93 protein-coding genes, 1 other RNA gene, 1 pseudogene and 1 CRISPR repeat array (2 of these 96 running past the window's edge) are annotated in these 115,343 nt (G+C 33.3%); of the genes and pseudogenes, 63 read left to right on the top strand and 32 right to left on the bottom strand.

The genetic code is table 11. From position 1 onward, the window contains the following. The 5 genes from GAPWK_RS11855 to GAPWK_RS11835 form a co-directional block, all read left to right on the top strand. Window positions 1-1,633, top strand: the 3' portion of a protein-coding gene (locus GAPWK_RS11855; RefSeq protein WP_080692537.1) for an extracellular solute-binding protein. The gene continues 254 nt to the left of window position 1, outside the view; only the last 1,633 of its 1,887 coding nucleotides appear in the window; the start codon falls outside the window, past its left edge; it ends in the stop codon at window positions 1,631-1,633. A gap of 1 nt (window position 1,634) precedes the next feature. Then, complete coding sequence (locus tag GAPWK_RS11850; RefSeq protein ID WP_025316440.1) at window positions 1,635-2,723, top strand: microcin C ABC transporter permease YejB; 1,089 nt, start codon at window positions 1,635-1,637, stop codon at window positions 2,721-2,723. Continuing rightward, window positions 2,723-3,754, top strand: a complete 1,032-nt coding sequence (locus GAPWK_RS11845; protein WP_025316439.1) for an ABC transporter permease — start codon at window positions 2,723-2,725, stop codon at window positions 3,752-3,754. The genes GAPWK_RS11850 and GAPWK_RS11845 overlap by 1 nt, the downstream gene beginning before the upstream one ends. Continuing rightward, window positions 3,751-5,484, top strand: a complete 1,734-nt coding sequence (gene yejF, locus GAPWK_RS11840; RefSeq protein ID WP_025316438.1) for a microcin C ABC transporter ATP-binding protein YejF — start codon at window positions 3,751-3,753, stop codon at window positions 5,482-5,484. The genes GAPWK_RS11845 and yejF overlap by 4 nt, the downstream gene beginning before the upstream one ends. Before the next feature lie 76 nt (window positions 5,485-5,560). Next, window positions 5,561-6,418, top strand: coding sequence for a hypothetical protein (locus GAPWK_RS11835; protein WP_025316437.1), 858 nt, complete (start codon window positions 5,561-5,563; stop codon window positions 6,416-6,418). A gap of 73 nt (window positions 6,419-6,491) precedes the next feature. Here GAPWK_RS11835 and frdD read toward each other — a convergent pair whose 3' ends face one another. Beyond that, window positions 6,492-6,848, bottom strand: a complete 357-nt coding sequence (gene frdD, locus GAPWK_RS14340) for a fumarate reductase subunit FrdD (RefSeq protein ID WP_025316436.1) — start codon at window positions 6,846-6,848, stop codon at window positions 6,492-6,494. A 14-nt stretch (window positions 6,849-6,862) separates the two neighbouring features. Then, window positions 6,863-7,294, bottom strand: a complete 432-nt coding sequence (locus GAPWK_RS11825) for a hypothetical protein (protein ID WP_025316435.1) — start codon at window positions 7,292-7,294, stop codon at window positions 6,863-6,865. 875 nt (window positions 7,295-8,169) lie between these two features. On the opposite strand from GAPWK_RS11825, the gene casA reads away from it, so the two are divergent. The 14 genes from casA to yciH all read left to right on the top strand — a co-directional run bounded on the left by casA (window position 8,170) and on the right by yciH (window position 23,251). Next, a complete protein-coding gene (casA, locus tag GAPWK_RS11820) occupies window positions 8,170-9,696 on the top strand; it encodes a type I-E CRISPR-associated protein Cse1/CasA (protein ID WP_025316434.1) in 1,527 nt (508 codons plus the stop codon). Window positions 9,697-9,716: 20 nt separating this feature from the next. Continuing rightward, entirely contained in the window at window positions 9,717-10,352 is a 636-nt protein-coding gene (gene casB / locus GAPWK_RS11815) for a type I-E CRISPR-associated protein Cse2/CasB (RefSeq protein ID WP_025316433.1), read from the top strand. 5 nt (window positions 10,353-10,357) lie between these two features. Then, window positions 10,358-11,422 (top strand): type I-E CRISPR-associated protein Cas7/Cse4/CasC, encoded by a 1,065-nt coding sequence (cas7e, locus tag GAPWK_RS11810; protein WP_025316432.1) that lies wholly within the window; start codon window positions 10,358-10,360, stop codon window positions 11,420-11,422. Window positions 11,423-11,435: 13 nt separating this feature from the next. After that, window positions 11,436-12,179 (top strand): type I-E CRISPR-associated protein Cas5/CasD, encoded by a 744-nt coding sequence (gene cas5e / locus GAPWK_RS11805; RefSeq protein WP_025316431.1) that lies wholly within the window; start codon window positions 11,436-11,438, stop codon window positions 12,177-12,179. Beyond that, window positions 12,180-12,857: a type I-E CRISPR-associated protein Cas6/Cse3/CasE gene (gene cas6e / locus GAPWK_RS11800; RefSeq protein WP_025316430.1), complete on the top strand. Its 678-nt coding sequence runs from the start codon at window positions 12,180-12,182 to the stop codon at window positions 12,855-12,857. It begins immediately after the preceding gene. Between the two features lie 11 nt (window positions 12,858-12,868). Further along, window positions 12,869-13,786: a type I-E CRISPR-associated endonuclease Cas1e gene (cas1e, locus tag GAPWK_RS11795; protein ID WP_025316429.1), complete on the top strand. Its 918-nt coding sequence runs from the start codon at window positions 12,869-12,871 to the stop codon at window positions 13,784-13,786. 1 nt (window position 13,787) lies between these two features. Continuing rightward, entirely contained in the window at window positions 13,788-14,081 is a 294-nt protein-coding gene (cas2e, locus tag GAPWK_RS11790; protein WP_025316428.1) for a type I-E CRISPR-associated endoribonuclease Cas2e, read from the top strand. A gap of 84 nt (window positions 14,082-14,165) precedes the next feature. Beyond that, window positions 14,166-15,598: direct repeats of the CRISPR family, unit length 29 nt; unit sequence GTGTTCCCTGTATACACAGGGATAAACCG. Between the two features lie 650 nt (window positions 15,599-16,248). Then, a complete protein-coding gene (gene tmk, locus GAPWK_RS11785; RefSeq protein ID WP_025316427.1) occupies window positions 16,249-16,890 on the top strand; it encodes a dTMP kinase in 642 nt (213 codons plus the stop codon). Then, window positions 16,887-17,873, top strand: a complete 987-nt coding sequence (gene holB / locus GAPWK_RS11780) for a DNA polymerase III subunit delta' (protein ID WP_025316426.1) — start codon at window positions 16,887-16,889, stop codon at window positions 17,871-17,873. Before tmk ends, holB begins: the two co-directional genes overlap by 4 nt. A gap of 63 nt (window positions 17,874-17,936) precedes the next feature. Next, entirely contained in the window at window positions 17,937-19,337 is a 1,401-nt protein-coding gene (locus tag GAPWK_RS11775; protein WP_025316425.1) for an MBOAT family O-acyltransferase, read from the top strand. Window positions 19,338-19,355: 18 nt separating this feature from the next. Further along, window positions 19,356-21,020, top strand: a complete 1,665-nt coding sequence (locus tag GAPWK_RS14335) for a DUF459 domain-containing protein (protein WP_025316424.1) — start codon at window positions 19,356-19,358, stop codon at window positions 21,018-21,020. Beyond that, entirely contained in the window at window positions 21,013-22,185 is a 1,173-nt protein-coding gene (locus tag GAPWK_RS11765; RefSeq protein WP_025316423.1) for a GDSL-type esterase/lipase family protein, read from the top strand. The genes GAPWK_RS14335 and GAPWK_RS11765 overlap by 8 nt, the downstream gene beginning before the upstream one ends. 33 nt (window positions 22,186-22,218) lie before the next feature. Beyond that, window positions 22,219-22,923 (top strand): orotidine-5'-phosphate decarboxylase, encoded by a 705-nt coding sequence (gene pyrF, locus GAPWK_RS11760; RefSeq protein ID WP_025316422.1) that lies wholly within the window; start codon window positions 22,219-22,221, stop codon window positions 22,921-22,923. A 7-nt stretch (window positions 22,924-22,930) separates the two neighbouring features. Further along, entirely contained in the window at window positions 22,931-23,251 is a 321-nt protein-coding gene (gene yciH / locus GAPWK_RS11755) for a stress response translation initiation inhibitor YciH (protein ID WP_025316421.1), read from the top strand. Window positions 23,252-23,309: 58 nt separating this feature from the next. Here the strand turns inward: yciH and tmaR are convergent, their stop codons facing one another. Beyond that, window positions 23,310-23,630 carry a PTS system regulator TmaR gene (tmaR, locus tag GAPWK_RS11750; RefSeq protein ID WP_025316420.1) on the bottom strand — a complete coding sequence of 107 codons (321 nt, stop codon included), beginning with the start codon at window positions 23,628-23,630 and terminating at the stop codon, window positions 23,310-23,312. Between the two features lie 321 nt (window positions 23,631-23,951). Between tmaR and accD the strand changes: the two genes are divergently transcribed. The 21 genes from accD (at window position 23,952) to GAPWK_RS11645 (ending at window position 49,889) form a co-directional block, all read left to right on the top strand. Beyond that, entirely contained in the window at window positions 23,952-24,842 is an 891-nt protein-coding gene (gene accD / locus GAPWK_RS11745; RefSeq protein WP_025316419.1) for an acetyl-CoA carboxylase, carboxyltransferase subunit beta, read from the top strand. A gap of 3 nt (window positions 24,843-24,845) precedes the next feature. After that, window positions 24,846-26,120, top strand: a complete 1,275-nt coding sequence (gene folC / locus GAPWK_RS11740) for a bifunctional tetrahydrofolate synthase/dihydrofolate synthase (RefSeq protein WP_086271836.1) — start codon at window positions 24,846-24,848, stop codon at window positions 26,118-26,120. Between the two features lie 15 nt (window positions 26,121-26,135). Then, window positions 26,136-26,723, top strand: coding sequence for an SPOR domain-containing protein (locus tag GAPWK_RS14330; protein ID WP_158413605.1), 588 nt, complete (start codon window positions 26,136-26,138; stop codon window positions 26,721-26,723). Between the two features lie 94 nt (window positions 26,724-26,817). Beyond that, entirely contained in the window at window positions 26,818-27,303 is a 486-nt protein-coding gene (locus GAPWK_RS11730) for a CvpA family protein (RefSeq protein ID WP_025316416.1), read from the top strand. Between the two features lie 18 nt (window positions 27,304-27,321). Then, window positions 27,322-28,839, top strand: coding sequence for an amidophosphoribosyltransferase (gene purF / locus GAPWK_RS11725; protein ID WP_025316415.1), 1,518 nt, complete (start codon window positions 27,322-27,324; stop codon window positions 28,837-28,839). A gap of 475 nt (window positions 28,840-29,314) precedes the next feature. Next, window positions 29,315-32,023 (top strand): inverse autotransporter beta domain-containing protein, encoded by a 2,709-nt coding sequence (locus tag GAPWK_RS14325; protein ID WP_025316414.1) that lies wholly within the window; start codon window positions 29,315-29,317, stop codon window positions 32,021-32,023. Window positions 32,024-32,176: 153 nt separating this feature from the next. Further along, window positions 32,177-33,196: a hypothetical protein gene (locus GAPWK_RS11715; RefSeq protein ID WP_025316413.1), complete on the top strand. Its 1,020-nt coding sequence runs from the start codon at window positions 32,177-32,179 to the stop codon at window positions 33,194-33,196. Window positions 33,197-33,520: 324 nt separating this feature from the next. After that, window positions 33,521-33,727 (top strand): YheU family protein, encoded by a 207-nt coding sequence (locus GAPWK_RS11710; RefSeq protein ID WP_025316412.1) that lies wholly within the window; start codon window positions 33,521-33,523, stop codon window positions 33,725-33,727. A gap of 86 nt (window positions 33,728-33,813) precedes the next feature. Continuing rightward, the gene (crp, locus tag GAPWK_RS11705; RefSeq protein WP_025316411.1) at window positions 33,814-34,446 is read left to right on the top strand and encodes a cAMP-activated global transcriptional regulator CRP; all 633 of its coding nucleotides are present in this window, start codon (window positions 33,814-33,816) and stop codon (window positions 34,444-34,446) included. 58 nt (window positions 34,447-34,504) lie between these two features. Beyond that, window positions 34,505-35,236, top strand: coding sequence for an isoprenyl transferase (locus GAPWK_RS11700; RefSeq protein ID WP_025316410.1), 732 nt, complete (start codon window positions 34,505-34,507; stop codon window positions 35,234-35,236). Further along, window positions 35,230-36,069 (top strand): phosphatidate cytidylyltransferase, encoded by an 840-nt coding sequence (locus GAPWK_RS11695; protein ID WP_025316409.1) that lies wholly within the window; start codon window positions 35,230-35,232, stop codon window positions 36,067-36,069. The genes GAPWK_RS11700 and GAPWK_RS11695 overlap by 7 nt, the downstream gene beginning before the upstream one ends. A gap of 14 nt (window positions 36,070-36,083) precedes the next feature. Continuing rightward, on the top strand, window positions 36,084-37,403 hold the full coding sequence (gene rseP / locus GAPWK_RS11690; RefSeq protein ID WP_025316408.1) for an RIP metalloprotease RseP: 1,320 nt from the start codon (window positions 36,084-36,086) through the stop codon (window positions 37,401-37,403). A gap of 25 nt (window positions 37,404-37,428) precedes the next feature. Next, a complete protein-coding gene (bamA, locus tag GAPWK_RS11685; protein ID WP_025316407.1) occupies window positions 37,429-39,852 on the top strand; it encodes an outer membrane protein assembly factor BamA in 2,424 nt (807 codons plus the stop codon). Window positions 39,853-39,891: 39 nt separating this feature from the next. After that, window positions 39,892-40,380, top strand: coding sequence for an OmpH family outer membrane protein (locus tag GAPWK_RS11680; protein WP_025316406.1), 489 nt, complete (start codon window positions 39,892-39,894; stop codon window positions 40,378-40,380). After that, window positions 40,380-41,408, top strand: a complete 1,029-nt coding sequence (gene lpxD / locus GAPWK_RS11675) for a UDP-3-O-(3-hydroxymyristoyl)glucosamine N-acyltransferase (protein WP_025316405.1) — start codon at window positions 40,380-40,382, stop codon at window positions 41,406-41,408. Before GAPWK_RS11680 ends, lpxD begins: the two co-directional genes overlap by 1 nt. A gap of 107 nt (window positions 41,409-41,515) precedes the next feature. Next, window positions 41,516-42,817, top strand: coding sequence for a trigger factor (gene tig, locus GAPWK_RS11670; RefSeq protein WP_025316404.1), 1,302 nt, complete (start codon window positions 41,516-41,518; stop codon window positions 42,815-42,817). A gap of 93 nt (window positions 42,818-42,910) precedes the next feature. Further along, entirely contained in the window at window positions 42,911-43,513 is a 603-nt protein-coding gene (gene clpP, locus GAPWK_RS11665; RefSeq protein ID WP_038517532.1) for an ATP-dependent Clp endopeptidase proteolytic subunit ClpP, read from the top strand. A gap of 12 nt (window positions 43,514-43,525) precedes the next feature. After that, complete coding sequence (gene clpX / locus GAPWK_RS11660) at window positions 43,526-44,800, top strand: ATP-dependent protease ATP-binding subunit ClpX (RefSeq protein ID WP_038517529.1); 1,275 nt, start codon at window positions 43,526-43,528, stop codon at window positions 44,798-44,800. A 187-nt stretch (window positions 44,801-44,987) separates the two neighbouring features. Then, window positions 44,988-47,423 (top strand): endopeptidase La, encoded by a 2,436-nt coding sequence (lon, locus tag GAPWK_RS11655; protein WP_025316402.1) that lies wholly within the window; start codon window positions 44,988-44,990, stop codon window positions 47,421-47,423. 132 nt (window positions 47,424-47,555) lie between these two features. Further along, complete coding sequence (locus tag GAPWK_RS11650; protein ID WP_025316401.1) at window positions 47,556-49,415, top strand: SurA N-terminal domain-containing protein; 1,860 nt, start codon at window positions 47,556-47,558, stop codon at window positions 49,413-49,415. Window positions 49,416-49,568: 153 nt separating this feature from the next. Further along, window positions 49,569-49,889 (top strand): ComEA family DNA-binding protein, encoded by a 321-nt coding sequence (locus GAPWK_RS11645; protein ID WP_025316400.1) that lies wholly within the window; start codon window positions 49,569-49,571, stop codon window positions 49,887-49,889. Window positions 49,890-49,938: 49 nt separating this feature from the next. Here GAPWK_RS11645 and priA read toward each other — a convergent pair whose 3' ends face one another. Continuing rightward, window positions 49,939-52,107 (bottom strand): primosomal protein N', encoded by a 2,169-nt coding sequence (priA, locus tag GAPWK_RS11640; RefSeq protein WP_025316399.1) that lies wholly within the window; start codon window positions 52,105-52,107, stop codon window positions 49,939-49,941. A gap of 219 nt (window positions 52,108-52,326) precedes the next feature. Here priA and moaC point away from each other — a divergent pair, with 219 nt between their 5' ends. The 5 genes from moaC to GAPWK_RS11615 all read left to right on the top strand — a co-directional run bounded on the left by moaC (window position 52,327) and on the right by GAPWK_RS11615 (window position 56,261). Further along, window positions 52,327-52,818 carry a cyclic pyranopterin monophosphate synthase MoaC gene (moaC, locus tag GAPWK_RS11635; RefSeq protein WP_025316398.1) on the top strand — a complete coding sequence of 164 codons (492 nt, stop codon included), beginning with the start codon at window positions 52,327-52,329 and terminating at the stop codon, window positions 52,816-52,818. After that, window positions 52,811-53,056, top strand: a complete 246-nt coding sequence (moaD, locus tag GAPWK_RS11630; RefSeq protein WP_025316397.1) for a molybdopterin synthase sulfur carrier subunit — start codon at window positions 52,811-52,813, stop codon at window positions 53,054-53,056. The genes moaC and moaD overlap by 8 nt, the downstream gene beginning before the upstream one ends. A 4-nt stretch (window positions 53,057-53,060) precedes the next feature. Next, entirely contained in the window at window positions 53,061-53,504 is a 444-nt protein-coding gene (moaE, locus tag GAPWK_RS11625) for a molybdopterin synthase catalytic subunit MoaE (RefSeq protein WP_110287296.1), read from the top strand. A gap of 56 nt (window positions 53,505-53,560) precedes the next feature. Next, window positions 53,561-54,259 (top strand): Bax inhibitor-1/YccA family protein, encoded by a 699-nt coding sequence (locus tag GAPWK_RS11620; protein WP_025316395.1) that lies wholly within the window; start codon window positions 53,561-53,563, stop codon window positions 54,257-54,259. 175 nt (window positions 54,260-54,434) lie between these two features. Next, the gene (locus GAPWK_RS11615) at window positions 54,435-56,261 is read left to right on the top strand and encodes a sulfatase-like hydrolase/transferase (protein ID WP_038517526.1); all 1,827 of its coding nucleotides are present in this window, start codon (window positions 54,435-54,437) and stop codon (window positions 56,259-56,261) included. Window positions 56,262-56,334: 73 nt separating this feature from the next. On the opposite strand, the gene sppA is transcribed toward GAPWK_RS11615, so the two are convergent. The 6 genes from sppA to pcnB form a co-directional block, all read right to left on the bottom strand. Further along, window positions 56,335-58,167 (bottom strand): signal peptide peptidase SppA, encoded by a 1,833-nt coding sequence (gene sppA / locus GAPWK_RS11610; protein WP_025316393.1) that lies wholly within the window; start codon window positions 58,165-58,167, stop codon window positions 56,335-56,337. Window positions 58,168-58,194: 27 nt separating this feature from the next. Beyond that, window positions 58,195-59,013 (bottom strand): bis(5'-nucleosyl)-tetraphosphatase (symmetrical) ApaH, encoded by an 819-nt coding sequence (apaH, locus tag GAPWK_RS11605; RefSeq protein WP_025316392.1) that lies wholly within the window; start codon window positions 59,011-59,013, stop codon window positions 58,195-58,197. 3 nt (window positions 59,014-59,016) lie between these two features. Beyond that, on the bottom strand, window positions 59,017-59,814 hold the full coding sequence (rsmA, locus tag GAPWK_RS11600) for a 16S rRNA (adenine(1518)-N(6)/adenine(1519)-N(6))-dimethyltransferase RsmA (RefSeq protein WP_025316391.1): 798 nt from the start codon (window positions 59,812-59,814) through the stop codon (window positions 59,017-59,019). Then, a complete protein-coding gene (surA, locus tag GAPWK_RS11595; RefSeq protein ID WP_025316390.1) occupies window positions 59,807-61,120 on the bottom strand; it encodes a peptidylprolyl isomerase SurA in 1,314 nt (437 codons plus the stop codon). Before surA ends, rsmA begins: the two co-directional genes overlap by 8 nt. A gap of 85 nt (window positions 61,121-61,205) precedes the next feature. Next, window positions 61,206-63,563, bottom strand: a complete 2,358-nt coding sequence (lptD, locus tag GAPWK_RS11590; RefSeq protein ID WP_025316389.1) for an LPS assembly protein LptD — start codon at window positions 63,561-63,563, stop codon at window positions 61,206-61,208. Between the two features lie 74 nt (window positions 63,564-63,637). Further along, entirely contained in the window at window positions 63,638-64,939 is a 1,302-nt protein-coding gene (gene pcnB / locus GAPWK_RS11585) for a polynucleotide adenylyltransferase PcnB (RefSeq protein WP_025316388.1), read from the bottom strand. Window positions 64,940-65,406: 467 nt separating this feature from the next. Here pcnB and oxyR point away from each other — a divergent pair, with 467 nt between their 5' ends. The 3 genes from oxyR (at window position 65,407) to GAPWK_RS11570 (ending at window position 68,212) form a co-directional block, all read left to right on the top strand. Further along, entirely contained in the window at window positions 65,407-66,339 is a 933-nt protein-coding gene (gene oxyR, locus GAPWK_RS11580) for a DNA-binding transcriptional regulator OxyR (RefSeq protein ID WP_025316387.1), read from the top strand. Then, window positions 66,336-66,980 (top strand): HTH-type transcriptional repressor FabR, encoded by a 645-nt coding sequence (fabR, locus tag GAPWK_RS11575; RefSeq protein ID WP_038517523.1) that lies wholly within the window; start codon window positions 66,336-66,338, stop codon window positions 66,978-66,980. Before oxyR ends, fabR begins: the two co-directional genes overlap by 4 nt. Before the next feature lie 194 nt (window positions 66,981-67,174). Further along, window positions 67,175-68,212, top strand: coding sequence for an alpha/beta hydrolase family protein (locus GAPWK_RS11570; protein ID WP_025316385.1), 1,038 nt, complete (start codon window positions 67,175-67,177; stop codon window positions 68,210-68,212). A gap of 60 nt (window positions 68,213-68,272) precedes the next feature. Here GAPWK_RS11570 and pntB read toward each other — a convergent pair whose 3' ends face one another. Both pntB and pntA read right to left on the bottom strand, forming a co-directional pair. Further along, window positions 68,273-69,661, bottom strand: a complete 1,389-nt coding sequence (pntB, locus tag GAPWK_RS11565; protein ID WP_025316384.1) for a Re/Si-specific NAD(P)(+) transhydrogenase subunit beta — start codon at window positions 69,659-69,661, stop codon at window positions 68,273-68,275. A gap of 15 nt (window positions 69,662-69,676) precedes the next feature. Beyond that, window positions 69,677-71,209, bottom strand: a complete 1,533-nt coding sequence (gene pntA / locus GAPWK_RS11560) for a Re/Si-specific NAD(P)(+) transhydrogenase subunit alpha (RefSeq protein ID WP_025316383.1) — start codon at window positions 71,207-71,209, stop codon at window positions 69,677-69,679. 364 nt (window positions 71,210-71,573) lie between these two features. Here pntA and rbsK point away from each other — a divergent pair, with 364 nt between their 5' ends. From rbsK to uriT, 3 genes are read left to right on the top strand one after another with little or no spacing between them, the layout of a single operon-like run. After that, window positions 71,574-72,767: a ribokinase gene (gene rbsK, locus GAPWK_RS11555; RefSeq protein ID WP_025316382.1), complete on the top strand. Its 1,194-nt coding sequence runs from the start codon at window positions 71,574-71,576 to the stop codon at window positions 72,765-72,767. A 21-nt stretch (window positions 72,768-72,788) separates the two neighbouring features. Further along, complete coding sequence (gene uriH, locus GAPWK_RS11550; RefSeq protein WP_025316381.1) at window positions 72,789-73,745, top strand: uridine-preferring nucleoside hydrolase UriH; 957 nt, start codon at window positions 72,789-72,791, stop codon at window positions 73,743-73,745. Then, a complete protein-coding gene (uriT, locus tag GAPWK_RS11545) occupies window positions 73,742-75,130 on the top strand; it encodes a uridine transporter UriT (RefSeq protein ID WP_038517520.1) in 1,389 nt (462 codons plus the stop codon). Before uriH ends, uriT begins: the two co-directional genes overlap by 4 nt. A gap of 122 nt (window positions 75,131-75,252) precedes the next feature. Here uriT and GAPWK_RS11540 read toward each other — a convergent pair whose 3' ends face one another. Then, entirely contained in the window at window positions 75,253-75,975 is a 723-nt protein-coding gene (locus tag GAPWK_RS11540) for a DUF4198 domain-containing protein (protein ID WP_025316380.1), read from the bottom strand. 322 nt (window positions 75,976-76,297) lie between these two features. Between GAPWK_RS11540 and mukF the strand changes: the two genes are divergently transcribed. The 7 genes from mukF (at window position 76,298) to GAPWK_RS11505 (ending at window position 87,950) form a co-directional block, all read left to right on the top strand. Then, a complete protein-coding gene (gene mukF / locus GAPWK_RS11535) occupies window positions 76,298-77,620 on the top strand; it encodes a chromosome partition protein MukF (protein WP_025316379.1) in 1,323 nt (440 codons plus the stop codon). 43 nt (window positions 77,621-77,663) lie between these two features. Then, complete coding sequence (gene mukE, locus GAPWK_RS11530) at window positions 77,664-78,386, top strand: chromosome partition protein MukE (RefSeq protein WP_038518477.1); 723 nt, start codon at window positions 77,664-77,666, stop codon at window positions 78,384-78,386. Between the two features lie 2 nt (window positions 78,387-78,388). Then, window positions 78,389-82,807 carry a chromosome partition protein MukB gene (gene mukB, locus GAPWK_RS11525; RefSeq protein WP_038518474.1) on the top strand — a complete coding sequence of 1,473 codons (4,419 nt, stop codon included), beginning with the start codon at window positions 78,389-78,391 and terminating at the stop codon, window positions 82,805-82,807. Window positions 82,808-83,185: 378 nt separating this feature from the next. Then, a complete protein-coding gene (locus tag GAPWK_RS11520; protein ID WP_025316377.1) occupies window positions 83,186-83,404 on the top strand; it encodes a hypothetical protein in 219 nt (72 codons plus the stop codon). A gap of 552 nt (window positions 83,405-83,956) precedes the next feature. Continuing rightward, complete coding sequence (locus tag GAPWK_RS11515) at window positions 83,957-84,178, top strand: hypothetical protein (protein ID WP_025316376.1); 222 nt, start codon at window positions 83,957-83,959, stop codon at window positions 84,176-84,178. A gap of 375 nt (window positions 84,179-84,553) precedes the next feature. After that, a complete protein-coding gene (locus GAPWK_RS11510) occupies window positions 84,554-85,846 on the top strand; it encodes an HlyD family secretion protein (protein ID WP_025316375.1) in 1,293 nt (430 codons plus the stop codon). Beyond that, window positions 85,839-87,950, top strand: coding sequence for a peptidase domain-containing ABC transporter (locus GAPWK_RS11505; protein ID WP_025316374.1), 2,112 nt, complete (start codon window positions 85,839-85,841; stop codon window positions 87,948-87,950). The genes GAPWK_RS11510 and GAPWK_RS11505 overlap by 8 nt, the downstream gene beginning before the upstream one ends. A 671-nt stretch (window positions 87,951-88,621) precedes the next feature. Here the strand turns inward: GAPWK_RS11505 and lepA are convergent. Further along, window positions 88,622-90,418 (bottom strand): translation elongation factor 4, encoded by a 1,797-nt coding sequence (gene lepA / locus GAPWK_RS11500; protein ID WP_110287294.1) that lies wholly within the window; start codon window positions 90,416-90,418, stop codon window positions 88,622-88,624. Between the two features lie 132 nt (window positions 90,419-90,550). On the opposite strand from lepA, the gene GAPWK_RS11495 reads away from it, so the two are divergent. Beyond that, window positions 90,551-90,982 (top strand): MerR family transcriptional regulator, encoded by a 432-nt coding sequence (locus GAPWK_RS11495; RefSeq protein WP_025316372.1) that lies wholly within the window; start codon window positions 90,551-90,553, stop codon window positions 90,980-90,982. Between the two features lie 121 nt (window positions 90,983-91,103). Here the strand turns inward: GAPWK_RS11495 and GAPWK_RS11490 are convergent, their stop codons facing one another. From GAPWK_RS11490 to GAPWK_RS11470, 5 genes and pseudogenes are all read right to left on the bottom strand, one after another. After that, a complete protein-coding gene (locus tag GAPWK_RS11490) occupies window positions 91,104-91,751 on the bottom strand; it encodes a LemA family protein (protein ID WP_025316371.1) in 648 nt (215 codons plus the stop codon). A 739-nt stretch (window positions 91,752-92,490) separates the two neighbouring features. After that, entirely contained in the window at window positions 92,491-92,676 is a 186-nt protein-coding gene (locus GAPWK_RS14815) for a hypothetical protein (RefSeq protein WP_146206948.1), read from the bottom strand. A 168-nt stretch (window positions 92,677-92,844) separates the two neighbouring features. Next, window positions 92,845-93,156: a hypothetical protein gene (locus GAPWK_RS14810; protein ID WP_146206947.1), complete on the bottom strand. Its 312-nt coding sequence runs from the start codon at window positions 93,154-93,156 to the stop codon at window positions 92,845-92,847. 962 nt (window positions 93,157-94,118) lie between these two features. Beyond that, on the bottom strand, window positions 94,119-94,637 hold the full coding sequence (locus GAPWK_RS11475) for a GNAT family N-acetyltransferase (protein ID WP_110287293.1): 519 nt from the start codon (window positions 94,635-94,637) through the stop codon (window positions 94,119-94,121). Between the two features lie 483 nt (window positions 94,638-95,120). Further along, window positions 95,121-96,367: pseudogene (locus GAPWK_RS11470) on the bottom strand (integrase domain-containing protein). 600 nt (window positions 96,368-96,967) lie between these two features. Between GAPWK_RS11470 and GAPWK_RS11465 the strand changes: the two are divergent. Next, the gene (locus GAPWK_RS11465) at window positions 96,968-97,474 is read left to right on the top strand and encodes a helix-turn-helix domain-containing protein (RefSeq protein WP_025316367.1); all 507 of its coding nucleotides are present in this window, start codon (window positions 96,968-96,970) and stop codon (window positions 97,472-97,474) included. Beyond that, a complete protein-coding gene (locus GAPWK_RS11460) occupies window positions 97,372-98,316 on the top strand; it encodes an IS3 family transposase (protein ID WP_148296405.1) in 945 nt (314 codons plus the stop codon). Before GAPWK_RS11465 ends, GAPWK_RS11460 begins: the two co-directional genes overlap by 103 nt. A gap of 64 nt (window positions 98,317-98,380) precedes the next feature. Here the strand turns inward: GAPWK_RS11460 and GAPWK_RS11455 are convergent, their stop codons facing one another. Beyond that, window positions 98,381-98,788, bottom strand: coding sequence for a primase-like DNA-binding domain-containing protein (locus GAPWK_RS11455; RefSeq protein WP_025316365.1), 408 nt, complete (start codon window positions 98,786-98,788; stop codon window positions 98,381-98,383). Between the two features lie 103 nt (window positions 98,789-98,891). Here GAPWK_RS11455 and GAPWK_RS11445 point away from each other — a divergent pair. Beyond that, a protein-coding gene (locus GAPWK_RS11445; protein WP_141675286.1) for an IS3 family transposase occupies window positions 98,892-100,015 on the top strand; the annotation gives its coding sequence in 2 pieces (ribosomal slippage) (window positions 98,892-99,186 and window positions 99,186-100,015; 1,125 coding nt in all). On the opposite strand, the gene GAPWK_RS11440 is transcribed toward GAPWK_RS11445, so the two are convergent. From GAPWK_RS11440 to GAPWK_RS11380, 12 genes are all read right to left on the bottom strand, one after another. Beyond that, window positions 99,986-101,968 (bottom strand): primase-helicase zinc-binding domain-containing protein, encoded by a 1,983-nt coding sequence (locus tag GAPWK_RS11440; protein ID WP_025316362.1) that lies wholly within the window; start codon window positions 101,966-101,968, stop codon window positions 99,986-99,988. The two genes, GAPWK_RS11445 and GAPWK_RS11440, sit on opposite strands and share 30 nt — an antisense overlap. 10 nt (window positions 101,969-101,978) lie before the next feature. Beyond that, the gene (locus tag GAPWK_RS11435) at window positions 101,979-102,353 is read right to left on the bottom strand and encodes a hypothetical protein (RefSeq protein WP_025316361.1); all 375 of its coding nucleotides are present in this window, start codon (window positions 102,351-102,353) and stop codon (window positions 101,979-101,981) included. Then, entirely contained in the window at window positions 102,346-103,434 is a 1,089-nt protein-coding gene (locus GAPWK_RS15685; RefSeq protein ID WP_025316360.1) for a hypothetical protein, read from the bottom strand. Before GAPWK_RS15685 ends, GAPWK_RS11435 begins: the two co-directional genes overlap by 8 nt. Before the next feature lie 11 nt (window positions 103,435-103,445). Continuing rightward, the gene (locus tag GAPWK_RS11425) at window positions 103,446-104,099 is read right to left on the bottom strand and encodes a Rha family transcriptional regulator (RefSeq protein WP_025316359.1); all 654 of its coding nucleotides are present in this window, start codon (window positions 104,097-104,099) and stop codon (window positions 103,446-103,448) included. A 232-nt stretch (window positions 104,100-104,331) separates the two neighbouring features. Beyond that, window positions 104,332-104,547 (bottom strand): helix-turn-helix transcriptional regulator, encoded by a 216-nt coding sequence (locus GAPWK_RS11420; RefSeq protein WP_025316358.1) that lies wholly within the window; start codon window positions 104,545-104,547, stop codon window positions 104,332-104,334. Window positions 104,548-105,092: 545 nt separating this feature from the next. Beyond that, window positions 105,093-105,728: a hypothetical protein gene (locus GAPWK_RS11415; protein ID WP_025316357.1), complete on the bottom strand. Its 636-nt coding sequence runs from the start codon at window positions 105,726-105,728 to the stop codon at window positions 105,093-105,095. Window positions 105,729-106,417: 689 nt separating this feature from the next. Beyond that, window positions 106,418-106,564: a hypothetical protein gene (locus GAPWK_RS14930; RefSeq protein WP_158413604.1), complete on the bottom strand. Its 147-nt coding sequence runs from the start codon at window positions 106,562-106,564 to the stop codon at window positions 106,418-106,420. A gap of 497 nt (window positions 106,565-107,061) precedes the next feature. Then, the gene (locus GAPWK_RS11400) at window positions 107,062-108,264 is read right to left on the bottom strand and encodes a PAAR domain-containing protein (protein WP_025316354.1); all 1,203 of its coding nucleotides are present in this window, start codon (window positions 108,262-108,264) and stop codon (window positions 107,062-107,064) included. Window positions 108,265-109,729: 1,465 nt separating this feature from the next. Further along, window positions 109,730-110,980, bottom strand: coding sequence for an integrase domain-containing protein (locus GAPWK_RS11390; RefSeq protein WP_025316353.1), 1,251 nt, complete (start codon window positions 110,978-110,980; stop codon window positions 109,730-109,732). A 183-nt stretch (window positions 110,981-111,163) separates the two neighbouring features. Next, window positions 111,164-111,528: a transfer-messenger RNA gene (gene ssrA, locus GAPWK_RS14630) on the bottom strand. Window positions 111,529-111,829: 301 nt separating this feature from the next. Continuing rightward, complete coding sequence (locus GAPWK_RS11385) at window positions 111,830-113,218, bottom strand: MFS transporter (RefSeq protein WP_051516286.1); 1,389 nt, start codon at window positions 113,216-113,218, stop codon at window positions 111,830-111,832. 143 nt (window positions 113,219-113,361) lie between these two features. After that, complete coding sequence (locus GAPWK_RS11380; RefSeq protein ID WP_025316351.1) at window positions 113,362-114,765, bottom strand: glycoside hydrolase family protein; 1,404 nt, start codon at window positions 114,763-114,765, stop codon at window positions 113,362-113,364. A gap of 284 nt (window positions 114,766-115,049) precedes the next feature. Between GAPWK_RS11380 and GAPWK_RS11375 the strand changes: the two genes are divergently transcribed. Continuing rightward, window positions 115,050-115,343, top strand: partial view of a LacI family DNA-binding transcriptional regulator gene (locus GAPWK_RS11375; protein WP_038517513.1) — the beginning only. The gene runs 696 nt beyond the window's last position; 294 of the gene's 990 nt are visible here — the first part of the coding sequence; it begins with the start codon at window positions 115,050-115,052; its stop codon lies beyond the right edge, outside the window.

Raw genomic sequence — 115,343 nt, 5'->3', positions numbered from 1 at the left:
AATAGGCACTTTTGATAATTTTAATCGTTATGCTAGTCGAGGTGCGCCCGAAAAAAACTCAGGATCATTATACGACACCCTTTTTACAAACTTAGCGGATGATATTACCAGTTTTTATCCATTAATTGCGACATCCGTTACCTATTCTGACAATTATCGTTGGGCGGAAGTTGCTATTAATTCCGATGCCCGTTTTCAAGATGGCAAACCAATTACGGCACATGATGTTGAATTTACCTTTCAAAAATTTATGACTGAAGGTGTTCCACAATATCGTGTATATAATCAGGGTATTACTGTTAAAGCGCTAGATGATTACCATGTGCGCATTGATTTACCTGAAACAGATCGAGAAAAGTTATTATCCTTTATTGGTAATATGCCCGTTATACCGCAACATTTTTGGCAAAACCACAATTTTTCTGAACCAATTGCTACGCCACCTGTGGGCAGTGGCCCTTACTATATCAGTGATTATAAAATGGGACATTTTGTGGTTTATCGACGCAATCCTAACTATTGGGCAAGTAATTTACCCGTTAATAAAGGGATGAATAATTTCGATGAAAAACGCATTGAATACTATATGGATAGTAGTATTTCATTAGAAGCTTTTAAAGCTGGTGAATATGATCTTCGTGGTGAGGGACAGCCTAAAAATTGGTTTACTCAATATCAAGGCCAATATTTTGATTCGAATAATATTATCAAACAGGAAAAACCGATTCAAACGGCTATAGATACCAAATGGTTAGCATTTAATTTGCAAAAAGATTTGTTTAATGATGTTAAAGTTCGTGAAGCAATTACTTTAGCTTTTGATTTTCAATGGTTAAATCACGCTTTTTATTATGATAGCTACAAAAGACCTTACAGTTTTTTTGAAAATACTATTTATGCGGCGATAGGTACGCCAAGTGAACAAGAGTTAAAATGGCTTAATCAATATAAAGATATTATTCCTGAACGGGCGTTTGAGAATGCCTTTTACATTCCTAAAAGTGATGGTCTTGGGTTTAATCGTGATAATTTATTAAAAGCGACTGACTTACTTCAACAAGCTGGATGGATTATTAAAGAAGGTAAATTAGTCAATGCTAAAACCAATCAACCTTTTGAATTTGAACTTGTTACATATCTTGGGGATGATATTAAATATGCGATACCTTTTCAGCAAAACTTAGCTCGTTTAGGTATCACAATGAAAATCGTGTCACTTGATTATGCTCAGTTCACACGTCGTTTGCGTGAGCGTGATTATGATATGATGCCACGTACTTATGGTGCTGAAAATTATCCCTCATCAGACTTAATGATCCTTTGGGGAAGTGAATATCTTAATTCATCATGGAATGCATCAGGATTACATAATCCAGCAATTGATGGAATTATCGCTGAAATTACTAAAAATTTAGATAATGAAGCTCAGCTCATTCCTCTTGGGCGCGCTCTTGATCGCATCTTAACTCAAGAATATCCTATGATTCCAATGTGGTATAACAGCAATACTTACTATGCATATTGGAACAAATTTGGGCAGCCAGATGTTCAACCCGCTTACGCTATTGGTGTAGATAGTTGGTGGTATGATGCAGATAAAGCAGCTAGCCTGACTAAAAATCGGAAACATTAACATGCTTAATTATCTTATTCGACGATTATTACTCATTATTCCTACACTGTTTGTTATTTTAACGATTAACTTTTTTATTGTACAAGTAGCGCCAGGAGGCCCAGTTGATCAAGCATTAGCACTGATTGAAAATGGCCCAGAAGCAGGGCAAGCTATTTTGCCGGGAGGTGATAATAGCGCTGTAAAATTGCAACAACCTAAAAATGAGTCAACTTATCGTGGATCGCGCGGGCTTGATCCACAAATTGTGACCATGATCGAAAAACAGTACGGTTTTGATAAACCAATAATAGAACGTTATTTTGAAACATTAAAAAAATATGTCATGTTTGATTTTGGCAATAGCTTTTTTAAAAGTGAATCTGTAATAGGTTTAATTATTAAAAGTTTACCTGTTTCGATTTCACTCGGCCTTTGGAGTACTCTCATTGTCTATCTTATTTCGATTCCTTTAGGGATACGAAAGGCGGTTAAAGATGGATCGGCTTTTGATTTTTGGTCAAGTACGTTAATCATTATTGGCTATGCAATACCCGCTTTTTTATTGGCGGTGTTACTCATTGTACTGTTTGCGGGTGGAAGTTATTGGGATATTTTCCCATTACGAGGATTAGTTTCCAACCATTTTGAACAGCTCGATTTTTGGGGTAAGGTAAAAGATTATGCTTGGCATATCTGTTTACCGACTATTGCAATGGTGATCAGTGGTTTTGCATCGTTAACCATGCTAACCAAAAATTCATTTTTAGATGAAATCCGTAAACAATATGTCATAACCGCTAGAGCCAAAGGTCTAAGCGAGCGACAAATTCTTTATAAACATGTGTTTCGTAATGCAACTTTACTTATTGTATCGGGCTTTCCAGCTGCATTTGTCGGTATCTTATTTACCGGTTCGTTACTGATAGAAATTATTTTTTCACTCAATGGGCTTGGGCTATTGGGGTATGAAGCGATCATTCAACGAGACTACCCAGTTATTTTTGGCTCGTTGTATATTTTTACGTTAATCGGACTAATTGCTAAGCTATTATCCGATTTATCTTATATGATAATTGACCCACGCATTGACTTTGAGGCTCGCAATTGATGACTAGTAATTACTCTATTAATCAGCAACGTTGGCAACGATTTAAGCACAATCGGCGTGGATACTATTCGCTTTGGTTATTTATGATTTTTTTTGTAATTAGCCTATTTTCTGATTTTATTGCTAACGATAAACCGATTTTTATTAAATATCAGGATAATTATTATTCACCGATTTTTCATTTTTATCCTGAAAGTGAATTCGGTGGACAATTTGATACTCAAACAAATTTTTTAGATCCGGCTGTGCAACATAAAATAGAAGCAGATGGTTGGATTTTATGGCCTCTATTTCGTTATAGCTATAATACGTTAATTTATGATACGCCAAGCACGTTTCCAACTTCACCATCACTTTCCCATTGGTTAGGTACGACCGATGCTGGTTTTGATGTATTGGCAAATATATTATATGGTTTTCGTATTTCTATGTTCTTTGCCATTTTATTGACACTTTTTACCACGATCATTTCAGTTATTATCGGCGCAGTTCAAGGTTATTATGGTGGCAAAATTGATTTGATTGGACAACGTTTTATCGAAATTTGGTGTGGATTACCTGAGCTATTTGTGATTATTTTACTGGCGAGTATTTTACCGCTTGATTTTTGGTGGTTACTCGGGATAACGGTATTATTTGGTTGGATGGCTTTATCAGCTATTGTACGTACTGAATTTTTGCGTACCCGTAATTTTGATTATATCCGTGCTGCCAAAGCAATGGGTGTCGGCGACAGCAAAATTATGTTTCGTCATATTTTACCGAATGCAATGGTTGCAACATTAACATTTTTACCTTTTATTTTATGTGGTTCAATTACAACATTAACTTCTCTGGATTTTCTAGGTTTTGGTTTACCGATTGATTCGCCATCTCTTGGTCGTTTGTTACTACAAGGTAAAAATAATTTGCAAGCACCTTGGCTTGGTATTAGTTCATTTTTAATTATTGCAACTTTGCTATCATTGCTTATTTTTATTGGTGAAGCAATCAGAGATGCTTTCGATCCAAACAAGGGAGTGTATCGATGAGTTCTACTTTATTATCTGTTGAAGATTTAAGTATTGCTTTCAAACGTGATACACAATCACAATTGCGTGTTGTAAGCAATGTTAGTTTTAACATTGATGAACAAGAAACACTTGCTTTAGTTGGTGAGTCAGGTTCAGGCAAAAGTGTGACTGCATTGTCTATTTTACGTTTATTACGTAAAGAGCAGGTGAGTTACCCAATGGGTGATATTTTATTTGCAGGGCAATCTTTGCTTCATGCACCCGATAAAGAGCTTCGTAAAATTCGTGGAAATCAAATTAGTATGATTTTCCAAGAACCGATGGTGTCGCTCAATCCATTACATACCGTTGAAAAACAGCTTTATGAAGTACTTTCATTGCATCGCGGTATGCGGCCTAATGCTGCCCGTAGCGAAATTTTGCAATATCTCGATCGTGTTGGAATTAAAGAACCAAAAAATAAATTATCTGCTTTTCCTCATCAGCTATCGGGTGGAGAGCGACAGCGAGTTATGATTGCTATGGCAATTCTAACCCATCCTAAATTATTAATTGCTGATGAACCTACTACCGCATTAGATGTATCCGTACAGGCTCAGATTATTCAATTACTTAAAGAGCTTAAAAATGAATTGAATATGAGTATGTTATTTATTTCGCATAACCTTGGTATTGTCAAAAAGTTAGCTGATAAAGTGGCCGTTATGCAACAAGGTAAAATTGTTGAATATAACAGTAAACAACGTATCTTTTTGCGTCCTGAACATGAATATACTCAAACCTTGCTAAATTCCGAACCAAGTGGCGATCCGGTTGTTTTACCTCAAACGCCAGGAATACTGCTTAGCGTTAACCATCTTAATGTAGATGTAATAACTAAAAAAAGGCTATTTAGTCACGAACAAAAAAGAATTGTTGATAATGTGGGTTTGACGATACACCAAGGTGAAACAGTGGGTATTGTCGGTGAGTCAGGTTCAGGAAAAAGTACAACAGCTTTGGCTATTTTACGATTGATTAAATCTGAAGGTGAAATCTTATTTGATAGCCACCCAATACAGAATTTAAAGGGTAAAAAACTGTTACCATTTAGGAGCCGCATCCAAGTTGTGTTCCAAGATCCGTTTTCGTCACTCAATCCTCGTTTTAATGTTGAGCAAATTATCAGCGAAGGTTTAGTTACTCATAAAAAACTGAGTAAAAATGAACGTGAAAAAGCGGTAATTGAAATTATGCAAGAAGTTGGTCTCGATCCTGATTTACGTTTTCGCTATCCAACCGAATTTTCCGGTGGACAACGTCAACGTATAGCTATTGCTCGAGCATTAATTTTACAACCAGAATTACTGATTTTAGATGAACCAACTTCATCTTTAGATCATACTATTCAAAAGCAAATCATTGAGTTACTCAAATCGTTACAGGAAAAACATCGGCTCAGTTATCTCTTTATTAGTCATGATTTAGCGTTAGTTTATTCAATATGTCATCAAGTCATAGTTATGAAAGATGCACAAATTGTCGAGCAAGGATCACGAGAAAAGATCTTTTATTCTTGCGAACATGAATATACCAAAGCGTTACTGTCATTTTTAGATAAACCGCCTCGTAGAGGAAACAAAACCCTAATTCATGCCGATAAAGCTGAAAAAATAGAAAAGAATGATCATAAAAATGATAATTCACAAAATCAAAAACAAGAAAAAAAGGTCGATTGGGAAAACGCGTTATTAATGCGCAAAAAGTAGTTATACATAAAGCTATGGTTGAATTTAGTTCACGATTACCAATGAATGAATATTTATCTCTATTTATAGGTTAGCCATGAAAAAACAAACATTACCTTGTTCAATAACACTCTGTACGTTGTTACTTTCACCAACTGTAATGGCGTTAAATTGTGGTGAAGATCCTGCTCAAAATAGGGTGCAAGCAAATAATTATATTTTTCAAATTTTAGATTTTATTGATTTACCCATTCAAGGTATTAAACATGAAGTTAGAACATCGACAACAATAATTAATAATCGTAATGAGTCAACGGCTAAACATATCCTCAATTATGATGAAAATGGATTAATTACTCAAAGCCAATATATTTTGTACTCGGATAATAATAAACGTGTTTATTCAGAAAATTTGCAAAAAACAGCCGTTGGTTGGGAAAACTTTATTGAAGATCTGGAATATAAAACAAGCAGTATCATTCAATTTAAAACCGATGAACAAGGTAAAATAGTTGAATCACAACAAGCAAAAAAAGCATTAGACTTTATCTTCACTGCAACGGATAGTTACCAATATGATAGTAACAATTGTCTGATCAGCAAACAGGTACAATGGAAAGTTAAAGGGATTGATGATAAGGGTAAATTTACTGGTGTTGATCAAAATGGTGCGTCAGCTTATACCTTTAATTATCAACAACATCAATTAGCTAAAGTTTTATATCAGTTCAGTAATAATACCCAAAATGAAAGTAACTTTTTATATCAATACGATAATAATTACCGCTTAACTGCAATACAATCAGCTTATCTATCGGCAAGTAAAGATGTGGTGAATTATACCACTCAATTCTTAACCTTTGATGACAAAAATGATTGGCTCACCGCGACTAAAATAAGACAAGATCAAAAAAATAAACAAACTAATATTGTTAGAGAAATAACCTATTATTGATGTTTAACTTTAATCTGCGTTAACCAACTGGATAACGCTTTTTATTGATTAATTATATCAAATGCTGTTTTAGTTAACTTCGGACAAATAAAATATAAACTGCATGGATAGTCCATGCAAGGGCTAACGCAACGGTTAGTATTTTTTCCCGCTTTGGATAGATTTTATGATGATGTAAAATCGTGATAATCTTCTGTAATGCGCACCAAATAGGTAACGAAATCATTAAAAATAAAAATAATTTACCTGTTTCTGTATTTGCTACTTTAAGTATATAAGAACGAGTTGTTGCATTACCAAAAGGAATAATGAACGCAATTATTATCATAATGGCTGGCAAAAAGATCGCAGCCCATGTTCCACCTAAAGCAAATAATCCTTTTGCAAGACTACCCTTTGAATGTGTAGTTTTAATTTCTTGATTTTTCATCGGATAAATACCATCTATTTTAAAACAAATAACACTAAGCAAATTGAAATAGCGATTGTCACTAACCATAAACCAGCAGTAAATAAATAATCTTGTGTTCTCTTATTTGAGCTTGTTGAAAAAATAACTTTAGGGGCTAAGTTAAACCAACTTATTGAATGAAAAATAGCAACCAATAATGCTAAGCAATTGAGCACAACAACAAAAGGACTACGTAAAAAGAAGATAAAGCGATAAAACTCATCTTGTCCCATACTATTGGTATACATGCATATTACGCCATACATTAACATTAAACTGCCCCAAAGCATTGCAAAGGGAATTAATTTGTTAATGATTGAACAAAATCGAGATTGTTTCTGTGGTAAATCACTATATTCAGACTGATTACTGATATTACTTACATTATTATTTGATTGATAATTGTCATTACTTTTTTTAATCATAACTTTCTCAATGTGGGTAACATTTTTAGGTAATTAACGTTTTTAGAGTTTAATTAAGTATTATAAACACTAAGCTATCCAAATCGTCAAATTAAAGTCGCACATAATATCGGTTTTTGACCTAACAACACTAGGCAGAAAGTGCGTTAAAGGTCAATAGCCATAACATTAAAATATCGAGTTATCAGATAAATAGAAAGAGTAGATAAAAACAAAAAAATTTAAAAAAGGAAACTAAGCTCACATTTTTAAAGATTGATATCCGTTAAAATAATAACGATTTTATACTTATTTGACTTTGAAACGAAAATCCCCACGAGAGTGGGGAACTGATTTTAATTATTAATTGCTATAGGTTTATCCCTATCAAGATAAGGAACATTGATTACAACTAATAGTAGGATTGTAACATAAATAAATTTATTATCATAATTATTACTAGCTATCTTATTTAATTATTAATAACTATCTTGTCTTTTTTGTTGTTAATTAGAAAATTATATGTTAAATTAAAAATGGCTAGAACATACTAGCTATACATTATCAGCATTGCATGAAATAACCATCGATATAAGTACTCATTGAGTATACAGCATTGCTAATATTTTCCAATTTTTTTATAAGGAGAAGGTTTTATGTTTTTATTAAGAAAATTATTACCAATATGTAATTCTCTAGGAAATATGTTTAATTACCGAAAAAATCGATGGGCAATTGAATTAATGCATATAACAAATGATCAAAAAATTCGATCGTATACTTTAAGTTTTGAAATCAATAAATCAGCTTCATATAGAATTAAATGATTTAAGCTTAAACCGATAAGCGGAATAATTTATATTTCGCTTATTTCAAACTGGAAAAAGGAGTATAAATTGCCTACTTTATCATTGTTAGACCATGAATGGATTCCTGTAAGACATTTTAATGGTCAGATAAGTAAAATTAAACCCAGTCAGTTAATTGATGAAACCATTTTTGATTTAGCCTATTTTAGACCTGATTTTCAAGGTGCTGCATACCAATTTCTTATTGGTTTACTACAAACTGCTTGTTACCCCAAAAATAATGATGAATGGTTAGACTATTGGGATGAGGGAATACCACAATCACAGCTAGATAAAGCATTTGAACAAATTAAACCAGCAATGCAATTTGGTGCTACTAAACCTGCTTTTATGCAAGACTTTACACCATTAAATGGTAATAAAGTACCAATATCGGGTTTATTGGTTGAAGCGCCTGGTGAAAATGCTTTAAAGAGAAATACAGATCATTTTATTAAGCGGGATTTTGTTAAGGCTATCTGCCCACATTGTGCTGTTATGGCATTATTTACTTTACAAACTAATGCCCCAGCAGGTGGACAAGGGCATCGAGTCAGTTTGCGAGGCGGAGGACCAATTACCACTTTAATAATGCCTGAGCTGAACTCGCCAACACCATTATGGAAAAAATTATGGTTAAATGTAGTGCCACTTAATGATGATGAAAAACCACAACGCTATGATGAAACTGTCTTTCCATGGTTAAACAAAACCATAACCAGTGAACCGCCCAAAAATTTAAGTGTATATCCTGAACAAGCTAATTTTTGTCAAGCTTTTTGGGGTATGCCTCGTCGAATTGAGCTAGATTTTGACAATATAACGCAAGGCAATTGTGATCTTTGTGGTGAGGAGTCGTCCGAACTTATTAGCCATTATCAAACTAAAAATTATGGTGTTCAATATCAAAACTGGCGGCATCCTTTATCTCCTTATCGAACAGACAGTAAAACGGGTGCACCGATTGCCATCAAAGGTCAGCCTGGAGGGTTAATTTATCGCGATTGGTTAGGAATGGTTACTACTAATGATGATAACCAGCCAGCTCAAGTTGTAAACGCTCATGATTATCGTGACTTGGAATCTACCGAAGAATATCACCTTTGGTGTTTTGGTTATGATTTTGAGAATATGAAAGCTCGCTGCTGGTATGAACATAACTTTCCTGTCTATCCAATATTTGCTGACCCAGATAGTGATATTAAAGAGTTAATAGCACTAGCACTTGAGTTTAGTAAAGATACTTTACCAATACTACGTAAAGCCTTGGCTAGTATCAATAAACAATCAAGTTCCGTTGATATTGCTTATTGGAAAGAAACTGAAATACCTTTTTATGAATTTGTTAAACAACTTATTGATGAAAAAGATAACCCAAATGGTCGCTTTCACTTGTTGTTAGGTTGGACAAATACCTTATTGAAATATATCACCCAAATTTACGATAAAGCTGCTTTTTCAGATCCAGATCAACAAATGATCAATTCTGAAAAAATTAGTACAAGAGAAAAACTACTTAAAGATTTTAACAAACTTAAAAATATCAAAAAGATTAAAAATAATAAACCGTCTTGATAGCATGTAGGGAGAACAACATGTCAGATACTACCCCAAAAGAGCTGATCATCTTAAATGATAACCATAAAAAGATTATTGATGAATGGTTTTCTATGTTGCAGCAACGGCAAGGTAAATTCAATGGTATTACTTATAATGGACGCAAATTGCGAGCTGAATTACGTCGATATTCATTATCTGAGTTTATATGTTCACAAGCTGGCCACAGGATTTTAGCTGATAAACTTATTAATAATGACAGTAAATTAGCTAAAACAGAAGTTCATTATTATGCATTAAAGATATTTGCTAATGTGGCTGCTTTTGCAGAAAAGAATAATGATAAATCGCCATTTGCTGCACAATTAAGTGAAAAAATCAAAGGTGGCGAACGCAATTATTTATCTGAACTGCGATTTGAACGTCTTCTTACTAGTGAAACCCCTGAGGAATTTTGTCAACGTTTAATTCGTGCTGTTAAGTTGCGAGGTGAAAAAGGGGTTAATCTAACTTCCCTTGCTGATGGCATCTTTTTATGGATGCAAGAGTGGGATGCACGTGAACATGGTTGGCCAGCTGATACTAACCCGTTTAAACGCCTTTCTGTTCGTTGGGAAATGGACTACTTTTCAACTAAAAATAATACTAATACTAAAACTAATACTAAGGAATAATCATCATGACTACATTTATTCAATTACATCTATTAACCGCTTATGCTCCCTCAAACTTAAACCGTGATGATTTAGGTCGACCAAAAACAGCTAAAATGGGTAATACTGACCGTTTACGCATTTCGTCACAAAGCTTGAAAAGAGCTTGGCGAACCTCTGACTGTTTTTATCAATCATTGAGTGATCATATTGGCACTCGTTCACGCCGCTTTGCTCGAGATTGGGTATATAAACCAATGATTGATAATGGTATATCTGAAAAAATAGCTAAAGAGAGTGCAATTAAAATAGCCGGTCAGTTTGGTAAAGTAAAAAATGAAAAATCACCAAAAGACCCATTGACTAATTTAGAAATCGAACAATTAGTACATATTAGTAATTATGAACAACAAGCAATTAAACAATTAGTTGATTTATTAATTAGTGAAAAACGTGAGCCTACCGATAATGAAGTTAAATTATTGCGTAAAGAAAATAGTAGTATTGATATTGCATTATTCGGACGAATGTTAGCAGATAGCCCGGCATTTAATATTGAAGCTGCGTGTCAAGTTTCTCATGCATTAGGGGTAAGTACCGTAACCATTGAGGATGATTTTTTTACTGCTGTTGATGATTTAAATAATAATGATGTTGATGCTGGATCAGCACATTTGGGCGAACGTGGATTTGCCTCTGCACTGTTTTATACTTATGTCTGTATCAGCCGTGATTTATTATTAGAAAATTTAAATGGTGATGAAATATTGGTTGAAAAAACCTTAAAAGCTTTAACTGAATCAACCACCAAAGTAGCACCAACCGGTATGCAAAATAGTTTCGCTTCACGGGCATATACTTCCTACTTATTGATAGAAAAAGGGAGTCAACAACCTCGCTCTTTAGCGGTAGCTTATTTTAATCCAATTCGTAGTCAAGATCTGGTTAATGATGCTATTACCCGTTTAGAAGAGCAACGTGATAAATTTGATAAAGTTTATGGCCAATGCGCTGATAGTCGCTATGTTCTCAATAGTGAAACAGGAGAAGGAACCCTTAGCGCGGCATTAGATTTTGTTGCGCAAAAATAGGAGAGTCGACAAGATGATAGACCATCTTATTTTTCAGATTTATGCCCCTTTTACCTCTTGGGGCGAACCTGCTGTTGGCGAAATTCGCCACAGCAATATTATTCCCTCTCGCTCTGCTTTATTGGGATTAGTCTCGGCGGCGCTTGGAATTCGACGTGATGATAATCAAATTGATAATTTTAATCAGCATTATTATTTTGCGATTCGTCCTTTTATTGCTAATAATAGCTGGTTTAGAGATTTTCATACTGTTCAAGCTCCTAGAGCTAACAAAAAGCAAGTATGGCATACGCGTTTTGATGAAATTCGACAGAACCTCCTTGATCTAGAAACTTTATTATCACAGCGAGAATATTACAATGATGTTTACTATCAAATTGTAATGTCTGAAACTGAAAATGCACCCTATAGTTTAGCCCAAATACAACAAGCATTACTTAACCCCGTTTTTCCATTATACGCAGGAAGGAAAAACTCACCTTTATCGTTGCCGTTATCACCTATCTTGTATCAAGGAACATTGAGTGATGCTTTTATTTTTGCAGACAAGCATTATCAAGAGTGTCATCGTCAAGATCCGGTTATTGATAAATTAGTAGAAAGCACTGCTGATGAATATTATTGGGAACAAATTAATCAAGAAGATCACTTTAAGGTAATTAAAATTCAGCTTCGGCAAGATCAACCAATAAGTAGTGAGCGCAGGCAATTTAGTTGTCGTCTGCAGTTTTCAGGCAAATTGAAAGGGAGTGAATAGATGTATTTTTCTCGAGTTACTTTAAAACTAAACCAACTTCCTTATATTATGCAACAGAAAATGCAAAATTCGGGACCTTATGCAATTCATCAATGGTTATGGCAACTCTTTCCTAATCAAGGAAAACGGATCTTTTTATTTCGTGAAGAGCGAATTGGTAAAGGTTATCAATATTATCTATTATCGGAAGTAGCGCCACTCTCAAATCATCAACTATTTTTAATAGAAACTAAACCGTATCAACCAAAATTAACAGCTGGAATGAAATTGTTTTTTTCACTACGGGCTAATCCAGTGGTGTTTAAAAATGGTAAGCGTAGTGATGTGTTGATGAACGCTAAATATCCGATTAGAAAACAAGGGTTAAAAATAGAAACTAATGAGATAAAACTTCGTCAAAATCAAGCTGCAATAAACTGGTTAATTAAACAGAGTGAAACCAGAGGATTTTCATTATCAATCACTAACGATCAACAAGTAAATTGTGCAGTAATTAGTTATGTCCAACAGCAATTTATTAAAAAAAGTGATCTTAAACCAATTATTTACAGTAGCGTTGATTATCAAGGCGTGTTGACGGTGACGGATGCTGAATTGTTTTTAAATACCATCTATCAAGGAATAGGCAAAAGTAAAGGATTTGGTTGTGGTTTATTCTTGATAAAACATTATCAATAGGATAAACGGTTATGGTTTATATTCCACTTAATCCTATTCCTTTAAAAAATAGAACTTCAATGATTTTTTTGCAATATGGACAAATTGATGTTCTAGATGGAGCGTTTGTATTAATTGATAAAACAGGCATTAGGACTCATATTCCAGTGGGTTCTATCGCTTGCATAATGTTAGAACCAGGCACCAGAGTTTCACATGCTGCTATCAAATTGGCCGCAATGGTTGGAACCTTGCTTGTTTGGGTAGGTGAAGCAGGCGTAAGAATGTATTCATCGGGGCAACCAGGTGGAGCAAGATCAGACAAATTACTTTACCAAGCTAAATTGGCTTTAGATGATGATTTACGTTTAAAAGTGGTCAAAAAAATGTTTGAGTTACGATTTGGCGAACCTGCACCTAGTCGTCGTTCAATTGAACAGTTACGAGGTATTGAAGGATCGCGCGTACGTGAAACTTATTCATTACTGGCTAAACGTTATCATGTTAAATGGCACGGAAGAAAATACGACCCTAAAGATTGGCAAAAAGGCGATACGGTTAATCAATGTATAAGTGTAGCCACATCTTGCTTATATGGAATCACCGAAGCGGCTGTTTTAGCGGCTGGCTATGCTCCAGCAATCGGATTTGTACATAGTGGAAAACCACTCTCATTTGTTTATGATATTGCCGACATTATTAAGTTTGATACAGTTGTTCCCAAAGCATTTGAAATAGCTGCAAAAAACAAAATTGATCCCGATCGGGAGGTTCGTGTAGCCTGCCGTGAAATTTTTAGAAGCCAGAAGACATTAGCAATATTAATTCCGCTTATTGAAGAAGTTTTGTCCGCTGGTGGTATCGAACCGCCTCTACCACATGATGATGCCCAACCACCAGCTATCCCAGAACCTCAATCTTTAGCCGATAGTGGCTTTAGGAGTCGCTAATATGAGTATGTGTGTTGTGGTAACTGAAAATGTTCCACCTCGATTACGTGGTCGTTTAGCAATTTGGTTACTTGAAATTAGAGCCGGAGTTTATATCGGTGACATATCAAAACCAATAAGAGAAATGATATGGCAACAAATTGTTAAACTTGCAGAAGAAGGCAATGTAGTCCTTGCTTGGGCGACTAATACAGAATCAGGATTTGACTTCCAAACTTATGGCGCTAATAGAAGGGTTCCGGTAGATTTAGATGGACTAAGATTAGTCTCTTTTTTACCTATTGAAAATCAATAGGTTAACGTTCTTTAAAAAATTAAAAAAATTGGTAGATTTTTGGAGTGACAATAAATCTAAATAAAACAATTATATATATTTAGAGTGTTCCCTGTATACACAGGGATAAACCGCATTTATTGGATAGCGGAATTAAATCCATGACGTGTTCCCTGTATACACAGGGATAAACCGCTCATTTTCATTGCCGATTTATAGTGATATAGGTGTTCCCTGTATACACAGGGATAAACCGTTACGACCTCGTCACTGGGCGTGGTTAGCCAAGTGTTCCCTGTATACACAGGGATAAACCGCCGAGCAATATTTGCAGGTTGGACAGATCTACGTGTTCCCTGTATACACAGGGATAAACCGGTTTTCATCTCCATTGCTATAGTTTAGTACTCGTGTTCCCTGTATACACAGGGATAAACCGACGAATTGAATAAAAAAATAATTTATAATTTTGTGTTCCCTGTATACACAGGGATAAACCGACATGAAAGTTGGTGACATGATCATGATGAAAGTGTTCCCTGTATACACAGGGATAAACCGAGCTTTGTGCAGAGGGTCTGTTGTGTGTTACCGTGTTCCCTGTATACACAGGGATAAACCGTTTTGGTGTTGCGCTGTTTCGGTCTTGCGTTAGTGTTCCCTGTATACACAGGGATAAACCGTGTGGTTATACACCTCGAAAAAATCAGGTGCGGTGTTCCCTGTATACACAGGGATAAACCGAAATTAAATGGTTATGTCAAAATAAAGAGCGTGTGTTCCCTGTATACACAGGGATAAACCGCAAACTTAACTCGCCGAACAGGTAATCAGTGACGTGTTCCCTGTATACACAGGGATAAACCGTGCGAGCGAGGCTTTGTCGATTTTAGGTGGAAGTGTTCCCTGTATACACAGGGATAAACCGTATTGAAAGATCCTGATTCTGCAAAATATTCTGTGTTCCCTGTATACACAGGGATAAACCGACTTTGTATCAACTAAATTTCCCATTATTAATGTGTTCCCTGTATACACAGGGATAAACCGCTAAGAGTAGAATTAGGATCAGCGAATTCAGAGTGTTCCCTGTATACACAGGGATAAACCGCGCTTTAGCAACTGCTGTGCTTTTTTCCTGTAGTGTTCCCTGTATACACAGGGATAAACCGCGAATACACAAGAACCCGCGGCGCAGGCATTTGTGTTCCCTGTATACACAGGGATAAACCGACGTTATGAATCGAATTTTTAATAAAGAGGAAGTGTTCCCTGTATACACAGGGATAAACCGTCTAGATGTTCTCCATAATATTCATCTTTACTGTGTTCCCTGTATACACAGGGATAAACCGCCGCCTCATTCCTCAATTACTCCCTCATCTGCGTGTTCCCTGTATACACAGGGATAAACCGCAAAAGCTCCGTATGAAGCACCTGATAATCTCGTGTTCCCTGTATACACAGGGATAAACCGCATATAATTTATCTGCTTTTATATCTGATACTGTGTTCCCTGTATACACAGGGATAAACTATATTCGTCATTTTGCAGGGCTTTCTGCAAATTGTGTAAGGATAAATCAGCTTTTACCTGATTTTTTATTTAACTGAAATCCTTTGTTGGATAAGTTATTGCTAATTTGCTCTAAGTCAGAATGTTCAGTTTTTTCTGAAACATTAAATAATTGAGCAAAATATTATACAGTTTTGTATCCATTTTGTTTTATTAGCGGTTTATCTAAAAAAGCTTGTCTTTCTGTTAGTATTGGATACCTTCTTGTTCAATAACAACACAATGATTTGATTATAATTAGTTAAAATAGTTTTTATATCACAAAGATCTTCAATAACTTGTTGCAATGATGGTATTGGAAAACACAATAAGGTGTAAAAGTAGATTTAATTTTTGTCTAATATCTTTATACTTATCGATAATTTGTTATAGGGAATAATATGTTTTTAATAGGTTTTTGAGATTATTTGCGTTAAAAGCATAGATTATGGTAGATTTTTCTTATTTATTATGGATATTAAAATAGAAAATTGTAATACATATCAAGTTATGCTCTTTCTTAAAGAAGACGATTAAAGGTAAATTTGAGTTCTTCTAAAATATTTATTAAAAATAGCTTACAATAGTGCAATATTAAACATATGGTCATCATAAATAGTTTAGGAATTTAGCATGACAGGCAAATTTATTGTCATTGAAGGTCTTGAAGGTGCGGGGAAAACGACAGCAATCAATACTGTTGCTCGTATTTTGAATCAATATCATATTTGCGATTTACAATTTACTCGTGAGCCAGGTGGTACACCAATTGCTGAAGCATTACGTAATCTTATTAAAAATGGTTTAGATGATGAACCTTTGACGGATAAAGCCGAATTACTGATGTTATATGCTGCTCGCATTCAATTGATTGATAATGTAATTAAGCCTGCACTGAATGCTGGTAAATGGGTTATTGGTGATAGGCATGATTTATCAACTCAAGCTTATCAAGGTGGTGGTCGCCAGTTAGATAAAGTTTTTATCGCCACATTAAAAGAACAAGTTTTAGGTAATTTTAAGCCCGATTTAACGTTATATTTAGATATTGAACCACAAATTGGTTTAATGCGAGCTAGGGAAAGAGGAGAACTCGATCGTATTGAACAACAATCATTACCTTTTTTTGAGCGAATTCGTCAGCGTTATTTAGAACTAGCAAATCAAGATGAAACCATTTTTACCATTGATGCATCTAAATCAATCAGTCAGGTGACAATGCAAATTGAACAGATCCTAACAACATGGTTAACACAACAGGTTACTAATGTATGATTTTAAATGATTACCCTTGGCTGATATCGCCTTATCAACAATTTGCTGAAGGAATTATACATAAAAAAACTCATCATGCGTTATTGATTAATTACGTGCAAGGAAGTGGTGAAGATAAATTCATTAATATGGTAGCTAATCGTTTATTATGTTTGTCTGCACAGCAATTAGAACCTTGTTCAAGTTGCCACAGTTGTAAGTTATTTATGTCCCATCATCACCCAGATTTTTACATCATAACGAATGAACAAGATAAACAATCTATTGGTATTGATCAAATTCGAAAAATTACCACTAAAGTGTACGAAAAATCCCAACAAGGTGGCAATAAAGTTATTTGGATTAAGCGGGCCGCTTTAATGACAGAAGCCGCAGCTAATGCATTACTTAAAACATTAGAAGAGCCTCCAGAAAATACCTACTTTATTTTAAGTGATGAGCATAATAGCCATTTATTACCAACAATTCATAGTCGTTGTTTTTCTTATTTTTTATCAGTACCTAAATTGGAATACTCTATTGAATGGTTAAAAAAGAGACATAGTCAGCAATGTAGCGATAATGAGCTTGCCTCTGCGCTATTATTGAGCGAAAATGCGCCATTAGCAGCACTAGCTTTATTAAAACCAGAAAAGTGGCAACAAAGAAAGGCATTTTGTGACCATTTATTACGCGTTGTACCTCAGAATGATTATTGGCAACTTGCAAAAACATTCGAAAATGAAGAATTTATCGAATGTATTATTTGGTTTTGTTCTTTATTAAGCGATGCATTAAAGGCAAAACAAAGAGCTGGTCGTTTTATTGTTAATCGTGATCAAGTACCATTAGTAAGATTATTAGCAACTAATAGCAATGAAAAAATTTCTGCACTGTATGAATTATGGTTGCAGGCTAGACGTTTATTATTGTCTGTAACAGGGCTAAATAAAGAATTAATTGTTTATAATGTGCTAGCTCAATCTGAGATGATTAGTGATTAATGCGTTAATATACTTTCTAAAGAACTTTCAGGTTCGATATATGTTTATATAAAAAGGAATGCAGTGAGTTATTTATCTATTGAATTTGGACTAATCTTTATCGTTTTTTTTGCGTTATATTGGCGATATCGTCTTTTTCCTAAATTACAAAATAAATTACTTTTAGTATCAAGTTATCTTATTGTTGCCAGTTTTAGCTTGCAGTTTGCGCTAATTCTTTTTATTTATACCTGCGTAATTTATTTTTTCTCAATTATGATTGCCCAGTCAGATGAAAATGATAATCGGTGGTTAATTTGGGCGTTATGTTTATCAATAGCTAATTTGTCGTTGTTTAAATATTTTGATTTCTTTCGCTATGAGTTGCAGGCCTTATTTAACTTCCTCCATATACCAATCGCACTACCAGTTGTAACAGTACTTATTCCTATTGGAATCTCATTTTATACTCTTCATTCAGTTAGCTATATCGTCTCAGTTAAAAAAAGTGAATTACCTGTAGCTAAATTTTGGGATTTTGCACTGTTTTTATCTTTTTTTCCGAGTGTTATTGCCGGTCCAGTTAATCGTGCTAAGGACTTTCTTCCTCAAATAACTACTCGACATCCTCGCAAGATTTTACAACCGTTTAGAGCATTTACTTTAATAATTTTATCTGTAATTAAAGTTTATTGTTTAGGCGGAATAATAAGTGAAAACTGGGTTACTCCAATTTTTGCTAATCCTTTAGAGTTCAGTATTATTGATTTGTTAGTAGGACTTTATGGTTATTCAATTCAAATCTACTTAAATTTTTCAGGTTATACTGATTTAGTTACTGGTATGGCTCTTTTATTAGGTTTCCGTTTACCCACTAATTTTAACTTCCCTTATTTAGCCTGTAATTTACGGGAATTTTGGAGCCGTTGGCATATTAGTTTATCGCATTGGATTCGTGATTATATCTATATTCCTCTTGGTGGTAATCGAAAAGGGTTTGTTCGTACGCAAATTAATGTGATGCTGGCAATGCTATTATCGGGGTTATGGCATGGGGCTGGAATTAATTTTATTATTTGGGGGGCATGTCACGGATTTGGTATTATGATGCTCAATATTAGTGAACGTTATTTTGGTCGTGGTTGGATAACTGAGCGTTCACCTACATTAGCTAGATTTCTAACTTGGCATTACGTGTGTTTTTCATGGCTATTTTTTAACTGTGAAAGTTTGCCTGATGCATTAGATTATTTAACCGCATTAACACACAACTTTTTGATTGAACCAAAATATACTGTAACTTTGTTAAGTATCTACTTAGTATTTTTTATTTATCCGATATTAAAAAATATTCCAGATTGGTTTACTTTACTAATAAGTAGAATAAATCTAATTTACTTACCTATTATTTTTATTTCAGTATTGTGGTTGACAATATATATTGCACCCTCTGGTGTGCCAAACTTTATTTATGCTAACTTTTGATTATGATGATAACTCATTATGGAATATAAAAAATCGTTTTCGAAAAATAAGAAAAAAGCTTACTTGAATTTGAAATGGCAATGTCCTAATGCTTTGAATAAAGGGACTTTCAAGCGTTCAAGAAAATTTGTTAAAAATAATGTTATTTCTGAAATTGTTAGAAGTACTTTATCCGCTCGTTATATTTGTGTGATTTTACTTTTGACAGCGATTGTATTGATGGCAATTTATTACAAATCAATACTAATTTATTGGCAACAAACTTATCATTCAGACCTATTGGATTCCGATACGTTTGCTCAGGATGTCTCATCTGAAGAGTTCGACAAAGATGCAAGCGAAGGCATTACCGACTCTCAAAATAATTTTGTTCTTACTGAAAAAAATATTACTAATTTATCTGATGAATCTATTAAGTCTTTAGAGACCATTGAAGAACGTCAATTAGAATCAAAGGAAGATAAACTAAGTTTAAACGAAAATAAATTAGATTCAAAAGAAGGTAAACAAAATTCAAAAGAGGATAAGCTAAATTTAAACGAAAATAAATTAGATTCAAAAGAAGGTAAACAAAATTCAAAAGAGGATAAGCTAAATTTAAACAAAGAAAAACTGGATTCAAAAGATGCTAAGCAAAGTTCAAAAGAAGATAAAGTAAATTCAAAAGATGATAAGCTAAATTTAAACGAAAATAAATTAGATTCAAAAGAAGGTAAACAAAATTCAAAAGAGGCTAAACTAGATTCAGAGGAAGATAAACAAGAATCAACAGAAGATATTTTAAAAATATTTAGAGACGAAATATCTGTAGAATTACCTAAATCAAAAATTATTCAGCCAGAAACAAAGCAAGGAACAATAAGCAATACTGAAGATAAAATTGAAGCTGACGGGAAAGTTAATCAAAAAGTTCCACAATCATCTACAGAAGTTAAGACAAGTGAAACTCAAGTGACACCGATAGATCGAAATGATCAACCAGAGGTTTTGCCTGATGACGTATCATTAGTTGCTGAGCCAATACCAATTGTATTGACTCAAAATGATAAAGTTTTTTTTGCTGGTGACTCTTTAATGCAAGGTGTTGCACCATATGTTAAAAAAATGCTATTCAAACAATATAAAATTGAAAGCATTGATTTAAGTAAACGTAGTACTGGACTAAGTTATCCTAAAGCTTTTGATTGGCCAAAAACGATTAATGATAAACTATCTGAAGATCCTTCAATAAAATTACTTGTCGTTTTTTTAGGTGCTAACGATCCATGGGATTTTCCTGTCAAAGGCTATGCAACAAATGCAAGATTTAAATCTAAACTATGGGAAAAACAGTATCGTTTACGTATTGCCAGTATTTTAGAGCATGTCCAAAAACATAGTATACAAGTTCTTTGGCTTGCACCACCTTGTATGCGTAAGCAAAAACTAAATGATGGTATGGTTTATCTTAATAAATTATATCAGTCAGAGCTTGAAAAAACTCAACAACATTTTCTAACAACTAATGAATTACTCGGTTGTTCATATGAAAAATTCAATAGTTATATTGAAACGAATAAAGAAAAAATCAAGGTAAGGGTTGATGATGGTGTTCATTTTACACCTTCAGGCCAAAGGATTCTGGCAAAAGCCATTATGGAAAAAATAATTTTCAAAAAATTAGAGGATGTCCATAGTGAATAAGTTTTTAAAGTCTTTTCTGACTGTTATTTTTGTGACTTTCACTTTTGGATATAGTGTGGCTGAAAGTGAAGCAACTACAGGAGCGGGAATTATTGATTTTGGTGATCCAAATGCTAAGCAATTTGCTACCCGATTAAAATCATTAATGACCAATAAAAGTGCAAATAATGTTGTTAATATAACTCAATTTGGTGATTCTCATACCGCAGCTGATTTTTTTACTGGCGAATTTAGAACATTAATGCAGCAAAAATATGGTGATGCTGGTATTGGTTGGATAACACCGATTGCGATAAAAGGTCAGAGTCATGCAGCAGTGACTTGGAAAAGTAAAAATTGGGACGTTTTAAGTAGTAGAACTCTGAGTAATAGAGATTTCCCTATGGGTGGCTTTATTGCTAGACCTAACCAAAATTATGCGGTATTACAGATTCAACCAAAATCAGATTATAATACTGATTGGCGAGTTCAGTTAATTTTTAAACCTTTGAAAAATACGTCTAATTTATTTGGGCTTTATGATATTAACAATAATCGAATTAAATTTGATTATGTCCCTAAAGCCAATATTTGGCAAAGTGTATCTGTTGTTGCTAAAATGCCACTAAAAATAACAGGGCAAAGTACAGTTGAACTTGGAGGTATTTGGTTAACTCGTCATAAGCAACCAGGTGTTATTGTTTCAGCAATTGCTACAAATGGGGCAAGGCAGGCTATATGGCAGAAATGGAGCCCAAGTTGGTTTAAAGAACTATCTTTATCAAAGAGTGATTTAATTATACTTGAGTATGGAACCAATGAAAGTTTTGATGAAACTTTAGATCTCAATGCATACCGAAAAAATTTGATTAATAATATACGGCTCATTCGTAATTCATTACCCAATGCAGCTATTTTAATAATGACACCTCCTGATACAATGGCCAATCAAAAAGATATACCAAAATCATTTTCGGCAATAATGAATATTCAAAAACAAGTGGCTAGAAGTGAAAAAACATTATTTTGGGATTGGCAAAAGGCTATGGGAGGTAAATTTGCGATTAAAGAGTGGCGTAAACGCGGTTTAGCTCGCCCAGATTTAGTTCATCAAACTTTGAAAGGTTATAAAGAAAGCGCACGAATATTTTATAACGATTTAAATGAATTTGTACAAAAAAGATAGATAAAATTTAAGATAAAAAGGGATAAATGAGTTATGTCATCACCAATTATTGTTGCTGTTGATTTTGCTGATGTTAAGTCAGCTTGGAATTTTATTGATCGGGTTGATCCGAAAGATTGTCGTTTAAAAATTGGTAAGGAATTGTTTACTCATGCTGGACCTGAATTTATAAAACAGATTATGAATAAAGGCTTTGAAATTTTTTTAGATCTTAAATTTCATGATATTCCAAATACCGTGGCTAAGGCAGTAGCAGTGGCGGCTGATTTAGGTGTTTGGATGACTAATGTTCATGCTAGTGGTGGAATTCGTATGATGGAGGCTGCAAAAGATGCACTTTATCCTTATGGTAAAGATGCACCACTTTTAATTGCGGTAACAGTATTAACGAGTATGGAAGCGGCAGATCTTAAAGATATTGGTATTAATGTTTCACCTTTAGAACAAGCGACTAAATTAGCTATACTCGCCAAAAACTGTGGACTTGACGGTGTTGTTTGCTCAGCGAAAGAAGTACAAAGTTTTAGAACTAGACTTGGTAGTAATTTTAAATTGGTCACGCCAGGAATCCGTCCTTTAGGCTCAGGCCCTGATGATCAGCGTCGTATTATGACACCACAACGCGCTCAAGCGGCTGGTTCCGATTATTTAGTCATTGGTAGGCCAATTACTAAAGCAGAAGATCCTGCTAAAGCACTACAATCTATTTTATCCACCCTTGATTTAAGTAAGAGTTAATTTAACTATGTCCGATAATCCTCTTGTTTATTCGACCGATCAAGGGCGAATTAAACCAATAGAAGCAAAAATATCTCATCCTAAAGGTGACGGTTTTATACGTATTCAAAGACAGACATCTGGCCGTAAAGGCAAGGGTGTATGTGTTATTTCTGGTTTTGATTTGGATGATAATCAATTGTCCAAATTAGCTGGAGAACTAAAAAAACGTTGTGGGTGTGGTGGGTCTATTAAAGATAGAACGATTGAAATTCAAGGCGATAAACGAGATTTGTTAAAGTCGTTGTTAGAAGATAAAGGCTTTAAAGTTAAACTTTCGGGCGGATGATTTAACTGATAAAACATAACTCCCATGGATAAAGTTATGGGAGTTATATATTCAAAAATTAATTCGAACGATAAGTGCGCATTTTTTTGCTGATATCGCGACGCTCTTTAGATATTTCAGCATTTTTAATAATGTAATCATCAACTCGATCATCATAATCGCTTTTCATATTAGCAATAATAGCTTGAAGTTCTTCATACGTCATATTTGGTTTAATGTATTCACTTAGGTTTTCAAGTAAGAGTACACGTTTCTGGTTATCGCGAATTTTTTTCTCATTATCTGAAATTTCGCGTTTTAATTTGTTTAAACGACGTGATAGGCGAATGTATTCTAATACATCTTGAAACGATGGTGCACTTGCTTTTTCCTTGTCCATCTAAAACCCCTTAATTGTAAAAAATTGAAAAACAAACCTTGGCTAATTATATACTAATAATTTTTTAAGGTCATATTAATTATATTTTTTAAATATCATCAGATTTTGTTGGAAAATTCAATAATTAATTGCCTTTTTATGATTTATTTATCGGCGATTGGCATTATTCTTGAGTTTAGTAACTAATTTTATACTCAAACGTATGCATTTCCTCAAATTTTTTTACAAAAATGAGAAAAATTAAAACAACTATTAAGAATTATTCCAAAATATTATACAATAGACCAATATTTCTAAAGAGTATCTAATGAGAGAATCATAATGAGCTGGATTGAGAAGATTCTAAGCAAAAATAATATATCGTCAGATCATAAGAAGGCGAACATTCCTGGTGGTGTTTGGACCAAATGTAGTAATTGTGAGCAAGTCATTTATCAAGCTGAACTAGATCGTAATTTAGAGGTATGCCCAAAATGTGATCACCACATGCATATTGCAGCAAGAGTAAGATTATACCGATTTTTAGATGAAGGTTCAGATGTTGAGATCGGTGCAGAACTAGCACCCAAAGATATCTTAAAATTTAAAGATACTAAAAAATATAAAGATCGATTAACTGCTGCTCAAAAAGATACCCGCGAAAAAGAAGCTATGGTGGTTATGAAAGGAACACTGCTTGGTATTCCTGTTGTTGTCGCTTGTTTTGAGTTTGCATTTATCGGAGGCTCAATGTCTTCAGTTGTTGGAGCATTATTTACTCGAGCTGCTGAACAAGCTATTGCTGATAAGTGTCCATTGATCTGTTTTTCAACTAGTGGCGGTGCGCGAATGCAAGAAGCTCTCTTCTCATTAATGCAAATGGCAAAAACGAGTGCTATTTTGGCTAAAATGCAAGATGAAGGTTTACCTTATATTTCAGTTATGACAGATCCTACAATGGGTGGTGTATCAGCAAGTTTAGCTATGCTCGGTGATATTAATATTGCTGAACCAAAAGCATTAATAGGTTTTGCAGGTCCTCGAGTTATTCAACAAACAGTTCGAGAAACGTTGCCTGAAGGCTTTCAACGTAGTGAATTTCTACTAGAGAAAGGCGCACTTGACATGATTATCCATCGCAAAGATATGCGACCAAAAATTGCTGGTTTAATCGCAAAATTAATGAAACTTCCAGCACCTTTTTATGATGCCACCAATAATGAAACAATTTAACTAATCATGCAAGTTGAAAAACCTAATGCCCAGTCTGACTTATCAGCATGGCTTTGTTATCTTGAACAACTACATCCTTCAACGATTGATCTTGGTTTGGAACGAGTCAAAACTGTTGCTCAGCGTCTTAATTTATTGCAACCAGCACCTTATATATTTACGGTTGCAGGCACAAATGGTAAAGGAACAACTTGTAAAACACTTGAAATGATATTACTTGCAGCTAATTTGCATGTTGGTGTTTATAGTTCTCCTCATTTATTACGTTTTACAGAAAGAGTGCGAATTGATAATCAAGAATCAACAGAGCAAGAAACGATAAATGCATTTATTCAAATAGAAAATGCGCGCGGTGAAATTTCACTTACTTATTTTGAATATGCTACACTTGCTGCGCTGTATCAATTTAAACAAGCTAAATTGGATGTCGTTATTTTAGAAGTCGGTTTAGGCGGTAGGCTTGATGCAACTAATATTGTCGATGCTGATGTTGCAATTGTGACAACAATAGGAATTGATCATGTTGATTATTTAGGTAGTACACGTGAAAGTATAGGTCGAGAGAAGGCTGGTATCTTTAAGTCTAAAAGTATTGCTATCGTGGGTGAACCAGATATCCCTATGTCAATTTTAAATACAGCTAAGTCAGTCAATTGCCCTATCTATTGTATTAATCATGATTGGTCTTATGAGCAAAAGAGTAAAGATAGATGGGATTTTTATTCTAGTCAACATCAATATCAATCTTTACCAATACCTAAAGTCCCGTTAGCTAATGCTGCTACAGCAATTGCAGCTTTGAGTTATTCATCACTCCAAATTGAAACAAGACAAATAAGTGAAGGTTTATTGAATTCAAGTCTAGTCGGACGATTTCAGACAATAAAAACTGACCCACTTGTAATAATTGATGTTGCACATAATCCTCATGCCGCTGACTATCTAACAAAACAATTAACATTATTGCAGGCAGAAAAAAAACATTTAGGTAAAATTAGATTTGTTATTGCTATGCTCAAAGATAAAGACATTAAAAGTACTTTGTCTATATTGAAAGGAGATGTTTGGTATTGTGCTTCACTTTATGGCGACCGAGGATGTCGTGGCAATGTTTTAAAACAATATTTAATAGAGGATAATAAGTTTAATGTATCAACTTTTGATAATGTTTTAGATGCTTATCAAGCGGCGCTACATGATGCAAAAAAAGATGATATTATAATAGTATGTGGTTCGTTTCATACTGTATCTGATGTTTTATCTAAATTAGCGGATTAAATATAATTAATCATGATGAAAAATAGAAAAAATAGCAGCAATATTCAAAATAGAATAAGAAACCAACTCGTTGGTTTTGCTACATTATTGTTAATTTTAGCTGTAATAGCGCCATGGATTCTAACAGATAAATCTAAGCAACGAACTTTAGCTACCCCAATTTTACAACCAGAAATAGTTAATCAACAAAATAAACTCATAAATTCATCTAATGAATCAGGTGATGAATTTGATAATATCAATACTAGTAATATACCTAATACTTCATATATTTCGGGGGTAGATCAAAATTCAAACCCGTTGACATTAAATGATATTTCGGAAAATGATGATGGGTCAGATCCTAAAGTTTCAGTTTCAGAGCAAGAATCTAAATCATTTATGATTCAACTGACAGCATTAAAAAATAAACAAAAAATTGAAGAACTCGTTGCATTATTGAGATTAAATAATTATAACGTAAGGCTCATACCTAAAAATCCAGAACCGAATCAATTAATTAAGTTACAAGTTGGTCCGTATGCAAAAAAGGAACAAGCAGAGCAAATTATTACTAATTTAGATAATTTGACAAAATTGAAAGGTATTATAGTAACTAATTAAGAATTGTCTTTTATATCAAAGATAAAATTGGCTTAATTACAACGATTAGTAGTAATAAAAATATTTTTTTAACATAAAATTACGGATTATTATGATGAATTGGGTTGATATTACAATTATAGGTATTATTGCTTTTTCAGCATCTGTTAGTATCATTCGAGGTTTTATTCGAGAGGCTTTATCTCTTGTTAGTTGGGTTTTAGCTTTTTTTATAGCAGGTCATTTTTATACTTATATAACTCAATATTTGACCTACTTTGAAAATGAAATGATTCGTATCGCAGTAGCAATCACCATCCTTTTTTTTGCTACATTATTAGTGTGCTCTGTTGTCTCTTATGTTATTGGTCAATTAGTTCAAAAAACCGGTTTGTCAGGAACTGATCGAGTTTTAGGTATCTGCTTTGGAGTACTGCGTGGTATTTTAGTTGTAGCAGCATTACTCTTTTTAGTTGATACCTTTACCTCGTTATCAAAATCACCTTATTGGACAGAGTCACAGCTTATTCCTCATTTTCATTTTATTATTCGTTGGTTTTTTGATTATATCCAAAATTCATCATCTTTTTTAGTTGAGTAAGCTTGAGGTAATTATTATATGTGTGGTGTTGTAGGTATTGTAGGGAGTAGTACAGTTAACCAATCAATTTATGATGCATTGACTGTTTTGCAACATCGGGGACAAGATGCTGCTGGTATTGTTACTATTGATGATCAAAATCGCTTTCGTATGCGTAAAGCTAATGGTTTAGTTAAAGATGTATTTCAAGAACATCATATGCAGCGTTTACAAGGTAATTTAGGAATTGGTCATATTCGTTATCCAACAGCTGGAAGCTCCAGTCCATCGGAAGCACAACCGTTTTATGTCAATTCACCTTATGGCATTGCTCTTGCTCATAATGGTAATTTAACTAATACCGATAAACTGCGTAATAAAGTTTTTGAGTTAGCTAGGCGTCATATCAATACTAATTCCGATTCAGAAGTTTTACTTAACATTTTTGCCAGCGAACTCGATAAATTTCCAACTTACCCTCTTAGCCCAGATAATATTTTTACCGCAATTCATAATGTACATACGATTATTAAGGGAGCCTATGCTTGTGTAGCAATGATTATAGGACATGGTTTGGTTGCTTTTCGTGATCCTTATGGAATTCGTCCGTTAGTTATAGGTAGAAGAATTTTAGAAAATCAAAAAATTGAATATATGGTTGCCTCAGAAAGTGTAGCATTGGATATTCTTGATTTTGAATTTATGCGCGATGTTGAACCTGGCGAGGCGATTTATATTACTCAAGATGGACAATTACATTCAAAGCAATGTTCTGATAATCCTCAATACTACCCATGTATTTTTGAATATGTTTATTTTGCAAGACCAGATTCATTGATGAATGGCGTTTCTGTTTATCAATCACGTATTTTAATGGGGCAAAAACTTGGGCAAAAAATTGCAAAAGAATGGAAAGATGTTGATATTGATGTTGTTATACCTATTCCAGAAACATCGTGTGATGCAGCACTTGAAATCGCAAGAATATTAAATAAGCCTTATCGACAAGGATTTGTTAAAAATCGTTATGTCGGTCGAACATTCATTATGCCAGGACAAACTGCACGTAAACTTTCTGTAAGAAGAAAACTCAATGCAAATCGTATTGAATTTGAAGGTAAAAATGTTCTCCTAGTTGATGACTCAATTGTACGTGGTACCACATCTGAAAAGATTCTTGAAATGGTTCGCTCGTGTGGTGCCAAGAAAATTTATTTGGCTTCTGCTGCACCAGAAATAAGGTACCCTAATGTTTACGGTATTGATATGCCAGTTGCAAGCGAACTAATTGCTTATAATCGAACAGTTGATGAAATAGCTAAAGATATCGGTGCTGATAAACTTATTTTTCAAAATCTTTCTGATTTAATTGATTCAATTAAAATCCTAAATCCAAGTATAACACATTTGGAGTGCTCTGTTTTTAATGGGAAATATATTACCGATGGTATTGATGATAATTATTTGTCTTCACTAGAAATAAACAGAAGCGATAAGATTAAGTTAACACCAACTAAAGAATCAGAAAATCTAGAAATTTATAATGAAGGTCAATAAAAAATCATCTAAAATGAAAAAAATGTTAAAAACAGATGAATTATTAGATGGTTTGTCTGTTTTTTTCATCCAATCAATTTGTTACATACTCTAAATCATAACAAAAAAGTAATTTTTTAATTAATTATTACAAAGTTTATTAAGTTAAACAGTTATCTTAACACAATCACATAATCACCTTTCTACTTAACTTTTTGAAATATAGATAAATTATATTTTTTTACAAAATTAAACAAAAAAAATGTAAATTTATTTTGATAAATGACAAATTTGTAATATCATTCATCGCGTATAAAGGACTTTAAATGATTTTAAAATCCTTAAATAATAAATTATAGAAAGAAAACAAATTTAAAGCATTTTTATCACAATAAATTAATAATAAAATTTAATGGTAGATGGGCTTTATTAACGAATAAAAAAAGAACTTGTTACTGTGTAGCATTGTGTCGATGAAATATAAGGAATAATTAAGATGAGAAATAATCTTAATTTAAAAATTATCTCTACACTGATTATCATGGCTTTAGGCTGTCAAACGAGCTGGGCAGTCGATAATACTGTTTCTGAAACAGTAACAGCAGTTGATAGTAATAAAGTGATCGAATTAAAAGATGGTACAAAGGTTCGCGAAATGGTTAATAACCAAAAGCGTAGCCTATATCAAATAGCACTTTTAAGCAGTATCTCTGTACCTGAATTAAGAGAGATGAATGCTGGGCGTTTTGACAAAAAAGACACGGTAGAAGTGGGCGAGCGTTTAGTTCTGCCTGAGAATTCTCCGATATTACCTGCACTAAAAAAATCAGATTCTAATACCAATAATCAAGATAAATATGCGAATTTGCCTAAATTAGGTTCAGATGATAATTATGACCCTAAAGCGGATAAAGACGCTTTAGCAACTCAGGTTGCATCAACTTTACAAACTTTAGCTACTCAAGATTGGAAACAAATCACTTCTTCTGAAAATGGCGGTATATCTGGTCATGTAAGAAATAAAGCTAAAGATTATGCTGAAGATTATGTTCGTAGTAGTGTAAAAAACCAAGTTGTTGATCCATTAAAAGGTGCTGCGCAAGACTTTTTAGGAAAATTTGGTACAGCACAATTACAGTTTGATATAAGTGACAAAGGCTCATTTAATAATATCAATGCCAAATTATTTAGCCCATGGTACGACACCGAAGATACATTGATTTTTACTCAATTATCTTTCCAAGAATATGAGCATAACCGACGTATTGGTAACTTCGGTATTGGGCAACGCTGGGATGTAGCTGACAAAACATGGTTATTAGGCTATAACGTGTTTTTAGACCACGATTTTCAACGTTCTCATAACCGATTAGGTGTTGGTGTTGAAGCTTGGACAGATTATATGAAGTTTGCCGTTAACTATTATCATCCACTATCTGATTGGAAAAATTCAAAAGATTTTGATGATTATTTAGAACGTGCAGCAAGAGGCTTTGATGTTCGTTTTCAAGGATACTTGCCACAATACCCACACTTAGGTGGTTCATTAATGTATGAACAATACTATGGTGATAAAGTAGCATTATTTGGTAAAGATAATTTACAAAAAGATCCTAGAGCGATAACCGCGAGTATTGATTATACGCCTGTCCCTCTATTTACAGTTAAAGCAGAACATAAACGTGGTCAAGATAGTAAAAAGGAAACTAAAGCTGAATTGACCATGAATTATCGTATTGGAATGCCTTTAAAAGACCAGATGGATCCTGATATGGTTCAAGCTGCTCGTTCATTAAAAGGCAGTCGTTATGATCTTGTTGATCGTAATAATTACATTGTTCTTGAATATAAAGAAAAGAAAATGACTGTCGATTTGGGGCTTGAATCACTGGAATTATTGGAAGGTGAGACATATGATGTCAGCATTGGAGTTCATAATGCTAAAGGCATACGTAGTGTTTCATGGTCTGGTGATATGATGGAAATTGATGCGGCAGGTGGTTTCCTTTGTTTTACAACTGGAACTTGTGGTTCTTCAAATTGGTTAACACCTCATGCCAATATTAACAATTGGAAAATTGTAGCACCTGATTATGTTGATTCTGCTGGTCAACGTCGGCCTATAAAAACTAAGGGTAAATATACATTAGCGGTAACAGTTACTGACGAAAAAGGCAGATCTGCAATATCTAACTCAATTTCATTTGAAGTATTACCGAATCTAAATACGCGTAAAATTGGGGTCTGGGTAATTGATGAAAACGGAAATAAGGCACCAGTGGCTAACAGACCTGCGGATGGTAAAAGCGCAATTACTATCTTAGCGACATTATTTAAACCTAAAGTAGACATTGGATCGATTACCTCCGAAAAAGATGTAGAAGGTTTCAGTGATGAAGAACTAATGAATAGTATACCAGATAATTTTTCGTCAGTATTAAAAGGGTGGTCAGCCACCACAGGGAATGGTGAAAAAGTAGCTTTAGTTGATGGAACGTCAGGTAATGTTAATGTTTGTCCATCGCAAGAGCCTTGTGTCATTGTAAAAAGATTTGAAAAAGTTAAGAAAGGGCAAAAAGTATCTTCTAATGCTGCAACGGCAGCTAATACTGAAGTAATAGGTGATAGTTATATTTTAGATGTTGCCTCTAATTTTGCAGGCGCTGTCGATTTTACAATTACCATTGATAAATTTGGTACCTCTTTCAATACAGCTAAAGTTAATTTTACTGGTGGTCAAGCTAATGCTATAAAAGTTTATCAAGAAGGTGGCATATTAGTAGCTGAAAACAAAGGTAATTCACTAGAGTTTGATCCAAATGCTATTAAAGAGTGGAAAGTAGATAGTAAATACCATGTGAAGGCTTATGATGTTAATGGACAGGAACTTCAAGACCCATTTATTATTTGGTCGCTTGTTGGTTCTAATGATGAAGCTTGTCCTGGCAATGCAGCAACCTCCGCATTACCAAGTTATGAGCAAAATCCGAATGGTCCATGGTTTAATGTTGCTATGGGAGCTAATGCTGACTATACAATAAGAAGTAAGAGGACGTTGAGTTATGCATCAATAGGTAAAGGTATTGCACCGGTTGCTAATGCTCCAACTCATTTGAATTTAGATCAGTCGGTTATACCTTCACCATTAGCATGTGCAGGAGATCAAGGTTTTAGATTACAAGTAACCATTGCAAGTTATAACTAAACTAGTCAATGTTTATAGTAATATGAAAATATAGTTATATAGGTTTTAGGCTAACGAGTAAATTCGGTGGTCTACATTTGGGAACACCAACAAAAGTGTTGTATTCATATAATCACAACATATTTAATTTAAAAATAAAATAGGAAGTTAAACATGAAAAATTTAACAATCAAAAAAATTGCATTTGGCTTATTATTAGCAGGTTATGCATCAAGTAGCGCATTTGCTGCATCATTCAATGCAACAACAACTCAACAAATACATGGTAATGCACCTGTGCTCTCCAAAACAAATGGCGATGCAGAACATACTGTTAGCGTAACATTTACTACTGATAAAGAGGGTTCTAATCCAGTTGCAGAAAATGATAACGTTCAAGTCGGTAATTATATGAAAATTTCATATAATTTATTAGATAAAGATGGCGACAAAGATAATGGAAATATCAAAGAGTCTCTTACTGTTTATGCAAAAATAAATGGTAAGTGGGAAACATTTAGTGCCGATGATCTTGGTGCTACTTTTACAGCTGATGAAAATGCAAATGGTAGACAATCAGGTTCTATTACAATTGAAATTTCTGATAAATTTGCTGGCGCAGAAAAAGTTGGTTTTAGATTACAAGAACGCACCGAATTTGGTTTACCTAATACAAATGAATGGTTAAATATATCTGATGTTTGGTCATCAACTGACCCAGAAGTAACTACAGATGGAAAAGAGCCAACTCAACCACCTTCTGTTGATGCAGGTCCAGGTGATAAAGCACCAGGTACAGGTCCAATTCTTAGTTCTACCTTTAAACTTGGTATCTTCAAACTTGAGGCAAATGGTCAGTTAGATACTGAACATGACTATGCTACCGCTGATGTTAACCCTAAATATGGTGACCAATTTGTCGCTGTAGTTTGGAATGATGCTGATAGCGATGGAAAATTTGATCAAGCAAATGAACAAGAATTTACTTCAGGATATTCATTTAAATGGACACTCGTAGGTGATAATGATGGTGTTGTTGCCACTAGTGATGAGTTAGCTACAGTTTCAACAAATAGAAAAGGTGAAGGTGATACTATTTACTTAGGTAGCAACTCAGCAAATCATAACTCAATATATAACACAAGTTATACAGCCGGTGCTCAAGGTTATAGATTGAAAGTTGAAACTAAATAGTTAATATAACTCGGTATTTTTATAAGTAATAGTAATTACTTTAAATGCTATTAAAACCACTCATATGAGTGGTTTTTCTTTACTATTAAAAAAACATTATAATGTTTAATTTATTGTAAGTTATTTAGATGTAAATAAAATAAAACTGCATGCTTTTAAGTTTTAACTAATTAATTTTTTAGTATTTAAGATGATTTATACAATTTTATTATATGATCTATTTTCATTATTATTATCCAAATAAAATTAAAAAATGAAATGCTTCTTCTTATTTTTAAATGAATACTTTAGAATACTAATAATCCCAAATAATATTAATTTATCATGATTATTCCTTGGCAAAATCTTGATTCCCAAACTTTAGATAACATAATAGAACACTTTGTGTTACGTGAAGGTACTGATTATGGTCTGCAAGAAAAATCCCTCCAAGAAAAGGTTACTCAAGTAAAATCTCAGTTAATTGATGGAACTGCGGCAATTTTTTGGTCTGAATTACATCAAACAGTTGATATTAAACTTGTTAAATAATGGCTAAAATCGTTATTGCTTAGTATATGATTTATTGTTCAACTTTGTTATAGTGTGTAGGTTGTAAATTGAATGGAGAGGAAGGAATAATGATTGGTAAACAGCAAACGGATACGACATTAGAGTGGTTTTTATCCCATTGCCATATTCATAAGTATCCAGCTAAAAGTACCCTTATTCATCAAGGTGAAAAAGCAGAAACTCTCTATTATATTGTAAAAGGCTCTGTAGCAGTATTGATTAAAGATGATGAAGGTAATGAAATGATATTATCTTATTTAAATCAGAATCAATTTTTAGGTGAATTAGGTCTTTTTGAAGAAGGAACAGAGCGAAGTGCTTGGGTTAAAGCAAAAACAAGTTGTGAAGTTGCTGAAATCTCATACAAGAAGTTTAAGCAACTTGTACAAGTCAACCCTGATATTTTAATGAAACTTGCTAGCCAAATGGCTAGCAGATTACAAGTAACTTCAGAAAAAGTTAGCAATTTAGCGTTTCTTGATGTTGCTGGTCGTATTGCACAAACATTATTGAATCTGGCTAAACAGCCTGATGCCATGACACATCCTGATGGTATGCAAATTAAAATTACTCGTCAGGAAATAGGCCAGATTGTTGGATGTTCTCGTGAGACCGTAGGCCGAATTTTAAAAATGCTTGAAGATCAACATTTAATTTCTGCCCATGGTAAAACTATTGTTGTTTACGGAACACGCTAAGTGATTAAACAAATATTTAATAAGTTGATAAAATGATTTATATGATACGGTATATTTCATGATTCAAGAAAGATACATTCCTAACCATGTAGCGATCATTATGGATGGAAATGGTCGTTGGGCACAGCAACGAAAACAATTACGCGCAGTTGGACATAGAGCAGGTTTAAAAGCCGTACGTAAAATTGTTACCTATGCTGCAACTCTTGGTATAAAAGTTTTGACGTTGTATGCTTTTAGTAGTGAAAATTGGAAACGACCTGCGAATGAAGTTTCCGCTTTAATTTCTTTGTTTATTTATGCTTTGAATCGTGAAATGAAAAGTTTACACAAAAATAATGTTCGATTAAATATTATTGGTAATATTTCTCAATTTAATGATGATTTGCAAAATATGATTATTAATGCAGAACAATTAACAAAAGATAATTCAGGATTAGTTTTGAATGTTGCTGCTAATTATGGTGGTCGTTGGGACATTTTAGAGTCAACTAAAAAAATGGCTAAACAAGTCTTAGATGGTAAAATAACATTAGATGATATTACTGAAGAACGATTTAATTCGGAAATAAGTATGCATGACTTTCCTGAAGTAGATTTAGTTATTCGCACTGGTGGTGAATATAGAATCAGTAATTTTTTATTATGGCAAATCGCATATTCTGAACTTTATTTTACTGATGTTTTATGGCCGGACTTTAATCAAACATTATTTGACAAAGCAATTGATGTATTTAATACCAGAGAACGACGTTTTGGCGGTATACCTATAGAGGAACATTCATGTTAATTCAACGATTACTTGCTGCAATTGTGCTAATTCCACTTGTAATTATTCTACTTTTTTTTACGAAACTATCGATATTCGCTTCTATTATGATTGCTGTTAGCGGTATAGCTGCATGGGAGTGGTCTCAGTTTTTACATATAACTAATAAGCATTCAAGATTAATGTTTGCTTTTTTTATTGCGGTTCTATTAGCTTTATTATATTTTATGCCAATCTCTTTTGAACTAAAATCCAAGCTTTATAATATTATATTATCACTTTCAATTATCTGGTGGTTAGTTGCATTATACTTAGTCATGAGTTATCCCAAAACCATACATTATTGGTCTAATATTTCTGTAAAATTATTTTTTGCCTTTTTTACGTTGTTTCCGTTTTTTATTAGCGTTATAGTTTTAAGATCTATTGACTATCAGTCTAATTGTTATACTGGCGCAATATTGCTGTTATATACATTTGTGCTAGTATGGGCAACAGATACTGGAGCTTACTTTGCTGGACGAACTTTTGGTAAACGAAAATTAGCACCAAGAGTTTCCCCTGGTAAAACTGTAGAAGGTTTTATTGGTGGTGTTAGTGTCGCACTTTTAATTAGTTTGATTGTTTATTATTCTAATTTGTTCAATATAAAATTGTATGTTTTTTTTATTAGTTCTTTTTTTGCTATTTTAGCCTCAGTATTAGGCGATTTAACTGAAAGTATGTTTAAACGCGAAGCAGGCATTAAAGATAGTGGTAATTTAATACCTGGGCATGGCGGTATTTTAGATAGAATTGACAGTTTAACAGCCGCAGTTCCAATTTTTACAGTATTATCTTTATATCTGTCATAGAGAGGTGATTTATTTTGCTTTGGCCATTGTTGCTATTTATCATCACTATGAGCATTTTAGTTACTGTACATGAATTTGGGCACTTTTTTGTTGCTCGTTTATGTGGTGTTCATGTTGAATGCTTTTCGATTGGTTTTGGTAAAAAAATTTGGTCACATAAATTTTCAAATGGAACTGAATTCGTAATTGCTATGATTCCTCTTGGTGGTTATGTTAGAATGCTTAATGACGAGGCAAAAAAAACTTCAAGTGATGATGAAAAATTTGCTTTTAATAGAAAAAAAATTTGGCAAAAAATGGCAATCATATTTGCAGGACCTTTTGCCAACTTTGTTTTAGCAGCGATAATTTATTGGATTATTTTTTTAAACGGAGTAATGGTCTATCCTATAAAAGTAAAAGATACCATTGCTAATACTCCTGCTTCTACATTGCAAATTCCTTATGGAGCAGAGCTTAAAACTATTGATAATATCGCTATTAATAGCTGGAATGATGTAAATTTAGCATTAATATCGGTATTAGGTAAAAATAGTGTATCTTTATCTTATATTGATAAAGATAATAATGGTAATCCAATAGAAATTACAAAGAGTGCTGATATTAGCCATTGGAATTTTGACATAGAGAAAGAGTCGTCCATTATGGCATTTGGTTTGCTTCCTAAAACGTTGGAAGTTTATCCAATTGTGAGTAAAATTGTACCAAAATCGGCTGCAGAAAAAGCAGGATTACAAGTAGGTGATGAAATTATCAGTTATAATAATCATCTTTATACAAATTGGAATGATTTTTCTACTGAAATAAAAAAAGCAAATGCAATGGTATTAAAGGTTAAGCGGGGTAATAGTGAAATTTATCTTGATTTAATACCAACAGTTCAGAAAAATGGAGAAGGTGTAGCTGGTTTATATCCTTCCTCAGAGGCAGTAGTTAAGCAATACGGTTTTCTAGAAGGATTAGGTAAAAGTATTGAACAAACAGTATTAACCACAAAAATAACTGTAAGTTCACTTTATCAGTTAATAACAGGTGTTATTGGTCTTAAACATTTATCAGGGCCTATAACAATAGCAAAAAGCGCAGGGCAAACAGCAAGTTATGGTTTCACATCTTACTTATATTTCCTAGCATTTATTAGTATAAGTTTGGGTGTTATCAATCTTGCACCATTACCAATATTAGATGGTGGGCAGCTTGTCTTTTTATTGCTCGAAAAGATAAAAGGAAAAGCCCTATCAGAACAAACCCAAGAACGATTATTTCGCATCGGGTTTTTTTTATTAATATTGATAATGGGAATTGCACTATTTAACGATTTTTTACGATTGTGATGGGATGAGGTTATAAACATTTACAATGAAAATAAATAAATTACTTATAGCATCTTTGCTGTTTAGCGGTACAGCAATGTACAGTTCCAACGCATTTTGTGTTGATGATTTTATAGTAAAAGATATTAAATTTGAAGGTTTACAAAGGGTTACTCCAGGTGCTGCATTGCTTGAAATGCCCATTCAAGTTGGCGATTATGTTAATGAATCTGATTTAGGGCGTATTATCAAATCCCTTTATGCTAGTGGTAATTTTGATGATATCAGTGTTTCCCGAGATGGTAATAGTTTGATTATTCATGTTCAAGAACGCCCAACTATTGCGAGTATTACTTTTTCTGGTAATAAATCAGTAAAAGATGATATGTTGAAAAAGAATTTAGATAGCTCTGGTATTCGGGAAGGTGAAGCATTAGATCGTACAATGCTTTCGGCAATTGAAAAAGGTTTAGAAGATTTTTACTACAGTGTTGGTAAGTATAATGCAAAAGTCAAAGCTGTAGTTACCCCGTTATCTCGTAATCGTGCTGATTTAAAATTAGTCATTGCAGAAGGTAAATCGGCATTGATTGACCAAATCAATATTGTTGGTGCTAAAGCATTTTCTTCAGAAGAACTTATTTCACGTTTTTCATTACGTGATGAAGTTCCATGGTGGAATATGCTTGGTGATCGAAAATATCAGAAACAAAAATTGGCTAATGATTTAGATGAATTACAAAGTTTCTACCTAAATCGTGGGTATGCACGTTTTAATATAGATTCCACACAAGTAAGTTTAACACCAGATAAAAAAGGTATTTATGTAACGATTAACATCCATGAGGGTGAGCAATACAAATTATCTGGTCTTGAATTCAAGGGAAATTTTGCTGGGCATAAGGATGCGATTTCTAAAATAGCTAATGAGCGCATATCAGTTGGCGATTTATATAATGGTCAGAAAATAACAGATATCGAAGATAATGTTAAACGCTTACTTGCTAATTTCGGTTATGCTTACCCTAGAGTTGTTATTCAGCCTGAAATGGATGATTCTAAACATACTGTAAAACTAATAGTCATGGTTGATGTCGGACAACGTTATTATGTTCGTAATATTAGAATTGTCGGTAATACCGTGACAAGTGAAAGTGTTATCCGTCGTGAACTTCGTCAAATGGAAGGTGCATGGTTAAGTAATGGGTTAGTTGAGTTAGGTAAGGAACGCTTAAATCGATTAGGTTTTTTTGATACTGTTGAAGCCAATACTGAACGAGTACCAGGAATAGATGATCAAGTTGATATCACCTATAAAGTTGCGGAACGTAACACTGGTAGTATCAAATTTGGTGTGGGTATTGGTTCGGATAGTGGTGTTAGTTTTAATGCTGGTATAACTCAAGATAACTGGTTAGGTACTGGTAATAGTGTGTCGTTTGATATTAACACCACTGATACTGATAAAACAGCTTCTATTTCTATTGTTGATCCATATTTTACTGTTGATGGCGTAAGCTTAGGTGGTAGTGTTTACTATAATACTTATAAGGCAGATGACGATGATGAAGAGTCAGAATATTCAAGTAAAACATGGGGGGCATCTGCTAATTTAGGCTTTCCAATTAGTGAAAATAATTTCCTTCGCTTTGGTACTGAATATGCCAATCATAAGTTGTCTGATATGAAAGCTCAATATGGAATGTGGCGCTATTTTGACTCTATGGGTGAAAATATGAAGAATAGACGATCTATTTCTTTCGACACTAATGATTTATTACTAAATGCTTATTGGACTTATAACTCATTAGATCGAGGATTTTTCCCTACTGATGGTTTAAAAGTGACTGCTAATGCAAAAATAACAGCACCTGTATTCGATAACCGATTCTACAAAGTAGTCACCGATGCTTCCTATTATTATCCATTTGATTCTGAACATCATTGGGTTTTCTTAGCTCGAGGTCGCTTTGGTTATGGTGATGGCTTTGGTGGTAAAGAGTTGCCATTCTATGAGAACTTCTATGCTGGTGGTTCAACTGTACTGCGTGGTTTTAAAGCCAATACTGTTGGTCCTAAAGCGGTTTATTTTAATAATGATAATGGTTGTAGTGGTTTAGATAATACAAGTAAATGTAAAAGATCGAAAGATGCAGTTGGCGGTAATGCTTTAGCATTTGCAAGTACAGAATTGATTGTTCCTACACCATTTGCTGGAGAAAAATATACAGATAGCATTCGTACTTCCGTATTTTTTGATGCAGGTACAGTATGGGATACTCAGTGGAATTTTAAAAACAAGGATATTCCAGATTATAGTTCACCTTCTGATATAAGAATGTCGGCAGGTTTAGCTGTTCAATGGATGTCGCCATTAGGACCATTAGTATTTTCTTATGCCCAACCTCTTAAGAAATATAATGGTGATTCAGCTCAACAATTCCAATTTAATATAGGTTCGACATGGTAAAACCATGTCAAAATTAATAAATAGACATAGGTGAAAAAAGTGAAAAAAATCATATCCGTTCTTAGTATAAGTGTTGCATTACTGTTTACTGGTATAGCAAATGCAGAAGTTAAAATCGGTGTTATTGATGTAATGACTGTGTTACAAAATATGCCTCAACGAGAAACGGTTGGACAAGCTTTAAATAAAGAATTTGAAGCCAGAGAAAAATCATTACGTGAAGAAGAAAAGAAAGCTAGTGATGCGGCAGCCCGTTTAAAGAAAGATGGTTTAACATTATCATCTTCTGAAAAAACAAAATTAAATAAAACAATTTCAGATTTTGAAAATAAAGCACAAGCGTTTTCTACAGATTACCGCAAGCGTGAATCAGAAGAGGTGGGTAAATTATTAGCTAAAATCCAAGAAGCTGTTAAAGATATTGTTACTACAGAAAAATACGATATTATTTTAAAAGCAGAGGCTACATTATCTGCATCAGATGCGGTAGATATTACTAGTAAAGTATTGGAAAAGGTTAAAAAATAATGTTTGCTTTTCGTTTAGAACAGTTAGCTAAACAACTTGATGCAAAGTTACATGGTGATGGTAATATAACCATCACAGGTATTGCATCAATGAAAAGTGCAGTATCTGGACAAATTACTTTTTTATCCGATAAAAAATTGCAGAATAATTTATCAGAATGTAAAGCTTCTGCCGTAGTAATGACAGAAGAAAGTCTTAAGTATTGGCAAGGTGCAGCATTAATTGTAAAAGACCCTTATTTTACTTATGCAAAATTAGCCCAATACCTTGATACGACACCTGCACCAGCTAAAGATATTGCGGCATCAGCCGTAATTGATTCATCTGCTCAGTTAGGTAGTAATATTTCAATTGGTGCAAATGCTGTTATAGAAAGTGGTGTTATATTAGGTGATAATTGTGTTATCGGTGCAGGTTGTTTTGTTGGTAAAGATACAAAGATCGGCGCAAATACAAAATTATGGGCTAATGTCACTGTTTATCACAACTGTATTATTGGTGATAATTGCTTAGTGCAATCAGGAACGGTAATAGGGGCTGATGGGTTTGGTTACGCTAATGATAAAGGGAACTGGATTAAAATCCCTCAATTAGGACGCGTTGTCATTGGCAATAATGTAGAGATAGGTGCATCAACAACAATAGATAGAGGTGCGCTAGATGATACTGTTATAGGTAATGGTGTTATTATTGATAATCAATGCCAAATTGCTCATAACGATATAATTGGTGATCATACCGCAGTTGCGGGAGGCGTTATTATGGCTGGTAGCTTAACTATTGGACGTCACTGCCTAATCGGTGGAGCGAGTGTTATTAATGGGCATATGGAAATATGTGATCAAGTAACTGTTACCGGCATGGGAATGGTGATGCGTCCTATCACTGAACCTGGTGTATATTCATCTGGGATCCCACTGCAAGAAAATAAAGTATGGCGAAAAACCGCTGCGTTAGTGTTACACATTGATGAAATGAATAAACGCTTGAAAGAGCTTGAGAAGAAACTATTAAATGTCTCGACGTAGACGTTTACGGTCGGTATAATGCTCGCCTATTTTATAAATTTGTTGGCTCAATTATCGATTTAAAATAATCATGAGCAGATATTATTCAATAATTTCGAGGTATAAAGATGCAAGTTTCGGTGGAAACAACAAAAGGTTTAGGTAGACGTTTATCAATTACCATTAAATCAGAAGATATTAAAAAAGCAATTGATAAAGAGCTGATTAATACTGCAAAAAAAGTACGAATTGATGGTTTCCGCAAAGGAAAAGTACCTTTAAAAATTGTTGAACAACGCTATGGTGCGTCCATTTTACAAGATGCATTAAGTGATTTAATGCAACAAAATTTCATTGAAGCGATTGTTCAAGAAAAATTAAATCCAGTAGGTGCGCCAACTTATACTCCAACAGAATATAAAGATGGAGAAGATTACACCTTTACTGTTGAATTTGAGGTTTATCCTGAAGTTAAAATTAAAGATCTAGATAAGATTGAAGTTGAAAAACCAGTATCTGAAGTTGTTGATGCTGATGTTGAAACTATGATTGAAACATTACGTAAACAACAAGGAACTTGGAAAGAAGTTGAACAATCAGCTAAAGAACAAAATCGTGTAACTTTAGATTTTGTTGGTCAAGTTGATGGTGAAGAATTCGAAGGCGGTAAAGCTAATGATTTTGTATTAGTATTAGGTCAAGGTAGGATGATTCCGGGATTTGAAGATGCTATTTTAGATCATAAAGCTAATGACAAATTTGATATTAACGTAACATTCCCAGAAGATTATCATGCCGAAAATTTAAAAGGGAAACCTGCAATATTTGCTGCAACATTGAAAAAAGTGGAAGAACTCGAACTTCCAGAACTTACTGAAGATGTTATTAAACGTTTTGGTATTGCAGATGGTACAGTTGAAAGCTTACGTGTTGAAGTACGAAAAAATATGTTGCGCGAACTTAATGCAACTATTCGTAATAAAGTTAAAGCACAAGTTATTGATGGTTTAGTTAAGAATAATGAAATTGATGTTCCTACTGCGTTAGTTGAACGCGAAATTGATGTATTACGTCAACAAGCCGTATCTCGATTTGGTGGAAACATGAAGCAACCAATGGATCTTCCTAAAGAATTATTCGAAGCTGAAGCTAAGCGTCGTGTATCAGTAGGTTTATTATTTAGTGAAATTATTGAAAGTAATAAAATTAAAGCTGATGATACAAAGGTTAAATCATTAATTGATGAAATTGCTTCTGCTTACGAAGATCCTAAAGAAGTTTTAGAATATTACAGTAAAGATAAGAAAGCGATGGATAATATTCGGTCTGTAGCGATCGAAGATCAAGTAGTTGATTTATTATTAGCTAGTGCTAAAGTAACCGATAAAAATTACTCGTTTTCTGAATTAATGAATCAGCAAGTGGCTTAATATCTATACACTGCTTCATTAAATAAAAAGATTACTTTTAAGCCCAAATAAGAATTATCTGTTTGGGCTATTTTGTTTAATTAGGAGATAAAAATGCCTTTAGAACCATATATGGGTGTGATTCCAATGGTTGTTGAGCAAAGTTCTCGTGGAGAAAGAGCTTACGATATATATTCACGGTTATTAAAAGAGCGAATCATCTTTTTAACAGGACAAGTTGAAGATAATATGGCTAACTTAATTATCGCTCAAATGTTATTTCTAGAAGCTGAAAATCCTGAAAAAGATATCCATTTATATATAAATTCACCAGGTGGTGTTGTTACAGCTGGAATGGCCATTTATGATACTATGCAATTTATAAAACCAGATGTTAGCACAATTTGTTTGGGACAAGCGTGTTCAATGGGATCATTGCTTTTAACTGCGGGAACAAAAGGTAAACGATATTGCTTACCTAACGCTAGAGTAATGATTCATCAACCATTAGGCGGTTTTCAAGGCCAAGCTTCCGATATTCAAATACATGCACAAGAAATTTTACAAGTAAAAAGCCGTTTAAATAATATTTTGTCAATGCATACTGGTCAAGACATTAGTGTAATTGAAAAAGATACAGATCGTGATAACTTTATGTCTGCCGAAAAAGCAGTTGAATATGGTTTAGTGGATGCCATATATAGTAAACGTTCATAATAAATTAGCTAGGTGGTAAAAGTGAATAATGAAAGCTCAGAAAAATTACTCTATTGTACTTTTTGTGGTAAAAGTGAACATGAAGTTCGCAAACTAATTGCAGGACCATCATCTATTTATATTTGTAATGAGTGTATTGGGTTATGCAATGATATTTTAAAAGAAGAGACAAAAAGTTTTCTCTCACATGAAGAATTTAATAGTAAACCATTACCGACTCCTCATGAAATTCGGAACCATCTTGATGAATATGTTATTGGTCAAGAAAAAGCAAAAAAAGTATTATCTGTAGCTGTTTATAATCATTATAAACGTTTACGTAATTATGCAAGTCATAATGATGTCGAATTAGGTAAAAGTAATATTTTATTAATTGGTCCAACTGGTAGTGGTAAAACATTATTAGCTGAAACTTTAGCCCGCTTTTTAGATGTTCCTTTTGCGATGGCAGATGCAACAACATTAACCGAAGCAGGGTATGTTGGTGAAGATGTTGAAAATATAATCCAAAAATTATTACAGAGTTGTGATTATGATATTGAAAAAGCACAACGTGGCATAATTTACATTGATGAAATAGACAAGATTTCAAGAAAATCAGATAATCCTTCAATCACCAGAGATGTGTCTGGAGAAGGTGTACAACAAGCCTTATTAAAAATTATTGAAGGTACTATTGCCTCTGTGCCACCTAAAGGTGGACGTAAACATCCTCAGCAAGAATTTCTACAGGTAGATACCTCAAAAATTCTGTTTATTTGTGGTGGAGCGTTTAGTGGCTTAAATAAAGTAGTAGAAAATCGAGTATCTGTTAATACAGGTATTGGTTTTGGAGCTGATGTTAAAAGTAGTAAAAATAAAGCAACGGAGTCTGAGTTACTAGCTCAAGTTGAATCTGAAGATTTAGTAAAATTTGGTTTAATTCCAGAATTTATTGGTCGATTACCCGTTATCGGTACATTATCAGAATTAGACAAAAATGCCTTAATTAGTATTTTGACTGAACCTAAAAATGCTTTAACTAAGCAGTTTGAAACATTATTTAGGTTAGATGGAGTTGAATTAGAATTTACAGAAGATGCATTAAATGCTATTGCAATAAAAGCGTTGCAACGTAAAACAGGGGCTCGAGGTTTACGTTCTATTGTTGAAAATATTTTATTAGATACAATGTATGATCTACCATCTATGAAAAATATTAAAAAAGTTATTGTTGAACAAGAAACAATAGATAAATCTCAAGCTCCAGCTTTAATTTACCGTGAAGATGTTGAGTTGTCAGCTTAACTATGAATATGCTTGTTATTGTTGATGCTTTAACAAGCATGATCTAATTTATATTATGTCTAATTACATGTAGTTATTGTCAAAATGTTTAAGGAATAGTATATATTTGAATCATAACAATAGGCTTGAATATCTAAAATCAATCCCAATATCATCATAATGGGTTTGTACTATTAGAGAGAAAAAAATGAAAACAAAACAAACTAAACAAATGATTATGCCTATTTTACCATTACGAGATGTTGTGGTATTTCCACATATGGTAATTCCTCTCTTTGTTGGTCGAAATAAATCAATACGTTGTCTTGAGAATGCAATGGAAATGGATAAACAAGTCTTTCTTGTTACTCAAAAAAATCCATCCCAAGATGATCCTGATGTTGATGATTTATATGAAACTGGGACTGTTGCCAATATTTTACAATTGCTTCAACTTCCAGATGGAACTGTAAAAGTTTTAGTTGAAGGTGTTGAACGAGCTAAAATTGTTGATATTTTAGAGCAAAAAGAAGAGGACTTTTTTATTGCTAATATCGAAACATTGCATGAAAAAAACGAAAATGATGATTTAAATGAAGCTTTAATGCGAGTAGTACTTTCTAATTTTGATGATTATGCAAAACTGAATAAAAAGGTAACACAAGAAGTTGTTGATTCAATTCGTTTGATTAAAGAGCCTTCCCAACTGGCTGATTCTATTGCCGCTACATTATTTTTGAAAGTAGAACAAAAGCAAGAATTACTGGTTACAGCTAATTTGGAAAAACGTTTTGAGTTACTTATATCATTGATGGAATCTGAAATCGATTTATTGCAAGTTGAAAAAAATATTCGTCAGCGTGTTAAGCAACAAATGGAGAAAGCGCAAAAAGAGTATTACCTTAATGAGCAAATAAAAGCAATTCATAAAGAATTGGGTGATATCGATAATAAACCAGATGAATATGAAGAGTTAAAAAATAAAATTACCAAAGCTAAAATGCCACAAGAGGCAACAGAAAAAGCTTTAGCTGAACTTAATAAACTCAAAATGATGCCTGCAATGTCTGCTGAAGCAACTGTGGTCAGAGGATATATTGATTGGATGCTACAAATTCCATGGCATAAACGTAGCAAAGTTAAGAAAGATATTGAGGGCGCTCAAAAAATTCTAGATAAAGATCATTACGGTTTAGAAAGAGTTAAGGATCGTATCTTGGAATATTTGGCTGTTCAAGGTCGAATTAATAAAGTCAAAGGACCTATATTATGTCTAGTTGGACCTCCAGGTGTAGGTAAAACATCTCTTGGTCAGTCTATCGCTAAAGCAACAGGACGTAAATATGTCCGAATGGCATTAGGTGGGGTTCGTGATGAAGCAGAAATTCGTGGACATAGAAGAACTTATATCGGTTCTATGCCAGGTAAATTGATTCAACGTATGGTAAAAGTTGGTGTCAAAAACCCATTATTTTTATTGGATGAAATTGATAAGATGGCTTCGGACATGCGAGGTGATCCTGCTTCTGCTTTGTTAGAAGTACTTGATCCAGAACAAAATAATGCTTTTAGTGATCACTATCTTGAAGTTGATTATGATTTATCTGATGTGATGTTTGTTGCTACTGCTAATTCGATGAATATTCCAGCACCATTGTTAGATAGAATGGAAGTTATTCGTCTTTCAGGCTATACAGAAGATGAAAAATTAAACATTGCTAAACAGCATCTTATTTCTAAACAAATAGAGAATAATGGATTAAAACCAAAAGAAATTAGAATAGATGATTCAGCTATAATTGGAATTATTCGCTATTATACTCGAGAAGCAGGTGTTCGTAGCTTAGAAAGGGAAATAGCAAAAATTTGCCGTAAAGTTGTAAAACAATTAGCTTTAAATAGTAAGTTGAAAAAAGTGACGATAACCCAAGATAACTTAAAAGATTTTCTAGGTGTACAACGATTCGATTATGGTAAAACCGATAATGAGAATCGAATTGGTCAAGTTATTGGTCTTGCATGGACTGAAGTAGGTGGTGATTTACTTACAATTGAATCAGTTAGTGTACCGGGTAAAGGTAAGTTAACTTATACCGGTTCGTTGGGTGATGTGATGCAAGAGTCTATTCAAACCGCATTGACAGTAGTACGTTCTCGTGCTGAAAAGTTAGGTATTAATGGTGATTTTTACGAAAAACGTGATATTCATGTTCATGTTCCCGATGGGGCTACGCCGAAAGATGGTCCAAGCGCTGGTATCGCTATGTGTACATCGTTAATTTCAACGTTAACTGGAAACCCTGTTCGTTCAGACGTTGCTATGACAGGGGAAATTACTTTAAGAGGAGAAGTGCTACCTATTGGTGGACTTAAAGAAAAATTACTTGCAGCACATAGAGGTGGAATTAAAACTGTTGTTATACCGATGGATAATGTAAAAGATCTAGAAGAAATTCCAGATAATGTTAAAGCTGAAATTGATATTTGCCCGGTAAAATGGATTGATGAAGTAATAACAATAGCGTTACAAAATAATCCATTTGGTATTGAACTTGAAGAAGATAAAATTAGTTTAAAACACGCAACTAAAAAGGCTACTAAACAAATAAAATCTAAAATTCCAGTTCAGACACAATTAAATTAATTGTATTTAATTTTAAAAAGATCAACTTAGTGTTGATCTTTTTTTATCTCTTAACGTTCCGATAATAGCCAATTTAGGTAAATATGCTATACTTGCCCAATTAATCTTTAGATATATGGAGAATCGCAAGAAATGATGGATACAATCCGCACAGCTGCAAACCATATTGTAGTTAAAATTATTTTTGCAATAATTATTTTATCATTTATATTCACAGGGATAGGTTTTTTTGGATTCGGTGGCGGTAACAATGCGCGTGATGCTCAACAATACATTGCAAAAGTTGATGGAGAAGGAATAAATCGAGCACAATTTGAAGCAATAGCAAGAAAGGTTACATCAAAGTCAGCTGGTGACCCTACTTTTATCAAACAACTTCGCCGTAACATATTATATTCACAAATTACGAATTTTTTATCTTATAAATTTGCTGAGCAGTTAAATGCAAATATTAGTAATGAAAGAGTCAAAGAATTCATTAGACAAGACCAAGAGTTTTTTGAAAATGACAAATTTAGTAATAAAAAATATTTAGAACGTATTTCAGCAGATGGCTATACACCCGATAGTTATGGTGCTAGCTTGAAAACCTTTTTGAAACAACAACAAGTCATTAATGCTTTAGTAAATTCAAGTTTTGTATTACCTGTAGATTCAGAGTTAGCCAAATTAAAGGATCAAACAAGAACAGTTTATACATCAACTTTGAGCCCTAAAGTGGTAAATATGGATGATGTTAAAATCACTGTTGACGATGAAAAGAAATATTATGAAGAACATAAAAGTGAGTTTTATCGAAAAGAGAGAGTCAAGTTTAATTATATTTTAAATAGAAAATCTAATTACATAGATAAAATTCGTATTAGTGATGAAGAAGTACAAAAGCAATTTCAAAAAAATAAAAAAGATTATTCTTTCCCAGAAAAACAAGCTTATAGTGTAATTTATGTCACTGATAAGGAGCAGGCAGATGATATTATGAAAGAACTATCATCTGGTGGTAATTTTGATACTATTGTTAAAACAGTAAATGAGAATGATGGTATATCTCCATATGGAAAAAATGGTTCATTGGGATGGTTTAATATCGATGATTCATTACCTCAAGCGTTTAAAGATGCTAATTTAAAAAAAATTGGACAAATTTCTAAGCCAATAAAAGTTGATGATGGTTATATTATTGTCAAATTAGATAATATTCAAAAATCTAAAGTTATGAATTTTGATTATGCAAAACATATTATTACTTCAAAGCTGGAGGATGAAAAACTGAATGCTATATTTGATTCTGTTGAAAACAAAATTCAGACTGCGGTAAACAAAAATCCTAATTCATTAGAAGCGATTGCAAAAGACTCTGACTTAGATATAGTTAATTCCAAATGGTCTTATTACAATGATATCACTACAATTTTACGATATCCTGAAATTAGAGATGTTGCATTTGGTGATCAAATGATTATTGATGGGAAAGCAACAGGTAACGTTTCAGAAATGATAACTGTTGGTCAAGGTATTAATATGATTAATTTTGTTATTCAAATTGTTGATTATCGTGAGGAAGGCATAGCACCTTTTGAAGAAGTTCAAGCTGAAATTAATAGAAAAATTTATCAAAATATTGCTAAGGAACGTTTCACATCAACTGTAGATAATATATTAACGCAATTAAATGAAAAAGGTAGCTCTTCAAATGTAAACTTTTCTCAAAGTTATAAACTTACTCGAAATTCAAAGGTGTTAGATAAGAAAATCGTTGATATGGTTTTTGATTTGGTACCATCAGTTACATCTAAAAGAGTTTTTGGTGTTCAATATTTAGATGATAAAAGCGCTGCTATTGTAGTATTAACCGATGTAAAAACACCTAATGAACAAAAAGATATTTCGTCTGAATTATTACCATTATATATCAAGAATATATATTCTTCTCTTACTGAAGATATTCGTTCCAAAGTTAAGATTGAAATTATGCCAGATGCAAATTTGTGATCCAAATCATAAATTAATGCAAAATTCAGCAAAAATGAAAAGTCACTTTGGTGACTTTTTTCATTTTTGAAATTAATAATCCTTTAACATTTGATTAAATGAGATAGTTAAAAAGCATATTAATTGCATAACTATTATTAAGAGGTTAATCAAATGAAACTATTTTCAATTTTTTGTATTTTATTATCAAGTATCACTTTTTCCGGATTAAGTTTTGCGGATAATTCATCTAATGAAGTAACTAAAAATGAAGTAACTCAAAAGGAACAGCAACAACTTATACAAGTCAATATTAATACAGCTACAGCAGAAGAGTTAGCTAAAGTATTAACAGGTATAGGGATAAGTAAAGCCAAAAAAATTGTTGAATATCGTGAAAAATTTGGGTCATTTGTTTCTATAGAACAATTGAAAGAAGTATCTGGTATTGGTCAAGCAACATTGGACAAAAATGTAGGTAAAATAGCTTTATAATCTTATGTTAAGCCGCCGATTTTTAATATCGGTCGGCGATTATCATATATTAATTATTCATAGGATCAATATCAATACTCCATCTTACTTTTGATGTTTCATTCCATTTTTCTATATCAATAACAAGTTTATCTAAAATTAACTGTAATAGCTGCCTATTTGTATGTTGTAACAAAAGTTGCCAACGGTAATATCCTGCCTTTTTAGGTTGATTTGCTGGTATAGGACCAAGTTGCCATAAAGAATTATCACCATACTCTTTCAATCTGTCATGAATGAGTTGCAAAAACTTTTGTGCATGATGGTTATTGCGATCTGCTGCACGAATTAATGCTTGATAACTGAATGGAGGTAATAGCGTTTGTTGACGTTCTTTTAAGGTCTGTTTAGCAAATTCTTGATATCCCTTATTTAATAATACATTTAATAATGGATGCTCGGGATGATAGGTTTGTAATATTACTTCTCCTGTTTTTGCTTCTCGGCCAGCTCGTCCAGATACTTGAGTATAGATTTGAGCAAATTGCTCTGTTGCTCGAAAATCACTCGAAAATAATGCTCCGTCAACATCTACAATACCAACTAAGGTTATATCAGGAAAATGATGACCTTTTGCTAAAATTTGTGTACCAACTAAAATATGTGCACCACCTTGTTGAATACTTTGCAAATAACCATCTAATGCTCCTTTTTTAGCTACTGTATCACGATCAATACGGCTTATTTTGGTGTTAGGGAAAAGAAGTTCAAGTTGTTTTTCTAATTGTTCAGTACCAAAACCAATAGGTACTAAATGAGTTGAACCACATTTTGGACATTGTGTTGGAATTGCTCTTGGTGTATCACAGTAATGACAACTAAGTTTTTGTGATTGGTTATGAAAAGTATATGGACGATCGCAACGAGGACATTCAGCAATCCAACCACAATCATGACAAATTAATAAAGGTGAATAACCACGCCGATTTAAAAATAACATGACTTGATTATTATTGTGTAAATGGATTTTTATTTGTTCAATTAAAGGTTGTGATAAGCCGGCTACAAGTGTTAAACCTCGAATATCTAAAATAGATTGCTTTACAGGTTTAGCATGACCTGCACGTTTTGTTAATTGTAACAATTGGTATCTATGGTTTTTAACATTATTTAAAGTTTCTAATGAAGGCGTTGCTGAACCTAATAAAATAGGGATATTTTTAAGTTTTGCACGAATAATTGCTAAATCACGAGCATTATAACGCCATCCTTCTTGTTGTTTATACGAACTATCATGTTCTTCGTCAACGATAATCATGCCTAAATTTTTAAATGGCGTGAAAAGTGATGAACGGGTACCAACAACAATGGCATTTTCTCCATTTTTGCTTCTTAACCAAACAGCTAATCTCTGTTGATTGGTCAATCGAGAATGTAGAATATCTATTGGGGCATTAAATCGTTCTTTAAAACGTTTAATTGTTTGTGGTGTAAGACTAATTTCAGGCACTAATACTAATGCTTGTTTACCTTTAGCTAGTACATTAGATATAATATTGAGATAAACCTCAGTTTTTCCTGAGCCCGTGATGCCTTCTAACAGAAATACAGCAAAAATATGGCTTTGTTTGTTTACATTATCTATTGCATAAGATTGTTCTTGATTTAATTTAATTAAGTTTGGATTGGCAGAAAAATTCGTTTGCCACATGATATTATCTGCCTGGCAATTCACGCGCGTTATTAGTTGTTTTTTCTCTAATTCATTATAGATAGTCGTACTTACGTTGATAGAATCAACAGTATTGTTTCTAAATGATGATAATAATAATTTTTGTTTTGGTGCCCGTGATAGTGCTGTCAGCTCGATATTCTCTCCTAATTCGGTTAATTGCCAATGTGTGATTTGAGTTTTGTTCGCTTCGCGTCCTTGTCTTAATAAAACAGGCATCGCATGAAATAAAACCTCACCAATTGGATAATGATAATAACTTGCCGCCCAATTTAATAGTTGCCAGATATCTGGAGTAAAAAGAGGTTCGCTATCAATAATTGTAGTGATATTCTTTAAGCTTTTAACATCAATATTTGTTTGATGATCTATACTAACAATTATACCTATGGCATTACGTTTACCAAATGGAACTTTTACCCGCATTCCAATTTGGGCAGGTTTGGTTAAGTTGTAATCATATAGTTGGTATAGTGGTACTGGTAAGGCTACATGAGCAATAAGCATTAGAGAATCATAACTATAATTAACAGAAAGTAATATTGTACGCAGTTTTTATTTAACTCGCAAAAACATACTAAATTTATTTATTATTTGAAAGGCTAAAACAAACTATTTTTTTGTATGTTTTGATAATGATTAATTAAATCAGATGGGTAACTACTTGTAAAAAATTGCTTTCTTGGCTATATTCTAAAGAGTAGTAAATTTTTTGAGGAATCAAATATGCCCGAGTCATTTTCGCATATTAATCAGCGTGGTGATGCTCATATGGTCGATGTTTCAAACAAACAACTAACAATGCGACAAGCAAGTGCTGAATCATTAGTTTTAATGAATACTAAAACACTTGATATGATTATCGAAGGTAAACATCATAAAGGTGATGTTTTTGCGACAGCAAGAATTGCTGGTATTCAAGCTGCAAAAAAAACTTGGGATATTATACCTCTATGCCATCCGCTTTTGCTCAGTAAAATTGAAATTAACATTGAAGCTGATCGCATAAAAAGTTGTATTCGAATTCAAGCTAACTGTCAATTAAATGGGCAGACAGGTGTTGAAATGGAGGCTATGGTAGCGGCTTCAGTTGCTGCTTTAACTATTTATGATATGTGTAAGGCTGTGCAAAAGGATATGGTTATTACACAAGTAAGATTATTAACTAAGAGTGGTGGTAAGTCAGGAGACTTTATTGCCAAAGAAATAAATGAATAAAATTATATTTTTTGCTCAAATTAGAGAGTTAGTTGAAACTGATAGTATTATCTTAGATGCTAATCAAGTTTCTATTTTGGAATTGCTCGAACAGCTCAGTAAACGTGGCGATAGGTGGGCTTTAGCATTCAAAGAAAGAGTTATTTTATGTGCCGTGAACCAAGTATTGGTTGATTCTAATTATATTATTCAAGCTGGTGATGAAATTGCCTTTTTCCCTCCTGTAACAGGTGGTTAAAATTATGGATATTATTAAAGTAAATGAAGAGTCAATTGATAACAATCAGTTAATTAATTGGCTTTCAGTATTACCTCAAGATGGTGCTATTGTCACTTTTATGGGTAAAGTTCGTTGCTCTGGTGAACAGACACTAAGCCTTTATTTAGAACATTATGCAGGAATGACAGAGAAAGTATTAGCTAATATAATTGCTCATGCTCGAAAAAGATGGCAATTAAGTCGAGTTGCGGTTATTCACCGAATTGGGGAAATCAATGTTAATGAGCAGATCGTATTTGTTGGCGTAAGTAGTGCTCATCGTGCAGATTCATTTGCAGCAGCCGAATTTATAATGGATATTTTAAAAAATGAGGCACCATTATGGAAGAAAGAACGAACCATTAACAGTGATAAGTGGGTTGAAGCAAAAAAAACTGACATAGATGCATTGAAAAAATGGAATTAATCCTTATATAGGATATAATACATTAGATTGTGTGGTATTTTTATGAGAGGTAAGGAATGGCAAGTTTTTCGTCTAATGGTTTGATTAATGAACAAGCTGGTAGTCGTGTACAAACATATATGAGTCATGTGTATGGCTGGATGACTGTTGGTTTATTACTAACTGCTTTAGTCGCTTGGTTTGCATCAAGTAATATGGCGCTGATAGAGTTATTATCTAAAGGTATGTGGGTATTATTAATAGCGGAACTGGCATTAGTTTTCGTTATTTCTGGTATGATTAATCGTCTTTCTGGTGCTGCCGCAACGACATTATTTATGCTTTATTCGGTTTTAAATGGTTGTACCTTTTCAATCTATTTTAAAATTTATACTTCATCGTCAATAGCAAGTGTATTTTTTATTACCGCAGGTATGTTTGGAGCTTTGGCTTTTTACGGTTATACTACAAAGAGAGATTTGTCTGGCTTCGGTCGTTTCTTATTTATGGGTTTAATTGGATTAGTTATTGCGTCATTAGTGAATATGTTTGCGAATAGCGATCCATTGATGTGGGCTGTTACCTATATTGGTGTATTTGTTTTTGCCGGATTAACTGCCTACGATACACAAAAATTGAAAGAATTAGGTGACGGTTTACCTCAAGATGATCAGAATATATTCAGACGTTTTGTTATTATAGGCGCATTACAACTTTATCTTGATTTTATCAATTTATTTATTATGTTATTAAGAATTTTTGCCGATCGACGATAATTGTTTGAATCTAGAAAAAGGGCTCAATTAGAGCCCTTTTTGTTAATATTTTATTAGTATTTATCTAGATAATGCTAACTTTGTTAAAAAGTTTCAGGAAAGCCCTACGTTTCAGTATAAAATACTGTAAGATTCTTTTGATGTTAAGTGAATGGATTACCTAATAGTGAATACTATGAAAAAATTATACTGTTTTATTTTAATAAATATTCTTATTTCATCTTTTATTGCAGTACGTTTCTTTCTGGTTCCTGATGTATCGTTTTCTTGGCTTGGTAGCACATTTTCAGCGTTTGCTGTTCTTGGACATTTTTTTTCATTATATATATTACTTTTTTTACTTTCTATACCAACACTATGGTTAAGAAAATATTTATGTTATGCTATTCTTGCTATTTTGTTCAGTTTTATTCAAATAACATTATATGTTGATACAATTGTTTTCCAACAATATCGATTTCACATTAATGAATCTGTTTTATCAATGGTATTATCTGGTCAAGTTGTCGATTTTTCTGCAACAACATATCTGTTAATGCTATTACTTATGGTGGCTTCATTTTGCACTGAATATCTTATTATCTATCTTATTGATTTCCAAGTATCAAAACCACATAGAAAATCGAAGATAATTTTATTATCCACACTGTTATTGGCTGCTTCTTTATTTATCAGCCAGTTTGGACATATGGTTGCTTTTTATTATGCTTATTCTCCCATAATGGTAGTAAAAGAGTATATTCCACTCTATCGTCCATTTACTTCTAAAAAAATAATGAGTTTTTTTGATAAGCAAGGAGAGCGAAAAGTCGTTTATGATAAGGATTATATCAATGCAACTATTGATTATCCTAAAAATCGGCTAGTAATTAACCCAGAAAATAAAAAACTTAAAAACATAATGTTTATTGTTTTAGATTCATGGCGATATGATACTTTTAGTAATGAAATCTCCCCAAATACTTTTCATTTTGTAAAGAATAATAATGGTGTGATCTTTAATAATCATTATTCGACAGGTAATGCAACTCGCACAGGTATTTTTGGACTTTTTTATGGTATTCCGGGTACTTACTGGGATTCATTTTTACGTGCTAGTATTCCGTCTCTATTTATTACAACTTTACAGAAAGAAAATTATAATATTGGCGTCTTTACTTCAGCTAAAGTTACTGCACCTGAATTTGATCGAACTGCGTTTGTTACTATTGAAAATTTAAGAATCAGTAGTAAAGATGGCTCAGCCTCTAAAAGAGATAAACAAATCACTGACGATTGGTTATCATGGTATAAATCTCGAGATATTTCAAGACCTACGTTTTCTTTTTTGTTTTATGATGCGCCTCATGCATATGATTTCCCAGATGGGTTTTCAGTTAAGTTCAAACCTATTGGAGATCTTAACTATATGACATTGAACAATGATACGGACCCTTTACCAATTTTTAATCGCTATAAACAAAGTGTCTATTACGATGATTATTTATTACAAAATATCTATGATGAACTTATTAAATCAGGCTCTTTAAATGATACATTGTTAATAATAACGGGTGATCATAGTCAAGAAATGAATGATAATAAACTAGGTTTTTGGGGGCATAATGGTAATTATACTGATGCACAAACTAAAGTACCTTTTATTATTGTTGGCGCGACAGAATTAAGTAATTTGATAAATAACAGTAATAAATTAACTAACCATGAAGATGTTGTTCCATCTCTAATGAAAAATTATTTATATGTAGAAAATGATATAAGAGATTATTCTACAGGATACGACTTATTTAAACCCATAACTGATCGTAACTGGTTATTAATGTCTAACTACAGTTCTTATGCAGTTAGAACGCCAGATAATATCTATTTTGTTAATAGAATTGGTATTAGTCGTTATATGGATCTACATAATCGTGAGGCTAATGAATCGCCAAATTACCAATATATTCAAGATGCAATGAAAAATATGAGTTATTTTTTCAATCAAAGAAAAAGTGATTAATAGTTAGACTGGAATAATATAGCAATAAACTAAAAATTCTATCCGCCATGAATATGGCGGATTATATTATGAATTAACGAATATCAGCACAATTTAAGCAATAAATATAACGATTTTGAGTGTCGTTAAAGTTATTCCATAAAGACATATGTTGTTTTAACTGTTTTGCTTCGGGAAGATGTTCAAAGAATATCTCCGCTGTTGATTGAGGTAACATAGCTATCATATCTGAATATAATGCATTAAACCAATTTACTTCAGGTTTTGGCCAGTCAATTTTATAATCAGTTAAATCTGCTAATGTTGCAGCTATTTCAACGGCATCATCAAAATCACCTAATTTATCAACGAGTCCTATTTTTTCTGCTTCTGATCCTAACCAGACTTGACCTTGTCCGATTTTATCTACTTGTTCTGTAGTCATTTTTCGCGCTTTTGCTACTAGGGAAATAAATGTTTGATAACCATTATTGATGTTCATTTGAATTAATTGGTTAGTTTCTTCAGGCAAGTTTTTAGCTAAATTATTGCCTGCCAATGGTGATGTACTTACTCCATCACTATAAACACCAACATGAGATAAAGAATTTTCAAATGTTGGAATAATACCAAAGATACCAATAGAGCCTGTAATTGTGTTTGGACTTGCAACAATATAATCTGATTGAGTAGAGATCCAATATCCACCTGATGCAGCCATTCCTCCCATAGAAACAACTACAGGAATTTGATAACTACGTAAAGCTTCTAATTCACTACGAATCGCTTCAGATGCATCAACACTACCCCCAGGGCTATTTACTCGTAACACTACGGCTTGTATATTATTTTTATCTAGGTTCTTACGAATTTCTTTAAGTTGCTGAACAATGTCTTGGCTTCCTGCTACATCACTACTACTTTCACTATTATTGAGAGTACCATTGACAAAGACAACAGCGATAAGTGGAGTACTGTTCTGATTATCATCAATTAACTGTTTATTTTCTGATTTGAGTTGATAGTCGTAAATGCTAATTTCATGTTGATCAGCGAATTCCAATTCATACTGATGACTTGAAGTAATAACATCAACTAAGCCATTAGATAAAGCATATTGAGCCATATTACCATTAGCAGTTCTTAATTCTGATAACATTGTTTCAGGCGCAGGTACTAATTGTGAATTGGCTTTTTTTCGTTGTGTTGAGATATCATTAAGGTAATTATCCCACATATGAGTTAACCAACGAGTTGTATTATTTCTCGCATCTTCCGACATGTCATCACGAATAAATGGCTCAATTGCAGATTTATAAGTTCCTACTCTAAAAACATGCGTATTAATTTTTAAATTATCAAGTAGGGTTTTATAGTATAAATTGTTAGCAGCTAATCCATATACATTGACTGAACCAAGAGGTGTTAGATAGATTTTATTGGCATAACTCGCTAAATAATATTGGCTTTGATTAAAAGTTGTGCCAAAAGCATAAATTGTTTTTTTAGCTTCTTTAAATTTGGTTAAATACTTACCCACATATTGTAAAGAGCTCATATCGGCACCAACAAAATTATCTAACTTTAAAACGATGCTTTTAATATTTGGATCTTTGGTTGCTTGAGCAATTTTTTGAGTTAATACGAACAAACTATTTTCGCGAGACGTATTGATTTTTTTACCATAAATTTTGCTTTGTAGAGCATAGATTTCATCACTGTAATTCGTGTTATCGACAATAACACCTTCAAGATCTAAAACCAATGAACCATATTGAGGAACTATATCTTGTTTTTTTGCTTCATTTATTAAGCCAATACCACCGAAGATAAGCAGAATAATTACTAAGAATATCAAATTAAGAAGTGTTTCTCTTATTACATTAATCACTTTCCAAATACATTTTATGACAGATAATGCAGACATAATAATTAGTCCTTGTTAACAATAACTTTAGTTTTTCGTTTCAATATTACGTTTTTTAAAATATTTTTTATCTTCAAATCGTAAACATGTCAGTTTTCCACCCCAACAACATCCTGTATCAAGGGCATAAACATTTTCTGGCGTACCTTTACCATTTAATGCAGCCCAATGTCCAAAAGCTATACTATATTGTTCGGGTATTTTACTTGGCAATAAAAACCAAGGTTTAAGTTTCATTGGTGCTTGCTCAGGAGATTTTTTAAAATAAAAATCTAACCGCCCATCTTCATAACAAAAACGCATCCGTGTTAGTGCATTGGCAATATAACGTAAGCGATCTAATCCTTGTAATTCTGATGACCATTCATCAGGAAAGTTACCATACATTTTATCTAAAAATAGGGGATATGAATCACTAGATAACATAACGTTCAAATCATGAGCACATTTCTTTAGTAATTCAAGATCCCATTGTGGTGAAACGCCTGCATGAGTCATGATCAATTTTAATGATTCATCAATTTGAACTAATGGCTGTTTACGTAACCAGTTCATAAGTTCATCATAGTCGGGAGCATTGATGATTTCGTCTAAATTATCTTTCTTTTTAGCAAGTGTAACACCTGCATATATTGATAATAAATGTAAATCATGATTCCCCAAAACCATACGAATTTTTTGACTGTGCTGCTTAACAAATCGTAAAACATCTAACGATTTAGGTCCACGGGCAACAAGATCCCCTGTTAACCATAAAGTATCTGAAGATGTGAATTTTGCTTTTTCAAGTAATCGCATAAATTCATCATAACAACCATGAATATCACCAATGAGTAAATTTGCCATATGTTATTTCCATGTATTTGCAAGTTGGCAATATTGTTGAACGGTTATATTTTCAGCACGTAAATTTGGATCAATATTGAGTTCTACTAATTGTTCGACTGTAAACATATTGCTTAAACTATTACGAATCGTTTTTCGGCGTTGATTAAATGCTTCAGTTGTTACACGAGAAAGTATTTTGACATCATTTACTTGATAAGGTTTTTCTTTATATGGAATCAACTTTACAACCGCAGAGTCAACTTTTGGTGCTGGTTTAAATGATGTTGGAGGTACTTCCAATACTGGAATGATTTGGCAAAAATATTGTGCCATCACACTTAATCTACCATAATCTTTGCTATTAGGTGCCGCGACAAGTCGAGTTACTACTTCTTTTTGTAACATAAAGTGCATATCAGTAATGATATTGGCATATTCAAATAAATGGAACATTAACGGTGTAGAGATATTATAAGGTAAGTTACCAAATACTCTCAATGGTTTACCTAATTGTTGCTTTAACTCATTAAAGTCAAATGTCAGAGCATCTTGTTCGATAACAGTTAATTTATTATTTAATAGAGAATTATCCATCAATCTACTGGCTAAATCTCTATCAATTTCTACAACTGTTAAATGGTCAACATATTTACTTACTGGTACAGTTAATGCAGCAAGTCCAGGACCAATTTCTACTAAAGCTTGATCTGCTTTAGGTTGTATAGCTGCAACTATGCTTTCAATAATATAGTCATCATGTAAAAAGTTTTGTCCGAATCGTTTACGGGCAAAATGCCCCTGATGTACACGATTATTCATGCTTATCTTCACCTGTAATATTAATATAGGCATCGCCTTTTAATTCTTGAATCCATACTTGAGCTTCTTCACTAAATTTACGGTTAAATATTAATCGGTAAGCCCGATCTTGTTTAACTGCATTTGTTCCATCAGTTTGTTTGGTATCGAGTAGTTGAATCAAATGCCAACCGAAAGATGATTTAACAGGTTGGCTGATCTCACCTTTTTTTAACTGAACGAGAGCATTTCTAAATCCACTGTCATAGACATCTGGGCGACTCCAACCTAAATTTCCTCCATTTTCGGCTGAGCCGGGATCTTCTGAATTAGCCTTTGCAGCTGCTTCAAAACTTATTGCTCCACTGGTTATTGATTTGCGAATATCATTCAATTTTTGTTTAGCTATTTGGTCTGTCACCAATACATTTGTTTTAATTAAAATATGACGAGCATTCATTTCTTCAATAGTATATTTTTGAGGAGCTTCTGTACGAGTATCATCGACTTTCAAAATATGTAATCCAACGCCAGAACGAATTGGACCAATAATACTGCCTTTCGGTGCTCTAATAAGCCGTTCTTCAAAAATAGTTGGTAGTTCGTTAAGTTTATTCCAACCCATATCACCACCTTTTAAAGCGTAATCGTCATTTGAATATGTCGCTGCTAATTTTGCAAAACTTTCACCTTTTTGTGCCCGATTTATAATATCATTTGCTTTGTTAATTGCAGTATCAATTTGTTGTTTAGACGCTTTTTCTGGTACAGATATTAGAATATGACTAATTTTCACATCTTTATTGTTGGCTGGTTGTTCAGAAAGATTTTTAGTTAAAGTTTCAACTTCTTTTTCTGAAATTTTAATTCTAGGTCTAACTTCATTCATTCTGGTTTGTTCGATCAACATATCATTATGAATTCGTTCTCGATAATTGCTATAACTAATACCCATTATCGAAAGTTTACTTCTGAGTTCATCAATCGTCATACCGTTTTGCGCTGCAATTCTGGCGATAGCATTGGTGACTTCATCATCATTGATTGTGATTTTGGCTTTTGCTGCTTTTTGTAAAATTAAGTTCTCAATAATTAAGCGATCCAGAATTTGTTCTCTTAATACTTTATCATTAGGTAGATTGCTCGCATCTGTACTAGCTTTAATTGTTTTTAACATGTTGTTAATATCACTTTCCAAAATGACATTATTATTAACTACTGCAGCTACTCGTTCGATAACCTTAGGTGCGGCAACTGTTGATAATGGAGTAAGTAGTCCTATAGTTAAACTTAAATTTAAAGTAATCAATAGTTTTGATAGTTTCATATTTGTGCTACTCATATTGTTTGTTACAGTATACATATTACTGTATTAAATTAATTAGTTATCATAAGTAAAATTAATATATTCATTAAAATGTTGTTGTGTATGGAAGTTTACCAAAGTTTAACATTTTTGCTTTCGCATCTCGGTTACGCCCTAAACCTTGTAATTCAAAATTAACCGAGAGTTTATTTTCGTATTTACTACTTCGCGTAATTGAGTCCCAATCTGTTAACTTTCGTCCATATTGTACGGTCATTCCCCAGCAACAATCACTGTAATGTAAACCTATTGAACTATCGACCGTTTGCCCTAAGTTAACGTCGTAATAATATGAACCAACAGTATTAATCGTTTGTGACAATGGCCATGCCGTAACGAATCCAGCTTGTGATATATCCTGTTTATAATTCTTATATAAAGAATTTAAATCAACCATATTGATATAATTATGATTAGCATAACGATAAGATAGCTGTAATAATTTTTCACTTGATGGACGATACTCAAATATTGCATTAGCTAGAGATACGGTATCAATTCGAGTATCATACTGTATACCACTTCTGAAAATCATATCATCAGTGATCCGCCAAAAATTATCTGAAGCCCAAGTGATACTACCAGTATCCGAATTTTCATCTAATCCAGTATTATGTTCACTGGTTTTTGATTTAGCAAAGTAAGTAATCTGTCCTATGGATAAATTAAACTTTTCAACTTTATTGTTATCGTAAAAACGAGTTGTTACTCCTGTGGCTATATTATTAGCGGAAGCAATTCTATCTAACCCGCTGTACGGGTGATCTCTAAATAGACCTACATAATCAAATTGTAATAATGTGGAATCATAAGTGCCTATATTAGATTGATTTCGGTATGGAATATATATATATTTTACGCGAGGTTCTAATGTCTGGGTATAGCCATCAATGAAGTTGAAGTCACGTTCAAATATAATTTTACCGTCAATACTAAATCTTGGTATAAAGCGGTTAACTTTTTTATCTAACTGTTTATACCTATCAATGCTTTTTTTGATATTATCTTGACTATAATGGGTTGCCATTATACCGGCTGATGTAGTTAATATTGTCCAAGAATTAGTTAAAGTATAATTAATTGATGGTTCAATATGAGTACGCCATGCTTTAGGATTATTCTTTCCGGAGCTTATAAAATGAGATACTTGGGAAAATGTTTTAAATTTTAACGGGCCAAAATCATAATTATAATAATTAATATTTAGTTGTGGTTGAGTTTGATACAATGAATCTTTCACACCATCTTGAAATGCTTGAAAGTGTTTATAGCCCAAAGTAATATCCCAGTTTGGATCATTATAGCCCAGTTTATAAAACTGAGTGAGATATCCTGCTGTTTGGGATGCATATCTAGAATCTAAATCTGCTAAATATTGATTATCACTTACACGTGTCGAATCAACCGTAAAACGCCAATTGTAATTGATTAATTCATCGTTTTTCCAATAGAATAACCAGCGATGGCGATTGTCATCATAGTTATTACCGTTTAATAATCTATCCCTATCTTCGCTATATTTGGCATCATGTTGTAACCAATCGAATGCAAGCGTACCCAAACCAAGTTCATTTAAATAACGGAATTCAGTTTGCAATTGAATACCTCGACGTTGCAATACCCTTGGCGTGAATGTTGCATCATAATTAGGTGCAATATTCCAATAAATAGGTAAAGCAAAATCAATGCCACTAACACTGTTATAACTCATATTAGGAATTAATAAACCAGAGCGACGCTTATTGCCAGTGGGTAATTGTAAGTAAGGAGAATAGAGTACAGGTACTTTACCAATACGAAATACCGCATTCCATACTTCAAGTAATTGTTCTTCATTATCGTGAATAATTGTTGAACCTTTAATACTCCAAGTACTGTCATCAACAGGACACGAGGTAAAACTGCCATTTTTTAAAATAACCAATCGATTTTTTTCAAGTTTCATCTCATCCGCATCACCGCGACCAAGTCGATCGACAAGGTGATACTCACCTGGACTAATTTGAGTATCGTTATTATTAAGATTCATTGATGCATTATTGCCTTTTATATTGATCAAATTGTCTTGATAATTGATGTTGCCTTGTAAGATCGCCATACGGTTGTTTTTATTAGTTGAGTCAATTGTGACTTTATTGGCTTGTATTGTCCGGTTCCCTTGTTCTATTGAAACATCACCTTGATAAATGGCTGTATTTGGATAAATGGCTTCAAATTGATTCGCCTCGGCATTAATAGGCAATGTGTTAATATCGCCTTGAACTAATGGTCGATCAAATTTTGGAACATTGGCAAGACATTGTGGATTATTGCTTTCAGCTTTAGGTAGACCTATAGCGTAACAGCTATTAGACAATGAAAGGGTAACGGTAATTGCAATAAATGACGGCGTTAATTTTTTCATCAATGATTAAAGGTAGTTATGATTATTATATGATAAGCATTATAACGGTTATTTACAAAAGTGCGAATGAAAAATTAATGTTTGGCTCTGCGCTTATTTGTTTTACTCAATTGTTTAACCATTGCTATTCTTTTGTCAACAGAAGTATGCTGAAATTCATCCCACCATTTAGCTAGAACTAAAAGTTCACCCTTTTCAATGGATGCACGCATTTCTAATAAGTCATAAGCTGCACGGAATTTAGGATGTTCCAAAATTGCAAATGCACGTTTGCCTTCACGTTTTTTCATTCGTAATTGTAAACGCCAGATATCTCCCATTATTGTTGTCAATCTTTTAGGAATTGCAATAATTCGGCATTGTTCACTTAGCACATCATTAATAGCCATTGAAAATGCATCATGAAATAATAAACCACTTTCAACACAAGTTAATTGTGTCTGTTCAATAATTGGATACCAAAAAAAAGCAGCAAATAAAAATGCTGGATTAACACGTTGCTTATTAGTTATGCGGTAATCAGTATTTTTTAAAACTTGCTCAATCATTTTTTCTAAATAGCTATTATTATTTTGAGTAAATAGCCGTTCAATGACAGGAAATAGCTGCTCAAAAAGATGATATTTTCTTAATAATAAATAAGTGTTATAACCATTGCCTGATTGTAATAATTTTAGCGATTCATCAAAAAGTCTTGCTGACGGAATATTTTTTAACAAAGGTGCAAGATGTTTAATTGGTTCAGAGGTTGATGGCTCAATTTGCATATCAAGTTTAGCGGCAAAACGAATCGTTCTTAACATCCTAACTGGATCTTCTCGATAACGAACTTTTGGATCACCAATTAAACGAATGATTCCATTTTGTAAATCTTTTAAGCCACCACAATAATCACGTAATGTAAAATCTTTTATACTATAATAAAAAGCGTTCATTGTGAAATCACGACGAACGGCATCTTGTTCAATTGTTCCGTATACATTATCACGCAGTAACATTCCCGATTGGGAACGTTTGGCGATATTGTTTTGTTCATCTTGGTTGCTGTGTTCACCACGAAAGGTTGCTACTTCAATAATCTCTTTACCAAACATAATGTGCGCAAGGCGAAACCTTTTGCCAACTAAACGACAATTGCGAAATGTTTTTTGCACTTGTTCTGGTGTTGCATTGGTTGCGATATCGAAATCTTTAGGTGTTTTACCAAGTAAAAGATCACGAATACACCCACCAACTAAATAAGCTTCATACCCTTGTTTGTTTAATCTATAAAGAACTTTTAACGCATTTTCACTAATATTTTTACGGGAAATATTGTGTTCATTGCGAGAAATGGAAACATATCGAGATTCTTTTGGGTCTTCAATGTGAAACATTTTACGGTAAAAGCGAGAGACATGTTTTAAAATAGCGCACCTCTGAAAGTGTATTTACTCAAGTGATATTGCGCGCGATTATATCTCAATTACTTATAACTTTCCATTTTTCTTCATTTATCAACGTTAACTATAGTAAAATTAAATACTTTAGGATTTTAGTTTAATATTCTATTTAAATTTTTAAACATAATTATCAATAATAGCACTTTATATAGTACAATTAGCAATATTGCTTTAAAAGCACATTATCTATTTACATGTATTTTATGTGTAATTTTACTATCTAATTATGATTAACTAACCTATATTCAAAGATTTTTAATTTATTGTAGAAAATCGTTTGTATAAATAACATGATAAATATTTAAGTTATATTTTTAATATGTTAATTTTTCAAAGCAGAATTAACCAATAAAAATCGTTTGAGTATACACTATTAACTGATAACTTATTTTGGGGACATTATGAATATTCGTGATTTGGAATATTTTGTTTCGTTAGCTGAATTTCGTCATTTTCGTAAAGCTGCTGATGCTTGCAATGTGAGTCAACCAACTTTAAGTGGACAAATCAGAAAATTGGAAGATGAACTAGGTGTAATGTTACTAGAACGTACTAGTCGCAAAGTTTTATTTACTCAGACAGGAATGATGCTGGTTGAACAAGCTAAAGAGATATTACGTAATATTCAGATCCTTAAAGAGATGGCTAGTCGCCAAGGAGAAGAGATGTCTGGTCCGATGCATATTGGTTTAATACCAACCATTGCTCCTTATTTATTACCACATGTAATAACAGTACTGCATGAATCTTTCCCTCAATTAGAGCTTTATTTACACGAAGCGCAGACAGCTAATATTGTGGCTCAACTTGAAAGTGGCAAGTTAGATTGTGCGATAATTGCACAAGTAAAAGAAACAGCGCAATTTATAGAACTACCGTTATTTAATGAGCCGATGTTTTTAGCTGTTCCAGCAAATAATGAGTTAGCAAATAAACAAACAGTTAAACTTTCTAATTTAAAAGGTCAAAAATTCTTAATGTTGGAAGATGGGCACTGTTTACGTGAACATGCTATGGGATATTGTTTTCAAGTAGGTATTGATGAAGATAAACAATTTAAAGCAACTAGTTTAGAAACCTTGCGTAGTATGATTTCTGCTGGTCGTGGCATAACCTTATTTCCTGAGCTAGCAGCCCCAAATGAAAGAATGCGAGATAATATTTGCTATATTCCATGTACTGACCCTGTCCCAGTACGTAGCATTGCTTTGATTTATAGACCTGGTTCACCTTTGCGTTCACGTTATGAAACAATTGCAAAAACGATTCGTGAACATATGCCAAAAGTATTTGCCGAAAAAGAACGTTTATTAGCGTCAACAAATTTAAAATGAAAAATATTAAAACAAATGGTGTACGAGCACAGCAAAAACAGAGAACTCGTCGATCATTAATTGATGCAGCTTTTAATCAATTGAATGCAGAGCAGGGTTTTGCTAGTTTGAGTTTACGTGAAGTCGCTCGGGAAGCGGGTATTGCTGCAACATCATTCTATCGACATTTTCGTGATATGGATGAATTAGGTTTAGCTATGGTTGACGAAAGTGGTTTAACTCTTCGCCAATTGTTACGACAAGCACGAAAACGTATTGAAAAAGGTGGTAGTGTGTTGCGTACTTCTGTAACAACATTTATTGAGTTCATAGATAAAAATCCCAAAGTTTTTTTACTATTACTTCGTGAAAAGGCTGGAACATCATCAGCCTTTCGTTCAGCTATCGCACGAGAAATTCAACATTTTATTGAAGAATTGGTTGATTATTTGGATAATGCTAATCAAATGCCTCATCATTATAACGTAGCACAAGCTGAAGCAATGGTAACCATTGCTTTTAATGCAGGAGCAGAAGCGATTGATTTTGATATCGTTCAACGTCAAAAATTAATCGAAGATCTTATTTTCCAGCTTCGAATGGTTTCTCGTGGTGCCTATTATCTTTATCACAAAGAATTAATTAAACAAGGAAAACGTTAATTACTAGTTTTTTATACTAAAACGTATAGTTAATCTGAAACTTTTTGACAAGAATTAAATCACTATTCTTTTTATTAATTTCCTAACATAATAAAATAAACTATTGATTAACAAGTTATAAAATTTATTATATCGTTAATTAAGTGTCATTGTTAAAGTTAAAAATAGTTGCATATTTAATAGGAATTAATTTAATGGTTAAACTCTACTTTTTGCTTAATTTTTTTATTTTGTTTTTACCATTTATCTGTTCTGCATCAGAAAATATTGGTTTTAAGAAAATTCATTATGATATACAAGATGGTAGGCCTATAGACATTGTTGTCTGGTATCCAACTAATAATAATCAACATCCAATAACTGTTGCAGAAAATGCTATTTTTTATGGTCATGAAGTTACTCTTGATGCTGAACCAAAAATCAGTACGACTAAATATCCATTAGCTTTGCTTTCACATGGTTATGGTGGAAGTTGGCAAAATCTAAGTTGGCTTGCTAATGAACTTGCTTTAAGAGGTTATATTGTTGCTGCTCCCAATCATCCAGGAACAACCATATTTGATCGTAATATTGAACAATCATCTAAACTATGGTTACGTCCGCAAGATTTAAGTAAAACAATTGATGCTTTAATTGGCAATCAAACATTTTCAAATATTGTTAATTTTAATCAGATTGCCGCTATAGGGCATTCTCTTGGTGGTTGGTCTGTAATAGCGCTTTCTGGCGCTAGATTTTCGACTAATTCCTTTAATCAGGATTGTAAGATACATTCTTATTTGAAAGGTTGTCATTTGCTATCTGAACTTGGTTTAGCAAATTCAGAGTTGAATAAAAGTATGTTAGACCCAAGAATAAAAGCTTTCATATCTTTAGATGCCGGTTTGACAAGAGGATTTACAATTGAAAGCTTGCAAGAAATTAAAATACCTTCTCTTATTATTGGTGCAGGTATTGATCTAGATGATACAAATGCTCAACTTGAATCGGGCTACCTTCAACAATTTTTAGCAAAGTCATCTTCCACTTATATTACTATTCCGGATGCAATGCATTTTAGTTTTATCCAAATATGTAAAACTAATGCAATAGAGATATTAAACCAAGAAAAACAAGGTGAAGGAATTATTTGTAAAGATGGAGGAATTCGCCAGAGAAGTGAAATACATAGTGAAATCACTCATCTTGTAGTTAACTTTTTGTCAGATATATTTTCAAATAATAAAAATTAATACTCAAAAAAACTGCGACAAAAGTCGCAGTTCATTTAGCATGTTTATAATAATCAACTATTATAAATTTTGTAATACTTTTTCAACACTATCTTTAGCATCACCAAATAGCATATAGCTATTTTCTTTAAAGAATAGTGGGTTTTGTACCCCAGCATAACCTGTATTCATTGAACGTTTAGAAATAATGACTGTTTTGGCTTTCCATACTTCTAAAACAGGCATACCTGCGATAGGGCTATTTGGATCTTCTTCAGCTGCTGGGTTAACAGTATCGTTAGCACCAATTACCCAAACAACATCAGTATCAGGGAAGTCATCATTAATTTCATCCATTTCTAATACAATATCGTAAGGTACTTTTGCTTCTGCTAATAATACATTCATATGACCCGGTAAACGGCCAGCAACAGGATGGATGCCAAATCTTACTTCAATATCCATTGCACGTAATTTCTCAGTAATATTGCTTACTGCACCTTGTGCTTGAGCTACAGCCATACCATAGCCTGGAACGATGATAACAGAACGAGCTTCTTTTAATGTTTGTGCAACTTCGGCAGGTTGCATTTCACGATACTCACCTTGTTCTTCATCAGATGAACTCGCGGCACTACCGTCGCTTCCAAATCCACCAGCGATAACACTGATAAATGAGCGATTCATTGCTTTACACATGATATAAGAAAGAATTGCCCCAGAAGAACCCACTAACGCACCTGTTACAATTAAAAGATCGTTTTGTAGCATAAAGCCTGCCGCTGCTGCCGCCCAACCAGAATAGGAATTAAGCATTGAGATAACTACAGGCATATCCGCACCACCAATTGATGCTACAAGGTGGAAACCAAACACTAGTGCAATAATTGTCATGATAAGTAAACAAACTAGGGCGCCTACACCGGTTTGTGCATTGATAAATGTAAACATCAAGATAACTGATACAACTATTGCCGCTAGATTGAGATAGTGTTTATTTGGGAGAGATAATGGTTTTGAACTAATTTTACCATTTAACTTTCCAAAGGCTACAATTGATCCTGAGAAGGTAACTGCGCCGATAAATACACCTACAAAAATTTCAACCAAATGAATTGTTACTTCATTTGCTGCAACCATGTGCGGATCTAAGAAGCTGTTTATTCCAACAAGAACGGCCGCCATACCCACAAAGCTATGTAACAAAGCAACCAATTCAGGCATTTGTGTCATTTCAACATTTTTTGCTAGGTACAAACCAATAGCGGCACCTATAATCATGGCAATAATGATCCAGTGTAGCCCACCATTTATGCTGGCAATTGCTGCGATAAGAGCTATTGCCATACCGATCATACCATAGATGTTTCCTGACTTGGCTGATTCTTGATTGGAAAGACCTCGTAAACTGAATATAAAAAGTAATGCAGCAATAACATAGGCTGCTTGAATAATTCCGTTACTTAACATTATTGATTCTCTCCTTTATTTGCCACGTTGGAACATTTTTAGCATTCTTTGGGTAACAAAGAATCCACCAAAAATATTGATACTAGCAATCAAAATAGCAATAAATGCAATTGCCGTAGTTAAGCCATTATCATCGCCGACTTGCAATATAGCCCCAACTAATATAATTCCGGAAATAGCATTCGTTACAGACATAAGTGGTGTATGTAGAGAATGGGTGACATTCCAAACTACGTAATATCCAACAACGCAAGATAGTGCAAATACAGTAAAATGTCCTAAGAAGCTTTCAGGCACTGAGTTTGCTAACCAGAAGTAAGCAAGAATAATTAACGCCAAAATCCCATATTTCTTCTGAGGATCCATTGGTTTTGGTTCTGGTTTTGCAATAGGTTCGGCTGCTTTTTTCTGAGGCTGAGCCGATACTTGAATTGGTGGTGCAGGCCAAGTGATTTCTTTATCTTTGACTACAGTTACGCCACGAATAACCACATCTTCAAAGTTAATATCAATGTTACCATCTTTTTCTTTAGCAAGCAGTTTTAATAAATTAACTATGTTAGTCCCGTAAAGTTGAGATGCTTGAGCTGGCATACGATTAGCTAAATCAGTATAGCCTACAATTTTAACATTATTATCTGTTTCAAATACTTCGCCAGGTTTAGTTAATTCACAGTTGCCTCCCGTTAAGGCTGCTAAATCAACGATAACGCTACCCGGTTTCATTGATTCAACCATCTCTTTCGAAATAAGTTTTGGTGCAGGTTTACCAGGGATTAAAGCTGTAGTAATAATGATATCTACGTCTTTTGCTTGTTCAGCAAATAATGCCATTTCAGCTTCAATAAAGGCAGCAGACATCTGTTTTGCATAGCCGTCACCAGAACCAGCTTCTTCTTCGAAATCTAATTCTAAAAAGTCAGCACCCATGCTATTAATTTGTTCTGCAACTTCTGGACGTGTATCAAATGCACGAACAATAGCACCTAAACTAACTGCTGCGCCAATTGCTGCAAGGCCTGCAACACCTGCACCAATTACCAAAACTTTTGCTGGCGGTACTTTACCTGCAGCTGTTACTTGCCCTGTAAAGAATCGACCGAATTGATTTGCTGCTTCAATAACAGATCGATAACCTGCAATATTAGACATTGAGCTTAATGCGTCAAGTGACTGAGCGCGTGAAATACGTGGAACACAGTCCATAGCCATTACAGTTATATTTTTAGCTGCAAGTTTTTCTAAAAGTTCTTGATGTTGGGCTGGATAAATATAACTAATGAGAGTTAATCCCTCTTTCATTAGTAAAATTTCTTCATCTGTTGGTGCATGAAATTTTAAAATAAGGTCATTTTGCCAAATATCATGATTATTTTGAATTGTTGCTCCAGCATCAATAAATGCTTGATCTTCAAAATGAGCAGCGTGCCCTGCACCTTGTTCGACAGAGACTGTAAATCCAAGTTTTAACAGTTGTCCAACTGTTTGGGGAGTTGCTGCAACTCTAGCTTCATTGGCTAACCGTTCTTTAGGTATACCGATATGCATTGCATTTCATCCTTATGTTAAAGTGAGTTGGTGATAGTGCTTTGATTCTAGCACAAAATAGCGTCATAGCGAGTAGGGAATTTATTTTTTATTATCGAAATTAAATTATTATTTTTTATGATAGCTTGGCGCACGTTTATCTTTTAAACAGAAAATAAAGTTGTTTGACTGATAACAATTAATAATAGGTTAGATAATAATGAAAATTAATGGTTTTTATTTATTTTATTATTTTTAGAGCAGTCGAACTCAAACATTTATAGTTCCGTTTGCTTCTGTTTTATCTCATAAGTTATGATTATTATCACTCTTTTTATGATTCAACAAAGTTATACTTTGAATGGCTCATTTAGAGGATTATCTTATGTTCTTAGAAGAAAGACGAAAAGCTATTTTAGCTTATTTAGATAAACATGAAAAAGGTAGTGTCCAATTTTTTTCAGAAATATTTAAAGTATCTAAAGAGACTATTAGAAAAGATCTCAATATGTTGGATCAACAATTATTAGTTATTCGTTGCTACGGTGGGGCTATGATTAAAAGGCACAGACTTGTAAGCAATATTACTGATAAAGAATGTATTACCTTATTAATGACAAGATATGAGAAACAAAAATTTAAAAAACGAGGAGACAGAATGAATGGAAATGTTTGTATTTTAGGTTCATTTAATGTTGATATTGTTGCGCAGGTGGCAAGATTTCCTAAAGGTGGCGAGTCTATTCTAGCTCAAAAAAGTATGCTTGGTCCAGGTGGAAAAGGAGCAAATCAAGCTCTTGCTGCAAGTCATGCTGATGCAAAAGTTCATTTTGTCGCAAAAGTTGGAACGGATCAATTTAGTCAATTTGCTCATGATCATCTCTCTTCATCAAAAATTAACTCGTTTACTTTGTATCAATCAGATAAAGAACCTACAGGCAATGCGGTTATTTATGTTTCTGAAGAGAATGGCGAAAATATGATTGCCATCTACCCTGGCGCTAATTTAACAATTACTGATAAAGAAATTGTAATGTTAGAAAGTTATCTTAAACAATCTGATATTCTATTAGTTCAACTTGAAAATAATATTGATGCTGTTTTAAATGCAATGAAATTAGCTAAAACTATAGGTGTTAAAGTTGTCCTTAACCCTGCTCCATATTCAAAAGATATTCAACAGTTATTACCTTATATCGACATTATTACTCCTAATGAAACTGAAGCAAGTTTAATGTCAGGAGTTGAGGTTAATGATTTCGATAGTGCCAAGCTTGCCGCAGAAAAAATATATTTATTGGGTATCCAAACAGTAATTATTACTTTAGGAAGTAAAGGCTCGCTTATATTTGATGGTAAACATCATCAACATATTAAGCCTTTCTTGGCTGTTCCTATTGATACTACTGGTGCTGGTGATGCTTTTAATGGTGCTTTTTGTGCCTCATTGGCTAAAGGAGAAACTCTCTATCAATCGGCAGTTTATGCTTCAGCTTTTGCATCTTTAGCGGTCGAACGTGAAGGTGCATCAAATATGCCATCCCATCAAAATGTACTTAAACGAATGGAAAATAAATAAATTTATTAGAGGAACCGATTTATGATAAATCAGCCAAAAAAAATTATCCTTGATTGCGATCCTGGTCATGATGATGCTATCGCTCTTTTATTAGCCCATGGTAATCCAAATATTGAATTGCTAGCAGTCACTACAGTAGTAGGTAACCAAACATTAGATAAAGTAACTCGCAATGCATTATCTGTTGCACGCATTGCTAATATAACTAATGTACCTTTTGCTGCTGGTGCTGTAAGACCTTTAATTAGAAATGTAGAGATTGCGCCTGATATTCATGGTGACTCTGGACTTGATGGCCCAGTTTTACCTGAACCAATCATTCAATTAGATAAAAGGCATGCTATAGATTTAATTATTGACACCATCATGTCACATCCACCTAAAACCGTAACGTTGGTACCAACAGGAGGTTTAACTAATATTGCAATGGCGGTACGTAAAGAACCTAAAATTGTTGAGAGAGTTAAAGAAGTAGTTTTGATGGGTGGTGGGTACCATGTTGGTAACTGGAGTGCCGTTGCTGAGTTTAATATCAAAATAGATCCTGAGGCAGCTCATATAGTATTTAATGAAAAATGGCCAGTTACTATGGTTGGATTAGATCTTACTCATCAAGCATTAGCTACACCTGAAGTAATAGAAAAAATAAAAGCAATAAAAACAAAACCTGCTAAATTTGTTTTGGAAATGTTAGAGTTTTTTGGAAAAATGTATAAACAAGCCCAAGGTTTTACTTATCCTCCTGTCCATGATCCTTGCGCTGTTGCTTATGTTATTAATCCTGAATTAATAAAAACTAAACGAGTGCCGGTTGATATTGAATTGACAGGGACATTAACTTTAGGAATGACTGTGGCTGATTTTCGTTTCCCTCCTGATGATAATTGTCATACACAGGTTGCAACTGAACTTGATCATACTGGTTTTTGGGATTTAATTGTAGATTCCCTGAAACGAATAGGTGAGGTTAATTTATGAATGAACAAAGTAAAGAGAAATCAAGTGTATTTACACTGATGATGGCTTTGCTTGCTGCATGCATTGCTTTCCAACTTAACGCCAGTATGCTAAGTCCGGTATTGGTAACAATAGCTAAAGAGTTAGGAACCAATGATGCCGCTGTAGGGTTATCACAAACCTCTTTTTTTACTGCAGCAGCGTTATTTTCACTATTTTTACCACGTTTGAGTGATATAAAAGGTCGTAAAAAAGTATTAACCTTTATGTTGCTTATTATGACATTAGGTACAATACTTGCAGCATTAGCACCTAATATAGAAGTATTGTATGCTGCTCGAATTATACAAGGTGTATCAGGCCCTGTTGTACCACTTTGTTTATTAATGCTTAGTTACGAAGTAAAAGATGCCAAACAATATGGTATGTTAATGGGAATTATTACCGCAGTAAATGGAGGTATTGCTGGTGTTGATGCAATTGCGGGTGGCTTACTTGCTACATATTTTGGTTTCCGTTCAGTATTTTGGGTTATTGCTGTCGTTGCTACTATTTCAACCTATTTTGTCTATCGTTATGCTCCAGAATCAAAACCGTCAGCTGGAACTAAAATGGATTGGATAGGTGTTTTATTTATTGTACTTACTATCGCAGCTTTACTATTAGCTCTTAATGAGGCTGGTAATATTGGCAATGCCAATTGGTTTTATGTCATTGGACTTACATTGTTTGCTATTGTTTGTTTTATGTTATTTTGGCATACCGAAAAACGTAATAAACAACCTTTGGTTACAATTGAACATTTGAAAAGAAGAGCAACTTGGGCTTTGTTGTTAACAACAACATTAACCATGACAGGTATTTTTGCAATAGTAAATGGTTTAGTTATGTCAATAGCACAAAACCACGAAATAGGTTTTGGACTTGATCCTGATTGGGCTTCACTTATTTTTCTTACTCCATATGCATTAATCGGTTGGTTTGTTGGTCCATTCTCAGGTCGTTTAGCTCCAACGATGGGATATAATAAAGTATTAAAATTAGGTTTATTGGGTTGTATTATTAGTATTTTAGTAATCATGTTTTATGGTATTCATTCCTTAACAATTTTGTCTATTTGCGTTATAGCATTAGGTATTTTTTACGCAGGAATGGCTAATATTATCTTAAATGGATTAGGTATTGTTTTATCGCCATCAAGTAATCCAGGTTTTTTACCGGGTATGAATGCAGGCGCATTTAATTTAGGTGCAGGATTAAGTTTTGCATTGTTACCCGCTATACAAATGGTAAACGCCAATACATTAACTGGTTATTTCAATGGTATATTATTAGGATTAATTATTACTATTTTAGCTTTACTTTGTAGCTTTCTAATTCCTAGACCTATTAATGCAGAGTTATAAAAAATATTATATTTTTAATAAATCCTAGATAATACTATCTAGGATTTTTAACTCTGAGTGCATTTAATAAATAGTCTCTTTATTGGCTTGCTACTGTTTAATGTTTTTCGAAAACTTATATTTTACTCTTCTGGTATTAAAGTAAAAACTAAAGTTGTGAAGAATTTGTTTTGGGTTGCTAAATTACTTTTTTCAATTGGAAAACCAATTTCAACACCAATAACATTTAAACCTTGATTAGGAACAATAATATCAACTTCTCCGTTATTATCGGTTTTTATAGTTTGATCTAAATTATTCACTACATCAATAATTACAGGAACATTTGCAAGAGGTTGACCGTCTTTATAAACAGTAATAGGTAATGTGTCCCCACGTTTTAATTTAGTTGGATCAATGTTAGGTACGATTTGTAATGGAATATCTTTAATGATTTTAGGATTAGTTACAGATGATAAATAATTTACACTATATTTTATAGCATGAGTACCAGTAGTGGCGCCTTGGACTTGATTCATTGGTAAATTGATATATTTTCCATGTGCATTTTGCGTCCAGTAGCCGTAATCAAAATCAATCGTTACCACTGATATTTTATCGGATGGTTCAACAGTCACATAATTACTGTGATCTTTTTTTATGATAGATGATGGCACCCAATCATTTGTGTAGGCATGAATTTGTTTTACCGTATCTGGGTTGTAACCGTTATCCAATGGGCCTTCACCTAAAATAATCTGTTTTTGATCAACACGATTGGCAATCCAGATACCATGAGCAAAGACCGTCTGAGTTATAAAGCAAGTAACAAATCCCGATAGAGTTAAAAAAAATATTTTATGCATACAAATCTCCTTTATTTTTAAATATAAATGATAATAATTATCATTATTATTTTGATATTTGGTAATGTCAAGCTGAGCATAGGTAATAGATAGGATAAATTTGATAAAAGCAATATAGAATCTAAAATGAAGCTAGATAAATAAATGTTCACTTACTGTTTATATTCAATCACCTAATGATAAATCTTAAGTTTGGTTATTTTTAACTATTACAAATTGTTATATAATCGGTAATATTTTGTCTTTAAAACTATATATTGCGTTTATTAAACTTTTTAAGGTACTTTTACATAAAACGATACGTTAATCTAAGGAAACCTCTATGATGGATTTTTCCCAATCAGTACCTGAATTGGTCTCTTGGGCAAAAAAGAATGATTTTTCAATTGCTTTACCTGTTGAAAGGTTAGCTTTTTTATTGGCTATTGCCGTATTAAATAGCGAGCGCTTTGATGGTGAAATGACTGAATCGGAATTAATTGATGCTTTTCGACATGTTTCACAGATTTTTGAACAAAGCGAAGATACTATCACTGTAAGAGCTAATAATGCCATTAATGATTTAGTGCGTCAGCGTTTAATTACACGTTTTGCAAGTGAAATGACTGATGGTTATTCGATTTATCGTTTAACTCCTCTTGGAATAGGGATCTCTGATTATTATATTCGACAGCGTGAGTTTTCGTCACTCCGTTTATCCATTCAATTATCTATTGTGGCACAAGAATTGAAACGTGCTGCAGATGCAGCAGTCGAAGGAGGGGATGATTTACATTGGCATCGAAATGTCTTTGCCCCTTTAAAATATTCTGTAGCTGAAATTTTTGATAGTATTGATATAACACAACGAGTTATGGATGAGCAACAAGCTGAAGTTAAGCAAAATATATCTGCTTTATTAAGCCAAGATTGGCAGGCAGCAATTAGTAGTTGTGAAGGATTATTAACAGAGACATCACAAACACTTCGTGAGTTGCAAGATACTTTAGCTGCAGCAGGCGATAAACTACAAGCCAGTTTGTTATTAATTCAAGATGCAACGCTTGATAATCCTGAACTTGATAAAATAAACAATGTAGTACTAGATTTACAAAGTAAATTAGATCGAATTATTGGTTGGGGGCAAAAAGCGATAGACCTTTGGATAGGTTATGATAGACATGTTCATAAATTTATTAGAACAGCGATTGATTTAGATAAAAACCGTGTATTTTCTCAACGGTTACGTAAATCAATTCAGAGTTACTTTGATTTACCATGGTCTCTTACGTTTGCAAATGCTGATCGTTTGCTCGATATGCGTGATGAAGAACTCGCATTACACGACGCAGAAGTTACTGGTGAATTACCTTCAGAACTTGAATTTGAAATGATTGAAGAGATTCAAGAACATATTATTAGACATATTGAACAAAATTTATTGATTTTTAAACAAGAAAATAAACCACTTGATATTGGTATTGCAATTTGTAGCTATTTGGCACAATTTCCACGCGAACAACATTTTGATATAGCAAGGTTATTTATCGATCAGGCTATTCGACTTGGTATTGCCGAAGATGATTTGCTCGGTATACCTAGCGAATGGAAACCTATTAACGATTATGGAGCTAAGGTACAAGCACATGTCATCAACAGATACTAACGATTTTGAAACACGACAAACAGCACATCATCTTGATGAAGTTATGGAACGCATAGCGGCAAGTTCACAAGCATCCATTGATAAATATATGCCAGTTAAATTGGCGCAAGCAATTGCAAATCCAATTTTTCCTGAGCTTGATAGTACTTTACGTTCTGGGCGTCATATTGGCATTGATGAGCTTGATCATCATGCCTTTTTAATGGACTTTCAACTAGAACTTGAACAATTTTACCAGCGGTATAACGTTGAATTAATAAGAGCACCAGAAGGATTTTTTTATCTTCGACCTCGCTCAACAACATTAATTCCTCGTTCAATATTATCTGAATTAGAAATGCTAGTTGGTAAAGTGCTTTGTTACCTTTATTTAAGCCCTGAACGATTAGCACATGAAGGGATCTTTACGTTGCAAGAGTTGTTTGAAGAACTAATTTCATTAGCCGATGAAAATAAATTGCTTAAATTAGTTAATCAGCGTTCTACTGGATCTGATTTAGATCGTCAAAAATTATTTGATAAAGTTAAAACAGCTTTAAATCGATTACGTAGACTTGGTATGATTTACTTCATTGTTGGTAATGATAGTAGCCGTTTTCGCATTAATGAATCAATTTTTCGTTTTGGTGCTGAAGTCCGTAGTAGTGATGATGCGCAAGAAGCTCAACTGCGTTTAATCCGTGATGGCGAAGCAATTAAGATAGAATCATCACTTATCTTAGATGATAATAATGAAGACGAAGATGTTAATGAGGAGATAGAATAATTATGATTGGACATGGTAAGTTTCACTCATTGACACTAATAAACTGGAATGGTTTTTTTGCTCGAACCTTTGATTTGGATAAATTAGTTACTACACTTTCTGGTGGAAATGGTGCGGGTAAATCAACCACAATGGCAGCTTTTGTTACTGCTTTAATTCCTGATTTAACTTTATTACATTTTAGAAACACAACCGAAGCAGGGGCAACATCTGGTTCACGAGATAAAGGTTTACACGGAAAATTAAAACCTGGTGTTTGTTACTCTATGCTTGACGTAATTAATTCTCGTAATCAACGTATAATTTGTGGAGTACGTCTACAGCAAGTCGCTGGCCGAGATAAAAAAGTCGATATTAAACCTTTTTTGATACAAGGTTTATCTGTTGGTATTACTCCAACAGAATTAGTCACTGAACGTTTAAACGATAAACAAGCGCGGATCCTTTCATTACCTGAATTAAAAGAAAAAATTGAAGGAATGGATGGCGTAATTTTTAAACAATTTAACTCAATTACTGACTATCATTCGGTGATGTTTGACTTTGGTGTATTACCAAAACGTCTTCGTACATCGTCTGATCGTAGCAAATATTATCGCCTGATCGAAGCTTCACTTTATGGCGGTATTTCAAGCGCAATTACTCGTTCATTACGTGATTATCTATTACCCGAAAATAGTGGTGTGCGTAAAGCTTTCCAAGATATGGAAGCCGCACTACGTGAAAATCGAATGACATTAGAAGCCATTAGAGTTACACAATCTGATCGGGATTTGTTCAAACATCTTATTACCGAATCGACTAATTATGTAGCTGCTGACTACATGCGTCATGCTAATGAGCGTCGTATACATATTGAATCCATGCTAGGCTTACGCCGAGATATGTTTAAAACACAAGATCTGCTTTTAAGTAATCAATTCCGCCAAGTTGAAATGGCGAAAGAGTTGAAAGAATATCAAGAAGCACAAAGCGATTTGGAAACCGATTTACAAGCAGCTAATGATCATCTAAATCTTGCACAAACGGCGTTGCGTCAACAAGAAAAGATTGATCGCTATCAAGCAGATTTAGATGATTTAAATGTAAAGCTTGAAGAACAAAATGAAGTAGTACTTGAAGCTAAGGAACAATATCAAATTTATCGTGATCAATTTGAACACACAGAACAAGAAGTTGATGAAATAAAAACACAACTGGCTGATTACCAGCAAGCGCTTGATGTTCAACAAACCCGAGCTATTCAATATCAACAAGCACTGCAAGCCCTTAAAAATGCGCAGTCTTTATGCCAATTACCTAAATTAGGTCTTAGTAATATTGAAAATCATTTTGAAGAGTTTGATGAAAAACAAAAAGAGATAACTGAACAAGTATTAGAACTTGAGCAAAGACTCAGTGTTTCTGATGCTGCGATTAATCAATTTGATAGAGCTTATCAACTTGTTGTTAAATTAGTGGGTGATGTGGTTCGCAGTGATGCATTTATTGCTGCCAAAGAAGCATTAAGAATATGGCCATCACAATGTTATCAAGCTGATCAAGCTGAACATTTACAATTACAACTAGATGAATTAGAACAACGTTTTTTTGAACAAAAAGAAGCAGAATCATTATTAACCCAATTTTGTAAACGTATTGGTCGTCAAGTTAATTACGATGATCTAGATGAGTTAAAACAAGAGCTTGAAGTACAATTAGACGAGAGTGCTGAGCTAGCTAATGAATCGAGCGAAAAACGTATTGAATTCAGACAAGAACTGGAACAAATACAAGCGAAGATTACCGAATATCGACAAAAAGCACCTATATGGTTAAAAGCGCAAGATGTCTTAATTTCTTTGCAAGAACAAACTGGTCAAATATTTACTAATAGCCAAGCGGTCACGCAACATATGCAATACTTGCTTGAACAGGAGCGAGTACTTGTTACTGAACGTGATCAAATCAATTTTAGACGTAATCAGCTAGATATACAAATTGAACAACTTAATCAACCCAGTGGGGTTGATGATGGACGATTATCGGCATTGGCAGAACGATTCAATGGCGTATTACTATCTGAAATTTATGAAGATGTTACTATTAATGATGCACCTTACTTTTCAGCGGTATATGGCCCATCAAGGCAAGCTATTGTGGTGCCCGATTTATCCTTAGTAAAAGCACAACTCGAAACTCTTACTGCAAGTGAAGAAGATTATCCTGAAGATATCTATTTTATTGAGGGTGATCCATCGTCATTTGATGATAGCGTGTTCGATTGCGAAGAGATGGATAAAGCTGTATTGGTTAAAACAGGCGATCGTCAGTGGCGTTTTTCTAGCTTTCCTAAAGTACCATTATTTGGTAGAGCTGCACGTGAAGTTCATCTTGAAAAATTATCGGCTGAACGAGACGAACTTCATGAACGTTATGCAACTATTTCTTTTGATTTACAAAAGTTACAACGAATTGAGCAAAATGTTGGGCAATTTATCGGTCAATATTTAGCGGTAGCTTTTGATATTGATCCTGAAGCTGAAGCTCAAAAATTAGCAACTAGGCGTACTGAAATCGAACGTCAGTTATCATCACAAGAAAGTATTGATAAACAAAATCAGCAACAAGTATTAAGCCTTAAAGAACAATTAACTACCGTTAATCGACTTGTTGCACAAATGCATTTATTGGCTGATGACGATCTTGCAGATCGAGTTGATGACTTGCGTGAACAAGTAGCAGAAGCACAAGAAGCAGTACAATATGTCAGTCGGAACCGTAATACAGTTTCAGAGCTGGAGCCAATTGTTGCTGTTTTACAAAGCGATCCTGAACAAAATGAAGCTTTACGAGAGCAATACAACACCGTAAAAGCGCAACAACAAACTATTCGCCAACAAATATTTGCGTTAACTGAAGTGATGCAGCGTCGATCTCACTTTAGTTATGAAGACTCGGCTGGTATGTTAGGTGAAAATACTGATTTAAATGAAAAATTGCGTTCTCGATTGGAAGTGGTTGAAGCACAAAGAACTGAATCCCGTCGTCAAATGCAGCAATATCAAGATAAATATAATCAGTATAATCAGACATTTGCTTCATTAAAAAGTGCTTTTGAAACTAAGCGAGATATGCTTAATGAACTACAAAATGAGATAGAACAAATTGGTGTAAAAGCCGATGCGATTACCGAAGAGCGTGCCAGAATACGACGTGATGAAATTCATCAAAAACTTAATAATAATCGTCAGCAATGTACCTCCCTTGAAAAACAATTGATTGTTTGTGAAGGCGAAATGACACAAATGCAAAAACGTTTGACCCAAACATTGCGCGATTACAAGCAATTACGTGAACAAGTGGTACAAGCTAAAGCTGGGTGGTGTTTAGTATTACGATTAGTCAGAGATAATAGTGTTGAGCGTCGATTACATCGCCGGGAACTTGCTTATCTAAGTGCTGATGAGCTACGTTCTATGTCGGATAAGGCATTGGGTTCACTACGTTTGGCTGTGAATGATAATGAACATCTGCGTGATGTATTAAGGCTATCCGAAGATCCAAAACGACCTGAGCGTAAAATTCAATTCTATATTGCAGTTTATAAACATCTGCGAGAACGAATTCGACAAGATATAGTGAAAACCGATGATCCAATTGAAGCTATTGAACAAATGGAAATCGAATTATCTCGCTTAACTGAAGAACTTACTTCGCGTGAGCAGCAATTAGCGATAAGTTCCAAAAGCGTGGCCAATATTATACGTAAAACCATTCAACGTGAGCAAAATCGTATCCGCATGTTAAATCAAGGTTTACAAGCAGTGGCATTTGGTCAAGTTAATGGTGTACGTTTAAACGTAAATGTTCGTGAGGCCCATTCTTCATTATTAGCTGCTTTGTCTGATGAGCAAAGTGAACATCAAGATCTGTTTAGCAACAATCGAATCACTTTCTCAGAAGCTTTAGCTAAACTGTATCAACGCTTAAATCCACATATTGATATGGGGCAACGTACTGCGCAGAATATCGGTGAGGAGTTGCTTGACTATCGAAACTATTTAGAGATGGACGTTGAGGTTAATCGTGGTGCTGATGGGTGGTTACGTGCCGAAAGTGGTGCTTTATCAACAGGTGAAGCGATTGGTACTGGTATGTCAATTTTATTGATGGTAATTCAAAGCTGGGAAGAAGAATCAAAGCGCCTACGTAATAAAGATATTTCACCATGCCGACTATTATTTTTAGATGAGGCCGCTCGTCTTGATGCCAAATCAATTGCAACGCTTTTTGAGCTATGTGAACGATTAGAAATGCAACTCATTATTGCAGCACCTGAAAATATCAGTCCAGAAAAAGGAACTACTTATAAATTAGTTCGTAAAGTTATCAATAATCAAGAGCATGTTCATGTTGTTGGATTAAAAGGCTTTGCTTAATAATATTGCTGGTAATTACCAGCAATATCTTATTTTTTTAAGAAATTTTATTCTTAAATGAAAAATCTTTTACTGTTATTACCTAGTTTCGAATTTATACAATTACTCATTAAATAAAAATCCCATTTTGATCAAAAAGTATAATTTTTTTATTTAAAAAAGTTAATGTTAAGTAAAAAAATATTAATACATTATTAAATAATAACAATTAATCATTAGGTTATTCATTTTAATGTGAAAATTAACTGTAATCATAATTGACTTGATTAAGATTTTATTTTCTGTTTAAATAATTGCGAGTTTAAACGGTACCATGTATCAATGATATTTTTTAGATTCAAATTTGAAAATAACCATTGTGGAAAGAAGGAACACATTATGAAAGAATTAAATTTAGTAGAAGTAGAACAAGTTTCTGGTGCTGGCTGGATCGCTGATGCAGGTGCTGCTTTAGGAGCTGGTATTGGTGCTGTTGTTGATGCAGCTCATCATAACGTAAGTACTGCTGGACAAGATTCAGGTAGATTATTAGGTCAAGGTATCGGCCAAGTTGTTGAAGCTATTATCGGCTTACCTTTTCCATCAGTTCGTCCTTAATTAATGTTTTAAACTGGAGGCGATTATTCGCTTCCAGTTTTGTGTTAAAAAAATCATCTAGAAAATTAGAATATATATTAAGCTAAAGCTTAGTATTATTTATCTTAAAATAATTAATAATTGTTAACTAAAAAACAAATTAAATTAATTTCTATATGAATTTTATTGGATATAAATTGATCATGAAGATGAGTATTGAAAAGACTCATTTAACATGAATAGGTTTGAAGGAAAATTATATATGAAATTATTTTCTGGTTAGTCCTTGTTTCATCAATCAAAAAACTGATAAATAACGAACAATTTCCTTTCAAATAATTAATATAAGTTTTTGTCTATAAATTTTAAGAAAAAATAATCATTAATTTTAAAACAATTATATTCAATTGAACATTCATTTTTTTTATGTGAAAATTATACGTAATTATAATTGACTTGATCAGAATTTTAAATTCTGTTTAAATGATTATGAATTTCATCTGTACCATGTAGTAATAGGTATTTTTTGAATTCAAATTTGATAAAAACTATTGTGGATAAAAGGAACACATTATGAAAGAATTAAGTTTAATTGAAGTTGAACAAGTTTCTGGTGCTGGTGCGATTATGGATGCAGCAGGTGCTTTAGGTGCGGGCATTGGTGCCGTAATTGATGCAATCAATCATGATTTAACTCAATCTTCCCAAAATGCAGGCCAAATATTGGGCGAAAATATTGGTAAAATTGTTGAAACTCATTTAGGTCTTCATTTTTCAGGCTCCGTTCATTTTTAATTGATATTGTTTAATATAGTTAAACGAGAAGCGATTGTTGCTTCTCGTTTTGTTTTAAAAAATCATCTAGTAATCTGAAATTAAAAACTTTGAACTAAAAGAGACTATTTTTATTTTAGAATAATAAGTAATCTTTCAGTTTAAAAATAATATTAGATAATAAATTAATCAAAATTTATTTAATCTAGCTATATATTATGAAAATGATCTAATTATTTATATAAATTATATTTAGTATTAGTCTTATTAGTATATTTTAAACATGATTTTTTTATCAAAAATTAAAATTCATATAGTTGAATAAATTATCTAAATAAATAAATAATAAAAATAATTATAAACAGTAAGTATAAGTGCAAACAGGTAAAATATTTTATGGAAAATAATGGGTTGTTTCGTCAAGAAGCTATTAATTACCAGAAAGCAAAATGGATGGGAAAAGCATTATTAATAAAAGGGTGTTCTGCATGGCTTGTCTTTTTATTATCAATTATTTTTATTATCGTTTTAATACTTGCTGTTATATTCGGTACTTATACTAGACGAATTAATGTACCAGGTGAAATAACTACACAACCTAGAGCGATTAATTTATTTTCAACACAGCAAGGTTTTATTATTAACTCTCATGTAAAAGTTGGCGACAAAGTTAAAAAAGGTGACCCAATTTATGAATTAGATGTTAGCCAAACTACGCAGCTAGGTAATGTCACTCAAAAAACAATCGAATCAATTAATAATCAAATCAAAAATATATCTGAAATTATCGAAACTCTAAAAGAAAATAAACAAATCACATTAAATGCATTGAAACAACAAATAGATGAATACAATAAATTTCATCAAGATTCATTATTACTCGTCAAAAATGCAGAAAAAGGTATGAGTGAAATGTATGAAAGCATGCAAAACTATGCAGATTACCAAAAAAAGGGACTTATTAATAATGAACAATTCAATAATCAAAGATACTTATATTATCAACAACAAAATTCTTATCAATTTTTACAAAATCAAATAATACAAGAAAATTTAAGCATCATACAACTTAATAGCGAATTAGTTACAAAAATAGCTGATTTTGATAACAAAATATCTGAATACCAATTTCAGTTAAATGCTCTACAACGCCAATTAACCGAAGTAAATGCTAAAGGAACATTAATTATTAGTGCTCCTAGTGATGGACGTATTGAATCACTTAGTGTTACAGACGGTCAGATGGTAAAAACAGATGATAGCTTAGCTCAACTTATTCCTGCTAATACTGATAGTTACTATTTAGTTCTTTGGGCACCTAATGAAAGTGTCCCTTATATTTCAGTTAATGATAAGATTAATATTCGTTACGAAGCTTATCCTTATCAAAAATTTGGGCAGTTTTCAGGTAAAATTATGTCAATATCCAAAGTACCAGCCTCTAGCCAGGAAATGTCAACTTATAGTAGTTCGCCATTATCTCAAAACAATATTAACTATCAAGCTTATTACAAAGTAATGGTTTCGCTTGATAAACAACAAATGGCAAAATTTAATAATAAAATTAAATTAACAAATGGAATGAAAGCTGACATCACTCTATTTTTAGAAAAGAGACCTATTTATCAATGGATGCTATCACCTTTTTATGATATTCAGAAAAGTATTACAGGACCAATCAATGAATAGAAATCAGTTTCAGCATATACTTCAAAGTTTACATTTTGGTTGGAGAAGAAAAATACCACAAATTTTACAGACAGAAGCAGCTGAATGTGGTCTTGCATGCTTAACTATGATTTGCCGTTATTACGGAATGAACGTAGATTTATTTAGTCTAAGGAATCAAATTGGTGTGTCATCACATGGTGTAACTCTTGCTACGTTAATTAATATGTCAGCTTCAGTACATTTAATAAGTCGTCCACTTTCTTTAGATTTAAATGAGATAAAACAGTTAAAAACCCCTTGTATTTTACATTGGGATCTCAACCATTTTGTTGTATTAGTTGCGGTTAAAAGAAATAAATTTATTTTACATGACCCCGCTTTTGGTCGCCGTGAAGTAGGTCTTAATGAAATGTCAAAACATTTCAGTGGGATAGCACTTGAGTTATGGCCAGATAAAGAATTCAAACCTCGCACAGAACGCAGTCAACTTAGTTTGCTTAAAATGCTCTTTCAAATTGATGGTTTAAAAGGGTTTTTAGTTAAAATTTTATCACTATCACTTATTATTGAATCCATTAATTTATTGTTACCTGTTGGAACTCAATTGGTCATGGACCATGTAATTATGGCAAAAGATCATAGTTTACTCGGATTAATCTGTGTAGGATTACTGTTTTTTATTTTATTTAGAACGTTTATTGCCATGTTACGTTCTTGGTCATCATTAATTATAGGATCTTTAGTCGATATTCAATGGAAAGCAGGGCTCTTTGGTCATTTAATGAAATTACCATTATCTTATTTTGAAAAAAGAAAACTTGGTGATATTCAGTCTCGTTTTTCATCTTTAGAAATAATTTGTACAACACTAACTAATAATATAGTAAAAAGTATTATTAACATTTTAATGTCAATTGGTGTTTTTATCATGATGTTTCTGTATGGCGGCTGGTTGGTTTGGATTGTCTGTGGCTTTACTCTAATATATATAATATTACGCGTGGCAACCTATCAGCGTTATCGACAAGCATCAGAAGAAAAAATAGTGAAAGAAGCAAAAGCTAATTCTCATTTTATGGAAAGCTTATATGGTATTGATACTTTAAAATCACTGAGACTTACCGAGTCAAGAGCTCAATATTGGCTCAATATGAATATTGATACAACTAATGCAAATATTCGCCTTACTAAATTAGAAATGATCTTTAGTGGTGTCAACACATTAATTATGATGATTGAGCAAACATCAATATTATGGATTGGTGCTGCACTTGTTATGGATGACAAGATGACGCTAGGTATGTTTATCGCATTTACTGCATATAGAGCTCAATTTTCGGAACAAGCAGCAAATTTGATAAATATGATATTAGATTTGAAAATGCTAAATTTGCATACTGAACGACTAACCGATATTGCGTTAACCGACACTGAAAATGAAATTGAATCAAAATACTCATTCCCTAAAGATATTCCTGTTGAATTTGAATTGCGCGATATAGCGTATCAGTATGATAATCTTTCTAAACCTATTTTTACGAATATAAACATGAAAATTCAAGCAGGTGAAAGTGTTGCAATTATTGGTCCGTCAGGCGCAGGTAAAACAACATTAATGAAAATTATGAATGGATTGCTTACACCTACTCATGGTGAAGTTCTTATAAATGGAATTGATATTTATAAATTTGGTGTCAATAATTATCGAGATATTATTGGTAGTGTATTACAAAATGATAAACTTTTTGCGGGCTCTATATCGGATAATATTTCAAGTTTCGATACTGAAAAAAATTATGAATGGCTTGTTGAATGTGCAAAATATTGTAATATTCATAATGAAATTATGAGTATGCCAATGGGATATGAAACATTAGTGAGTGAGTTAGGAAATAGCTTATCAGGTGGACAAAAACAACGATTGCTAATTGCAAGAGCATTGTATCGTAAGCCTTGTTTATTATTTCTTGACGAAGCAACAAGTCATTTAGATGAAGATAATGAATTTACCATTAATAAGGCGATATCTTCATTAAAAATAACGCGTATTATTATTGCTCATCGAAAATCAACAATAGAAAGTGCTGATCGTGTTGTTGATATTGGTTCAATAAACCATTAAAAGTTAGCCAGTAAAATAAACAAAAATAAATAATGAGAAGCAAAAATTTTCACCTACAAATAGCTAATAAATTTTTTTTGACATTAACGCAATAGTTTTAGTTAAAAAAATACTTCAGTTTATTAACAATAAAATGTGATTTATAATTTGGCAGACAAAAATTTAAAGCTAGTATAAACATTGTTACTACCATGTTTAACTAGCAATTTTTCTGCAATAGTAATATTCCTGATATTTTTCGCTTCTCATTTTCACTTCTCTATTTGCAGAAAGTTGTACATCAAAATTAAGAGCAAAAAGATTATTTAACTTAGTTTATTCTGAATACTGAAATTCAATAATAAAAAAATAGTTATTTAAGTTTTTTGTTTTAGTTATGTTCAGAATACTAAGTCTATAGAATATGATAATTATCTAAATACAAAAATAAAGATATGGTAAGAATACAGTAGCTAATACCATAGGTATATTATGTCGTCATTGATTTTCTGTCATAATGTACTTTATATTGTTGTGTTAAATGGGATTACAAAAAATAATTTTTATTATGTACAATAAAAAGTTTTGCCAACGATTGTCAGCAAAACTTTCATTTTCTGGGCTTATTAGAAAATAACAAAATAACAAAATAATAAATTATATACAATTAATACAGCAGCTATTGAATATTATCAATGAATATCCAATACTGCATGAAATGCTTCTTGTGGGATATCAACACCACCAAATTTACGTTGCCTAATTTTATTTTCCTTAATATTTTTAGCTATCTTTTTCTTTTTCGATGCAGATCCTGAATAGCCACGTCCTGTTACACTTTTACGTAATGGTGGAATGTCTTCCCTTGCAATGACTTTATTTTCAACTACCGATTGTACTGGCATTGGGTAGAGTTTGCGAGGTATAACATGTTTCATTTTTTGAACTATTTGTTTACCGCGTTCAAAGCTTTTATCTCTTGGTAAAATAAATGAAAAGGCATCGACAATTTCATCATTCAACCAAATATCCATTTTAACCAAATCAGTTACAATATAACTTCGGTCTCGATAATCTATTGATGCATATCCATGCGTAATTGATTTAAGTGAATCATAAAAATTATAAGCAATTTCTGAAATTGGCAGTTTAAATGTCAATTCGGCCATTTTATTATTCAAATAAATCATATCGACATAAATACCGCGTTTTTCCTGACAGAGTTCCATAATCTCGCCAATATTTTCCATAGGAATAATAATTGCTGCATCAATAAATGGTTCTTCAATATACTCGATCTTTTCAAAACTAGGCAGTAACATAGGATTGTTAACGCTAATAATTTCACCATTTTTTAACGTTACACGATATTCAACGCTAGGAAATGTAGATAAAATTTCGATTCCATATTCTCGTTCAAGCCTTTCTTGAATAATTTCCATATGCAAAATACCTAGAAATCCACATCGAAATCCCGCTCCAAGCGCCATTGAATTTTCTTGTTTATAAATGAATGCTGAATCGTTAAGCGATAATTTTTCAACGGCATCTTTCAGTTTTTCTTGATCTTCATTTTTTATTGGAAATAGGCCGGCATAAACCATTGGTTTAACCTCTTTATAACCAGGCACTGCATTGGTATCAGGTTTATTGGGGTTAATTAATGTATCACCGACTTTTACATTTGACACAATTTTAATATTTGTAGAAATGAATCCTACTTCACCAGCCATAAGTTCTTCGACCGATTTCATGGCAGGTAAAAATACTCCTACTTGTAACGCTTCAAATTCAAGCTCGCTTTTGAGCATTTTAATTTTCATTCCAGTACGAATTGAACCATTAAAGATGCGAACATGTAGCACAACACCTCGGTAGACATCATAGTGAGAATCAAATATTAATGCCTGAAGATGTTTATCTTTGTTGCCTTCAGGTGCAGGAATATTTTCAATGATGGATTCTAAAATGTTGTCAACTCCAATCCCAGTTTTAGCCGAAGCTAAAATAGCCTTGTCTAAATTTATACCCTCAAGTTCTTCAAGTTCCTCAAGTACACTTTCAGTATCAGCATTAGGCATATCAATTTTATTAACAACAGGAATAATAGTTAAATGTTGTTCTTGAGCTAATTTCAAATTTGCAATAGTTTGTGCCTGCACACCTTGGGTTGCATCAACAAGTAACAATGCACCTTCACAAGCCGCTAAACTACGTGAAACTTCATAATTGAAATCTGTATGACCAGGAGTATCAATTAGATTTAATTCATATTCAATACCATCAGATGCTTTATAATACATACGAACAGTTTGAAGCTTAATAGTAATACCACGTTCTCTTTCAAGATCCATGTTATCTAATAATTGCTCTTTCATATCACGTTCAGAGACCGTATTTGTCATCTCAATTAATCTATCAGCTAGAGTCGATTTACCGTGATCGATATGGGCAATTATACAAAAATTTCTTATATTATTTGGGTTCATTTTAATTTCTCCCATACTTTTCTTAAATATTGGCATGAACTATAATAGTTAGAGTAACTCTAAGTCAAGTTTATCAAATCATTATGATTAATAAGCTATTTAATTGATTTTTATGAATACATAGGTATAAATATGGTAAATATAAATGACTGTATTGCGTCAATAGCTCAAAATGGTGAACTAAACCAAACACCTAAATATACAGTGACCAAAGCAGCTAAAATGTTAGGCCTATCAGTGCATACATTAAGGTATTATGATTCATTAAAATTATTTCCATTTCTACAACGCGATCAGAACGAAAAGCGTCTTTTTTCTGATGCAGATTTGCAATGGGCAAAATTGATTGAGTGTTTACGTAATGCGAATATGTCAATTAAAGATGTACAACATTATGTTAAGTTATGCTTACAAGGTGATGAAACATTGGATGAACGCCTAACAATCATTAATCAACAAGAAAAGATTTTAATCGATACTATAACTCAACTAAATGAACAATTGGCCTTATTGAAATTTAAAAAGCAATATTATAAAACAGCTCATCAAGCAATAAATAATTAAGTTTTTAATAAGCAAAAAATTTGAGGAACGCGGTTTTTGAGTGGTTTTGTTAATTAACCATTTTAAAGGAACATGAGTTTCTCTGTTTATTAAGCAAGAAACTCATGTTTTATGATATCAATTATTGATTATCTGGTGAATCAATGTCTGCATTATCATTTTTTTTGTTTTTGATTTTCTTTATATTTTCGGTTGCAACTGATGCCATTCGACCCATAGTATCTCTTAAAATTTTTCCATCATCAGTATTAAAAGACGCCAATTGATCCATACCATTTTCATCCATCTCAAAATAAGTTGCTTCAACAAAACCTAATTTGGTTGCGTAAAATAAATGAGGGATACTGCCACGTAAAGAATTATAGATTTGTACTGCTGCATTATATGCTTCACGTCTTTCAAGAATTGTATTTTCAATTTTATCTAATTGAACCATCAATTGTTGGTATGTAGAGTTAGCTTTTAGATCAGGAAATCTATTAGCTAGCATTTGGACATTGCCAATTAAATGTGATGCCTCTGATACAGCTATATTTGCTTTAGCTATACTGTCGCTCTCAGTGATGGTTAAATGAGTCAACTTTTCATGATCACCATAATTTGAAGCTATATCTGAAAGCCTTTGAGCGATATCATGTCTTTTTTTGATTGTGGCATAGATATTAGATTGTTTTTGTTTAACATTTTCAGCTAAACGTCTGAGTTTGTTATATGCAAAAAATAACCACACTAAAATTACTATAAGAATTAAAAATAAAGTAGTGAACATAAACAGTCCTATTCATAATTAGATAATCTATTAATCAAATAGGTAGCATTTTTTATATTTGAAATGTAGCTTTTAAGTGAGGCCAAATTATTGTTACTTTTTATTAATTTATATCACTAATCCAATCAAAACAATTTCTATATACATTTAAAATAGCTACGTACTGAACGTATAAAAATAATAATTATACTTCTTTTAAACAACTAATTATATAGAATACCATGTATTTGGATTTGTTGCAACATATTGTAAATTATCAATTTGTTATGATATATAAAGATTAAATTAAGTATTTTTTACTTGTTAAAATTTTTGCTTTATATAATTTTTTTTGTAAAACGAGAATGGTGAAATTAATAAAATACAAATAGAGCATTTATCAATAAAAAAATAATAAACATTATTAATCCGTTTCGTTATCTTTACTATTTTTTCTTTTTATTGAAAGGATGTGTGATATTTTCTAATCGACCTATAGCAAATACATAGACAATTAGAAAAAATATAGCAGACGAAATAATAAAATCATTGTGTAAATCACGAAAAAAATTTTTTCTAGCACAAATACTACAGTGTATTCCTCCTAGTAAATACATCCAAATTATCAGAATTCGTCGCTTCCATCTTAACAGTTTGTTATATTTATAATCTTTTTCCGTGAAACGAGAACGGCGGAAATAATAACAGGCGCACAAAGTGGCTATAGATAAAAAATAATAAATAAAAATAATAAGCATTATTAATCAGCTTCGTTATCTTCACTATTTTTCTTGTTATTGAACGGATAAGCAATATCTTCAACCCAACATACTGCAACTATATACGCAATAATAAAAAATGCTCCTGAAGCCCTAATATAATTATTATCTACATTACTGAAAAGATTTTCCCCAAAACAAATGCTGCCGTGAGTTGCTGCAAACAAATATGTCCAGATTATCAGAAATCTTCGCTTCCATCTTAAAGGTTTGTTATATTTATAATCATTTTCTGTGAAACGAGAACGACGAAAATAATAGCAAGCACACAAAGTGGCTATCGATAAAAAATAATAAATAAAAATAATAAACATTATTCCACTTCGCTATCTTTACTATTTTTTCTTTTTATCAAAAGGATGTATGATATCTTCTACCCAACATACCGCAAATATATATGCAATTAGAAAAAATTCAGCTGAAAATATTATAAAATCATTTTCTACGTCACGGAAGAAACCTGTTCCCATAAGAATACTTGCGTGCGTTCCCGCTAACAAATACATCCAAATTATCAGAATGCGTCGAGTCCATTTTAACGGTTTGTTGTATTTATAATCTTTTTCAGTGAAACGAGAACGGCGGAAATAATAGCAGGCGCACAAAGTAGCTATAGATAAAAAATAATAAATAAAAATAATAAACATTATTCCGCTTCGCTATCTTTACTATTTTTTCTTTTTATCGAAAGGATGTGTTATATCTTCTACCCAACATACTGCAACTATATACGCAATCATAAAAAATGCTCCTGAAGCCCTAATAAAATTATTGTCTACGTCACTAAAAATAGACTCTCTAAAACAAATACAACCGTGTATTGTTCCAAGCAAGTATGACCAGATTATCAGAAATCTTCGCTTCCATCTTAAAGACTTATTATATTTATAATCTATCTCTGTAAAACGAGAACGTCGAAAATAATAGCAAGCACACAAAGTAGCTATAGATAAAAAATAATAAGCATTATTCCTCTTCACTCTCAATTGTATATTGCTCACCGTCAGGAGTCGTACAGAGGTAATACTCTCTAACTCCATTGTTACCATCACGAATTATCTTTATATCCATTGTGAATATGTATATAGCTTATACAACATAGCTGTATTAATCTGATTTTTTTGTGTTAAATAGTGTAAATTTTATTTATTATAAAGATAACAGCCCTTACTCTTTCTTCTTTCTCAGCTAGTTTTTACATACAGTATTCTCTGGTATGTAGGTTGTAACTAATTGATTCTTAGAAAATCATCCAATGGAGGAAGTTGAATAATACCTTTTCAGCTAATCAATAGCCTTTTTATCAACAAAATCAAAAAATTCAAAATTGAGCACTCTTTTTATGGATTTAAGAAACTATAACCTAGCCAAAAGAAGAATGTTTAAAATTCATGGAATAAATTTAATGCTTTAGTGCTTATAGTGATGTTAAATGTAGTGGTCAAGTATTTTCGTGCAGCAGGAAAGTTGCACCTAAAACAGGGAAATGGCGAAAATAGTCACTTATCTAGAGGTATTTAGGTCTAAATATAAGCCCAAATGCTTCAAAAAAGCGCGGTTAGGAATTTAGTTTGAGTGAAGTTTTTCCGTACAAAGGTCTCAATAAAAATCAAAGTGATTTATACATATAGTAATTTATCAGTATCTGATTTTTTCTGGATATTTTGTTAGCCCGCTTTATTTCAAACCCCCATTTTTTGAAAATTGGCATGGCGACTTTTGAAGCATCTACACTTAATTGTGAAAGCTTTTTCTGGTGGGCCAAGTCAAGTATATGGTCATAGAGTTTTCTAGCTATGCCACGCTTTTGAAAGTCAGGATGCACGTAAAAACAGTCTATGTAACCATCATCTTTAAGTTCAATAAACCCCGCAAGGCGTGAGCCAAAGATAGCCATCCAAGGCTGAGTGTTATCTAAACGTTCTAACCACATCTGATAATCTGGTGGTGTTGGGCACCATGCTTCTTGCTCTGCTTTGCTATAAATATCGGTATCAATAGCATGAATTGTCGAATGAAACAAATCGCATATTTCAGTGGCATAAAGTGGTGAGTATGGTTTTACTTCGATTTTAGATACAGAATCCCGTTTAGATTCTGTTGTATAACTTCGACGGTTCTTTATCATGGTTCACCTCATTTTTATGATGTTATTTTATCACCTTATTTGGTGTATGGAATTATTAAAACACTACAAAGAAAACTTTTATATCTGGGAAAGTAGGTTCAAAAGTTCATAACGAAGCATCCTAAAAATCACCTGTACCCATTCATTCCAGCGCTAACCCGATTTTTTTAGTTTTTTTAATGTTACCCTTTCAGTAACAATTAATCTTTAACATTATATAAATCATATTGTTATATATATATTCAAAAAACATATATGTATAGTAATGAATACTTATGAACACTTAAAAAATAAGTATACATAATATATTAATATATATCATGTTTTTTGTGTTTATGTATAGTTATGTGATATATTTTAAATTAATGGAGGGTAATAAAATAAAAAGTATAGTGATGTATTCTCTTATTAGGGTAGAATCTACGAAGGTATAATAATAAGTTATAGGTAACTTAAATTTGAGTTACGGCATTTAGGATAGGGTTAATGATTAACTAGTTTTAAATTGCGGATACCTGACAATGAAACACTTCCTTTACTGGCTTGCTCGACAAAATCGCCCATCAGTCTAACATTATTCTCCGTTGTTCTAAGTACGTAGTTCTGTTATAAGCCCGTCTAACGCTATTACTATCAACATGAGCAAGCGCGGCTTCAATAACATTAGGGTCAAAACCTTGCTCGTTTAATATTGTGCTAGCTAAAGCTCTTAATCCATGCCCACTAATTTATCTTTATATCCCATTCGTTTAATTGCCATATTCGCTGTTTGGCTATTCATGGGAGTGGAAAAGGGTGGTTTTAGACTTGGGAAAATGTGTTCCCTGTGACCGCTAATAGGTTTCATGATTGATAGAAGTGCCATAGCTTGCTTATTAAGAGTGATAGTATGCTCTTCTCATCTTCATTTTTTCAGCAGGAATAATCCATAAGCAATTATTAAAGTCAATTTCCTGCCATTTTACCCCTACAGCTTCATTAGGTCGGGTCATTGTTAATAGTTGCCATTCAATTAAGCAACGCGTCTGTAATTCAATTCCAGCCATTGCAAGAATTTGCATAAATTCAGGTAGCTCTTGTGCTTTGATTGTTGGCATTTGTCCTTTTGTAGGGCTTTCAAATGCATCTTTAATCTTGACTGCTGGGTTAGCCTCAATTAAGCCTATATTCACAGCATAAAACATAATTTCATTAATGCGTTGGCAAAGCCTTTTAATCGTTTCTAATTTGCCATTTGCTCTTAATGGCTCCATAACTTTGATGAAGTCTTTTGCCTTTAATTTGAAGATGGAACTATTACCGATGTGAGGAAAAATATGTAACTCTAATGAGTTCCAAATACCTTTTAATGTAATTTCAGTTAATCCTTTACTACTCTTAACTTTAAACCAGTCAGTAGCCACTTTTTTAAATGTACTGGTTATTTCGTCTTGCTTGCGCTGTTCTAGTTCGGCTTTATGTTCTTGAGGATCTATACCTTGTTTAATTAATTCGCGCGCTTCGTCCCGTTGTTTTCGTGCTTGTTGTAGCGAAACTTCGGGATAACTTCCAAAGCTTACAGTAGTTCTATTATTAGTTATAGGTCGGTAATATCTAAATTGCCATATTTTTGTACCTGTTGACTTAATAAGTAAAAGCAAACCATTTCCATCATAAATAGGATAATCTTTACTTTGAGGCTTGGCATTCTTTATTTGTGTATCAGTTATTGGGATTACTTTTTTAGGCATACTTTACTCTTATGGGACTATGAAATTATTTTATTATGTTTATGTAGTCCTTAATATAGTCCTAAAAATTCTGGTTGTAAATGTATCTTACTGGTGCTTAATGAATAATAAAATAGGCTTTAAGCCTTGTGTTTATTGATTTTGATGTGTTTTAAAGGATTTAAAAGAATGTTACGCTGGCGGAATCTTAACTGAGCCATGAAAACACTTGTCAATACAGGATTTTTTATTTCAATAAACTGAATTGTATACCTAAACGTATACCTAAAAAGAAAAGTGACCCCTCAAATTGTGTATTTTTAGTACTCACTTATTTTGGATTTAAAGTTGATTTTCGCGGGTGTAAAAATCTGGTCAAAGAGGCAGTACTTAAATTTGATTGTTAAAGAAATTAACCCACCCCCATTAAAATAAAATTTTATAAAAATCTATGCATACTATACATGATTTCTTGTAAGCCTTATTGTATAAGGGTTCGCGCTATGTATAACTACATTTTAACCCTACATAACTCTACATTTTTACTATACATAAAAACAAAAAAACCGCTCTATGAAGTGACCCCCAATAGTTGGACAACCAATTACAGGGGGTCTTTTTATGTCAAAATATAGTCGAGATTTAAAAATTATCATAGCTAATGAATTCTTATCAGGAGAATCATCGGAAATTCTTTCAAAAAAATATGCGATATCTTCTCGTCAGATTCGATATTGGTCCCAAGTGGTTGCAATTCATGGTGATAGCGCCTTTCAACCAACACCTCATTTACGTCATGCCGAAGCAAGATTACAAGCACTAAAATTAATGTGGACAAATGATTGGTCTCTCGGGCACACTAGTGCTATGCTTAATTTAAGTTCCCCCGGGCTTCTATTTGTTTGGCTTGATAGATATTATAAAAAGGGTTTCCGAGGGCTTGAATATCGTTCCAGAGGAAGACCCTGTATGAAGAAACCCCGTATTGAACCCACTCACAGTGATGATGAAAAAACAATTGAAGCATTAAAAGAGGAAATTGCTTATCTACGAGCAGAAAATGCTGTTCTAAAAAAGTTGGAAGAGCTGAAGCAAGCAAAACGTCAACAAACAAAGAAAAAACGTTAGTTGTTTTAGCTCTTAAATATCAGTATTCCTTAAGACATTTGCTATCAGCAACAAAACTGGCAAAAAGTGTTTTTTATTATCATGTTAATAGGTTGAAAACCCCGTCTGCTTATGAAAATGAGTTAAAACGTATAGAATCGATTTACCATGAACATAAAGGGCGCTATGGTTATCGGCGAATTCATTTAGCGTTGATAAATGAAGGAATTAAGCTCAATCATAAAACGGTACAACGATTAATGGGTCAGCTTAATCTTAAATCGACAGTAAGACCTAAAAAATATCGTTCTTATCGTGGAGAGACAGGTAAAACAGCAGCTAATTATCTTAAAAGAGATTTTAAATCATCGAGACCGAATGAAAAATGGGTAACGGATGTCACAGAATTTAAGGTAAATGAACAGAAAATTTACCTATCTCCCATTATCGATTTGTATAATCAAGAAGTAATCGCTTATAAAGTGGCTAAAAATGCACGTTTAACGTTGGTGACAGATATGCTTCAAAAAGGGATATCACGATTAAAACAGTATGAAAAACCGTTACTACATAGTGACCAAGGCTGGCAATATAGAAATTGCCATTATCAGAAGCTACTAGCTAATAATGGCATCAAACAAAGTATGTCCAGAAAAGGAAATTGTTTAGATAATGCGGTAGCTGAAAACTTTTTTGGTCTATTAAAATCAGAAATGTATCATGGACAATGCTTTCAAGATGCAGATGAATTGATTGAAAAAATAGAAGAATATATAGAATACTACAACACCAAACGGATTAAAGCCAAATTAAAAGGCCTGATTCCGGTTGAATATCGAAATCAGGCCTTACAAGCCGCTTAATAAAAGTGTCCAATTTTATGGGGTCACTTCACTAGGCGGTTTAAACGTTAATAAACAATTAGCTTTAGGTAGGATCTTCTGCTTTAGGTAACCAGTCTTTATCCGCGTTTGAATTAAGCTCTAAGTTGGTTTTAATTCCTGCTGTATAGCGCTTCTTCATGTATTGCTTGCCGTTCTCGTTCATTGCATAACTTAAAGATGTGCCAAACTGGGTAAGGGATAAGGGATTATTTAGCCCTGTGTTACGAATGTATTCGATATAAGCATGGTAAACATACTTTCTTGGATTGAATGGAATAATTCCAAGATTTCCTATTAGCATACCGTTAGGGTTGTCTAACGCATCAAAATAGCTACAGAAATCGACTAAATGGTCAGATTCTCTTTTAATAGTCTTTGCTTCTTCTGATTGTTGCTGTTTATGTAATCGTTCTTTAGCATCATTAGGGTTAGCGAACTCATTAAGTAACAACCTTACAATTGAAGGTAACTCTTGTTGGATAGGCTACACTAATTAGTACCAATTTTATAAGGTCATTGTTATGATAAACCAACAATAAAAAAAGGTAACAATAATGACAATCAATTTAACCCGAAGAGAAAAACGTAGCTTTACTAACGAGTTCAAAAAACAGATGGTAATGCTATATCAAAATGGTAAAAAACGTGCTGATATCGTCGCTCAGTATGACCTCACCAAATCAGCATTAGATAATTGGATAACTCAGTATCAAACCACGGGGTCATTTACCGCTAAAGATAATCGCAGTGCGGAGGAGAACGAGCTTATCGCACTACGCAAAGAGAACAAACGCTTGTTAATGGAGAACGATATCCTAAAGCAAGCTGCGTTGATAATGGGGCGAAAATCGAGCTAATTTTACACAATAAGCACCGATACACTTTGCGAGGATTATGTCGTTGCTTAAAAGTAACAAGAAATCGTTTTTATTATCAACGGCAATTGTCCCAACAACCGCAAGATGTTGTGCTCAGTGAAAGAGTCGGTAGAGTTTTTAATGATAATTACCGCGCTTATGGTACAAGGCGCCTGCAGGCAGAACTGAGAAAGCAAGGCATGATTTTATCTCGACGACGAATTGGTCGAATTATGGCAAAAAATGGCTGGGTCTCAAAATACACCTGTAAAAAATATCGTATTCACGTTGGAAAAAGTAATGAATCGAGTGTGGGGAATGAACTTAATCGAGAGTTTGAGATAGGTCAACCACGAAAAATATTGGTGACTGATTTAACCTATGTGAGGGTTAAAGAGCGGTGGCACTACCTTTGTGTGATTGTTGATGTCAGTAATCGAGAGATAGTTGGACGAAGTGCTGGCAGGCATAAAACAGCAGGGTTAGTTATGCAAGCAATCAGTCAAATTCCAATGAATTTACAGTCTATTGAGTTTTTTCACTCAGATAGAGGAAAAGAGTTCGATAATCATCTAATTGATGAGTGTTTAACCGAGTTTAGCATTAAACGTTCATTAAGCCGTAAAGGCTGCCCGTATGATAATGCAGTTGCGGAAGCAACATTTAAAGCGGTGAAAACAGAATTTGTATCGAATACTATTTTTGATTCACTGGAGCAGCTTAGGTTGGAATTTAATCATTATGTCGATTGGTTTAACTGCAATCGACTTCATTCAACATTAAATTATCAGTCACCGATTGAATACAAAAGAAATCGATGACCTTATCTTTTTGGTACTAAAAAGTGTGGACATACCATGTTCTATTTTGCTAACCAAGTTTAAATCTCGCTCTTTTTCAGGTATAACCTCGCCAAAGTGAAATATTACCCTTCGCCTTGATATGCCACCGTTGCGCTCATTAAATCGCATGGCTTCGTTGTTGATTACTAACACTACCGCTGGAATCTTACAGGAATAGGGCTGTTTATGTTTTGGGTCAATTGCGACTTCATCACCGCCAGTAATTGCTTTTAAACCTGCACCACTACCCATATATCGCGGTTGGTCTGGTAAAATGATAAGAGAGTAACCAACAACTAGCGCCCTGTCTCTTGCCTTTTCCAGTGATTCCATTGTACCTATAACAGTATTGTTTTTACCTGATAACATAGTTGCGATTTCAGCAAATACACTTTTACCGCTACCGCCTGCGCCTGTAACTTCTAGGAACAATTGCCAATCATAACGATTAGCTAATATCATATAAAGCCCAGCTAGTATATTCTTAGCCTTATCTTGGTTACCTGATGCTCTTTTTATCCATTTAGCAAAGTTCGGCGCGTGAGTTTCAAAAGATTCTTTTTCTTTGGCAGGGTAATAATCAATGTTATTACTCACAAATAACCAATCTTGCTTATTGTGTGGTCTGAAAGTTTGTGTCTTCAGCTCATAAACACCATTTTTAAAACAAATTAAATCCGTTTGAGCGCGACCCATTGCAGGTAAAGATAATCTGAGGGTTTCAACCGCTGAACTTATGCGCATAGGGTTAAATGGCTCACCTGATTGATTAAATAAATCGGCTAGTGTTCGCATTAATACTTTATCGCTAATGGGTTGCCATGCATTATCTTGATAGTGATAGATTTCATCGGTAGTAAGATTAATAGCAAGGTTATGGTTATAATGCTCATTTAGCAATTCGGCGCGCTGATTTGATGCCATTTGCGATAAATTCATGTTTTGGGTTTCAAGTTTTTTCAAGTTTTGGTTGTTAGTATTTGTTAAGGTTTGAACGTTAATTTTTGATAAGTTTTTATCAAATAAACCTGAAGTTTTCTGAAGTCCAAATTGTTGCCTATAATCATCCCAATCACATTTATAATCAGTGTCAGGGATTGTGTAATAACCATTTACCGCTGTAGCCGCTTCTATCGCTTTTTCTTTACCTGTGTTTTTATGACTACCTATATCATTATCACCAGCGATGATAATATTTGCGGTAGTATTAACCTCGCGAATAGCTTTGGCTACATGAATAAGATTACCTGCATCAATGGCAGATATCACTGGTGACCGATGGCGGAATACCGCTATCGATATGCCTGTGGCTAATCCCTCACAAATAATAATCTCGGTAGCTGTGAGTAATTCTTTGTTTACCTCGTCAGGTCTGCCCAAATTTGGGCTGACCCATATAAAAGCACCTTTTTTATTTGAGCCTTTCATTAAGTGCTTGCTTCTGTCTAGCTCGATAAATTGACCGCCTGCATATTCACCGTTGATATTGATAACAGGCACAAAAATGCGCCCGTCATCTAGCAAGGGTAAGTCGAATGTTAACCCTTTTTCAGTGAGGTAATCCGACTGCCCTAATATTGCTTTAGATAGTAAATATTCAACCTTTTTAAATATGGGTTTACTCTGTAGGTCGGACTTGAAATCCGAGCTTGTGGCGTTATGATTGGTTAAATTTAAGCATTCAGCTACTTTACTACTAGCTTCTTTAGCATCACAATGATAATAGTTTTTGATAAGATTTAAGCCGTCACCGCTACCGCATTGATTGCAGATATAAGTACCGCGCCCATTTTTATTATCAAACCTAAATCTATCTTTACCACCGCAGACAGGGCAAGGACAATGCTTACCATTACCCACCACAATACCTAATGAATTAAAGATTGATTGCCATTTACCCACCGCTTCGGCTGTAACTTCATTTATTTTCATTACCGCCACCTTAGTGAATTGTCGCGTTAGATTCAGCTTTGATATCTTCGGCTAAACCAATAAACAATGTTGAAAGTAATTCTTGCCCGAGTGGAGTTAATGAAATAGGTTTATCTTCGTTTTCTGTGTACATGTCTTTTAACACGCCATAAGTGCGATTTAATCCCTCACTTTCGCCGAAATTCTCAATCAGGTATTGCTTAAGGTTGATTTTTAACCCTAGTACAATTAGATCTTTATTAATATCAATTTTAATACCCTCATGAACAAATACTTGACTATCATTTTTGTTAATCTGTTCAATTAAAAACAAACTTGCTACTATCGCCATAGCTGAATCAACGATGATATGATGGATTGCGGTTATTTTTTGGTTATTATTCATTATTGTTAACTTCCTTATGATTAAGTTTATCGTCAAGTAAATTAATTTGATTGGAAGCAAAGCAAGCAACGTTTTTTAATTGTGCTAACAAGTAACCAATGTCGCGTGTATCGTCTTTAAATTGTTGTTCCTCATATTCTTCACATTCAGAAGCCCAAAATAACAAATTACCAATAGCACCGATTCCCCATAGAATTGATTGTCTGAGTTCCTCTAAGTGTACTTTTGCGTGTAATAAGTTTTGTGGTTGGATATCAGCCCGATATAAATTCAAGACAGATAAAAGGTTAGGTAGGTCATATTGCCCATTTTTAGGACATAGGGTATCATTACTATTAGCCATAATCATTACCTCGATTAATGTTATTGTGGTTAGATCCCTTGAAGTGCGACCAACACTATCGAGGGATTGCCTTTTATGGTACTCATCATTATAATGGTTCATACCACCAATATTTAATCTACCATAAAGGTATGCACCAATGCAAGAAAAAAAAGATAAGAAAAAAACTGACCGATCAAACAGTACTAGAAAAATTATTAGATTTGAAGATGATCTATTAGAGCAAATTAACCAACAAGCAAAGAAAGATAATGAATCTTTTTCTGGCTGGGTTAAAACTGCTTGTAAAATGAGATTAGTGGAATAATTTACTATCTTAATACCACTTTTCGGTGGTATTTGTTTTCTTGTTTTTCTTTTTATGGACTGGCAAAACCAACATTTTAGATACAACCCTATGCAATGAGTTTCCCGACACATACGCGCGCGCGTAGTGATATCAATAAAATCTTCTCTAACGTGTCGAAAAATTACATCGCAGAGGTTCACAGGGCGATTATTTAAGGGCTGGGCATACATCTGTATTGCTGGGTTGTTATATAAGCTTATGGTCATTTTTAAGCCTCTTTGCCGATTAATCTGGTCATGTAGCTTTGTGATAGCTTGATTAGTCGTCCATTCGGTAATTTGTTCATTATTTGCACTTTGATTCCTGAATTCTAATGAATCAAAGATTAAAAAATCATCACCTTTAATTGTTGTTTCTTTTACTGGTGCTAGATTGATAAAATTAGTCATGATCAAACCCTCTAACGTGTCCTTAAATTATTAATCGTTTTATTAGAGGTAATTAAATCAGACAACGCGCTTATTCTTCGTTTAACTTCCCTTATCGCTTCTGTGGGTGAGTCTATCTCATTAAATACCGCTGATTCGATTTGTTGTAAGATAATTAGCGCCCCTAATTGCTGTTCGTTAGCAATTTGCCTCTCTCCTGAGTATAACCCTGTAAATCTGTTTTCAGCTTTGGCGAGATTAATATAATGGTACTTTTTGACACCTTGCATCATTGATAAAGCGTAACGGCTCTGATGATAGAAAGGTAAGTATTCGCGTTTTACTTTTTCGCGTTCTCGGCTATTAGCGAAGGCTTTGGTTACTCGCACTTTAAAATCAATAATTTGTTTATGATTTTTACCTCTTGCAATTCGACTAATTAAATCGAATTGATTCTCATTGAGTAGCGCATAAGTAATTGTCACAGCTCCAACGCCTCTTTTTCTCGATGCCTTTTGAAAAGGCAGTGAGCCAAATTCTTTTAAATCATTCTTATTCGAACGGATCAAATTCATTAAACTTTTATGAGTAATTCCCATTTCTTTAGCTACTAAACGGCTGTCTATTCTTGGTTCCTTGGATTGCGTCAATTCAATATCGTTATTTTTAATAATTAAATCTGTCATATTCCTTCTCTCTTAACGTGTCGGAAAATTAACGTGTCAGAAAATTACCCTTTTATTTAAATTTAGGTAATAAGATAGCGTGGCTCAATTTTGAGCTTTGCTTTAAAATCAATTAGTTAATTTGGTGTTTTAGCTAGACACTTAACGCGATATTGGTTATCATTGGAAGCGTCATTATTCCAATGCTAGCCCTTTATTATTTCGCGATATAAAGGGCTTTGCTTTATCACCATCAAGCCACATCACGGCGTTTTACCTCACTGCGTTCTACTCTGCGAGATTCCAGCCAAGAGTAAATTTCATCAGCACGATACCCGACTCGACGCAAGCCAATTCTTATCTTTTGTGGGAAGGTTTTGTCTCTCTGTTCCAATGTATAGAGGCTAGTGTCAGATTTGAAGTGCAGTAATTTTTTAACTTCTTTCTTTAATAAAATTGTATTTGTCATTTTTTATTTCCTTTTTTTATCAGTAGTTATCATTATAATACTGTATAATTGTCCAGTAATCCATTAAATCAGGAATTACTTTAAAAAAAATAGAATTCCGTCAAAATAATTTAATTCCGTTAAAATGTTCGATGTCACACTAATAGTATAAAAAATGGTCGCACATAGAAAAAATTTAAAATATACATCATTGTTTTATTTATTTTTATACTGGAAAATTTTATTATGTTTAGTTAATCAGTTTCATTCAATCTCATTCGGTTTCATTCGGTCTCATTTAGTGCCATTTAGTGCCATTTAGTGCCATTTAGTATCAATTTGGTGTCAATTTAGTTCTTCTATTTATTATTCAGATAGCTACAAATATTTATTAATTTTTACAAATTTTTATATTTTTTACGGCACAATTAAGGTGAAAAAAAGGGAAAGAAGGGAAAGAAGGGAATTCAGGGATAAAGAAGATATTATTATTCAATAAGAAATTTGTTTTTTAACGAGAAAATGACCAACGGACTTTTAGGTAATTGGTCATTTATGTTAAAAGATTAGTTTTGAGTATAAGAGAGCGCCAGCTTGGCTTTTTCATAAAATGACGATTTGGATAAACCATCTAAATTTAAGTTATGTTTTTTTGCCATTTCATCTATGGCTTTTTTGATTACTGCAATATTAGGTTTTTCAGCAGTTCCATAAGAATTACCTTGTTTATCGGCAATTAGCTTTAATAACATACCCGTCATTTTGTAGATATTTGTTTGTTCTTCGTCCTTTTTATATAGTCCTCTTTGGCTTTTAGATAGGTCAGTACCTATATCTAATAATTCCTGACCTCCCAACTTGTAAAGAGTTTCTCGCCACTTTTGCGTCCCAGTTATATTTATAATAGCTTTTAATGCACGCTTTTTTACTGGCTCTGGTGTGACTTCTTCATCAATCAAAGTGTAAGCTATAGTAAACATAATATCTGATGAATATTTCTGATAAAAGCTTCCGCCATACGAGGAAAGGCAACGATCGATATAGTTTCGGTAAGAACGGAAATCAGCCAATTTATCTTGTGGTATTTCTTTTATCTTAATATATGGATCTAAGCCACATAATAGTAAAGCTAATTCTTTAGATTCAATCATAGGTAATTTTGTCGCTTGTTCGAAAATTCCCATTTTTGCAAAACTTACCATTCATACCACCTAATTATCGATAATAGCTAAATGCGATACACTTTAACATACAGTTTAATACATTATAACACTGTATCTATATACATAAAAATAACCATGATAAAATTAGAGAACAAAAGAATATTTTAAGGGTAGGTGAATGAGAGATATAGTCAAAGCCAATAGTAAATATTTGAGCCGTCGCGCTACATCAAAGCATCAGGCTTGCACGGTAGCAAGATAGTAGTAAGCCCTTTGATGGGCTTTTTAAATTCAACCCTATGAAAGGGTTTTGTAAGTTGCCTTTATTATGAAGATAACTGTTTTAATTTAACGAAACTACATAATTTTTGCAGTTCCCGATTAAATATTTTTAATATTATACTATTTTTTCTTTTTATCAAAAGGATGTGTTATATCTTCTACCCAGCATACTGCAACTATATATGCAAATAAAAAAAATAATGCTGACCCAAGAATAAAATGATTATCTACGTCACGGAAAAAATTTTTCCTAAAACAAATACTGCCCTGTATTCCTCCAAAAAAATATATCCAAATTATCAGAATGCGTCGAGTCCATCTTAACGATTTGTTATATTTATAATCCTTTTCTGTAAAACGAGAACGTCGAAAATAATAGCAAGCACACAAAGTAGCTATAGATAATAAATAAAGATAATAAACATTATTCCGCTTCGCTATCTTTACTATTTTTTCTTTTTATCGAAAGGATGTGAAACTCTTTCTACCCAGCGTATAGCAAATAGATACGCCAATACAAAAAATATAGCAGACGCAATAATAAAATCATTATCCACTTCACGAAAATAATTTTTCCTAGAACAAATACTCATTTGTATTCCTAAAAACAAATACGCCCAAATTATCAGAATGCGTCGAGTCCATTTTAATGGTTTGTTATATTTATAATCCTGTTTTGTAAAACGAGCGCGACGAAAATAATAACACGCTAATAAAGTTGCTATAGATAAAAAATAATAAATAAAGATAATAAACATTATTCCGCTTCGCTATCTTTACTATTTTTTCTTTTTATCGAAAGGATGTATGATATCCTCCACCCAACATACTGCAACTATATACGCAAATAGAAAAAATAACGCTGACCCAATAATAAAATCATTGTCTACGTCACGGAAATAATTTTTCTTAGCGCAAATACTATAGTGTACGCTGCCAAGCAAGTATGTCCAAATTATCAGAATGCGTCGAGTCCATTTTAATGGTTTGTTATATTTATAATCCTTTTCTGTAAAACGAGAACGTCGAAAATAATAGCAAGCACACAAAGTAGCTATAGATAAAAAATAATAAATAAAGATAATAAACATTATTCCGCTTCGCTATCAATTGTATATTGCTCACCGTCAGGAGTCGTACAGAGGTAATACTCTCTAACGCCATTGTTACCATCACGAACACTAACAAAGTTACAACTATGAACTAACTCACCTACATTCGTAATTGTTTCAGACTCAGGGATAACTAATTCTGATTCGTCAGTATCGTTATTATGAAAGAATACACTTTTAACGTCATCAAAAATACTAACCAATGAGGCTATATCAACAATGATCTCACCTGCTAATGCCTTTTTTTTCATTACTGTATAATGTTTAACTAAATCCTGTCGTCCGAAATGCCATAATTTTCTTACGGGTGTCCCAAATTCGTTCATTTTAGGCACTAGTTTGAGTTTGCCACGCACAGATATTCCTATATCAACCAGATCATAAACCAATGTTCCTACTGACTCGGACATACCTAATTCCCGAGCCGCCGCCTGATAGGAGGATTTCAAAAAACCATCGCCACCCGTCAAACCCTCCTGTATGCTATTTACACCATGCAGACCAACGTATGAGCCAATCACACAACCTACACCTGTTGTGCACATAGCCGCGCCAGTTGTAATCATGGCTAAACCGCCAAAAATTGCTATACCACGAAGCCCCCATGTTACCGATTGTTCCAAAAGGCTTTTTTCTTCTTCCTTGATTTTTTCAGCGCCTTGCTCATACGTCATAGCGCCACTGTCTACCTTTTCAACAATATCATTAGCAAATACTTCGACTTCTTGCTTGAATGCTTGCTTAATATCATCATGATATAAGTGCTTTTCGCATAATTCATCAGCACATTGTAAGAGACGGCGTGCATCAATTCTAATTAAATTGTTTTCGTCATTATTTGCGGAACTCAATTGTTTTTGATTACCAGCAAACGAATTAGATTGGGCAGAGCCACTACTAACCCCGACAAATATAGTGCTATTTAAGGCGATGATTCTATGCCCACCGACTGGCGTGCATTTACACGCAACAATACAGCCATCATAGGCAACGGGTTTACCATCGATAATAAAGTTGTCTGCTCCCTCTATAATTCTGCCTGTGCTATTGCATTTAGGACAGGAAACCAAATCACCTAATAGAGCAACACCATCCATACCACAATAACCGTTTCCTGACGCTGTGATAATCCTACCGCCATAATTGGTTGCATCACCCAAAACAGCTACTTGCTTGGTCATATTACACCCTCACATTATCGTTATAGCCACTGTGAATATGTATATAGTTTATACAAATTAGCTATATTAATCTGATTTTTTGTGTTAAATAGTGTAAGTTTTATTATCTTAATTAAGTTAAATTATTGATATTTTCGGAAAACGCTATTAGCGTATCTTGGATGGAACACTATTAATGGCTTCCATTTTTCTATGGAAGCGAACAGTAGTAATTACTTTGGTGTTAGCTTCAATTAATACCCTTTCTGATAATACGTTTTCCGTGCGTACTTTTGTGCGTACCTCTTTAGTGCGTACCAATTCATCAGATTTCGCATTAGCTAAACTAAAGATATATAACTATAGTTAGTACGTATCTATTAAGTGCACTCTTGGAGTGCGCTAACTTGTTAACTGTCTTTTATGATTAAATTGGTATCCATTTATTAAATACCTTTTTTGCTGGATACTTGTTTGGATACCTCTATAAGTGCTAGTGATTATATATTAAATGGATTTTCGGATATTTAAATTCTATAGGAAGTGGCTCAATTTGAGCATCTAAAAGTTGAGCAGGTAACAGGTTTATGCTCTTTGCTTGTCAGGCGGTTAAATCCTCCAATGGAGGAAGGAGAATAATACCTTTTCAGCTAATCAATTGCATTTTTATCAATAAAATCAAAGGGCGCAAAATTGAGCCCTGTTTTTATGGACTCAAGAAACTATAACCTAGCCAAAAGAAGATTTTTAAAAATAACTTTATAACAGGGCTTTTTGGTGCTTTTTTCACCCATAGTGATATCAATAAAATCTTTACAGCTTATAAATATTGGTTTCTTTTCGTACAGTGACAATCCTTATAGCTGGGAGGGCGGGTCAAAAGTTCATAACGAAGCATCCTAAAAATCACCCGTACCCATTCATTCCAGCGCTAACCCGATTTTTTTAGTTTTTTTGACCGTTATTACTAAATGAGTAACCATAAATATCTATGGTTGAGGAACTCAAGCCAATGTAATAAACCTGCTAGCTTTTCAGCAGATTACAAATTTAATACCTGTATGGTGGAAATCACCATTCAGCTACCCAATGATCAAGCAAAATAATAACATATTGATTATTAACAAATTGAATATTGAGGTTATCCATAATATTAATATAAATCATATTGTTATATATGTGATCTAAAAGGAATATATGTATGTATAGTTATGAATACTTATGAACACTTAAAAAATAAGCATACATAGTATAATATATTAATATATAACAAGTTTTTTATGTTTATGTATAGTATGTATAGTTATGTGATATATTTTAAATTAAAAGTTTAAGATTATGTATAGGTAAAGGGTAACATTTGAAAAAGCGCCCTCAGATATAAGGCTTAATATGAAGTTATTGAAGTGAATAACTCAAATAGGGTTACAGCTAACATGTTGATTTGTTAAGTAACTCAAATTTGAGTGACGGTATCTAGATAGAGTTAATGATTAACAAGTTTTAAATTACGGCTACCTGACAATGAGACATTACCTTTACTGGCTTGCTCTACAAAATCACCCCACCAATCTAACATGATTCTCCTTTGTTCCAAATAAGTAGCTCTGTTATAAGCTCGTCTAACGCTATTACTATCAACATGAGCAAGGGCTGCCTCAATAACATTAGGGTCAAAGCCTTGCTCGTTTAATATTGTGCTCGCCAAAGCTCTTAATCCATGCGCCACTAACTTATTTTTATATCCCATTCTCTTAATTGCCATATTCGCTGTTTGGCTATTCATGGGAGTAGAAAAGGGAGGTTTTAGACTTGGGAAAATGTGTTCCCTGTGACCGCTAATAGGTTTCATGATTGATAGAAGTGCCATAGCTTGCTTATTAAGAGTGATAGTATGTTCTCTTCTCATCTTCATTTTTTCAGCAGGAATAATCCATAAACAATTATTAAAGTCAATTTCCTGCCATTTTGCCCCTACAGCTTCATTGGGTCGGGTCATTGTTAATAGTTGCCATTCAATTAAGCAACGCGTCTGTAATTCAATTCTAGCCATAGCAAGAGCCTGCATAAATTCAGGTAGTTCTTGTGCTTTGATTGTTGGCATTTGTCCTTTTGTAGGGCTTTCAAATGCATCTTTAATCTTGACTGCTGGGTTAGCCTCAATTAAGCCTATATTCACAGCATAAAACATGATTTCATTAATACGTTGGCAAAGCCTTTTAATCGTTTCTAATTTGCCATTTGCTCTTAATGGCTCCATAACTTTTATGAAGTCCTTTGCCTTTAATTTGAAGATGGAACTATTCCCGATGTAAGGAAAAATATGTAACTCTAATGAGTTCCAAGTACCTTTTAATGTAACTTCAGTTAGTCCTTTACTGCTCTTAACTTTAAACCAGTCAGTAGCTACCTTTTTAAATGTACTGGTTATTTCGTCTTGCTTGCGCTGTTCTAGTTCGGCTTTATGTTCTTGAGGATCTATACCTTGTTTAATGAGTTCTCGCGCTTCATCTCTTAGCTTTCTTGCTTGTTGTAGTGAAACTTCGGGATAACTACCAAAGCTAAGTAATGCTCCTTTTTTGGTATACGGGCGCGTGTACTTAAAACGCCAAATCTTAGAGTTATTCGCTTTGATTAAAAGATACATACCGCCACCATCAAATAAAGAATAATCCTTATCTCTTGGTTTGGCTGCTTTTATTTGTGTGTCGGTTAATGGTAAAGTCTTTCTTGCCATAATGATTTTAGGTATACGGGTTTTAGGTATATTGCATTCGTATACCTAAGCATATACCTAAAAATTCTGGTTGTAAATGTATCTTACTGGTGCTTAATGAATAATAAAATAGGCTTTAAGCCTTGTGTTTATTGATTTTGATGTGTTTTAAAGGATTTAAAAGAATGTTACTGAATAGTGAATTGGTGGAGCTGGCGGGAGTTGAACCCGCGTCCGAAATCTCTACATCCTTGGTACTACATGCGTAGTTTGTCTTTAAGTTTCGCTTACCCGCTGTGGACAAACACACCACTGATAAACTAGCTTGATTAAATTTAATGCTTCCACCCCAAGCAAGGCTTCAACACGATCTCGTTTGGGTTTGACTCCTCTTGATCCCCGTCCTACGAGCGGAGGCTGGGGAGAGAAGGCTCTATGCAGGTTATTAAGCTGCTAGTGCGTAGTTTTCGTCGTTTGCGACTATTTTTTTGCGGTTTATTTACGAGGCCTACCGCACCTCGGCATGCACCTTGGGTTTCGCAAATCCCGTCGAATCCAGAATCAGCCCCAATTGTGATTTGTAACTTAATATAGTATCGATATATTATAAGTGAATTCAAAATCTAATACAAGATGTGATATAAGTTAACTTTACTTGCCATAAGTCCTGTTATTGCTTTTTTCATCTTTCAAAAAAGTATTATTATCAACTGTATTCTTTTGCGATTTTATATCAGTATTTTTTGAAACTACCTCGATATATAATGATATTAAAAATATAGTTGCGTTGAAGCAGTTATTAATTCAAGTCGTTATTTTTTTGTGATAGAGGGAATAATAATGAAATTATTAATCCCTCGTTTAAGTTGATTAATAAATGTTGTGCGTTCTTTGTGCTAGCTCTTTGATGATATCAGGATAAATTTTTTCTAAAGTATAAAAGCGCAATAATATAATAGTGATAGCGCTTAGTACTAAAGGTGAATAAATAAACAATATTTGTAGGGTCGTTAGTACGCTTTCTGGTTGATTAGCAACATCGGTAGCAATGTAACCTGCCATACCTAATACCCAACCAATGCCTCCGGAAGCGATACCACTTCCTAATATGGCACTGAAACTTCCTCCACTATAGACTAATCCATCATTTCTGATGCCAAATTTCCATTCACCATAATCAATAGTGTTGGCTAACATAGAATATGCATTTCCCATAATCGGAGCAAAACCAACACCACGTAGTATTGTTCCTATTATTGCAACATAAGTATCATGAGGAGCAACTGCCATGATGATGCTTCCTAATATAATTGTGGCCATACCAACAATGATAAATGTCAAGCGACTCATGATTTTTAAAATATAAGCTGAACACATTAATACAATAACTAACGGTAAAGCAAAAGCCATATTGATTAAACCGATAAGTTGACTATCGGCTAATAGATATTTTGCATAGTAAACACCAACACCATTGATAAGTCCTAGGATACTAAAACTTACTAACATAGTAAAAAACATCGTTACCCAATATTTATTAGCAAGTAGAGTTTTTAATGAAACGCCAATTGATGGTGCATTGTAATTAAATTGGTTAATTGGTTTGATACGTTCTTTAGTATTAAAAAAAGTATAAAAGAATGTGATAATTAAAATTGCAGCATAAATTATCATAGTAAACTGCCAACCGCGTTCACCTCCACCAAAAAAATTGACTAAAGGTAAAGTAATATAAGGAATAATTAACATGCTTGCAAAATAGCAAAGCATACGATATGTGTTCAAGCGGCTACGTTGGTAAGAATTTTGAGTCATTAATGCAGCAAGCGTACCATAGGGTATATTACTAGAGGTATAAATAATCCAATGTATGTTAAGTGTGATAGCGGCAAAAATTAATAATGCAAATTCACTCCAATTTTCTGGTGCACTAAACACCATTATCAATGATAGACCAAATGGAATTGTCGACCATAAGATCCATGCCCGAGCTTTACCATGTTTACTTTTAGTTCTATCAACAATATAGCCCATAACCACATTAATCACGGCATCAAAAACACGTGAAAATAGTAGCACTGCACCTAATAAAGTCGCCGAAACTCCCACAATATCGGTATAGTAGTAAAGTGCGAAAGTTCCAACGGTAACACCCGAGAACCCTGTTGCAAAGTCTCCTAATCCATAGGCAAGTTTTTCTTTAAATGAGATGTCATGGTCAGGCATTTGACCATTATTATCCGTTACTGTTGTATTCATTATGATATCTCCAGAGAAGTTTCCAAGTTAAGATTACTGGTGATAGTCGCTTATCTAAATCAAGGCTTTGATCCTGTTTAATGATAAAAGCCTTAATAATGTTGATCATCTAACTTGATAGTTAAACGGTCTGATAAGTGCTATTACCATTTTTCTGGAAAACATCCTTCATTTGAAAAAGTATTATTTTTACAACTTAATGTTCCATCACTGACAGCAATTGCTAATCCACTTCCTAATTGATCATAACCTCGAACGTTGAGTGCGGTACCATCAATGTATAAAGTAAATATTGTATCGTCAGCAATGATCTGTATGTTATATTCGCGATCAGCCTCAAGATGAATAGGGCGCTCTAAACCTTTATTCATCACACGATACCAAGGGTAACAAGGTGTTTTATCAAAAGTTAAACGGTTATCGACAAGTGAAAAAATAAAGTCATATGATTCTCCAGTTTGTTTATCTTTCATTAAACGTATTGAAAAATCACGAGTACCTTTACTGAATTTCACAGTGGTTGAAAAGCGAAATGTTTGGTCTGTATTTTCAATTAATAATTTTTCTTGACGTGCGAAAGGTGAATTAATCGAAAAATCATCGATTTTTTTTGGATTAGTAAAGCAGTTCCATAAACTATCAACGACTTTTACTCCCAAAGTATGATTTGGTCTCTGATAAACCTCGTGAGGAACAAAGGTACCTGCCCATTGGAAATTTTTTAAATCATCGTTATCTTCTTTTGTTGGTACCCAACCAAAAAGAATACGACGTTTACCATCAAACGCAGTTCTTGCTGCATAGTAAGCTCGACCATCAAACGCATCGTCAGCAGGCGTAATCCATGGACCTTGTAAAGATTGGCTCATTACGTAACGTGTTTTACTTTGATCACTGTATTCGGTATAAATCAAATACCACCAATCACCGATTTTAAATAAGTCTGGCATTTCAATCATGGTATATTTACCTGCCACCCAAAAATCACCTTGGAACTGCCAATTTTTTAGATCTTTTGAAGTGAAAGCAACAACTCGGCCTGATTGTTCAGTTTTAGGACCTTGCAATCTTGCACCTAAAATTAATAGGTACTCTTGTTTTTCATCGTTCCAAATAACCCAAGGATCGCGCCAATCACTAATATCATAACCAGCTTGAGGTGTTAAAGTTATGAGTTCAGAGGATTTATGCCATGTTTTAAAATCATCACTCCAAGCATGTAATAAGACTTGTGATGTTTTTCCTTCTTTTTCCCAATTACGGTTGTAACCAGTATAAAAAGCATGCCCTTTACCTTCTGCCTCAAACACACAACCGGCATAAATAAACTGATCGACATCTTGTTCACCACCTTTTTTTATTGAATCACCAAGATTTTGGTAATTAACAAAATCAGTTGTAGTTGCAAGTGACCAACCGAATGGTTCTCCAAATGGGCATGGATTTCGATTATCACGTTGATCATAAAGATAAAAAGTACCATCCTTACCAAATGGCATTATATCGCCAACCCAGTACCCTTTTGGTTGATAATGTAATTTTTGCATTTTTTACTCCTTCTTTTTTAACATGGATAAATGACATTACGTTGTCATTGACTTTAATAATTTTTAGTTCATTTCATGTCAACCGCGTTCATATGTCAACCGAGACCACAGTCAAAATGACAATTTTGTGAGAAACATCACTTATTGAAAAGTAGTTTTGTGATGAATATCACTAAAAAAGGTGAAAACCAAAATGTAAATCAATTCAATTACAATGATTTACGCCATAATAAAAAGCATTATAATTATATGGATATAATATAAATTTTGATTAAAGGATGATTATGAAATTAAGCAGAGATGATGTTGCTAAGTTGGCAGGGGTTTCCGCTACTACTGTTTCAAGAGTGTTAAACAATCGTGGGTACATTAGTACAACAACTCGACAGAGAGTTCAAGAAGCGATGGAAACGTTGGGTTACTATCCTAATGAATTAGCACGTTCATTATCGAATAATAAAAGTAATTTGATTGGTTTAATTTTTCCAAGTTTAACTAATCCCTTTCAAATGGAATTAATCAGTTATTTAGAAAGAATATTATCTCGAAAAGGTTACAAAATATTAATTTGCAATAGC

The organism is Gilliamella apicola (assembly GCF_000599985.1).
GTDB lineage: Bacteria > Pseudomonadota > Gammaproteobacteria > Enterobacterales > Orbaceae > Gilliamella > Gilliamella apicola.
Note: the sequence above shows the minus strand (reverse complement) of the source record. Positions and strands in the feature narration are given on the sequence as shown.

What these genes read in the sequence shown, in the direction of transcription:
- GAPWK_RS11850 (WP_025316440.1), top strand. Translation starts at nt 1,635, where the DNA reads ATGCTTAATTATCTTATTCGACGATTATTACTCATTATTCCTACACTG.
- GAPWK_RS11845 (WP_025316439.1), top strand. Translation starts at nt 2,723, where the DNA reads ATGACTAGTAATTACTCTATTAATCAGCAACGTTGGCAACGATTTAAG.
- yejF (WP_025316438.1), top strand. Translation starts at nt 3,751, where the DNA reads ATGAGTTCTACTTTATTATCTGTTGAAGATTTAAGTATTGCTTTCAAA.
- GAPWK_RS11835 (WP_025316437.1), top strand. Translation starts at nt 5,561, where the DNA reads ATGAAAAAACAAACATTACCTTGTTCAATAACACTCTGTACGTTGTTA.
- frdD (WP_025316436.1), bottom strand. Translation starts at nt 6,848, where the DNA reads ATGAAAAATCAAGAAATTAAAACTACACATTCAAAGGGTAGTCTTGCA.
- GAPWK_RS11825 (WP_025316435.1), bottom strand. Translation starts at nt 7,294, where the DNA reads ATGATTAAAAAAAGTAATGACAATTATCAATCAAATAATAATGTAAGT.
- casB (WP_025316433.1), top strand. Translation starts at nt 9,717, where the DNA reads ATGTCAGATACTACCCCAAAAGAGCTGATCATCTTAAATGATAACCAT.
- cas7e (WP_025316432.1), top strand. Translation starts at nt 10,358, where the DNA reads ATGACTACATTTATTCAATTACATCTATTAACCGCTTATGCTCCCTCA.
- cas5e (WP_025316431.1), top strand. Translation starts at nt 11,436, where the DNA reads ATGATAGACCATCTTATTTTTCAGATTTATGCCCCTTTTACCTCTTGG.
- cas6e (WP_025316430.1), top strand. Translation starts at nt 12,180, where the DNA reads ATGTATTTTTCTCGAGTTACTTTAAAACTAAACCAACTTCCTTATATT.
- cas1e (WP_025316429.1), top strand. Translation starts at nt 12,869, where the DNA reads ATGGTTTATATTCCACTTAATCCTATTCCTTTAAAAAATAGAACTTCA.
- cas2e (WP_025316428.1), top strand. Translation starts at nt 13,788, where the DNA reads ATGAGTATGTGTGTTGTGGTAACTGAAAATGTTCCACCTCGATTACGT.
- tmk (WP_025316427.1), top strand. Translation starts at nt 16,249, where the DNA reads ATGACAGGCAAATTTATTGTCATTGAAGGTCTTGAAGGTGCGGGGAAA.
- holB (WP_025316426.1), top strand. Translation starts at nt 16,887, where the DNA reads ATGATTTTAAATGATTACCCTTGGCTGATATCGCCTTATCAACAATTT.
- GAPWK_RS14335 (WP_025316424.1), top strand. Translation starts at nt 19,356, where the DNA reads ATGGAATATAAAAAATCGTTTTCGAAAAATAAGAAAAAAGCTTACTTG.
- pyrF (WP_025316422.1), top strand. Translation starts at nt 22,219, where the DNA reads ATGTCATCACCAATTATTGTTGCTGTTGATTTTGCTGATGTTAAGTCA.
- yciH (WP_025316421.1), top strand. Translation starts at nt 22,931, where the DNA reads ATGTCCGATAATCCTCTTGTTTATTCGACCGATCAAGGGCGAATTAAA.
- tmaR (WP_025316420.1), bottom strand. Translation starts at nt 23,630, where the DNA reads ATGGACAAGGAAAAAGCAAGTGCACCATCGTTTCAAGATGTATTAGAA.
- accD (WP_025316419.1), top strand. Translation starts at nt 23,952, where the DNA reads ATGAGCTGGATTGAGAAGATTCTAAGCAAAAATAATATATCGTCAGAT.
- GAPWK_RS14330 (WP_158413605.1), top strand. Translation starts at nt 26,136, where the DNA reads ATGAAAAATAGAAAAAATAGCAGCAATATTCAAAATAGAATAAGAAAC.
- GAPWK_RS11730 (WP_025316416.1), top strand. Translation starts at nt 26,818, where the DNA reads ATGAATTGGGTTGATATTACAATTATAGGTATTATTGCTTTTTCAGCA.
- purF (WP_025316415.1), top strand. Translation starts at nt 27,322, where the DNA reads ATGTGTGGTGTTGTAGGTATTGTAGGGAGTAGTACAGTTAACCAATCA.
- GAPWK_RS14325 (WP_025316414.1), top strand. Translation starts at nt 29,315, where the DNA reads ATGAGAAATAATCTTAATTTAAAAATTATCTCTACACTGATTATCATG.
- GAPWK_RS11715 (WP_025316413.1), top strand. Translation starts at nt 32,177, where the DNA reads ATGAAAAATTTAACAATCAAAAAAATTGCATTTGGCTTATTATTAGCA.
- GAPWK_RS11710 (WP_025316412.1), top strand. Translation starts at nt 33,521, where the DNA reads ATGATTATTCCTTGGCAAAATCTTGATTCCCAAACTTTAGATAACATA.
- GAPWK_RS11700 (WP_025316410.1), top strand. Translation starts at nt 34,505, where the DNA reads ATGATTCAAGAAAGATACATTCCTAACCATGTAGCGATCATTATGGAT.
- GAPWK_RS11695 (WP_025316409.1), top strand. Translation starts at nt 35,230, where the DNA reads ATGTTAATTCAACGATTACTTGCTGCAATTGTGCTAATTCCACTTGTA.
- bamA (WP_025316407.1), top strand. Translation starts at nt 37,429, where the DNA reads ATGAAAATAAATAAATTACTTATAGCATCTTTGCTGTTTAGCGGTACA.
- lpxD (WP_025316405.1), top strand. Translation starts at nt 40,380, where the DNA reads ATGTTTGCTTTTCGTTTAGAACAGTTAGCTAAACAACTTGATGCAAAG.
- tig (WP_025316404.1), top strand. Translation starts at nt 41,516, where the DNA reads ATGCAAGTTTCGGTGGAAACAACAAAAGGTTTAGGTAGACGTTTATCA.
- clpP (WP_038517532.1), top strand. Translation starts at nt 42,911, where the DNA reads ATGCCTTTAGAACCATATATGGGTGTGATTCCAATGGTTGTTGAGCAA.
- lon (WP_025316402.1), top strand. Translation starts at nt 44,988, where the DNA reads ATGAAAACAAAACAAACTAAACAAATGATTATGCCTATTTTACCATTA.
- GAPWK_RS11650 (WP_025316401.1), top strand. Translation starts at nt 47,556, where the DNA reads ATGATGGATACAATCCGCACAGCTGCAAACCATATTGTAGTTAAAATT.
- GAPWK_RS11645 (WP_025316400.1), top strand. Translation starts at nt 49,569, where the DNA reads ATGAAACTATTTTCAATTTTTTGTATTTTATTATCAAGTATCACTTTT.
- priA (WP_025316399.1), bottom strand. Translation starts at nt 52,107, where the DNA reads ATGCTTATTGCTCATGTAGCCTTACCAGTACCACTATACCAACTATAT.
- moaC (WP_025316398.1), top strand. Translation starts at nt 52,327, where the DNA reads ATGCCCGAGTCATTTTCGCATATTAATCAGCGTGGTGATGCTCATATG.
- moaD (WP_025316397.1), top strand. Translation starts at nt 52,811, where the DNA reads ATGAATAAAATTATATTTTTTGCTCAAATTAGAGAGTTAGTTGAAACT.
- moaE (WP_110287296.1), top strand. Translation starts at nt 53,061, where the DNA reads ATGGATATTATTAAAGTAAATGAAGAGTCAATTGATAACAATCAGTTA.
- GAPWK_RS11620 (WP_025316395.1), top strand. Translation starts at nt 53,561, where the DNA reads ATGGCAAGTTTTTCGTCTAATGGTTTGATTAATGAACAAGCTGGTAGT.
- GAPWK_RS11615 (WP_038517526.1), top strand. Translation starts at nt 54,435, where the DNA reads ATGAAAAAATTATACTGTTTTATTTTAATAAATATTCTTATTTCATCT.
- sppA (WP_025316393.1), bottom strand. Translation starts at nt 58,167, where the DNA reads ATGTCTGCATTATCTGTCATAAAATGTATTTGGAAAGTGATTAATGTA.
- apaH (WP_025316392.1), bottom strand. Translation starts at nt 59,013, where the DNA reads ATGGCAAATTTACTCATTGGTGATATTCATGGTTGTTATGATGAATTT.
- rsmA (WP_025316391.1), bottom strand. Translation starts at nt 59,814, where the DNA reads ATGAATAATCGTGTACATCAGGGGCATTTTGCCCGTAAACGATTCGGA.
- surA (WP_025316390.1), bottom strand. Translation starts at nt 61,120, where the DNA reads ATGAAACTATCAAAACTATTGATTACTTTAAATTTAAGTTTAACTATA.
- lptD (WP_025316389.1), bottom strand. Translation starts at nt 63,563, where the DNA reads ATGAAAAAATTAACGCCGTCATTTATTGCAATTACCGTTACCCTTTCA.
- pcnB (WP_025316388.1), bottom strand. Translation starts at nt 64,939, where the DNA reads ATGTTTCACATTGAAGACCCAAAAGAATCTCGATATGTTTCCATTTCT.
- oxyR (WP_025316387.1), top strand. Translation starts at nt 65,407, where the DNA reads ATGAATATTCGTGATTTGGAATATTTTGTTTCGTTAGCTGAATTTCGT.
- fabR (WP_038517523.1), top strand. Translation starts at nt 66,336, where the DNA reads ATGAAAAATATTAAAACAAATGGTGTACGAGCACAGCAAAAACAGAGA.
- GAPWK_RS11570 (WP_025316385.1), top strand. Translation starts at nt 67,175, where the DNA reads ATGGTTAAACTCTACTTTTTGCTTAATTTTTTTATTTTGTTTTTACCA.
- pntB (WP_025316384.1), bottom strand. Translation starts at nt 69,661, where the DNA reads ATGTTAAGTAACGGAATTATTCAAGCAGCCTATGTTATTGCTGCATTA.
- pntA (WP_025316383.1), bottom strand. Translation starts at nt 71,209, where the DNA reads ATGCATATCGGTATACCTAAAGAACGGTTAGCCAATGAAGCTAGAGTT.
- rbsK (WP_025316382.1), top strand. Translation starts at nt 71,574, where the DNA reads ATGTTCTTAGAAGAAAGACGAAAAGCTATTTTAGCTTATTTAGATAAA.
- uriH (WP_025316381.1), top strand. Translation starts at nt 72,789, where the DNA reads ATGATAAATCAGCCAAAAAAAATTATCCTTGATTGCGATCCTGGTCAT.
- uriT (WP_038517520.1), top strand. Translation starts at nt 73,742, where the DNA reads ATGAATGAACAAAGTAAAGAGAAATCAAGTGTATTTACACTGATGATG.
- GAPWK_RS11540 (WP_025316380.1), bottom strand. Translation starts at nt 75,975, where the DNA reads ATGCATAAAATATTTTTTTTAACTCTATCGGGATTTGTTACTTGCTTT.
- mukF (WP_025316379.1), top strand. Translation starts at nt 76,298, where the DNA reads ATGATGGATTTTTCCCAATCAGTACCTGAATTGGTCTCTTGGGCAAAA.
- mukE (WP_038518477.1), top strand. Translation starts at nt 77,664, where the DNA reads ATGGAACGCATAGCGGCAAGTTCACAAGCATCCATTGATAAATATATG.
- mukB (WP_038518474.1), top strand. Translation starts at nt 78,389, where the DNA reads ATGATTGGACATGGTAAGTTTCACTCATTGACACTAATAAACTGGAAT.
- GAPWK_RS11520 (WP_025316377.1), top strand. Translation starts at nt 83,186, where the DNA reads ATGAAAGAATTAAATTTAGTAGAAGTAGAACAAGTTTCTGGTGCTGGC.
- GAPWK_RS11515 (WP_025316376.1), top strand. Translation starts at nt 83,957, where the DNA reads ATGAAAGAATTAAGTTTAATTGAAGTTGAACAAGTTTCTGGTGCTGGT.
- GAPWK_RS11510 (WP_025316375.1), top strand. Translation starts at nt 84,554, where the DNA reads ATGGAAAATAATGGGTTGTTTCGTCAAGAAGCTATTAATTACCAGAAA.
- GAPWK_RS11505 (WP_025316374.1), top strand. Translation starts at nt 85,839, where the DNA reads ATGAATAGAAATCAGTTTCAGCATATACTTCAAAGTTTACATTTTGGT.
- lepA (WP_110287294.1), bottom strand. Translation starts at nt 90,418, where the DNA reads ATGAACCCAAATAATATAAGAAATTTTTGTATAATTGCCCATATCGAT.
- GAPWK_RS11495 (WP_025316372.1), top strand. Translation starts at nt 90,551, where the DNA reads ATGGTAAATATAAATGACTGTATTGCGTCAATAGCTCAAAATGGTGAA.
- GAPWK_RS11490 (WP_025316371.1), bottom strand. Translation starts at nt 91,751, where the DNA reads ATGTTCACTACTTTATTTTTAATTCTTATAGTAATTTTAGTGTGGTTA.
- GAPWK_RS14810 (WP_146206947.1), bottom strand. Translation starts at nt 93,156, where the DNA reads ATGTTTATTATTTTTATTTATTATTTTTTATCTATAGCTACTTTGTGC.
- GAPWK_RS11475 (WP_110287293.1), bottom strand. Translation starts at nt 94,637, where the DNA reads ATGATAAAGAACCGTCGAAGTTATACAACAGAATCTAAACGGGATTCT.
- GAPWK_RS11465 (WP_025316367.1), top strand. Translation starts at nt 96,968, where the DNA reads ATGTCAAAATATAGTCGAGATTTAAAAATTATCATAGCTAATGAATTC.
- GAPWK_RS11440 (WP_025316362.1), bottom strand. Translation starts at nt 101,968, where the DNA reads ATGAAAATAAATGAAGTTACAGCCGAAGCGGTGGGTAAATGGCAATCA.
- GAPWK_RS11435 (WP_025316361.1), bottom strand. Translation starts at nt 102,353, where the DNA reads ATGAATAATAACCAAAAAATAACCGCAATCCATCATATCATCGTTGAT.
- GAPWK_RS15685 (WP_025316360.1), bottom strand. Translation starts at nt 103,434, where the DNA reads ATGACTAATTTTATCAATCTAGCACCAGTAAAAGAAACAACAATTAAA.
- GAPWK_RS11425 (WP_025316359.1), bottom strand. Translation starts at nt 104,099, where the DNA reads ATGACAGATTTAATTATTAAAAATAACGATATTGAATTGACGCAATCC.
- GAPWK_RS11420 (WP_025316358.1), bottom strand. Translation starts at nt 104,547, where the DNA reads ATGACAAATACAATTTTATTAAAGAAAGAAGTTAAAAAATTACTGCAC.
- GAPWK_RS11415 (WP_025316357.1), bottom strand. Translation starts at nt 105,728, where the DNA reads ATGGTAAGTTTTGCAAAAATGGGAATTTTCGAACAAGCGACAAAATTA.
- GAPWK_RS14930 (WP_158413604.1), bottom strand. Translation starts at nt 106,564, where the DNA reads ATGAGTATTTGTTCTAGGAAAAATTATTTTCGTGAAGTGGATAATGAT.
- GAPWK_RS11400 (WP_025316354.1), bottom strand. Translation starts at nt 108,264, where the DNA reads ATGACCAAGCAAGTAGCTGTTTTGGGTGATGCAACCAATTATGGCGGT.
- GAPWK_RS11390 (WP_025316353.1), bottom strand. Translation starts at nt 110,980, where the DNA reads ATGGCAAGAAAGACTTTACCATTAACCGACACACAAATAAAAGCAGCC.
- GAPWK_RS11385 (WP_051516286.1), bottom strand. Translation starts at nt 113,218, where the DNA reads ATGAATACAACAGTAACGGATAATAATGGTCAAATGCCTGACCATGAC.
- GAPWK_RS11380 (WP_025316351.1), bottom strand. Translation starts at nt 114,765, where the DNA reads ATGCAAAAATTACATTATCAACCAAAAGGGTACTGGGTTGGCGATATA.